This window comes from Ochrobactrum sp. WV_118_8, assembly GCF_039631535.1.
Classification (GTDB): Bacteria; Pseudomonadota; Alphaproteobacteria; order Rhizobiales; family Rhizobiaceae; genus Brucella; species Brucella anthropi.
The window spans coordinates 171,791-287,133 of the sequence record NZ_JBDIUZ010000002.1; the positions used below are offsets into that span (position 1 = coordinate 171,791).

Below are 115,343 nucleotides of genomic sequence, written 5' to 3' on the forward strand. Positions count from 1 at the left end.
GTAGCGACGCAGGCGAGATCGGGCTTCAGTTCCTTCAGTGCTTCATGGAAGGAAGGATGAATTTCATAGCCTGCCAGTTCATCCGGAACGGCAACCTTGGTGCGATTGACGAGGCCGATGACCTCGAAGCCGGGATTGCGGTGATAGGCCAGTGCATGGCTGCGGCCCATATTGCCGAGACCGGCGGAAAGAACACGAACAGGATTTTGCATTGCAGAACTCATTTTACAGCCCCCGCGGTGATGCCGCGGATCAGCTGCCGCGAGAATATGACGTAAAGGACGAGGATCGGGAACATCGCCAGCGAAAGCGCTGACAGAACCGCATTCCAGTTGGTGACGAACTGACCGATGAACAGCTGCGAACCGAGCGTCACCGTCTTGGTGGCTTCACTTGGCGCAAGGATCAGCGGAAACCAGAGATCGTTCCAGATCGGGATCATGGTGAAAACGGCGACCGTGGCCATGGCAGGCCTGATCAACGGCAGCACCAGCTTGAAGAAGATTGCATATTCCGACATGCCGTCTATTCGCCCGGCATTCTTCAAATCGTCGGATACTGTTCGCATGAATTCCGACAGGATGAAGATCGCAAGCGGCAGGCCCTGCGCGGTATAAACGAGGATCAGCGCCGTCAGCGTGTTGACCAGACCTGCGGCTACCATGCCTTGCAGCAGTGCAACCGTGCCGAGCCGGATCGGGATCATGATGCCGATGGCGAGATAAAGCCCCATCAGCGTGTTGCCCTTGAAGCGATATTCAGCGAGCGCAAAGGCTGCCATCGCACCGAACAGGATCACAAGGAAGATGCTCACCACCGTGACGATGGTGCTGTTCTGAAAGTAAGTCAGGAAGGAGCCCTGCTTCAGAACCGTTTCATAGCCGATGAGACTGAAACTTTCCGGTGTCGGAAACTGCAGTGGCGTGCGGAAAATCGCATTGCGATCCTTGAACGAATTGATCAGCGTCAGCGCCACCGGGAACACGGCGATCAGCATGTAGAAGATCAGGGCCGCATGAACGAGAGTGGTGCGAATGGGCGATGTGCGTGCTTTCGACATGGTCTCGTCCTTCAGAACTGGTAGCGGCGCATGCGGCGCTGGATGCCGAACAGGTAGAGCGACACACCTGCCAGAATGATGAGGAACATCACGGCGGCGATGGTTGCGCCCATGGACGGGTTGCCAAGCTGCAGCTGGAAGCCGAAGAAAGTACGATAAAGGAACGTGCCCAGAATATCTGTCGACTTGTCCGGTCCGGCAAGCGCACCCTGCATCGAATAGACGAGGTCGAACGCGTTGAAGTTGGCAACGAAGGTCATCACCGAGATCAGGCCGATTGAAGGCAGGATCAGCGGCAGCTTGATCTTGAAGAACTGGCTCCAACCGGTGATGCCGTCACATTCGGCCGCTTCGATGATTTCATCGGGAATATTCAGAAGAGCTGCATAGATCAGCATCATCGGAATGCCGACGAACTGCCAGACCGAGACGAGCGACACGGTGACAAGCGCCGTATCCGCCTTGCCGAGCCACGGGCCAAACAGCCATTTGAGACCGAAAAGGTCCATCATCCACGGTGCGACGCCCCAGATCGGCGACAGGATCAGCTTCCAGATAAAGCCCACGATCACGAAGGACAGCAGCGTTGGGAGAAAGATCGCCGTGCGGTAGAAGGCAGCAAAACGCAGCTTCGGCAGGGACAGCATGGCTGCCAGCAGAATGCCGATCGGGTTTTGAACAAGCATGTGAATACAAAAGAATATAACGTTGTTTTTCAACGCATTCCAGAAATCGCGTGACCAGTTCGGATCACCGAAAAGTGCCTGGAAATTGGCGAACCCCACAAAAGCGCGCTGTCCGTCGACGACATTGAAGAATGCCTGCCGAAGTGTCTCGATCAATGGCAGCACCATCACCGCCGTATAGATCAGGACGCAGGGCAGAAGAAATACAAGTATATGCCAACGCCTTGGGCGCTTGTGCACAATACCTGTCATGTCGGCAGATTGGCTCATATAGGCATTCGCTCTTCAAGAGCATTTCCAGCAAAGGTATGAACCATTTGCGTTCGGAAATGCATAAAACCGATGGTTAGCGTTCTCGTTCACGAGAATGCGTGCAAACCGGGAAACAATATTTCCCATCCCTGCCCGCTCGCGTCATTTTAAACTGACACGGAATGCACCGATTGCAAAACTGCATGTCGATGCGACAGACGAAAAGATATGGGCGGCGCGCCCCCGCGATCGCCGCCCATATTGTCCCGCGTTTTTACTTCGCAGGCTTGTACCAGCTGTCCAGACCTTCCTGCAGCTTCTTCGCGGCATCTTCCGGCGTCACAGTGCCGTTGATGACGTTGGCCGACTGAACCCAGGTTTCATTTTCGAGGTTCGGCGTGCCACGCGAGAGAATCTGGTAGGTCGAACGAATGGTTGGCTTGCACTTTTCGCGCCAGGAAACGAACTCCTGTGCCAGCGGATCGCTCATTTTCACTGCCGTCGAATTGAGGCTGAAGAAGCCCGGCAGCGCATTGGCGTAGATTTCAGCGAACTCAGGCGAAGATACCCAGTTCAGGAAAACCTTTGCCTGTTCTGCGTGCTTGCTCGAAGCGTTGAGGCCAAGGCCGATATCGTTGTGGTCGGAGATGTAGCAGGTATCGCCTGCATTCTTGACCGGTGGCGGGAAGGCACCCATCTTGAATTGCGCCTGCGTATTGAACAGGCCAATTTCCCACGAACCAGCCGGATAGATGGCGGCGCGGCCAAGCGTGAACAGGTTCTGGCTGTCCGGATAAGTCTGCGCTTCGAAACCGTCGCCCAGATAATCCTTCCACTTGGCAAGAACCTTGAACGGTTCGACCCACTGCGGATCGGTGAGCTTTTCTGTACCGGCGATCAGAGCCTTGCGGCCTTCCTCGCCTTTCCAGTAGGTTGGTCCGATATTCTGGTAGCCCATGGTTGCGGCTTCCCACATATCCTTCGTGCCCATGGCCATCGGGATGTAGGTGCCGTCTGCCTTGATCTTGTCGAGAGCTTCGAAGAATTCGGCTTCCGTGGTCGGAGCCTTGAGCCCCAGCTTGTCGAAGGCTTCCTGATTGTAGATGAAGCCGTGAATAACCGAAGCCATCGGCACGCAGAAGGTCTTTGAACCGTCGTCAGTGCTCCAAGCGGACTTGGCAACGTCGGAGAAGTTCTTCATGCCTTCGAGATCGGTCAGGTCGGAGAGCTTGCCCTTGTTGAAAAGCTCGAGCGACGTGTCGAACGGACGGCAGGAAATAAGGTCGCCGCCTGAACCGGCGTCGAGCTTGGCATTGAGGGCCGCGTTATACTCGGTTGGCGCACTCGGTGCGAAATTGATCTTGATGCCAGGATTCTTGGCTTCAAAAGCCGGAATGATCTTTTCCTGCCAGATCTGCAGATCGTCGTTACGCCAGCTTTCGACCGTCAGTGTGACATCTTCGGCAAGCGCAGCCGATCCCGACGCCAAAAGCGTGGAACCCAGCAGCATGAGTTTCAACGTATTACGAACCATTTGACCTTCTCCCGTTTTTTAGCGCGGATGCGCAACAGAGGCGAAAGTACGCCAGACCGCTTCAGTACGATCGCTCCTCGCGTTATGGGAAAAGTACCGGCCCCCGCCGGTGATCTCCATCCCTATTCCGCGTGCTCCTCGCCCTCAGCGGCATTGCGCTCCCCTTCTGTTGAAATTAATGCCAAAAACGTACCAATTGTCCAGAGAAGTTTACAACTTTCGCGCATAAAAATTTAAAACAGTCGTTTTTCTCAAATTTTATCAACGAATTAATCAATTTTTTCACAAGCCGACAAATCTGCTTGGTTAATGGTATTTTTTTGGTATCTTCAAGCTGGAGGTATCTTCATGACTGAATTCTTCATTGGCGTCGATGGTGGCGGCACGGGATGTCGCGCCGTGGTGGCGGGTAGCGATGGTGCGATTCTGGGTTCGGGGCGCAGCGGCTCCGCCAATATCGTCACCGATCCGCGAACGGCGCTGATCAATGTGATCGCAGCGATCGATAACGCTTTTGATGATGCCGGGCTGGACAAGACGCATTATGCGACCAGTCACGCGGTTCTCGGTCTGGCAGGCGGCAATGTCGTGGGTGCAGGCACCCCGATAGAACGCGGCCTGCCCTTCGCGCACTCCAATGTGGAGTTTGACGGCGTGATCGCCCTGCAGGGTGCGCTTGGCGATCAAGACGGCATCGTTGCCATTCTCGGCACGGGCACGGCCTATATCACACGTCGGAGTGGTCGAATTCATTCAGTCGGCGGATGGGGTTTCCCCCTGAGTGATCTCGGCAGCGGTGCGCGGCTCGGTCAAAGCTTGTTGCAGGAAAGCCTGCTCGTGCATGACGGCATTCATCCACGCACACGCCTGACGACCGACCTCCTCAACGAGTTCGACAACAATCCGGATAATCTGGTCGAATTTGCGTGGACGGCGAAGCCCGGTGACTTTGGCAAATATGCTCCACGTATTTTCCAGTATGCGAACGAGGGAGACGCGACAGCGCGGATGTTGCTGGAGCGTTCTGCTGGTTATGTGAGTGAAACGCTTGACGTACTGATCAAACAGGGCGCTGAACGCATCAGCCTGCTTGGCGGCATGGCACCGCTTTATGTGGAATGGCTGCCGCCACACCAGCAGAAGCTTCTGGTCAAACCGGCGGCGGATGCTTTGACAGGCGCTCTACAACTGGCCCTCAAGCGATATGGGTCGCAAAATGGAAAGGCGCGCGAATGAGCGGAAATTTCAGCGCTTTCCTGCCCAAGAACCTACAGGGTTCTGCTCCCTCTTCTGGTGGCCCACTCTATATGCAGCTGCGTCAGTCACTGGAGACTGCGATCCGCGCCGGGCAGCTGGTTGATGGCGAAGCCCTGCCGCCGGAACGCGACATTGCTGAATATGCCAATATCAGCCGTGTGACGGTGCGCAAAGCGGTGGATGATCTCGTCAAGGCCGGGCTTCTCGTGCGCCGTCATGGTTCGGGAACGTTCGTCGTACGCCCGAGCGAACGCGTGCAGCAGTCGCTCTCGATGCTGACTTCATTTACTGAGGACATGGCGCGCCGCGGCATCACCACGCAATCCCGATGGCTGGAGCGCGGCCTTTACTACCCTTCGCCTGAAGAGATGATGAAGCTGGGCGTTTCTTCGGAAACCCGCGTTGCCCGCCTCGGTCGCCTGCGCATTGCGAGTGACATGCCGCTGGCCATCGAGCGCGCAAGTCTTTCAAGCGAAATCCTGCCCGACCCGGATGCGGTCAAGGGCTCGCTCTATGCCGAGCTGAGCCGCACCGGGTTTCGCCCTGTGCGTGCGGTCCAGCGCATAGCAGCCTGCAACATCAAAGACCCCGACGCACGCATTCTGGGCGTCAAGGAAGGCGATGCGGGTCTGTCCATCGAACGGATTTCGTATCTGCCGTCCGGTCGGGTGGTGGAGTTTACAAAATCACTCTATCGCGGCGATGCCTATGATTTCGTAGCCGAGCTGACAATACCCCAACCTTGAGCGACTTCCATCAAAGAAAACGGCCCGTTTCCGGGCCGTTTTTATTTCATGTCAAAGCACAATCCGACCGGAGTGAAACGAAGATCGATAAGATTATGCTTGAAATAGAGGACGTTAGAGCGCCGATCTGATGTAATCAGATCGAAACGCGCTCTAATGGTGTTTCTTGCCTTCACGAGCCAGATCCGCAGTCGGATCGGCCGCGAGACGCTTGCGCGCCCGGTCATCCATCAGCTCATACCACATGGCGTTGAGCACGGCGAAAGCCGCAGCAAGCGGAAGCCCCAACAACCAGGAAAAATACCACATATTGCTTTCCTTTCTCGGTTGTTCCAAGCGCATCCTGAAAAGTGTGAAACGGTTTTCAGGATGCGCGTTGAAACGAAACTTATAGAGCGCCGATCTGATGCAATCAGATCGAAATGCACTCTAGTAAGCGTGATTGCTGTCATCTTCGATCATGTCCTTATCGACCTTGCCCCACAGGACCTTGTAAACCCAGGACGTGTAGACAACGATCAACGGCAGGAAGATGAGCGTCACAACCAGCATGATGAACAGTGTCATATGGCTGGAAGACGAATCCCATACCGTCAGGCTTGAGCGCGGATCGAGCGACGATGGCAGAATGAACGGGAACATCGACACGCCGACCGACGAAATAATGCCGAATATCGACAGCTTTCCGAACAGCAGCGGGGCTAATTCACGACGGCTACGCAATGCGATGAAGACCGCCAGTGCCCCCAAAATGCCGAGCGCCGGAGCGATGAGCAGGACAGGATAGTTCACATAGTTGGTGAACCATGCACCGTGATCCAGTTCCACAGTCTTGCGCAGCGGATTGGATGGCCCGTCGGTGACGATGGCGCTCGTGATCCGGTAGCCCGAAACCCAGAACCAGCTGACAACCCCAGCCAGCACATAGAGCACGACAGTCAGAAGAGCTGCGATGCTGCCGTAGGACCGGGCACGCGCCTGAATATCCCCGGTCGTCTTCAACATCAGCCAAGAAGCGCCATGCATGCAGAGCATCGTCACCGAAAGCACGCCGCAAAGCAGTGCAAACGGATTCAGCAGACCGAAGAACGAGCCTTCATAGAATATCTGAAAGTCGTCGGCGATACGGAATGGAACGCCCTGTAGGACATTGCCGACGGCAACGCCGAAGATAAGGGCAGGAACGAAACCGCCGATGAAAAGCGCCCAGTCCCAGCCTCTCCTCCAGGCCTCACTCTCGCGCTTGGAACGATATTTGAACCCGACCGGACGCAGGATGAGTGCGAACAGGATGACAAACATCGCCAGATAGAATCCCGAGAAAGACACCGCATAGAGCTGTGGCCAGGCAGCGAAAATAGCACCGCCCCCGAGGATCAACCAGACCTGATTGCCTTCCCAGACCGGGCCGATCGTGTTGATGATGATGCGTCGCTCGACATCGGTTTTGCCGACGACGGGCATGAGTATGTCGACACCAAGGTCGAACCCGTCCATCGCGGCAAAAGCGATCAGCAATACGCCGAGCAGCACCCACCAGATGAGACGCAGGGTTTCATAGTCCAACAAATCGCTGAGTATCATGATCCTTACTCCGCAGGTGCGATGCTGGCCGGGGCGAGCATTGCTTCCGGCTTGCTGTCGGGTTCAGGTCCAGCCTTGATAGCACGGATCATCAGGCCCATCTCGATGATGAAGAGAACCGTATAGATCGCCACGAAACCAAGTATGGTCAGCAGCACTGTGGATGCTCCGAGATTGGAAACCCCGACTGCCGTCGGCAATATGCCTTCGATGACCCATGGCTGGCGGCCAAACTCCGCGACGATCCAGCCCATTTCGGCTGCGATCCACGGTAGCGGTATCGCAAACACGGCAATCCGCAACAGGAACGGATAACGGTCGAGTTTACGACGCGCAGACAGCACGAAGAATGTGCCCGTCAGCAGGATCAGGAAGAAGCCGATGCCGACCATGATGCGGAAGGCCCAGAACAGGGGCAGGACACCGGGAACGGTATCGTTTGCGGCCTGTGTGATCTGTGCGTCGGTTGCCTGACGCGGATCGTCGACATAGCGCTTCAGCAGAAGCGCATAGCCCATCCACTGACTGTTATCGGCAAAGACGTCCTTCACTTCCTGCGGAACGGCATTCGTGTCGCCAGCCGCACGGATTTTCTGCAAGGCGTCATAGGCGACGATGCCATTGCGGATATGGTTCTCCGCACTTTCAACAAGATCGTTGATGCCCTGAATTGGGGTGGTGAGAGAACGCGTACCGATCAGGCCCATGACCCATGGAATATGCACCGCGAAGTGAGTTTCGCGTGCTGCTTGATCCGGGAAACCGAATACGGTGAACGAAGCCGGAGCCGGTTCTGTTTCCCACATGGCTTCTATCGCCGCGATCTTCATCTTCTGATGTTCGTTGGCCAGATAGCCGCTTTCGTCACCAAGGACGACGACGGAAAGAGTTGCGGCAAGACCGAACGATGCTGCAATGGTCATCGAGCGCTTGGCGAGTTCTACCGAGCGTCCCTTGAGCAGATACCAGGCCGAAACACCGAGCACGAAAACAGACGCGGTGACATAACCGGCAGAAACCGTATGCACGAACTTGGCCTGCGCGACCGGGTTCATCAGCACTGCGAAGAAATCGGTGATTTCCATACGCATGGTTTCGGGATTGAATGCCGACCCGACCGGATTCTGCATCCAGCCATTGGCGATCAGAATCCACAGTGCCGAGAAGTTGGAACCTGCCGCGACCGCATAAGTCGCCATGAGGTGCCCGACTTTCGACAGGCGATCCCAGCCGAAGAAGAACAGACCTACGAAGGTTGCTTCAAGGAAGAAAGCCATAAGGCCTTCGATGGCGAGCGGTGCGCCGAAGATGTCGCCGACATAGTGGCTGTAATAACTCCAGTTCATGCCGAACTGGAATTCCATCACGATGCCCGTCGCGACGCCCATGACAAAGTTGATGCCAAACAGCGTACCCCAAAATTTCGTCATCTGCCGCCAGATGAGTCGCCCCGTCATCACGTAAACGGTTTCCATGATGGCAAGCAGCACGGAAAGACCCAAGGTCAGAGGTACGAAGAGGAAGTGATAAAGTGCCGTGATTGCAAACTGCAATCGCGACAGGGAGACAATATCGAGTTCCATCTCTTTAAGCCGGTAACCCGGCCCTCCTGGTGTTATGAGCGGCGCTTCAGCGCGGCCCCCTTTTGAAAACGGCGGCTTCCTGGAAACCGTACTCCGCTTCAATTTCAAATATCGGTCCAGATATGGACACGGACTTCAAATCATTTCCATGTCCGCGCAGCTCACCTCATGGTTTCGAGGATTTCGCCGAAGCGCGGCGAACTCTTACCTACAGACTCAACTAGAGCGCCTTGATTTAAAACAATGATCCGTTCGCAAATTCGCGCTTCGCGACTGATATGCGTTGCGATCAGCAGTGCGCGCGAACCTGCTCTCGCCTTGAGGCGATCGAGAACATCCTGTGCGGTTGCGTTATCGAGACCTTCGGTCGGTTCATCCAGTAACCAGAGCGGCGCATCGGTCAGGAAAAGCCGCGCCAGGGCCAGACGACGTGCTTGCCCGCCCGAAAGCCCCAGTCCTCCCTCGCCCAGCATTGCGTCCAGTCCGGCAGGCAATTCATCGATAAACGCGCCAAGGCCCGCAGCCCGCAAAGCGTCAATCAGTTCACCATCGCTCGCATCGGCACGCGCCAGCCGGAGATTGTCGCGAAGACTATCCTGAAATAGCTCTGTCCGCTGCGTGAGAAGGCGCGCGGGCAAAACCGAAACGCTGCCCTGATCAACCGGAATTTCTCCGGCAAGGAGATTGAACAAGGTCGACTTGCCTGCACCGCTTGTGCCGACGATGGCAATACGCTCGCCCGCTGCAATATCGAGATCGAGGTTTTTAAGGGCATCGTGATCAGTGCCCTCGTGACGAACCGACACGTTTTTCAGATGAACCGCTGCGCCATTCTCAGGTTTTTTGGGTGCAGCCAGTTCAGCGTCATCGTTCAGTTGAGGTGCAACCCGTCTGGCAGCAAGTATCGTGCGCCCGAGTTCCATCGCGCCGCGCCGCAATGCTGAAAACGGCTCCATCGCACCAAGAATGATAAGCATTCCGAGCGCTGCAACTGGCGCACCGATCATTCCTGACTGCATCAGCAAACCAACGGCAACAAGGCCGCCAGCAAGCAATGCGGCATGAACGATCCCGAAACCAGCCCCGGTAGCGATCTCTATGCGATTAAGCTTGCGATCCGAAGCGGCGACATAGCCGTCTGCACGGACCAAAGCCAGCTTCTGATCTTCGAGGCGCCCAGCCATAAGAAGTTCAGTCTGCCCCGCAACGAGATCGATGGTGCGGGCGCGCAGCGCTTCCGTACCTTTTGCACGTTGTCGCATGGATTTTTCGGAACGACTAGCCGCAGCCAGCGGAAGGCCCAAACCGGCAACAAGCAGGACAAGAGCAACCAGCAACCCGAAAAGGGGGCTCATCAGGCCGAGAGCGATGCCAGCCACAAGCGCGGTAGCGAGCGCAGCACCGACAGGCACCACCACGCGCAGATAAAGCGAGTCGAGTGCATCAATGTCTGCCGTCAGGCGGAACAGGAGGCGCGCAGGGCGCTTCAATAGCGCGTTTGCAGCGGTCGGGCGCGCCCAGCTACGGAACAGCTTTTCGCGCAGTGCAGCAAGGATCGCAAGCGTTGCATCATGGGTGACGAGCCGCTCCAGATAACGCGAACCGGTACGCAGGATCGCCAGCAGACGAATACCGGCTGCAGGAGCGAACACATCGAACACAACCGCCGTCGCCATGCTCAAGCCCGCAATCGCCGTTGCCGTTATGAACCAGCCTGACAGGCCGAGAAGAGCGATACCGGCAAGGACCGTTACAGTAGCCGTCGCTATACCCGCAAGAAGTGCTGTCCCCTTGGTGCGGAAAAAGAGGCGCAGGATCGGTTGCAACGATTGAAAACCGTTCATTCTGCCGCCCTCCTCTGCCAGACAGGATCGTTATCCACGCTGCCGTCCAGACGGACGATACGGTCCATCCTGCGGGCAAGGGTTTCGTCATGGGTAGCGACGATGAGCGTCTTGCCTTTGGCTAGCCTGAGAAGGCTGTCGGCAATGACCTTCGCGGTTTCCTGGTCAAGATGGGCTGTAGGTTCATCGGCCAGGATAATATCGGCATTGAGATCAACTGCCGCTCGAGACAGCGCCAGCCGCAGGGCCTCGCCACCGGATATTCCAGCACCGTTCTCGCCGATGAGACTGTTGCCGGTGACACCCAGAACATGACCGAGCGCCATGTCATCAATGATGGCTTTGGTGGTTTCCACATCGGCTTGCCGACCGAGCGTGATGTTCTGACGAGCAGAACCGGCAAAGATATGCGGCTTCTGTCCGATCCAGCTCATCCTTGAGCGAAGCGCCTCTGCTGTATCTTCGGCCAACCCGATTCCACCGATTTCGATTTGGCCAGTTTGAGGAGCCGTCAGCCCGGCAACAAGGGCCAGAACAGTCGATTTCCCATAGCCGCTCGGCGCCAGCAGAGCCACGTGCTCGCCTGCCGCAATATCGAGATTGAATGCGGTGAGAACCTTGCCCCCAGTCCCATAACCAAAGTCGATATTGTGTAGAGTTACGGTAGGAGCATCACCAGTTGTTGCGTGGCTTCCAACCTTGCCGACAATTGGCATCGGATGTTCAGCCAGCTTTTCCAGTGCATCAATTGAAGCTTCGCCCGATGCACGGTCGTGCCAGACCGCTGAAAGATCGCGTAATGGTTCGAAGAATGCAGGCGATAGAAGCAGGACGAAAAGACCTTCGGCCAAAGTCAGCTTATGGCCCCACGCTCCGAAGTTGAGCTGGCCCAGCAGATGGAAGCCGATATAAACCGCGACCATGGCAACGCCGATAGCAGCGAAGAGTTCAAGCACAGCCGAAGACAGAAATGCGATGCGCAGGACAGACATCGTCTTGGAACGCAAGGTTTCGGCGTTCTGGCGCAGCCGGTTCGCCGTCGCATCCACGGCATGGAATGTGCGAATGGTTGCAAGGCCCCGCAGACGGTCAAGCAGAAAGCCGTTCATTCCGCCAAGGGCTGTCAGTTGCTTTTCGCTGGCGGCCTTTGCACGCCAGCCGATCAATGCCATGAAGATCGGTATCAGCGGTGCGGCCACCATCAGGACAAGTGCTGCAGCCCAGGAATACCAGAGTACGACGGCAAGTATTGCGAATGGGATCAGCATCACGCGGATGCGGACCGGCACGAAGCGCGACAGATAAGGAACGACCATTTCCGCCTGTTCGGCAAGAATACTTGCCGCCTCACCGGATGACGGGCGCGTCACATCAAGCGGTGAACGTTGCGCAAGCGCTGAAACAGCATTGGTTCGAAGTCGGGAAAGTTCCAGTCGGGCGGCGTCGAAAGCTTTGGTAGCGCCTGCACTATCAAGAAGGCTGCGCAGACAGCCGAGAACGAATATGCCCGCCGCGCTGTAATAGATGGAATTATCAAAGCCGGTGTCGGCCAGTCGTCCGATTGCGTATGCGAGAATGCCCGCTTGCGGCAGCCACAAAAGTGCGGCTAACGCCTGAAGATATGCCCCCCGCTTCAGCAAAGACGGAACAGGACGACGCTGCGAGCGGCGCGAACCTTGTTGGTCGCTTGCCGCTTCGCCGTCTTCTGCCGTCAAAGTTTCCGTTCGGGGGACAACGGATGTCACTCTCTCTTAGGCTCCTTTTTGGCCGATGTTCGCCCGCGTCCGAGCGCCACGATCCTGTCCGTGGTTTCAAGGAAGCGGGTCACCTTGGCGCCAAGCGCCAGAAGACTTGTCAAACGGTCGGTATCGAGTCGCTTGACGTCGTCGTACCAGTTGGTCAGCCTTTCGATCAGGCCGTACATGTCCTTCATGCGATCCTGCGCATAAAGATCGCTGTCGCCTTTCGGCTGCTCCATCAGGATTTCACGCAGAACCGAGAGCGTGGGATCGATCTCGCGCTTCTTGCGCTCTTCAGCGAGCGTGCGCAGAATCTGCCACACATCGTCGGGCGTCGTGAAGAAATCGCGGCGATCACCGGGAATGTGCTTCAGCAGCACCAGATTCCAGCCCTGCAATTCACGAATACCCATGGACACATTCGAACGTGACACACCGAGAGCATCGACGATCTGGTCAGCGCAAAGAGGCTCAGGCGACACGTAAAGCAGTGCATAGATCTGCCCCACCGTGCGGTTGATGCCCCAACGGCTGCCCATTTCTCCGAAGTGGAGCACGAACGACTGAACGATTGGCGACAATTCCAAAATTCTCTCTCCCGTAAATTCTGAACTTTCAGAAATTACTGAAATTCAGATAATTCAAATGGCTTGAACCTTCAATCCGTTTGTCCCGGGCGAAAGCCCGAATGGACAATTGGCCGCAGCCCCGGACACTCCTCCAAATGCCCGAAAACACGATAGGCCACCGCTTCCGCTCCGCAGTCGGTGGGCAGTCAAGCCAGAGATTCGGCAAATGGCAGATAATGTTTCCGGTCGGCAGGATAGCCGGTCTTGAAGCGAACTCCAAAACAGGTCTCCGGTCAGCCCGGAAGCAACAGCCGCTGCTTCCATGACGGAGCAGCGAATTTCCCCATTTGGTGCGACGGAAAACGCAAGCTTTCCGCCCTCTCCGCACCCTCAAGCATGATACCTACAGACCTATAGCGGGTCGGAAGATGAAGGCAGCTCCTTGCTGTCCTGCGTTCTGTCGCGATGGATCACGGCGCGGCTGAGCAGCATGAGCGTTACCGGCGTTGTGACGACCACAAAGACGGTAATCAGCACTTCATGCAGAATCGGCTTCGATTGCAAGATGGAGAAAAATATGATCGATGCGATCAAGATTCCGCCAGCACCAAACGACGAGCCAAGCGTGGGGGCGTGAACACGCTCGTAAAAGCTTTTGAAGCGGACGAGTCCGATGCATCCGACGAGTGTCAGGAAGGCGCCGGAGACCAGAAAAAACGCAATGATCACAGCGGCCCATACGGGAAGTTCACCTGCATTGATCATTCGATCACCTCCCCGCGCATGAGGAATTTTGAAAGCGCCACGGTGGCAACGAAACCCAGAAGAGCGATAATCAGCGCCGTCTCGAAATAAATGATGCTGCCCGTGCGTATGCCGAACGTAATCAGGAGAAGCAGCGCGTTGAGGTAGAGCGCATCGGCCGCAAGAATGCGATCCTGCGCACGCGGGCCTACAAGCAGCCGATAAACCACACAAGCCAGAGCGCCAAGAAGCATCAGCTGAGCAGCAAGCAGGGACCAGAAAATGATGACTGCACTCATGCGGATTTCTCCTCTTCCATGACGTCCGCCGCTCCGAATATCTTGATGAGCGGCTGCTCATATCTTCCCTTGATCGTGTCCCGCCACGCCTGCGCATCATCCAGATCGAGTACGTGGATGGTCAGTTCGTGCCTTGCAGCGTTGTAATCCACCCAGGCCGTGCCCGGCGTCGCTGTGATTATGCAGGCGAGAACGGCAAGAGCGGTCCGGTTTTCCAGATCGAGCTGGATAACGACAAAGCCGGGACGCCGCTTGCGCTTGCGCGACAGAATGATACCTGCCACCGCGATATTGGATTGCAGGATGTCGTAGCTCATGGTGCCGAACAGCAAGAGCATCGTCGGGATCGAACGAATATGGTTCTTCTGCGGTTGCAGGGCCGTCATGATGAGACACGCCACGAGCGCGATGATCGCGCCAAGCAGGAGCTGTGCCCGTGTGAAGCCGTTCAAAAGCAACCAGAACAGGAGCAGCGAGGCGAACAGAAGCGGGTAAGGCAGGATTTTTTTCATTGAGCCCCCTCCGTTTCGGTGCCTGCGCGCGGCGCGTTGAGTACGCTGCTGATATAAGATGCGGGATTGTGCAGCGAACGCGCCGTTTCATCCATATAACGCATCGCCGGGCCGGCAGCGATTGTCAGCGCCAGACAGATTGCCAGAAGCCCCGCAATCGGCACGACTTCCCGGACCAGAACGCGTGGCACGTTGCCTTCGAGCGATGCCCAAAACGTGCGAATGCCGGTACGTGTCATCGCGATCAGCGCTGAAAGACCAGACAGCAGAAGGAGCGCGACCAAAGCCCAGCTTGCCGGACTGACTGGCATTGCGAGCTGCGGTGTCGGACTGTCGCCGTTGAAAACCGCTGCCAGGATCAGGAATTTGGCAATGAATCCAGAGAATGGCGGCAAGCCGATCAGCAATATCGCACAAATGCCGAAAAACGTTCCCAGAACGGCAAGGGTTGCGGGCAGTACTGCGCCGACTTCGTCTTCGTCTTCTTCCTCCTCATCGTCACCATAGGCTTCCATGGTAACGGCGAGAACGTTTGCAGCCGCATCCTGACCGCGTTCGATCAGTTCGATCAGCAGGAAAAAAGCCGCGATGGTAAGCGTGGAACTCACCATATAGAACAGCGCGGCGCCGGTCATGGCGGTGTTACCGCTGCCAATGGCAGCCAGCAACGTGCCCGAGGATACGAGGATACTATAGCTGGCAAGACGTCCCATTGCTTGCGATGCGACCACCCCGATCAGGCCGAAGGCAAGCGTGACCATTCCACCGAAATAGAGCCAGTCATTGCCGAAACCATAGGAAGAACCGGCACCGATGCCGAACATCAGCGGCGACAGGCGCAGAAGGACGTAAATGCCGACCTTGCTCATGATGGCGAAGACCGCCGCCACCGGTGCTGCTGCTGCCGTATATGTTGGCGCAAGCCAGAAATTGAGGGGCCACATGCCTGCCTTGACGAGGAATGCAACGCCCAGAACCGCAGCACCTGCTTCAAGCAGCATACGATCTTCAGCTGCGACCTGCGGAATTCTCTGTGCAAGATCGGCCATATTCAAGGTGCCGGTCACGCCATAGATCAGGCTGACGCCGATCAAAAACAGAGACGACGCGACGAGATTGACGGCAATATAATGCATGCCGGCCTTTACGCGCGCCGGACCTGACCCATGCAACGCCAGGCCGTAGGATGCCGCCAGCATCACTTCGAAGAACACGAAGAGGTTGAACAGGTCACCAGTCAGAAATGCGCCGTTCAGCCCCATCAGCAAAAGCTGGAAGATTGTATGGAAATGCGGGCTGGCCTTGTGCCAGTGCGCGAGTGCGAAGCTGAGTGAAGCCATGCCAAGCAGGCTGGTCAGCACAAGCATAAGGGCCGCGAGACGATCCAGAACCAGCACGATGCCGAACGGTGCAGGCCAGTTGCCAATCAGGTAAACCAGAGCGTCAGGCGCCTTGTCGCTCGCCATGCCAGCAAGCGTGATGGCAATCGCGATCAAACCCAATGTCGAGATGGAGTTGATGGCCATCTTGAGCTTGCGCTTGCGCTCATCGAACAGCAGCAGGATTGCTGCCGTGACGAGCGGCAGAATGATTGGAGCAACGATGAGGTGCGTTTTCCAGTCCAACATCAGTTCTCCTTGCCGTCTACGTGGTCCGTACGCGTCAACCCGCGCGAAGCGAGCAGCACGACAAGGAAAAGTGCGGTCATTGCGAAACCGATGACGATGGCGGTCAGTACGAGCGCCTGTGGTACCGGATCGGTATATTGTGCGGCCTGAACGTCAACACCGCTATCGAGCACCGGGGCAGCATTCGTGCGCAAGCGTCCCATCGAAAAGATGAAGAGATTGACCGCGTAGGAAATCAGCGACAGGCCGATTGCCACCTGAAAGGTACGCGGGCGAAGAATGAGCCATACGCCGGATGCCATCAACACGCCGATTGCCAGAGCAAGAACGAGTTCCATCAGTTCTCCTCCTTCGTTGCGGCCAGCTTCTCGACACGGTGTTTACGGAGTGATTGGTGTGCGAGTGCAATCAAAACCAGCACGGTAGCGCCAACCACGAGGGTGAAGACGCCAAGATCGAACAGCAGGGCGCTGGCTGTCGGCATTTTTCCGATATGCGGTATTTCCGTGTATTGGAAAAATGTGGTGAGGAACGGATAGCCGAAGAACCACGACCCAGCACCTGTTGCCGCTGCAAACAGCAGTCCGAGCCCGATCCAGCGCAATGGCAGAATGCGCAAGCGGTCCTCGACCACGCGTGCACCAGACGCCAGATATTGCAGCAAAAATGCAATTGCGAGCGTAATACCGGCCGCGAATCCGCCGCCTGGCAGATCATGACCGCGCAGGAACAGATGCACTGCCAGCACAATGATAACCGGGAACAGCCATTGCATGATGACGGACGGCACGGCCAGATAATCGGCCAGTGTTTCACCTGCCTTGCGGTCAGGCGCTGCCTCGTCATAAGCGTCCTGGATTTTCTGCTGGGCTGTCGATCCGGTTGTGTCAGGGGCAGGACGGAAACGACGCAGGAGCGCAAAAACCGTGAGGCCCACAATACCGAGGACGGCAATTTCGCCAAACGTATCGAAAGCACGGAAGTCGACCAGAATGACGTTTACGACATTCTTGCCACCGCCGCCTGAATAGGCGTTTTCGAGGAAATAATCGCCAATGCTGCTGGGCGAAATACGCGTCATAACAGCATAAGCGATAATGGCCACCCCTGCCCCGCTGCCGATTGCAAGCAGCAAGTCGCGATAACGGCGGATGCGCGGGCCTATCTGCACCGGGAGCGGATCAGGATCTTCCCAACGCTTCGGCAGCCAGCGAAGCCCGAGCAGCAGCAGAACAGTGGTGACAATCTCGACCAGCAACTGGGTCACAGCAAGATCGGGCGCGGACAGCCAGACGAAGGTGATGCAGGTAACGAGCCCCGCCCCTCCGAGGAGGATCAACGCCGCAAGTCGGTGGTACTTGGCCTGATAGGCCGCGCCGATAGCACAGGCACCACCAAGTATCCAAAGTCCGGCAAAAATCGGGTCCACTGGCTGGGCGCCAAGCGAACCTGACTGCAAGCCGGAAACGAAAATCGGCCAGGCAGCTGCAAGGACGGCCACCGCAACCACGATACGGAGCTGCGGCTGCAGACGACGCGTGCTGAGGAAGGATTCTGCCTTACGTGCCCAGTTCCATGACAAGGTCACGAGAACACGTTCGAAAATGCGCTGCCCTTGCAAATGCCGGAATAAGGGGGGGCCGTCTTCACTGGTGGCAAGATAGTTTTTCAGCATCCAGTGCAGAAGAATACCGCCGATCATGGCGACGATACTCATCATCAGCGGCAGGTTGAATCCGTGCCAGACCGAGAGACTATATTCAGGCGTCGCCTTGCCCAGCACCGACAGAACTGCCGAATGCAGGAACGGTCCGATGGAAAGGCCCGGAATGATGCCGATCAACAGGCAAAGCAGCACCAGAAGTTCAATGGGACGACGCATCCAGTGCGGCGGTTCGTGCGGCTCATGCGGCAGGTCATGCGGTGGTGGTCCGAAGAACGTCGAATAAATAAAGCGCACCGAATAGGCGACCGTAAAGATACCGGCAATCGTGGCGACATAGGGCGTGATCGTATCAAGCCACGACGCCATGTGCGTTTCCACCGCCTCAGCGAAGAACATTTCCTTGGAAATAAAGCCGTTGAGCAACGGTACGCCTGCCATTGCCGCACTCGCGACCATGGCGAGCGTTGCCGTATAGGGCATGGGACGCAACAGCCCGCTCAGCTTTCGCATGTCGCGCGTGCCGGTCTCATGATCGATGATGCCCGCAGCCATGAACAGCGATGCCTTGAAAATCGCATGGTTGACCATGTGAAAGATCGCGGCAACCGCAGCAAGTGGGCTGCCAAGAGAAAGCAGAACGGTAATCAGACCAAGGTTACTGATGGTCGAATAGGCAAGCAGCCCTTTGAGGTCCTGCTGGAAAACTGCGAAGAAGCTGGCAATCAGAAGCGTGATCAGCCCTGCCGAACCGACGATCCAGAACCACTCTTCCGTTCCGCTGAGAACCGGCCACAGGCGCGCCAGCAGGAAGACTCCGGCCTTCACCATGGTGGCCGAATGCAGATAGGCAGAAACAGGCGTCGGCGCTGCCATCGCATTGGGAAGCCAGAAGTGGAACGGAAACTGCGCGCTTTTCGTAAAAGCACCGAGCAGGATCAGAATAAGCGCCACGCTATAAAGCGGATGTGTCCGAACGATGTTCCCCGCTGCCAGAACTGTGTCGAGATCGTAGCTTCCGACAATATGGCCGAGGATCAGAACGCCTGCCAGCAGACAGAAACCACCGATACCCGTCACGGTCAGCGCCATGCGCGCGCCGTCGCGGGCACTGGCATTGTGATACCAATAGCCGATCAGCAGGAACGAGAAGATGCTGGTCAGCTCCCAGAACACGGCGAGCAATATCAGATTGCCGGATAGAACTACGCCGAGCATCGATCCCATAAAGGACAGCAGGAACGAGAAGAACCTCGGCACGGGATCTTCGGGCGACATGTAATAACGCGCATAAATGACGACCAGCAGGCCGATACCCGTGATGAGCATCGCGAAAAGCCAGGCGAAGCCATCCATTCGGAAGGTGACATTGAGGCCATAGGCCGGAAGCCATTCCACAGTGCCATGGAGCACCTTGCCATCCGACACGATGGGATAAAGGCTGGCGGTGACAATAAAGGCAACAAGCGCAATCGCTGCCGTAAACCAGGCCGAACCGCTACGATCCGCCCCCCTGAATAAGCCGGTTATGGCGCTGCCAAGAAATGGTAGAAGGACAAGCAGGAAAAGCATTCTGCCGTCCATCGTCATGCGCCACAGGCCTCCTAGCCGAAATCAAGGTTGATCCGAAGCAGCACCGCTCAAGAAAACAGCAACAGAATCGCTCCGGCAAGTTGTAGTGAGGAATCATATATTCCGATGGCCTTATTATGACCGGCCACGGAACATTATGGCAATAGCTTTCAATGGCTTATCGCATAGATTTGAATCATTTTATTGTTCCCTGCGCCGAAAAATCTATAATTTATCAATCGCTGCGAACCGCGACGCCTGACTGTCGGCCATACTGACCTGAAAATCTTTCAGCCGGATGACACAAAACTTGCCATGAATTTTACCGCAGATGCGGCTTCATCCTTCAAGCAAAATCGCCGATAGCCGTTCGGCCTGAACACGAATGTCCGGTACGGCAGTAACCTCCCAGAACGCGCCTTTCGTAACAGGTCCGATACCGAAAAACGGACCGGATGGCTCTCCTCGCTTATTGAGAATCTGCAGATCCCGTGTGACATCAAAACCGAGATCGAGTGCATCCGGTCGGGCCAAGCCATGCTCCATGAAACCGATCAGTGCCGCATTGCGGGTTGTCGAAAAACGTGGATTGCCGCCACGACAATCAATAACCGTCGATACCTGCAGTTTTTCGACATGCTCACTACGCCGAGGGCGATAACGGACTTCAATCTCGCCGCCTTGGTCGCGCACCGAAACCAGATGGCCTGCCGCGACTTTGAGTTGGCCGCTGTTCACGGCAGCTTCAATACGCTCTGCGACAGCCGGTGCCATGCGATGCCGGTGCACATCCCACCAAGGACGCAGATGACGGAGGAAGCTGCGGCGTTGCGACGTCGGCAGGCTCGCCCAGATGTGTTGTGTATGCGGACGCAGACCATCCATCACGCCACGCCAGCCGGAACCGGTTTTTTCCGCTTCCGTCATCATGGCACGCACGTGCTGCACAAGCTTGGAAAGGCCCAGCGATAGCGGGAGATCGTCTGCCTCGACAGGGAAAGCTTGCGCAGGGGCATGAACCGCAGGAAGAAGCCCACGGCGCGAAATCGCATAGATTTCCGCACGATGCCCGTTGTCGAGCAGCGACAGGACGCTGTCGATCATCGACAGACCTGTGCCGAATATCGTCACCGGCGCATCTGTCGGCATATCGAAATAGCCATTGCTCGACCAGTATTCCGTAACGTGATTGCCGGATTTCGCGATGGCGGCTTCGTTGCCCGTGCTCACAATCACCGCATCGGCAGTGAACGTGTCTCCTGTCTCAGCGGTAACGGCTGGTCTGCCGTCCTTCAGCGCGACATCGACGACGCCGGTCTTTTCAACTTTCAAACGTGTATCATCGTCAGAAAGATAAGGCGCGATAAGATGCTTCAGATAGGAGCGGTAGAGTTTGCGTGGTGCAAAACTGTGCGGTTCCCACAAATGGCCGGGAGCGGCAATGTCGCTCGACTGCAACCAGTTCAGGAAATGATCCGGCTGATCGGGATATGCGCTCATATTGCTGGCGCGGACATTGAGAAGATGGCTCGGGTTTTCCGTCGCGTATGCGATGCCTGCCCCTAATTGACCTGAACGCTCGAAAATCCGCACAGTCGAATCTGGTGAGCGCCGAAGCAATTGTGCAGCCAGGATGATGCCGCTTGCGCCCGCTCCGATGATAATGAATGACTTCAAACTATCGTGACCTCGTCCCTTTTCACGACAACGATAAGAAAAGCGCGTCGTCAAACTATCGTTTTTAAATCCCACTGTTTTAGTTAGATTCCAATAAACAATCGCCCTTGTAAACCCCATAAAGCTGGGAAGGTTGCCCTGTTCAGACGCCTGCAGGCGCGGACAGCGCATGGATGCAACGATCAAAATGTAAACAGTAAAACCCGGCTAGCAACGGATCGTTGACAGTGTGTTTCAGAAACACGGGCTGGCTTCGACAGCCAAAATAACAATATTTCCCTCAACATCATTCATGAGGTTGTCTTGAAAATCCCAAGCCAGACAGCCTGTTGGACCGCTGAAACACAGGACAGAATAATGAACAATTCCCTGCTGAATTCCATCAAGAAGCGCCGCACACAGTACGCTCTGGGCAAGTCCCTTCCGCTGTCGAATGAAGACACCGCCGAGCTGATCCGTGAAGCGGTCAAGCACACGCCGTCTTCGTTTAATTCGCAGAGCTCGCGCGCTGTGATCCTGTTTGACGCCGAGAGCGACAGGCTGTGGAACATCGTGAAGGAAACACTTCGCCAGATCGTCCCTGCCGACGCTTTCGCCCAGACCGAAGCCAAAATCGACAGCTTCTCCGCCGGTGCAGGTACGGTTCTGTTCTATGAAGATCAGAACGTCGTTAAGGGTCTTCAGGAAAACTTCCCGCTTTACGCTGACAACTTCCCGGTCTGGTCCGAACAGTCGGGCGGTATGGCGCAACATTCGGTCTGGACCGCGCTCGCCAACGCCGGCATTGGTGCCAGCCTTCAGCACTACAACCCGCTGATCGACCACGAAGTCGCCAAGGCTTGGGACGTTCCGGCTTCGTGGAAGCTCCGCGCACAGATGCCGTTCGGCTCGAACGAACAGCCTTTTGCAGAAAAGGTTTTCATGGACGATGGCGACCGCTTCAAAGTGTTCTTCTAATCGCCTGATTGTACTGTATAAATTGAGCCGGAGGAATTTTCCTCCGGCTTTTGCATTTCCGCGGAAAAATATTTCATCAGACCGTTGTCCCCTCCCCAAAAGCTGGCTGTAATGGAGAAGCTTTGAAGAGAGTCGCGAACAAAGCGACAGGCTCTTGAGGCTTCATCAATGCAGGGCTGCAATTGCGCGACATATGCGGATTGCACAGCCCGGAGGGGAAGTTGCATGACGACCGTAATACTGTCACTCATTCAGAATAACTCGAAGGCAGACCATACAAGACATGGCCTTGCACGAAAGCTGCTGCGCGCATCGATTCCAGCCGCACTGGCATTCACGCTCTTTCTGTCGGCATCACCCAAGGCAGTGGAAGCAGCTACACCGACTGACACGCTCGTCATTGCCATGAGCATAGATGACGTCATTTCGCTCGACCCGGCGGAAATCTTCGAGATCACGACGTCTGAAGTGCTCACCAGCACCTATGAACGCCTCGTCACGACTGACACCAAGGACCCCACGAAGATCATCCCCCAGATTGCTGAAAGCTGGGCCTTTTCCGATGACGGTAAGTCGATCACGTTCAAAATCCGCAAGGGCCTAAAATTCGCCTCCGGCAACCCGCTGACGGCACACGACGCCGCTTATTCGCTGCAGCGCGCGATCAAGCTCGACAAGAGCCCGGCCTTCATTCTCAGCCAGTTCGGTCTCACTCGCGATAATGCCGATCAGAATATTGTTGCCACCGACGACGAAACGCTTGTGTTCACGACCGGCAAGGCGTTTGCACCAAGCTTTGTCCTGAACTGTCTGACATCCAGCGTTGCGTCGATTGTCGACAGCAAGTTGGTCAAGGAACATGAGCAGAAGGCAGAGAAGACAAAGGATTTTCCTTACGAAACCGATTTCGGTTATGAATGGCTGAAGACCAATTACGCCGGTTCCGGTCCTTTCGCATTGAAGCAATGGCGCGCAAATGAAGTCCTGCTTCTGGAGCGCAACGAAAATTATAGCGATGCAAAACCGGCAATGAAGCGCGTTATCTATCGCCACGTGAAAGAAGGCGTTTCGCAGCGTCTGCTCTTGCAGGCGGGCGACATCGACATTGCACGTAATCTGGAACCTGGCGATATCGAAGAATTGAGCAAGGATCAGAAGTACCATGTCATCAACGCACCGAAGGGGCGCGTCTATTATCTGGTCGCCAACCAGAATGTACCTGAACTCGCAAAGCCCGAAGTTCGGCAGGCACTGAAATACCTGGTCGATTACGATACGATAGAAGCGAAGCTCATCAAGGGTATCGGTCGCACGCACCAGTCCTTCCTGCCACTCGGCATGTTCGGTGCTGTCGGCGACAAGCCATTCACCTACGACGTCGATAAAGCCAAGGAACTTCTCGCCAAAGCTGGCCTCAAGGACGGTTTCAAGGTGACGCTCGATGTACGTAACAGCCAGCCATTCGTCGGCATAGCGGAAAGCATTCAGCAGACGATGGGTAAGGCAGGCGTTCACGTGGAAATCCTGCAGGGTGACGGCAAGCTGACCACCACCAAGGTTCGCGCACGCAAGCACCAGTTGGCGCTGGGTATATGGGGACCGGATTATTGGGATCCGCATACCAATGCGGTGACGTTCACCAATAATCCAAACAATGGCGAAGATGTCTCGATGCGCACCAACGCCTGGCAGGCGCATTGGGAAATTCCGGAACTGACGGCGGAAACAATGGCTGCTGTTGAAGAGCGCGATACAGCCAAACGTGAGACGATGTATCATGATCTTCAAAAGAAGTTTCAGGAAACAAGCCCGTTCGCAATCATCTATCAGCAGATTGAAACGGCTGTGACGGGTCCGAATGTGCACGATTTCAACATGGTGGCCGATGCCAACTATGTTCAGACCGTAACGAAGGACTGATGCGATACGAAAAGGCCGGGCAAAGTGCCCGGCCTTTTTACTCGTCGAAACTGAACGGCGGCAATTTTTCCAACGCGGATTTTAGCGCTTCCGACCAGCTTTCCGATACGGTCTGATAATAAGGATCGGTGACCTCGAACCGTCTGCGAGCGCCAGTTTCAAAACTGTCCGCTTCATAAATCTGCATGTCGAGCGGAAGCCCAACTGAAAGGTTGGCTTTCAGTGTGGAATCGAACGAAACCAGCAGCAGCTTCACTGCTTCCTCGAAACTCATCTGCTCCTGATAAGCGCGCACGAGGATCGGTTTTCCATATTTGTTCTCGCCAATCTGGAAAAAAGGCGTATCGGCCGAGCTCTCGATAAAATTGCCTTCGGGATAGATATAGAAAAGGCGCGATTGCCCGCCCTTGATCTGTCCGCCGAGAATGAACGATGCGCCGAAAGCATCGGCATTCTGTCCACCGGTAGCGGAGTTCTGGATCACTTCCTTGACGGTGTCACCGACAAGACGCGCAACCTGAAACATGGAAGGCGCGTCGAAAACCGAGGGGTGCCTGTCTGCTGGAGCTTTCATCCGTTCTTCCAGAAGACTTGCAACGGCTTGCGTTGTCGCAAGGTTTCCCGCCGAAAGCAGAACAATCACGCGCTCGCCGGGCTCTGACCAGCTCCGCATTTTTGAGAAGACAGAAATATTGTCGAGCCCGGCATTCGTCCGTGTATCGGACATGAACACAAGGCCACGATCGATTTTCATTCCAACACAATAGGTCATAAGCAATATCCGGCAGGCAACTCGCTATCCAGAAAGATCACTGCCCTACATTGATGTGAACCGCAAGGCTTTCCACCGTACCGCCTAAACGAACGCCGGAAATCGGGGCCGCATCACGATAGTCGAGGCCGGTTGCAATCCGCACGTAACGGTCATTCGGGCAAATATTGTTGGCGGCATCGAACCCCACCCATCCCAGGCCATCGATATGGGCTTCAGCCCATGCGTGACTTGCGGTTTGTTCTTCCACACCTTCCATCATCAGATACCCCGATACGTATCGTGCCGGAATGCCGATCAGTCGGGCTGCGGAAAGGAAAACATGCGTGTGATCCTGGCAAACGCCCTTCCCACTTTCCAGAGCGCTTTCAGCATCCGTTGAAACGCTCGTCGTCCCCGGCATATAGGCGACCGCCTTGTGGATGGTGTTCATCAGATCGTGCATCAGGGCAAGCCGTTCCTGCCCGGTCGTGAGATCAGCTGCCAGCGCCTTAATGCGTTCGCCCGGCGCAGTCAGCGGCGTCTCGCGCTCGAAGAGCCAGAGCGGCGCATAACCATAGACCGGTCCAAGCACTCCGGCCCGGTCTTCCATCTCGACGCTGCCGCTGGCGGTTATGACAATTTCATTGATATTGCGAGAATGCTGGACCAGATCGGTCTTGTTGCCAAAGCCGTCGACATAGGAAGCCTCCGGCTCACCGCCTTCGATTTTTAACTCCCAGTGCTTGACCATCTGGCCCGGCACTGTTGGTGGACGCAACCGCAACCTTTGCACCGCATAAGGAACCGGATGCTCATAGCGATAATGCGAAACGTGCCGGATGTTGAGCAGCAAGCGAAGACCTCAATAGAAATTATAGGTTTCAGCAATCTCGTTGCCGAGCCGGTTGTTGCGAGTGATGAATTCGGTCAGAAACTCATGCAAGCCCACATCGAAGATCGCGGATATGTCCTGATTTTGCAGGCTTGCATAGATTTTGTCCGCTGTCGCGTGGCAGGCAGCACGATTGCCATAATCTTTCGACAGGTAATCCAGATGTTCGGCGATGCTGCGATAGCAGTAATGGAGCGAACGCGGCATACGGCCGTTCAGGATCAGGTAGTCCGCGACCTGCGCCGGACGGTAATCACCATCATAGACCCACCGATATGAGCGGTGCGCGGAGACCGACCGCAGGATCGATTCCCATTGATAATTGTCCAGCGTCGTGCCGACATAGGATATCGCAGGCAGCAGGACATAATATTTCACATCGAGAATACGAGCCGTATTATCAGCGCGTTCGATGAAAGTACCAAGGCTTGCAAAATCGAAGATTTCGTTGCGCAGCATCGTGCCATGGAAAGAGCCGCGAATGAGCGCCGTCTCGCGCTTGATCTGGTCGAGAAGCTGCGGAAGGTCACTTTCCTTCAACGGCTTACACAGCGACTTTTTCAGTGACATCCATGCTTCGTTTACGCTTTCCCACGCCTCGCGCGTCAGCGCCGTGCGCACCATGCGGGCATTGGAACGCGCGGTTTCAATGCAGGTCATCACGCTTGATGGATTGTCTGCATCGCGCAGCAGGAAGTCCGCAACATTGGCGGCGTTATAGACGTCGTATTTTGCAGAGAAGCCCTGACTTGCACCCGCTGAAACCGCGACCGAAGACCACTCCTCCGGTGCGTCAGACGTTTTCGTCAGCGCCATGCGAAGCCCCGCATCAACGAGACGTGCCATGTTTTCGGCACGCTCTATGTAGCGGAACATCCAGTAAAGTCCGTTTGCCGTACGGCCAAGAAGCATAAATCATTCCCCTTTTCGCGCCCTGATCTTGTCGTCAGTTGCGGCACGTTAATGCAGTTTCAGTCGTCGAGTACCCACGTATCCTTGGTTCCGCCGCCCTGGCTGGAATTCACGACAAGCGATCCCTCCTTCAAAGCCACACGGGTGAGCCCGCCGGGTGTGATGCGGATGCGATCCGAAACCAGAACAAATGGGCGCAGATCGACATGGCGTGGCGCCAGCCCGCTCTCGGTAAAGATGGGCGTCGTTGAAAGCGCAAGCGTGGGCTGCGCGATATAGTTGCGCGGCCTTGCCTTCAGTTTCTCTGAAAAAGCATCGCGTTCGGCCTTTGTCGAAGCGGGGCCTACCAGCATTCCATAACCACCGGAGCCGTGCACTTCCTTGACGACAAGCTCGGCAAGATTGTCGAGCACATAAGCAAGGCTATCTGGTTCGGAACAACGCCAGGTCGGAACGTTTTCGAGAATGGCCTTGCGGCCCGTATAGAACTCCACGATTTCCGGCATGTAGGAATAGATCGCCTTGTCGTCGGCGATGCCGGTTCCGGGCGCATTGGCAATCGTGATATTCCCTGCCCGGTAAACATCCATGATGCCTGCAACGCCGAGCGTCGAATCCGGCCTGAATGTCAGCGGGTCGAGAAACGCATCGTCCACACGCCGATAGAGCACGTCGATAGCGCGATAACCTTGTGTGGTACGCATCGCGACACGTCCGTCAACGACGCGCAGATCGCTTCCCTCGACCAGTTCGACGCCCATCTGGTCGGCGAGGAATGCGTGTTCAAAATAGGCTGAATTATAAATGCCGGGCGTCAGCACCGCGACGGTCGGCACATCCTGCGTGCCGGGAGGTGCAACGCTTGCCAGCGACTGGCGCAACAATTGCGGATAATTCTCAACCGGGCGAACCTTGACGTTCTGAAACAGCTCGGGAAAGAGCTGCATCATCGTCTCGCGGTTTTCCAGCATATAGGAAACGCCGGATGGCGTGCGGGCATTGTCCTCCAGCACATAGAACTGGTTCTCGGCGGTGCGCACGATATCCACGCCGATAATATGGGTGTAGACATTGCCCGGAGGACGGAAGCCGATCATCTCGGGCAAGAAGGCTTCATTCTTGGAAATCAGGTCTTTCGGAATGCGCCCTGCCCGAACGATCTCCTGACGGTGATAAATGTCATCGAGGAAGGCATTAAGCGCCATCACACGCTGTTCGATGCCCTGCGACAGACGCCGCCATTCCTGACCTGAAATGATACGCGGGATGATATCAAAGGGAATGAGGCGCTCACCCGCTTCCTGATCGCCGTAGACAGCAAAGGTGATGCCCGTCTTGCGGAAAACGCTTTCGGCGTCATCGCTTTTCTGCAGAAGTTTGTGCGGGTCCTGCTGGTCGAGCCACTGCTTGAGAAATTCATATGGTTGGCGGACATTCCCGCCATGGTTGAGCATCTCGTCAAATGGCTTCACTTAATTCCCCTTCTTTTTCCCTATTATTCAGTCCTGACTCAGGGAAAAGCAAGCATGGAAATTATGCAAAAGCGCAAAGCTGGGTTGCGCAATTTCGTCGCGACATGAGCCCCGAGGTGCGATCTACTACGCCCGCAAACACAGCTTTGGCGAAAATTCAGCCCGGTCGATGGGCTTTCACGATTGCCGGATCGGTGTCGATACGCCCAGCTTCGATGAGGTCGAGACAATAAGGCACTGCCGGAAAAATCGCCTGCAAGGTCATGGCAATTGAAGCTGGTTTACCGGGAAGATTGAGGATGAAGCTCTTGCCGCGACTGCCTGCCGTTTGGCGGGATAGAATGGCGGTCGGGGTTTGTTCCAGGCTGACGCGGCGCATCAGTTCGCCGAAACCGGGCAGCTCCTTATGCAGAACGGCCTGCATGGCTTCCGGTGTTTCATCGCGCGGGCTTGGTCCCGTGCCACCCGTGGTCAGGATAAGATCACAGGCCTCGTTGTCGCAAAGATCGATAAGCGTATCGCGTACCGATTCCATGCCATCGGGAATGACGCGGCGAATTGCTTCGTAAGGCGTGACGACAGCGCTTTTCAGCCATGCTTCCATGGCAGGGCCACTCAGGTCTTCGTACTCCCCGCGACTTGCGCGGTCGGAAACAGTCACGAAACCGATCTTTACCATCACACCCTCACAGTAAGTTTTTGGCTCTCAGCAGACTTCTGGCGATCTTATAGGCGCTCGCCGGTTTGATGTGAAGGTTTGCATACTCCCAAATGAAAACGCCGCCCAAAGGCGGCGCTTTGCTTATGATGTCACTCGAAAATTACGGCGTAACGTCGAAGCCGAACCACTTTTCCGACAGACGCTTGATCGTGCCGTCAGCCTTTGCAGCTTCAATGGCAACGTCGAACATCTTCTTCAGTTCGGTATCGTCCTTGCGCAGACCGACAGCAACGCCACGGCCCAGAATGCCGCCTTTGAAGAACGGACCGGTCATGACGATGTCTTCGTTGCCCGGCTTCTTGGCAGCGTCCGTGAGGTAAGCGAGCGAAGCTACGATCAGGTCTACACGGCCAGACTTCAGGTCGAGGTCGTGCTGTTCCGTGGTCTTGTATTCACGGATGTCGATGCCATCCTTGAAATACTTGTCGAGCAGCGACAGGCCGAGCGAAGCGGTCTGGACGCCGACGGTGCGGCCCTTGATTTCAGCCGATACTTCGTCGATTGCCTTCTGGGCAGCCGCTTCATCCTTGGCGAGATAAAGGGTTTCGCCGGTATGCGGCAGCTTGGCGTAAGGGCTGTCCTTCAGCGTCGCAAAGGTCTGCGGCGTCAGGCCATAGGAAATCGAGAAGCTGATGGTTTCCTCGCGCTTCGGCGTAGCAGTAAGGCCAGCCATGATCGCATCAAACTTGCCAGCATTGAGCGCCGGAATGATGCTGTCGAAAGGCTGCGCAACCATCGTGCACTCAACCTTCATGCGGGCGCAGAGGTCCTTGTAGAGGTCGACTTCATAGCCATCCAGCGAGCCATCGGGCTTGGTGAAGTTGTAAGGACGGAAAGCACCTTCCGTGGCGATGGTGATCTTTGTCCACTTCTTTTCCTCGGCATGGGCCGAGACGCTCGTCAGAGCGAGAGCGGAAATGAACACGGCTTTGAAAAGTCCGGTGGTCTTCATTGCAGATATCCTGTTGCGGTTATTTCTGTCCGGCTTACGCCGGAACACAGAATTTCGGTAATTAGGCAGCGTTTTCGTGGCTGATAAACTTGCGGAAACGTTCCGACTTCGAGTTGCCGAACACGTCTTCCGGCGCACCGTCTTCTTCCACCAGACCCTGATGGAAAAATACGACGCGGTTGGAGACGTCGCGCGCGAAGCCCATTTCGTGGGTCACGACCAGCATGGTGCGGCCTTCTTCGGCAAGGCCGCGCATGACGCGCAACACTTCACCGACCAGTTCCGGATCGAGTGCTGAAGTCGGCTCGTCAAAGAGCATGACCTTCGGCTTCATCGCCAGTCCGCGGGCGATTGCGGCGCGCTGCTGCTGTCCGCCCGAAAGATGGGCCGGATAGAAATCGCGCTTGTCAGCAATGCCGACCTTTGCCAGCAAAGCTTCTGCTTCTGCCACGCATTCCGCGCGCGGGCGTCCCTGCACATAGATCGGCGCTTCGATGATGTTTTCCAGAATGGTCTTGTGCGACCACAGATTGAAGCTCTGGAACACCATGCCCAGTTCCGAACGAATGCGCGAAACCTGTTTTTTGTCGGTCGGGTAGGCTTCACCCTTCGAATTCTTCGCCATACGGATGGTTTCGCCCGAAACCGTCACAGTGCCCGACGTCGGTGTTTCCAGAAGATTGATGCAGCGCAGGAAAGTCGACTTGCCGGAACCCGACGAACCGAGGATCGAAATGACCTCACCTTCACGTGCTTCAAGCGAAATGCCTTTCAGCACTTCATTCGCACCGAAGCTCTTGCGCAGGTTTTCGACTTTCAGCGCCACCGGTGCATTGGGGGAAACGATTTTGCTCACGATGTTTGTCCTTCGGAGGAAAGCTTGACGACCGGCTGGCGCAGATAAGGGGTCAGCTTATATTCTGCGAACATCAGCGCACGTGTCAGAACGAAGTTGATGGCAAGGTAGATCGCACCGGCGATCACGAAGATTTCTATGGCCCGATAGCTCTCGGCGATCAGCTTTGCCGCAATACCGGTCACTTCCATGAGCGTGATGATCGATGCAAGCGAGGTTGCCTTGATCATCGATATCATCTCGTTGCCGTAACCCGGCAATGCCTGACGGATCGCAAGTGGCATGACGATGCGACGGAAGCAGGTGAAGGACGACATGCCACAGGCTTTTGCAGCTTCGATCTGGCCGTGCGGCACCGACAGCAGGCCACCACGGATGATTTCGCTCGCATAGGCGGCGTTGTTCAATGTCAGCGCAATGATCGCACACCAGTAAGGCTCGCGCAAAACCGGCCACAGGAACGAGTAACGGATGGCCGGAAACTGGCTGAGACCGTAATAGATGATGAATATCTGCACCAGAAGCGGTGTTCCGCGGAACACGAACACATAAAGGCGGGCAATCCAGTCCAGCACCTTGATGCCCGACAGGCGCATCAAGGCGAAAAGCAAGGCAAGTATGGCGCCAAACACGATGGAAGTTGCCGCAAGCTTCAGGGTCAGCGGCACGCCGCCCAGCATCTGGAAGAATGCGTCGGAATAGAATTCAAGGTTCATTTTGCCCTCCGGACGCCACGCGAAAAGTGACGCTCGGCAAACTGCAGAAGCCCGCCGGAAACAGACGAAATCAGCAGGTAGAGCGCACCGGCAATGAGGAAGAAGTTGAAGGGCAGTCCGGTCGAGCCAGCGCCGATCTGTGCCTGACGCAGAAGCTCAACCACACCGGCAACCGACACCAGAGCGGATTCCTTGAGTGAAACCTGCCAGACATTGCCAAGCCCCGGCAATGCGTGTCGCAGCGCGAGCGGCGCGATGATACGGCGGAATTTCAGCATCTGGCCCATGCCGCAAGCAGTAGCGGCTTCGAGTTCACCTTTGGAAACGGCCCGGAATGCACCACGAAACACTTCAGTGTGGTGCGCACCACAGGAAATGGCAATTGCCAGCACACCCGCAAGAAAGCCCGGAAAGCCAATGAAGCCTTCCGCACCGAAATATTTGCCAAGTGCGGTGACTGCCGCACTGCCGCCGAAGTAAAACAGATAGATGACGAGGAGATCCGGAATGCCGCGAATGATCGTGGTGTAGCCGTCGGCGACAGCGCGAAGCGTGCGCCCGCCGGAAATCTTCGCCCAGGCAGCAAAAACGCCGATGGCAGCGCCAAGAAGGAAGCCCAGGACGGCGAGCGCCACGCTCACCAGTGCACCCATCATCAGCACGTAGCCCCAGCCGTCCGGCCCGAAGCTCAAAATATCGAGAAAGCCCATCTGCTTCATGATGCGTCAGGCCCTGTTGGAATTGGGGGATTGAATGTCATTTCTATTTTCAGATTCTGTCTGCCCGCCCGCATCATTTCGCGGTTTCAGGCAGAGCGGGTTGAACGCTATCTGGAATCGGATTGACGAACACGGTTCCGTCGAGCCGTTTTTCGTGATCCTGCTTTGCTTTCTTGATCTGCTCCGGATTACGGAACAATTCGATGGCCGTGCTGCCCATGATCTTCGCAGCATGGGCCATGCCTTTATGCGCCGCGGGCAGCTTGCCCTGCGCCACCATCTGCCACGAATGAAGCGGCGTGCCAATTGCGCAGGTCGCGCCACGCATCTGCACGGTGGGCACGACCCAGCTCACGCTGCCGACATCGGTCGAGCCGACGAGGGTATTATCGCCCTTATAGGGCGTATAGATATCTTCACAAAGCGCGAGGCCATCCTTAGGCTCCACGCCGAAGCGGCGGAAAGCATCTGAAATGTCTTCCCTGGACAGTGTCTTCTGGAAACGGCTTGCGGTTTCGCGGTCCTGCTCATCGAAGTCCGGAGGTCCGAGTCGCTCGAGCTGAAGCTGCATCATCTGTTCCAGCGGCGTGTTGCCGATCAGATCGGCATCGCCGCTGACGATTTCGCTGCGGACCGTCGTTTCGGTCATCAGCGCCGCGCCGTCGGCAATCTTCTTGACGCGTTCCAGAAGGGTCTGCATTTCCGGCAGGCTGCGGGCGCGAACGAGATAACGCACCGTTGCCTTGGCCTGCACGACATTCGGCGCAAAACCACCTGTATCGGTCACAGCGTAATGAATGCGCGCCGTGGACGGCATATGCTCACGCATATAGTTCACGCCGACATTCATCAGTTCAACTGCGTCCAGCGCACTGCGCCCCAGATGCGGGGCTGACGAAGCATGGGCTGCGCGACCGCTGAAGTGAAAATTGATTTCGTTGCAGGCAAGCGAAACCGGATCGTTTACACCAGCAAAAGGCGCCGGGTGCCAGCAAAACGCGATATCCACATCGTCAAAAAGTCCTTCGCGGACCATGAACCCCTTGGCTGAACCGCCCTCTTCCGCCGGGCAACCGTAATAGCGCACGCGGCCCTTGATGCCCTGTGCGGCAAGATAATCCTTCACTGCCGCAGCAGCGAGCAACGACCCTGAGCCCAACAGGTTATGACCGCAGCCATGTCCATGGCCGCCGGCCTCGACTGGCTGCTCTTCAACCAGTCCAGATATCTGGCTGAGGCCCGGCAATGCATCGAACTCACCAAGGATGGCGATGACCGGTCCTTCGTCGCCAGCTTCGCCCATCACCGCAGTCGGCAGGCCCGCAATACCACGCTCGACGCGAAACCCTTCGGCTTCCAGCATCGCCGCATGGGCATCGCTCGATTTGTACTCTTCGTAGTTTGTTTCAGGATTATCCCAAACCGTATCGCTCAGTTCGAAATATGCGGCGCTCTTGGCGTCGACGATATCCCAGATATCGTGATGGTTTTTCAACTCGGCTCCATCGATCATTTCACCGACGCCATACAAGATGGCGGCGGGCATCAGGACATTCAGGCAATGCAATTGCCGAACCTTCCTCAGACTGCAATTTTTGATGATGCTGATAGAACTCAGGCCCCGCTCTCGCAAGGGCAGATCGGAGAGTTGATGCGAAATTGCTCATTTTCAGGCAGTTTTCTGCCCTCAACAAGCTGTTTCGGTCAATTCGTCCGATTGAAGTTAGCTGTTAGCCTCCCACACGCCTCAATATTCCTCGCACCTGTACTCAGCAGTACCCGAGACAAATGGCGGGGAGTAGCCATGATATTGGTCAAAATTATTGTGAGTTTTTGCAATATGAGAGGTTCCTCCTGACAAATTGCCAACAAGTTCGTAGAAGCACTGCGATCGCCACTTCTGCTCCCCCTTGAGTGCCTATCGATGAAACGATAGTTCATCGTACAAATGAAATTTCGAAGGCGGCGGTCATGGTACACGAAAAGAAGCATGCGGATTTCATCATACGTCCACTGCAGCGCAGCGAAGTGACTGACATCTGGCAAATTGATCGCAGCGAGATCATCGAGGAAATGTATCGCCTCGAAGGAGAGCAACTCCTGCTGGAGCCACAATTCTACGATGTGCAGGGCTGGCCGGAGGGCGAAGCGGAAATCTACACACATATCCTGCTCGACTGTCACGACCACGGCGGCGTATTTCTTGGCGCCTATCTCGATGGCACTCTGGTGGCCGTCGCAGTTACGGATGTACGCCCTGTCGGTGCCTATCCCGAATTGTACCAGCTCGGCTTCATGCATGTGGGGAAGACAGTCCGGGGATTGGGACTTGCTGGTGAACTTTATCGTCGCAGCGTGGCCATTGCGAAGGAGGCCGGAGCAGAAGGTTTCTATATTTCTGCGACACCCACACGGCGGACCATCGATTTTTATGTGAAGCAAGGTGCAAAAGTCACCACGACGCCTGATCCATTGCTCTTCAAGCGCGAGCCGGAAGATATTCATCTCATCCATCGTTTCAACGCCCAAGCTTCTTGACGCGGAACAGAAACCACTATCATCGTCACTCATGCGAATTCTGCTCGTCGAAGACAATCTCACCCTCGCAAACTGGCTGGCAAAAAGCTTGCAGCAGTCGAACTACAGCGTCGATACTGTGCACGACGCGGCGGATGCGGAACAGGCGCTCGCCTTCACGGAGTATGATCTCGTGGTTCTCGACCTCGGATTGCCGGACAAAACCGGGCTCGACGTGCTGGAGCACATCCGCGGCAGAGGCAATGAGGTGCCTGTCATCATCCTGACGGCCAATGCAAGTCTTGACGGACGTATCCGCGGATTGGATGCCGGTGCTGACGATTATCTGGCAAAGCCGTTCGAACTCAGCGAACTTGAAGCGCGCATCCGTGCGCATCTTCGCCGGTCCAGTCAGCGGACAGCGCCTGTTGTGACCTGCGGCCTTTTGCGTTTCGACACCAACACCCGGCTGTTTTCACTCGGAGACGATCCACTGTCACTTGCACCCAAAGAACATGCAGTTCTGGAACAGCTTCTGCGGCGCATCGGAACCACCGTCAGCAAGACAACACTTGTTCAAGGTATTTACGATTTCGACAGCGAGACTGATGAGAACGCCATCGAGATTTACATTCATCGTCTGCGCAAAAAGCTGGAGGGCAGCAAAGCCGAGATCGTAACCTTGCGCGGCCTGGGCTATCTGCTGCGTGAGGCGAGTTGAGATGAAACGGCTGTTCACTCGCCTCTCCCAAAGCCTGCGTGCACAGCTCGTTTCCTGGATCGTGATTCCGCTGATTGTCGTGGCCGGGATCAACCTTTGGACCGCATGGCGTGCGTCGGAAAATATGGCCGGGATCGTGTCAGACAGAATGCTGACAGCGTCAGCACGCGCCATTGGCGAAGCGACTGCTGCCTCGCATAATGCCATCGATGCTGTCATTCCGCCGGTAGCGCTGGAGATGTTTTCGACGGGAAATGGCGACCGGGTCTATTATCGGGTCGAAACTTCTGACGGACGCCTGCTTGCAGGGTTTCCCGACTTGCCGAAACCGGCTGAAATCGCGAATTACGACCCACTCCATTATGAGGGCAGCTATCGCGACCATCCCTTGCGTCTGGTTGTCTTGCGCCATCCCGTTGCAGCACCGTCCAACCTGCCACAAGCTGTCGACGTGGTCGTGGGTGTCACCCTTGCAGGATACACCGCCATGCAGCGGGAGCTTTGGCTGAACTCTGTGCTGGAACAATCGCTGCTCATCATCGTCGCGGGTGCCCTTTCGTTAATGGGCTTGCGCTTTGTATTGCGCCCGTTGATCCGGCTCCGCAACGAAGTTCGCAATCGCACATCCGAGCTGGAACCATTCGATCCACAGACAGTTCAGACCGAACTTCGACCGCTCGTCACAGCGCTGAACCAGTATATGGAACGCGTGCGCAAGCAGATGTCGGCGCAGCACCGTTTCATCCAGAATGCAGCACATCAGTTGCGCACGCCACTTGCTACACTATCAACGCAGGCCAGTTTCGCAGAACGGACAACCTGCGAAAGTGACCGCAAAGACGTTCTGGCAGGTATCAAGAATACCACCATGCAGCTGTCGCGGCTTGCTGGACAATTGCTGACGCTTTCGCGTGCCGAACCAGGCAGCAGGCGTCCTCGCGCTGACCGGGTTGATCTGGCGGAAGCGGGACAACAAATTCTGGAAAGCCTCTCGGGCAAGGCGTTCGACCGCAAGATCGATCTCGGGTTCGAGCTCAAAGCAACCAAAGCCATCATTTCTGGCGACGGCACCATGCTGCGAGAAATGATCGTCAATCTGGTGGACAACGCCCTTACCTATACGCCCGAAAGCGGCACAGTAACGCTTGTGATCGATCAGGATGGGCGCAAAATCAACATAAGGGTCGAGGACAACGGACCCGGCATTCCGGCCAGCGAATATGAACACGTTTTCGAACGCTTCTATCGTGTTCCAGGCACTGTCGCGGATGGAAGCGGATTGGGCCTTGCCATCGTGCGCGAAGTTGCCGACACGGCGGGCGGCCATGTCGAGCTTTCCCAAACGAAAGGCGGCGGGCTTACGGTGACTGTCACCTTGCCCGCCGCCTGACTCGTTTGCATCTATCCGACTATCAGCTTCCCTGTTCGGAAAGCGCCTGTGGACGCCATTTCACCAGATGGTTTTCGACCAATGTGATGATGTATTCCACGACGAGTGCCAGTACCGCCAGAATGACCATGGCCGCAAAGACGCCGTTGGCATTGAATGTGCCCTGCGCCGTGGAAATCATCAGACCAACGCCTTTCTTGGCGCCGAGGAATTCACCGACGACCGCGCCGACGAGCGCGAAACCGAAACTGACGTGAAGGCTTGCCAGAATCCAGCTCATGGCTGACGGCACGATGACGGTGCGCGTGATCTGCGAACGGGATGCACCCAATATCTGCGCATTGGCGATCAGCGCGCGGTCGGCTTCGCGTACGCCCTGAAACGCGTTGGCGAATACGACGAAGAAAACCATGACGACGGCCAGCGCCACCTTGGATGCCATGCCGAGGCCAAGCGCGATGATGAAGATCGAGCCCAGCACGACACGCGGGATGGAATTGGCGATCTTGATGTAAATCGAGAACACATCGGCGAGGAACTTGTTGCGACCCAGCAGGATGCCGCAAATGACGCCGCCGACCGCACCGATAAGGAAACCAAGCGCGGTTTCCTCAAGCGTTACGATGATCTGTTCCGAAAGCGGTCCCTGTGACGTGCCTTCCGTGACCCAGATCCATATCTGGTCGGCAATGCCGGAGGGGCTCGCAAAGAAGAATGGATCGATCAGGCCGGTCCGTGCGCCGAGTTCCCAACCGCCCAGAACGGCGACCAGAATGGCGAGGCGTACAAGGATAACGACCGCTCGGCGGCGGCGCATATCGGCGCGAAATTTCGCTTCGGTGCGTGCAAGTTCGTCGGCACTTGCATTGACCTGCAAGCTTGGTGACGCGGAGAGAGCTTGTGTTGTCATATCATTTTCTCCGATTAGTTTCCGTTTGCCAGCGCGCGCTTCTGGCCGATCTGCACTTCCTCGCGCAAATCGTCCCAGATGACCTTGGCGATATCCACAAACTGGCTGTCGTAGCGGATGTCTTCCATGACGCGCGGGCGCGGGATGTCGATATCGTAGACGCTCTTGACCGTGGCTGGACCGGCGGTGAGCACATAAACCTTGTCGGCCAGTGCAATCGCTTCTTCGAGATCGTGCGTGACGAAGATGACGGACGCGCCAGATTGTTGCCAGAGATCAAGCAATTCACCCTGCATCAGCGTGCGCGTCTGTACGTCAAGCGCACTGAACGGTTCGTCCATGAGCAGGATTTTCGGTTCGTTGATGAAGGTCTGTGCCAGCGCCACGCGCTTGCGCATGCCGCCAGACAACTGGTGCGGATAGTGCTTTTCAAAACGGGCCAGACCAACACGGGCGATCCAGCTACGCGCTTTCTCATAGGCTTCTTCCTTGCCCATACCGCGATAACGCGGACCGGCACTCACATTGTCGATGACATTAAGCCACGGAAAAAGCGCATCGGCCTGAAACACGAAGCCGATATCAGGGCTGATACCTTCGATAGGCTTGCCCATCAGGCGGACTTCGCCGGCACTTGGCTTGGCGAGACCGGTTACGAGATTAAGCGTCGTTGACTTGCCGCAGCCGGTCGGACCGACAACACAGGCAAACTCGCCCTGCGCAACATTCATGGTGAAGTCGCGCAATGCGGTCATCATCTTGCCGTCGGGGGTGACGAAACGGCGAGTTACATTGTTGAGCGCGATTGCAGTAGCTTTCTCACGCGCAATGGTTCTGGGGGCTTCCATCAGCATGGGTTCCTCGCGGGTATGCGGCACCGCTCGCGCGCGATAGTTTCGTTATCAAAGATCTCCGAGCGCAAAACCGTCTTACACGTTTGCTGGAAATGCTCTGTCGCGCGCCTGCAATGCGGTTGAATCTTTGGGGGACAGCGGGACTGACGTTCATGTTTGAACGCCAGTCGAAGGCTGTTTACTTTGCAGCGTCAAGCGTTGCGTTGGCCTTGTCCACGAACTCGGTCGTGAAGGTCTTCGAAAGATCGACCTGCTTCTCCTGAAGCGGCTTCTTGAAGGTTGCGAGAACCTTGAGAACCGTTTCAGGGCCATCCTTCGGCATCCGGCCGTCCGGCGTGTACTGTGCCTTGCCCTCGGCAAGTCCCTTTACGTAAAGGTCCTTGTCACCGACGTAATAATCCTTGGGCATCTGGTCGGCGATTTCTTCAGCGCTGTGCGAAGCGATGTAACGCATGGTCTTGACCAGAGCGTTGGCAAGCTTCTGCGCGTCTTCCTTGTGCGTCTCGAGCCATGCGCTTTGCACATAGAACGACGCAGCCGGGTAAGGTCCACCAAGCGCTTCGATGGTTTTGTCGGGCGTGCGCATATCGACCAGCACCTTGGCATCGCCGCTCTTCAGCATATTGGCGACGGTCGGTTCCGTGGTCATGCCTGCCTGAACGGCATCCTGCTTGAAGGCGGCAATGAAAGTATTGCCCGCTCCGACAGGAAGCAGCGTGTAGTCGCCCTGCTTGAGGCCATTGCGCATGGCAAGGTATTGAGTCAGGAAGTCCGTCGAGGAGCCGAGCCCGGTGACGCCAAGCGTATGCCCCTTGAAATCGCCCGGCGACTTGATCTGGTCGGCATATTTGCTGGAAACGAGTTCCACTTCACCCGGCGCCTGACTGAACTGGACGATGGACTGAATAAACTTGCCCTTCGACTGCAGGTCGATCGTGTGATCGTAAAAACCGACCACAGCCTGAGCCGCACCGGCCAAAAGTTCGTTTTCAGCATCCACGCCGGCGCGGCTGTTGATCAGCTCGACATCAAGGCCTTCATCCTTGAAGTAACCCAGCTTTTCCGTCAGCACTGCCGGAAGGTAAATCTGCTTTTCCATACCGCCGACAATCACTGTCAGCTTTTCGGCATGGGCAACGCCTGCACCAAGTACCATTGCGCCGCCAATGAAGGCCGCGCCAAATAGATGGCGGCATGAATCGATAGAGATTTTCATCTACGCTCCTCCGAGAGCTCCTGTTGGCCCGGCAATGCCAGACCCCTCCTGATATGCAGCCGATTCCTCAATCGGTTTTGAATGGTTAGCGCAGGCAAGCTTTCAACCAGCTTTCAACAAACTCGCGGCGAGATTTCGAACCCCGTAAACCGGTAGCCAGAGATTATCGCTATTTATATTCGGAAGAACCGGATCACCAAGAACACTATCGTGATGCGCCTGATATCGCTGTCATAAAACGATCTGTTGCTTTCCCTCTGAATTAGAGGTTCAATCAATCAAACGGGGAGGCGTCCATGCCATTTCGCGGCAACAAATATCAGGGAACATATGCGCCAAACGATCTCCAAGTGCTGCAGATTGCCTATAATCGCTGCTGCGCACTGCTTGATCGATGTTCAACGACGCACGAAAGCAAAGAAGCGCTTGCACGCGCAATTATAAGAACATTTGAATCCGGTGAACAAAATCCGGACAAGATCGCTGAAATAGTAGCCAAACTGGAACTTGATCGCGTTTAACGGCATTGGTTGGAAAAGAGTCTGCTTACGATCCCTCAGCAAATTTTAGCTCTCTAATGCTTTCGGTTTTGCAACTGACTGAATATTTTACATAAACTAAATAATTCTGGATTATAATGCTTTGCAATCAGCTATGTTTTAGTATAGCGGGTCGCAAGAATTTTCAGGCTTTCAGATCGGATTATCTGTCTGTCGCCATCTGCGGAATGCATAAAATGCCATTTTCGAGAGATTACTACTTCGGGCGTTTCAAGCCCATTGAGTTGGAGGAGCTGCAAGCGGCTTATGTCAAGTCGTGTGAAGCGATGGCTCGTTGTCCAATCACTTCTCCCCAAAAAGACGAAATGGCGCGCGAAATCATCCAGATTTATGAATGCGGCGTCATGGATGCCGAGAAGATCGCCGAACTCATGGTGCAGATCGAAGCGGTCAAACCACGTCCGTTGAGCGAACAGATGCTCGACCGTGTGACGACGATCCAGCCCAAGATTGCCTGAGCAAAATTACTTCATGAAAAACACCCGGATGCAAAATCGCATCCGGGTGTTTGTTTGTTCAGCGCTGAGCCACCGGGCGGACAAGCGGAGTCACGCGGCGGATCGTGACACGACGATTTTCCTGTTCGGCTGCCTGCGTGCGAATTTTCAGGAAGCGTTCGCCATAGCCTTGCGTGACAAGGTTTTCTGGTGGAATTTCATAGACTTCCGTCAAAAGGCTTGCAACTGATTCAGCACGTTTATCGGACAGGACGAGATTTGAACGGTCCGATCCAACCGCATCCGTATGCCCTTCAATGAAGAAGGTTTCGCCCGGATCCTTTGCCAGTACCTTCTGCATGGCGGTTGCAACCTTGCGTAGCGTCTTCGCCTGCGAAAGCGAAACCTCGGCGCTGCCCGTCGCGAAGTGGATTGTATCCAGATCGATACGACGCACCTTGTCGCGCAGGCGGGCTGAATGACGAACCTCGTCGATCGTATAGACACGCTCCACACGCTCTACCGGAGGCATGGCAAGGAAGTCATAGAAATCGCGATCCGGATCGTCTGCGACGTCGATGATGTAATCTCTTACCGGAATGGTCAGACGCATCGGCGGCAGTTCGTAACCAACATCGATAATCGAAGCGCGCGGATTGTCGTCATATTCCGGCGCATAGATCATCAGATATTCATTGCCGTCCCGGTCGATACGGGAACGCTGAAGAATATCGCCGTAGCGATCATAAACCGTAACGATCTGGTTGCCACCCGGGCGGACAATGGTTTCACGGGTGCGCCCGCGCGGCAGTTCATCGTAATAGGTTTCCTCGGCATCACGGCGCAACCTTGGGCGATCATCGCCGCGAACGAAGATACGGTCGCCCACGTCCAGAATGACACGATTATCCACCTCCTCGATCACTTTGACGTTGGTGACATTGTTGGTCACGTTATTGACCGTCGTATTATTGATGACCGTATTGTTCACCACCGTGTTGTTGATGATATTGGTGGTTTCCGGCACGGCAAAAACCGGCGCTTCCTTGATACGGGTGCCCTCTTCCTTGAGATTGGCTTCGATCTTCTGCGGCAGCGCTGCCTTCACTTCCTCTGGAATCGCAACCTGTGCCGCCGCATCATTTGCGGGCGGTGGTGCACTTTCCTCAGCGGAACGTTGCTGTTCGCGCTGCTTGCGACGCTCTTCACGCGACTGGCTTCCGCCGGAATTGTCGGCGTCCTTGTCGCTGTCGAGAATGGCAGCGCCATTTTCGACTGGCAAGACAACCGTATCGTCCGTCTTCGCAGGGTCTTTCGCAATCTCCTGCTTTTCCTCGGTCGAACGCTGATCGACTATCTCTGGCGCTAGCTCCGAAGACGGTTTTTGCTGGTCTTCGGTTGATTGCGGCTGTTCGACCGGCTGTGCAGGCTGAGCCTCATTCTGTGGCTCTTCCTTTGCTTTCGGTTCTTGCGGTTGAGCTTCTTCGGGATGCTCAACAGCGGATTCTTCCGCTGGTTCTTTCTGAGGAGGCGAGACCGGAGATGCGTCTGCCGGTTGTTCGGCTGGCTTTTCCGGTTCCTGCGCCGGAGCTTCCTTGGCAGGTTGCTCGGCCTGCTTGGCCGGTTCTTTCGCCGCCGGCTGCTCAGGTTTCGCTTGCGGTTCCTGTGCAGGCTCTTCCTTCACCGGCTTTTCAGCGGGAGCGGTCTGTTCCTGCGTCTCATTGGCCTTGCGAGCAGCCTCTTCATCAGCCTTCTTCTGTTCTTCAGCGCGACGCTGAGCTTCCTCTTCAGCGGCCTTCTGCTGCTGTTCGCTCTGACGCTGTGCCTCTTCGTCAGCCTTTTTCTGTTCGGCAGCCTGCCTGGCCTGCTCTTCGGCCTGTTTCTGCGCTTCGCGCTCGGCTGCCTTCTGTTGTTCCTCGGCTTGCTTCTGTGCTTCGCGCTCGGCGGCTTTTTGCTGCTCTTCAGCCTGGCGTTGCGCCTCTGCCTCCGCAGCGCGCTTCTGTTCTTCCGCTTGACGCTGGGCTTCCTCTTGAGCAGCCTTCTGCTGCTCTTCGGCCTGACGACGATTTTCTTCCTCGGCAGCGCGCTGTTGTTCCTCAGCCCGACGGGCTTCTTCTTCCGCTGCCTTTTGCTGTTCTTCAGCCTCGCGCTGTTGCTGCTGCAACTGCTCGTCGGATGGCTGGTCTCCGTTCTCCTGTGCCAGCAGGATTGGAGCCATCAATGAATCCGCCAGTACGGGTTGCGCTAGAATAGAGGCCGACAGAACCGGCACGGCAACAGTGGCAAGAAGCTTCGAACGAATAGACATAAATCCTTCTCCTTCTGGAAGGCAGAATTGATATGCGTCTCATCCACAGAATCGCGGGCAAAGACGCCGTAGAACCGCCAGCGATATCCATCGAATTGGGACAAATTCCGGCAACTTCACAAATCCGTTATCGTAATCCACATGAACGCAGCCTGAACCCAAGCGTTCCAAAACTACGAGATTTGCCGCATTCTTTTGGCCAGAAGCTCGATGCCTTCCGCAATCCGATTAATCGGAATGGAAGAATAAGCGATGCGAAAATAGCGGCATGGCCTGTCATCGCTCCAGAAGAAAGGGGACCCCGACTCGATCAGCACGCCGTCCTCGCGCAGATCACGTGCGAGTTTGTCGGCATCCATGCCCTCCGGTCCTTCGATCCAGAATGCCGTACCGCCAAAGGCCGATTTACCAGCGATTTTCAATCCTTCGCGATTAAGGGCCTCGATCATGACAATATGGCGCTTGTGATATTCAATCCGCATACGATGAATAACCGCATCGTAGTGACCAAGAGCCAGAAAATAGGCGGCTGTTCGCTGCAAATGTCCGGGCGGATGACGAAGCATGAGCGCGCGTAGCGCCCTCGCCTCACGGATGACAGGTGCCGGAGCAACCAAGTAGCCAAGCCGAAGCCCCGGAAACAGCGACTTTGAAAAACTGCCCACATAGAGAACACGGCCATACTGGTCGAGCGATTTTAGCGCCGGCGTCGGCGGCTGCAAAAAGCTCATCTCGAATTCGTAATCATCTTCGACAATGACGAAATCGCGCTCGGCTGCAGCCTCCAGAAGTGCGATACGCCGCGCACGTGGCATAGTGGCGGCCGTGGGTGACTGGTGGCTCGGCGTGACGAAGACCGCGTCGATCTCATCTGGCAGCAACTCGGGTGGCAAGCCGCCTTCATCAACGTCAAGCGCCGTTACATTGGCCCCCGTCAGATGGAGCGTAGCGCTGATATCGGGATGTCCGGGATTTTCGCACACGACATGCGAGCGCCGTGTCAAAAGCAGATGACTGATGATCCAAAGCGCGTTCTGCGCGCCAACGGTAACAAGTATCTCGTCTGGCTCCGCGTGTATTCCGCGGCTAGGCAGCGTGCGCGAACGGATATAATTGACAAGTTCCACATCATCGGCAGCGGCAAAATCACCCGCCATAAGGATAAAGTCTTCTCTGGCCAGCGCGCGCCGTGCGCAATCGCGCCATGCGGCGAGATCAAACAAGGTCTGATCCATCTGGCCATAGAGAAAGGGGTAGCGATACTTCCGCCAATCCAGAGGCTTGCGAATGGTCTTGGCAATGTTGAAGCCGAGACGCAACTTGGATGACCAATCGACGGCGGTGTCAGGCGCTTGCAAAAAATCCTTGTCTGGACGGCTGATGGGCGGCGCTGCAGCCACGTGATAGGCACTGCGGGAATGCACTTCCAGATAACCTTGGGACACAAGCTCCTGATAGGCCAGCGTTACCGTGAGGCGCGAGACTTTCAGATAATCCGCCAGCCGCCGCGTGGAGGGCATGCGGGCACCGGGCAAAACAGCGCCGGAAAGAATGGCTGATACCGTTGTTTCCCGGATTTGCGACTGCAATCCGGTATTTCTGCTGCCATCTATGAAGAAGATCGTCGGCGAGACGGCATCCAAAACGCTGCTCCATTAGTGAATCTGCGATTACACCCAAGTTCGCGTCAGTTTTTCCGCTTCGTGCTCTACTTAGCAATAGCGTTTCTTCTTTCTGTTTCTCCTCGTGGAATAATTTCGACGGTAAAGTGAGCACGAACCCCAATTCCCGGGTAGCGCCATCTTTAATGCCAAACTGGACTTATTGACTATTCCAACTGGATATAAGGCAAATTTCATGAGATGGCTATCGTTTGTAACTGGAACTGCAGATTGGCGAAAAACGTCAACAGTCGTGACCAAGTCAGGCATGGTTCTTAAATGGAAGGGGAACTCCATGAACTATTTCAATAGCATAAAACGGGTGGTGTTATTTTCGGCCGTAGCAGCGCTTTCAACGTCTGCGGCCTATGCCGAAACCACGGTCGTGGTCGGTTATCAGCAGATCGTCGGGCCGTTTCTGACCGCAATCGCTAACGGAAAATTCGATGCGGCAGCCAAGGAAGCCGGATACAAGATTGACTGGCGCCAGTTCGCATCGGGTGGCGATATTTCGACGGCACTTGCTTCCGGCAACGTGCCGATAGGCGTTATCGGTTCAACGGGTATCGCAGCAGCCGCCACACGCGGTGTTGACCTTCAACTCTTCTGGATTCTCGATAATATCGGCAAATCGGAAGCACTGGTAGCGCGCGAAGGTTCGGGCATAGAGAAGCCGGAAGACCTCAAGGGCAAGAAGGTCGGCGTGCCTTTCGTCTCGACCTCGCATTTCCATCTCCTTGTCGGCATGAGCGACATCTGGAAGATCAATCCGCGCGACGCGGAAATACTCAACATGACACCGCCGCAGATCGTTGCCGCCTGGCAGCGCGGCGATATCGACGCGGCCTATGTCTGGCCCCCTGCTCTTTCCGAAATCCTCAAGACCGGCAAGGAAATTGCCAATTCCGAAGAAATTGGCGCGAAAAGCGTCCCGACTTTCGACGGCCTTGTGGTGGATAAGAGCTTCGCCAGCGAAAACCCCAAATTCATGACCGCCTTCACCACGGTGCTGAAGGATGCCTATGCCGACTATAAGGCCAATGGCGGCCAGTGGACAGCAGACTCCGAACAGGTCAAAGGCATGGTCAAGCTGATCGGTGGTAATGCCGCTGACATACCGGGCGCACTCGCGCTGTTGTCCTTCCCCACAGTGGAAGAACAAGCCTCCCCGACATGGCTCGGCGGTGGCAAGGACAGCGGAGCGCTCAAATCCGTCACCCAGAGTGCAAAATTTCTTGTCGACCAAAAACAGCTCGACCAAGCTCTGGATGACTATAGCGGCAACGTGAATGGCAGTTTTGCCGAAGCCGCAGCGAAGTAATTACGTAAAGTAATTCAAGCGCCTCCGCCAGCGGCATGCCTTCGGGCAAGCCGCTGAACCGAGACGGTTCCTGCAATGTTGTGTGTGCATTCTGGCTTTTGCCGGAACCGCTTCTTCGTTCCCGAAAGGTGACGTAATGGAAACCTTGAACGTATCGAATGTCAGTCTGACCTATCCCGGTCTTTATGTGGAAGAAGCCGTGATTGCGCTGAAGGGCGTTAATTTGCGGATCGACAGCGGGGATTTCGTGGTGGCGCTTGGTGCGTCCGGCTGCGGCAAGACCACGCTTCTCAATCTGATGGCAGGGTTCATGATCCCGTCATCCGGCGAAATCACGTTGGGCGGAAGGCAAGTGCGTGGTCCCGGCGCCGACCGGGGTGTCGTGTTCCAGAAACATGCTCTGCTTCCCTGGCTCAATGTCGTTGACAACACCGAGTTTGGCCTGAAGCTTCAAGGTGTACCGAAGGCAGAACGCCGGGCGCGTGCCACGAAAAATCTGGCGCTGGTCGGCCTGCAGGATTTCCACAATCACAAGATTTACCAGCTTTCCGGCGGTATGCAGCAGCGTGTCGGCATTGCTCGCGCACTGACCTGCGACCCGGCGATGCTGCTTATGGACGAGCCCATGGCAGCGCTTGATGCCCTCACCCGCGAAACAATCCAGGAATTGCTTTTGCGGGTATGGCAAGTGACCAACAAAATGTTCTTCTTCATCACTCACAGCGTCGAAGAGGCCTTGTTCCTCGGTTCGCGGCTGATCGTCATGTCGCCGCGCCCCGGACGGATCACCCATACCTATGATCTGGATTTCAACCGACGCTTTCTGGAATGCGGTGACGCGCGCGCCGTCAAGTCCAGTCCCGACTTCATCAAGATGCGTGAGACAATTCTGGGGATTATCTATGGCGATGAACGTGCATCAGGAAACCCGGAACTGGTCCATGCTTGAGTTCGTAACTCGGGCAAGACCAGTCAAACCCGGTAAAATCTATGGCGCCCCCGGCGACGGCAATAGCGGCTTCATCAGCCTTGTAACCGCACTGATTTTGCTGGGGCTCTGGTTTCTCGTAACGGGAATGGGCTGGGTCAAACCGCTGTTTCTCCCCTCTCCCTTCGCTGTCTATGGCAAGTTCATGGTTGCCATGACAGACGGCGTGGCAAACTCCACTCTGGCCGAACATACGCTCGCCAGCCTTGGACGTGTATTGGGTGCCTTCGCGATTGCCTGCATCACGGCAATTCCCATCGGCATCATGATGGGTATGAGCAGCTTTGTTCGTGGCGTGCTGGACCCGATTATCGAGTTTTACCGACCACTGCCGCCGCTTGCCTACCTGCCGCTGATCATCATCTGGCTTGGTATTGGCGAGTTCCCGAAGGTGTTCCTCATCTTTCTCGCGATCTTTGCGCCAATGGCGATCGCAGCGAGAGCTGGCGTGCGCTCGGTCTCAACCGAACAGATCCATGCCGCCTATGCGATGGGCGCATCCCGGACGCAGGTAATAACGCAGGTCATCATGAAAGCGGCCATGCCGGAAATCTTCACCGGCATGCGCATCGGGATCGGTGTGGGCTGGACGACGCTGGTAGCGGCGGAAATGGTGGCGGCACATCGCGGTCTTGGCTTCATGGTACTCAATGCAGCGCAGTTTTTGGCCAGCGACACCGTCATCATGGGCATCATCGTCATCGGTGTGTTCGCTTTCGCCTTCGACCTTTTGATCCGTTACATGGAAAAGGTCCTCATCCCGTGGAAGGGTAAAGTCTGATGGCGCTGCAACCGCTTTAACCAGCCCGACCGAAATCCAATTCACAATATCAATCGCGCGGCAACTCTGCCGCGCCACAGGAAGCTTTGCCCGAAATCAGGGCAGATTTCAGACGTATCAAGGAGCATTCGAATGTCCGCCGGACAACTCACAGAGAAGCATTTTTCCGACCTCTTCGACGCCTTCAACCGGCACGACATCGACGCGATCATGGCCTTCTTTGCCGACGATTGCGTGTTTTACACCATCGGTGGTGAGGAAGTTTACGGCACCCGTCTCGAAGGCAAGGATGCGATTGCCAAGGCTTTTTCCGGCGTCTGGGCCGCGATGCCCGACGTGAAATGGGACGGACACAGACATTTCGTGAGCGGCGACCGTGCCGTGTCCGAATGGACCTTTCGCGGAACGGATGCCAACGGCGCACGCGTCGAGGCAGAAGGCTGCGATCTCTTCACACAGCGCGACGGCAAGATCGTCCGCAAACAGGCATTCCGCAAGAACCGGCCTTTGCTGAAGGCGTAAGCCCCAACATCGCCAGTCGGTGTTTTGGAGGACCGACATATGGATACCCACACTCTCAACAGTTTCTCGGCCACCCAGCCATTCGACCCCGCTTATGATCCGGTGGTTTCGAAGACGCCAGGACAAGGCCGCGACTATGCCCCGACTTACTGGATAGGCACTGCCGGACCGGCGCCGGAGGACGATGGCCCTATTCGCGGAGACGTCGATGCCGATGTCGTTATCGTCGGCTCAGGCTATACCGGTCTTTCGGCGGCAATCCATCTCGCTCGGGATCATGGCGTCAAGGCCGTGGTGCTGGAAGCAAATGGCGTCGCCTGGGGCTGCAGCACCCGCAATGGCGGTCAGGCGCAGATTTCAGCCGGCCGGCTCAAGCGTTCACAATGGATCGAGCGCTGGGGTGTGGACGTCGCCCGGAAATTGCATAAGGAAATTGCCGAGGGTTTTGATCTCTTTCGTTCACTCATTGCCGAACCGGAAATTGATTGTGATCCGCAGGATGGCGGTCATCTCTACATCGCCCATCGCGACAAGGTCATTCCTTCGCTGGAGAAAGAATCCCGACTGCTGAACGACGTATTCGGCTATCGGACGCGCATGGTCGGTCGCGACGAGATTCACCGCGATTTCATCCGGGATCAAGAAGCTCGCGGAGCTATGTATGAGCCAGACGGCATTGGCATTCACGCCGCGAAACTTGCCTTCGGCTATCTCCGGCTTGCACGCAAGCTGGGCGCAAAGGTGCATACCGCAAGCCCGGTTCTCAGCTGCCGCAAGAACGGCAATGTATTCCATCTCAACACGCCGAACGGTACGGTCACGGCGCGACAGGTTTGCTTCGCGACAGCGGGATACACCTCACCCGGCCTCCATCCTCTCACCCGTTACCGGCTGATGCCGGTGCTGTCGAACTCTGTCGTGACACGCCCACTGACGCCCGATGAAATTGAAGCATGCGGCCCCAAGACCGGTATTCCGCTAACCGACACGCGCACGCTTCGTCACTATTATCGTTTTCTGCCTGACGGGCGGATGCAGATCGGTAGCCGCAGCGCCATTACCGGGGCTGATGCACCGAACCCTAAACATTACGATCTGCTGCTTTCGGGCCTTTACCGGAAGTTCCCGGCTCTGAAAGGCATCAAGGTCGATTATTCCTGGTGGGGGTGGGTCGATGTCAGTCATGACATGATGCCCCGCATCTATCGTCCTGATCCGACGCAGGAAATCTACTATGCCATGGGCTACGGCGGCAACGGCGTGATGTATTCAGCGCAGGCCGGACGCCGGGTTGCCCAACTGATGACGGGTCGGGGACAGGAACTCGACCTGCCGATCTTCACCTCCGAACTGCCGAGTTACGGCATGCTGACGCCATTCAGGCGCATAGGCCAGCGCGCAATGTATCACTGGTATGCGCTGAAAGACGAAGTTCTCTGAATTCCAAGGAAAGGTACGCGCCATGAAAATGACGACGGAAGAAGCATTTGTTAAGGTTTTGCAGATGCATGGGATAGAACATGCATTCGGGATCATCGGCTCCGCGATGATGCCGGTATCGGATTTGTTTCCGAAGGCGGGCATTACCTTCTGGGATTGCGCCCATGAGACGAATGCGGCGCTGATCTGCGACGGTTATACCCGCGTGACAGGCAAGATGGGCATGGCGATTGCTCAGAACGGGCCCGGCGTAACCGGCTTCGTGACTGCCATCAAGACTGCTTACTGGAACCACACGCCGATGCTGCTTGTCTCTCCACAGGCTGCCAACAAGACCATCGGTCAGGGCGGTTTTCAGGAAGTTGACCAGATGGCCCTGTTCGAAGAGATGGTCTGCTATCAGGAAGAAGTGCGCGATGCGACCCGCATTCCCGAAGTGCTGAACCGCGTGATCGAGAAGGCATGGCGCGGCTGTGCACCGGCACAGATCAACGTTCCCCGTGATTTCTGGACCCAGGTCATCGACGTCGACCTGCCACAGATCGTCCGGCTGGAACGCCCGAGCGGCGGACGCGATGCCATTGCCGAGGCTGCAAAACTACTGACCAATGCGAAATTCCCGGTCATCCTTAACGGGGCCGGTGTCGTTATCGGCGGTGCGATCCCTGAATCCATCGTGCTTGCCGAAAGGCTCGATGCGCCGGTCTGCTGCGGCTATCAGCATAATGATGCCTTTCCCGGCACCCATCCGCTGTCCGCAGGTCCACTCGGCTACAATGGCTCCAAGGCCGCGATGGAGCTGATCTCCAAGGCCGATGTGGTTCTGGCGCTCGGCACCCGCCTCAATCCGTTCTCGACCCTACCCGGCTACGGCATCGATTATTGGCCGAAAGATGCAAAGATCATCCAGGTCGACATCAATCCTGATCGTATCGGCCTCACCAAGAAGATCTCGGTCGGCATTTGCGGCGATGCCAAGCAGGTTGCGCAGCAGATTCTCGACCAGATGGGAGCCAATGCGGGCAATGCAGGTCGCGACGAGCGCAAGCAGCTCATCCATCAGCGTAAATCCGCCTGGTTGCAGCAACTTTCCTCGATGGATCATGAGGATGACGATCCGGGCACGCATTGGAATGCCGGTGCGCGCGAGCGCGAGAAGGACCGCATGTCGCCGCGGCAGGCATGGCGTGCCATTCAGGCTGGAATGCCGAAGAACGCCATCATGTCCACCGACATCGGCAATAACTGCGCCATCGGGAACGCCTATCCAAGCTTCGAACACGGACGCAAATATCTGGCGCCGGGCATGTTCGGCCCCTGCGGTTATGGCTTCCCATCCATCGTCGGCGCCAAGATCGGCCAGCCTGACACGCCAGTGGTCGGCTTTGCAGGCGACGGTGCGTTCGGCATATCCATGAACGAGATGACCTCCATCGGTCGCAAGGGCTGGCCTGCGATCACCATGGTCATCTTCCGCAACTATCAGTGGGGTGCTGAAAAGCGCAATACGACGCTGTGGTACGACAACAACTTCGTCGGCACCGAGCTCAATCCGAACCTGAGCTACGCCAAGGTGGCGGATGGCTGCGGCCTGAAAGGCGTGACCGTCGATAACCAGCAGGCGCTGACCGAAGCCTTGCAGACGGCAATCAACGAGCAGGCCAAGGGGGTGACTACCTTCATCGAAGTCGTGCTCAATCAGGAACTGGGCGAACCATTCCGCCGCGATGCGATGAAGAAACCCGTTGTCGTGGCCGGCATCGACAAGGCCGACATGCGCCAGCAAATGCCCGTCTGAACCAGTCCGTCAGTGATCAGGCCGGGAGCGCAACTCCCGGCCTTTTGAAGAGATTACGCCATGCTGCCGTTGGAAAAGATTTTTGAGAAAGCTCGTTCGAGGCCACGTCACATCGTGCTGGCCGAGGGCGAAGATCCGCGCATCATCGATGCGGCGCTCCGTGCCGAACGCGAAGCCATTGCCCGCATCACGCTTCTGGGCTCCGAAAGCGTCATCAGCAGGCAGATTGACGGCTCAAAGATCGCGATCATAAATCCAGTAGTATCGGGCAAAAGCGCGGATTATGCGCAAAAACTCTATCGGCTGCGTCAGGCCAAGGGCATGACGGAAGAACAGGCCGAGGCGATGGTGAAGACGCCACTCGGCTTCGCCGCCATGATGGTACGCGAAGGCGATGCGGATGGGACGGTGGCTGGCGCAGTCGCAACGACAGCCGATGTGGTGCGCCATGCCCTGCAGATCATTGGTAAGGCCGACGGCGCATCGCTCGTCTCAAGCTTCTTCCTGATGCTGCTGTGCCAGTCTCATCATCAGAAGAAAGGCGCTTTCGTCTTTGCCGATTGCGGCCTCGTGGTGGAACCGGATTCCGCACAACTTGCCGACATCGCCATACAGTCGGCAGATTCATACCGCCAGCTCACGGAAAAAGATGCGGCCGTTGCCATGTTGTCCTTCTCCACCGGCGGCAGCGCTGCGCATGAGCGTGTGTCAAAGGTCGTTCAGGCAACCCGGACGGTGCGGGAGCGTAAGCCTGATCTGTGCATCGATGGAGAATTACAGTTCGACACGGCATTCGTCGAGGCAATCAGCCATGCCAAATCGCCGGATTCACCGCTCAAGGGCAATGCCAACGTCTTTGTGTTCCCCAATCTCGAAGCCGCCAATATAGGCTACAAGATTGCCCAGCGTATTGGTGGGGCGCAGGCCATAGGCCCTGTGCTTCAGGGCCTCGCCAAACCCGCCAATGACCTCTCACGCGGGTGCAGCGCTGACGATGTCCTCCACATGATCGCTATAACCGTCAATCAGGCAAAGTGAAGGACATCGCGCCGCTATTCGCGAACCGCTAAGACTTCAGGAAGCGCGTGGCGATGCCGTTGAGAAACTGTGGCAGTACCGTAAAGGCATAGGGTGCATAGACCCGCTCCAATCGCTGATGATACTCGCGGCCCCACGGGCCGATATTCACCACCGGATAAGAAAGCGCTTTCGGATTGGCGCGGTCGATAAATTGAGCCGCTGGTGTGTTGGCCGCAATGACTTCACTATCCGTCGCGTCGGGGATATGACCGAAGAAGCTCATATCTGAAATACCGGCGAAAATTTCACGATACCGGATCGTCGTTTCGAACTGGCGCTCTGCATGCGCGCGTGCGGTTTCCAGAGCTTCTGCGAAACGCCGTTCTTCGGCCGTTTCGACACCCATGCGAACGTGAGGATAGACGAGACTTCCGAAGCCGATGATAACCGTCGGGCCTGTAATGCGTGCCTCGGCAACCATGGCGTTGACGAGTTCCCGCGTGATGAGAAGCGGGTTATCGCTGCTTGAAAGTTCAGCTTCCAGTGCCGCTATCCGTTCCAGTGCCGCATCACCACCAATACGCCGGACTTCGTCGCGCAACTCGGCCGTGGTCAGAATTCTGCCCTTGTGATTGGCATCTGCATCGCTGCCAACCAGCTTTGCAAAGCGCTCCGCCTCCACATTGAAGTGCGTGATCGCCCGATCCAGCGCCTCATCGACAATTGCCTTGAACCGCTGGAACAAAGCATCAGGCGAGACGGAATGGGTCAGCCAGTTGAAAGCAATCCACGTCCGTTCCGGTGTGGTCACTTCATAACCACCGCGAAAATCCCGCGCTTCAAGGCAGATTGGAGGTGGCGAAACTTCGCCATCCGCCGTGTCGCTAAGGGCTGCATTGGCTTCCACCGCCCGCATGATTTCCGATGCAATGAGATGCGCGCTGACACCTTCAAACGGATAACTCGCATGAGAAGGCTGTCCGACGACAAAAGCAAAGGGAAGCTGCTTGCCGATTGTGCCCCGATAGATGGCTCGGCCTTCCACACCGTCACCCTGATCGCTCGTTGCGTCAAGATTGATACCGGCAACGATATCGAGGCCCCAGCGTTCGGCAAGTTCCGGCAACGCATCGCGCAGGCTGCGCATTCCCCGCGAACCACGCTCTTCGTCAGGTGTCGCAAACAAAATCAGATTGCCTTCGCGATCTACCCGCTGCGAGAAATGTTCCAACGTTGCGATACCGGCTGCAACACCGCTTTTCATGTCGAGCATGCCCCGACCGGGAATGTAATTTCCGCTCTGGAAGTCGGCGAGTGCCTTTTCCTCGTTCGGTGCAAGCGGACGGCTGGTAAGATCGGCCAGAAGAGCTTCCAGCAAAGCATCCGGCTCGAAAGCAAGATGTTTCAAATCGCGATAATTTGCAGTTTCCACCACATCGAAGTGCCCCGCCAGAGCCAGAGTTCGTCGCCCGGCGCCGCGCACGACGGCGATAACATTCTTGGTCATCGGCGAGCCGTGACTGTCGATGACGGCAATATCGTCAGGGTTCTTTTGGAAATAGGGGATCTCGCGCAAAAGCTCAGCCAGCTTCAGCCCGAACGATGCCTCGTCAGGTGTTCCCGTTTCGCTCGGCCATCTCACCATGCGATAGGAGAGTTCTCGCACCCGTTCTGTCGGGTTCCATTCATTTGGGGATGCCACGGTCTTTCCTCGCTCAATAGTTCCCCGTCTCCGTGCCTTGGGGAAGGCACAGGCGGGTTTTCAAATCTGGTTTAAACGTCGACTTACTGGTTGAGATGCTTTCGCAGGAACGCTCTCGTTCTTTCATTTTCCGGATTGGTGAAGATCACATCCGGCTTGCCTTCCTCGACGACAACGCCCTTGTCCATGAACAGAACCTTGTCTGAAACTTCGGCGGCAAAACGCATTTCGTGGGTCACGATCAGCATGGTCATGTGTTCCTGCGCGAGCTGTTTCATGACCTGATTGACTTCCTCGACCAGTTCCGGATCGAGCGCAGAAGTCGCCTCGTCGAACAGCATGACTTTCGGCTGCATCGCCAGTGCACGGGCAATAGCCACGCGCTGTTTCTGCCCGCCCGACAGACGCGACGGATACATTGACGCCTTATCGGCAAGACCGACCTTCTTCAAAAGAGAAACGGCCAGCTCCTGCGCTTCCTGCTTGCTCTTGCCCTTCAACTTGATGGGTCCGAGTGTGATGTTTTCCATGACATTGAGATGCGGAAACAGATTGAAGTGCTGGAAAACCATGCCCATCTGCTGGCGCACGGCATTGATATGCCGCTCGAAGGAGCGTCCGCTCAACGACTGGTTTACCTGCACGCCGTCCAGCAATATCTGGCCTGAGTTGACCGTTTCCAGATGGTTGATGGAGCGCAGCAAAGTACTTTTGCCGGAACCGGACGGCCCGATAATGGCGATAATCTGGCCGCGTTCAACAGACAGGTTGATGCCCTTGAGAACTTCGAGCGCGCCATAAGACTTGTGGACGTCGCGCACTTCCACCATGGGTTTGCTGTTGCTCATCGGTAAGCCTCGACTTTCTTTTCCATCCAGTGCAATCCGGCTTCCAGGATGAGATTGAGTACGTAGAAGATCACTGCGGCAGTGATGTAGAATTCAAACGGGCTGTAGGTTTCGCTGATCGCCTGCTGCGAAGCGTGAACCAGCTCGGTAATACCGATTACCGACACGAGCGCCGTGTCCTTCAAAAGCGCAATCAGATTGTTGCCCACCTGTGGCAACGCATTGCGGACGGCCTGCGGCACGATGATGTAGCGCAGCGTCTGACCGCTGCCGAAACCCAGCGAACGGGCACCTTCATTCTGCCCCGGATCGACAGTCAGGATCGCGGTGCGGAAGATATCCGAATTATAGACCGCAAAATGCAGGCCAAGGCCGATGATGCCAGTCCATACGGCTGGAATGTTGATGCCGATCTGCGACAGGCCGTAATAGAGCAGGAACAGCTGCAGAAGCAGCGGCGTGCCCATGAACAGCCAGATGAAGAAACGGACAGGGTAACGCACCAGCCAGTTGCCATAGAGAACGAGCAAGGCAAAAGCGATACCGCCGAAGAAGCTGACGATGGATGAGGACACGGCGATGATGAGCGTCCACCAGATGCCGGTCATCAGAAGTTCAGTATAGGGCGGGACGATAGAGAAATCGAGTTGCATGGGATCACCGCCTATTTGAGTGCATAGCGGGCTTCGAGGAAATCGACGAAGCGTGCAACGATATAAATGAGGACCATGTAGATGGCCGCGGCGATGCCGAAGATTTCAAACGGACGATAGGTCGAGCCGATGAAACGTTGAGCCGTGTAAGTCAGTTCAACCACGGAAATCGCGGAAACGAGAGCAGACCCCTTGATCAGCATGACTGTATTGACACCGAGCGAACGGATCATGAGCCGCGCTGCCTGCGGCAACACCACAAAGCGCATCGACTGTCCGTTGCTGAAGCCAATGGAACGGGCGGCTTCGTTCTGCCCGGTATCGACCGTCAGAATGGCGCCTCGCATGGCTTCGGCGTAATATGCGCCAATATTAAGACCGAGACCGATGGCACCGGCTGCAAACGGCTCAAGATTGATGCCGATCTGCGGGCCGCCGAAATAGAGAACGAAAAGCTGCAGAAGGCATGGTGTGCCGCGAAAAACGCTGACATAGGCCGTACCGATGAAACGCAACGGCCAGAAACGCGATAGTTTTGCAGATGTGGCAAGCGCACCGACGCTCAACCCGATCAGAATGGCAAGCGCCGATATTTCGACGGTAACCAGGGCGGCCTCCAAAAAATATGGAAAGACCTCCACCATCAAAGAGAAGTTCATTATCTCCCCTTTCCTGTCTGGAAAACCAAGCCGGAAAGAAATGTTGCCGGGACAATTGCGTTAATAGCTGTCCCGGCTCGGGGTTTCATGCGGTTAGCGGATGTCGCGACCGATCCACTTGGTCGAGATTTTCTCGTAGGTGCCGTCCGCTTTCATGTCGTCGAGAGCCTTGTTGATCGCATCCTTAAGCTCAGGGTTACCCTTGCGCAGAGCAATGCCGACATTGTCGGTGCCCTGAAGTTCAGGCGTATCGAGCTGACGAACCTTTTCGCCGCTTTCCTTGATGGCGATCAGGATCGGAATGTCATCCGATGCAATGGCGTCCACGCGACCTGAACGAAGCTCAAGCAGCAGTTCCGGGATGCCCTTATAGGTACGGACGGTCCAGCCGCCCTGCTCGCGCGCCCACTTGTCGCTGGTTTCGCCAAGCGTCACGGCAATGGTCTTGCCATGTTTCAGTTCGTCCATGGACTTCACCGGCGAGGCTTCCGTCACGAAAATTCCACGGCCACCGCGATAGTAAGGGCCTGCGAAATCGACAGCCTTTTCGCGTTCCGGCGTGATGCTCATGCTGCCGACGACCACATCGAACTTGCCTGCGCGCAGGCCTGCAATGATGCCGTCGAAAGCGGTGGTCACGACAACCGGCTTTACATCAAGGCGCTTGGCAATTTCGGTGCCGATATCGACGTCGAAACCAACCACCTGGTTCTTACCATCAACAAAACTGAATGGCGGGAAAACACCGCTCATGCCGATGCGCAACTCGCCGCTCTGCTTGACCTTTTCGAGGTCGTCCGCATGAGCGGGAGCGAGCATCATCAGCGCACCGACGCCAGCGGCAATGAGCGAAGACAGAAGGGTTTTCATTTCATTTTCTCCTAAGTGATCGTATCGCGATCACGGGCGATGCCCGTTCCGAGCGCCCGGCTGGACGCATCTTTCCAGATCGTCGACGCCCGACGGGCGACGGCAAATTTCTTGGGAAAACAGATTCGGAACAGGCAAGAACGATATGCTCTGGTTACCCAGGAGCGGGAGAAAGAAAAGCTCCATCGATCCACCTCCGAAATTCCCCTTGCCGGTTGCGTTGCTTGCTTATCCGGCTTGTTTGTTTTCAAGCACGCTAACGGAGCAAAGGATCAACGAAAACGTCAATTCTGTATAGAAATGTCCAGCAATCTGCGATAAACGCAATCAAACTGACGAAATCATCAAATGGCGGTGTGGTGATGGATGATCTGGATCAACGATTAATATCGGAACTGCGCATCAATGCGCGTGCGTCCATTCCGACTCTCGCCAGCATTTTGGGTGTGGCGCGGGGCACGATCCAAAGCCGGATGGAACGCCTGATCGCATCAGGCGTCATTGCGGGCTTTACAGTCAGATTGAAGGATCATGGTGCCACCGACATGATCCGCGGCATCATGATGATCGAATTGACCGGGCGAAACATCAAAAGCGTGATAGCGACTTTACGCAAGAACCCCGGCTTTTCTGCGGTGAACACCACGAATGGTACGTGGGACCTGATCGCCGAGATCGAAGTCCCCAACATGAATGAATTTCACCGGCTGGTAACAGGTATCCGCGCCATGGACGGGATCGCGAAATCCGAGACACACATCTTTCTCGGACCCGCCTGAACCTTCGGTTGCCTATTCCGCCGCTTCAGCCACATAACCGAACTGCATGATGGCATCCGGCGCAACAACACCCGGCAGAATACGGCCGTCATCCACCGGCGCGCCCATCTGGGTGGCCATGGGAATGACGCCCGCCCAGATTGGCAGGGCATAATCGGCATCGTCATCCTTCGGCGGACCGGAGCGAACCTTTGCTGACGCTTCATTCAGTTCCAGTTCCAGAAGCATGGTGGCCTTCAGCTCCTTTGCCATCATCGGCCGCAGGCTTTCCCAGCGACCCGGAAAAAGGCCGTTTACGAAGCTGCGCAAGTGATGTTCCTTCACCGCGATGTCCGAAACTTTGCGCGCTGTCCCGAAAGCCATGACCGAACGGTAATTGCAGGAGTGGTGAAACGCCGAGCGAGCGAGGACCAGCCCGTCGAGCAACGTAAAGCTTACGCACACTTCTGCTTCGTCGCAGCTTTCCAGCATACGACTGGCGGATGATCCGTGCCAGTAAATGAAATCGCCTTCACGCCAGACCAGCGTGGGCGTGACATAGGGCGTTCCGTTGAACACATAGGCCACATGCGCCAGAGGCTGCGCATCGATGATTGCGTGAACCGTGGCTGCGTCATAGGCACCGCGCTCATGCAAGCGTTTTACACGGCTGCGTTCTGAAGGGGCTGTCGTCATGGCCGATTTTTCTCCTTTGTATTCGGCCAAACTGCCCTCATAGTGGCTTTGAGAAAATAGCCACTTTAAGAGAATACTATGATGCCAATTTCGAATACACTTCCAGAATTCGGGATTGATCGCTCCAGCGATGTCTCGCTGACCGCCCAACTGGTTGATCAGATAAGACAAGCGGTTTTAGCCGGACGCCTGAAACCCGATTCAAGGTTGCCGTCTACCCGCGCCTTATCTCTGGAACTCGGCCTGTCACGAACAACCGTTCTCGCGGCATTCGACCAGTTGATTGCCGAGGGCTATCTCGAAGGACGTCAAGGTTCCGGAACCCATGTCACCGCCGAACTTCCCGACACCAGTCTGACAGTCGACCATCCGCCCCTCGACGCGATAGTCCAGCCGCAGTTACATCACGAGAAAGCCAAACCTTTTCATCTTGGTGTATTTGATAGTGATCATTTCCCACACGACGAGTGGGGGAAGCTGCTCGGGCGCATCTGGCGCAACCCATCCCCTGAGCTGCTAAGCAGTGATGATGTGTTCGGCTTTCATCCTTTGCGATCTTCACTTGCCCGTCATTTGCACGAGTGGCGCGGGATGATTGTGTCACCAGAGCAGATTATCATTACCGGCGGCAGCGCAGACGCTCTTTCCCTCATTCGGGAGGCCCTGTTTGTACCGGGTGACAGACTGTGGATGGAGGAACCGGGCTATCCGCCCGCGCGCAAGATCCTTGGCGTCAATGGCCTCGACATCATTCCCGTCCCCATTGATGGCGGAGGCCTCGATGTTTCGACCGCGCGAGACAAGGCCAACAATGCGCGTGGAGCGTTTGTCACACCGGCACGGCACCACCCGACAGGCGTGACCATGCCATTAGGGCGCCGGCTGGAGCTGCTTGCCTGGGCAAGGGAATGCGACGCCATCATCATCGAGGACGATTATGACAGCGAGCACCGTTATGTCGGCCAGCCATTGCCATCCCTGATGTCGCTTGATCCAGATCGCATCCTTTATATCGGAAGTTTCTCCAAGGTCTTTTCGCCACTCCTGCGGCTCGGTTTTCTGATTGTACCGTCGCACATGACCACTCGATTCAGGGCGCTGCGACAAACCTTATTCCCAGCGCCATCGCCCTTGGCCCAACCGGCATTGGCCAGTTTTATCGAAACGGGAGCCTTTGCACAGCACATCAGGCGCATGCGGCGCATACATGCATCGCGGCGGCGTAAACTGATTGCAGCGCTCGCTCCCGGAGATCCGAAGTTTTTCCGAATTGAAGCCCCTCCTGCCGGGCTTTCATTGCTGCTGGCTTTGCCAGACGGGAAAAGCGATACGCGCCTTGCCACTATTCTTGCAGATGCTGGTATCGAGGCTCATCCGCTATCAACGCTCTATACAAAACTGACGCCACGTCAGGGGCTTATCCTCGGATTCTCAGGATTTGATGAAACCGCATTGGAGAATTCGGCAACAGCGCTGATAAAAATTCTTCAACAATCGAATTAGAGAATGTGCATTAGCAATTTCGTAAACTTTGGATTCAGCATTTCCCGGTAAGCTTTGATTAGCAATTAGCTCGGAGGGAGCGTTGCAGCCCATTTGTTTTGCGTTACGGGTGCTCATGCGTTCTTCGGTTGTATCAGTCATTGCCCTTGCCTGCGCCGCTTTGACGGGCTGTACGTCAAGTTCGGGCATCGACAGCATTATGCTCCAGTCGAAGACATCGGCTGAGACCACAAGTTCGGTGGCTCGCCCGGTTCCGCCCGCCCCCTTGAGCGAAATGGCGAGCGCACCGCAGCCGATGCCAGCTGCCGAGCAGGAAGAAGTTCTGGCTTGGGCCGGCCCCATTCCGGATGCGGGTCCGTTCAAGGCAGAACCGCCTGCTCCCGTTACACCGCAACCGCAGTTGCAGGAACGCCCTCAGGCGCGCATCTCTGTTCCAAAGCCGGAAGTCGCAGCCTATCCGCCGGTGCGCCTCGCACCACAGGAACGATCGAAAGTCTACAGCCACCGCTTTCGTGATGCGAAACCAATCAATTTCGGACGCTCATCGCCGCGCAAGCTGGCAGTGCACGGTGTGGACGTCTCCCGCTGGCAGGGTGATATCGATTGGGTGAGACTGCGCACGCAAGGTGCAAACTTCGCCTACATCAAGGCGACCGACGGCGGCGACCACCTCGATCCCATGTTCCGCAAGAACTGGCGCGAAGCGAAAGCAGCGGGCATCAAACGCGGCGCATACCACTTTTTCTACTGGTGCCGCGTGGCAAGCCAGCAGGCCGATTGGTTCATCCGCAATGTTCCAAAGGAAGCCGATGCGCTTCCACCTGTCATCGACGTAGAATGGAACGGCGATTCCTCCTGCAAGCGTCGGCCTTCTCCGGCGCAGGTGCGGGAAAAGATGCAGGTCTTCATGGACAGGCTGGAGCAGCATTATGGCAAGCGGCCAATCATCTATACAGCTCCGGACTTCTATGACGATAACCTGAAAGGTGCCTTCACCAACTATCCATTCTGGCTGCGTGCCGTTGCCCAGCATCCGTCGAAGGTCTATCCGGGTCGCCCATGGACCTTCTGGCAGTATTCTGGGTCGGGTCTGTCGCAGGGCGTGAACGGTAAGATTGACCTGAACGTTTTCCACGGCTCAGAGGACGACTGGCACAGATGGCTGGCGCGTGCCGCCAGCTAAACAGCGAGAAACTGGCCAGAAGCCGGTTTGGATGTTATGAAGTTATATCAGGGATAACCGAAGCTTTGCCTCGAAACCCGGCATGCAATATCGCCATGCCGGGCCATTTGCTGCCCGCATGGTGTTACCATGAAAGGGAATGGCAAATATGGACATCCGGTTATTTGTGCTGGCGCTGGCAACCTTCGTTACCGGCACCGCCGAGAACATTATCGTCGGCATTCTTCCGGGCATCGCACCCGGTTTGAATGTCTCAGTCAGTGCTGCTGGGCAGCTCACATCAATCTTCTCGATTACCTTTGCGCTTACCGCTCCGATGGCACTCGTTCTCACAACGCGCTTCGAACGGAAAGCCATCCTCGTCTTCGCCTTGGGCGTTTTCATCGCAAGCAATATCATCGCGAGCATTAGCTCCAATTATGCTGTCCTGTTTATCGCGCGCATCGGCATGGCCTCCGCAAGTGCAGTCGTCTGCCTGATTGCCACCATGCTGGCGACAGAGCTGGTTAGTCCCGCAATGCGCGGACGCGCCATCGGGATCATATTCATGGGTATAAGCGGATCGATGGTGGCCGGTGTCCCCACGGGAATGATTGTCAACGATTGGCTGGGCTGGCGTGCGGTCTTCCTGTGCCTGGCACTGGCGGCAGCTTTGGTGCTGCTCCTGTCGTTGCTTTCCCTGCCCCGTGCAGGACGAAGCCTGCGTGGCTTGCCACCTTATATGCCACACCTCAAATCCTTCCGGCTGGTATCAGCACAATTGGTTTCCATCCTGATGATCGGCGGTCATTTCGTATTGTTCGCTTATCTGTCACCCTATCTTCTGGAGGCTGTCCACATCTCTTCACAGAAAGTCATCTGGGCGATGGTGGCGTTCGGCGTGGCCGGAATGACAGGCGGCTATCTCGGCGGACTGCTCGTCGACAAGCTTTCACCAAGGTTGGCTATCGTGCTGACGCCACTTCTCTATCTGACGGCGTTAGCAACGATACCGCTTGCAACAGGTTCCAGCACTATTTTCGGCGCGGTACTGATGGTCTGGGCTTGTATCAGCTGGATGATATCACCCGTCGTTCAGAGCTTTCTCATCACGACCGATCCCGCAACGGCAGATGCCGGTGTCGGGATCAATCTATCTGCCATGCACATAGGCGTAGCGCTTGGCACGGCCACGGGCGGACTTGCTTTACGGCACTGGCACTTGCAAGCCCTGCCGTGGATCGGATGCATTCTGGTCGCGCTTTCCTTACTGTGTGCCCTTAACGCTTCCCGATATTTTGCAGGTCGTAAGGCGTCGATTGATACATCTCGTTGATCCAGTTTCCAAACAGAAGATGTGCGTGGCTGCGCCAGCGGTTTTCCGGCTGGCGCGTCGCGTCATCTCCGGGGAAATAGTTCGCTGGAACCTTTGTTTCAGGCTGAGCCTGAATGTCGCGGAAATACTCATCGGCAAGCGACGTTGTGTCGTACTCCACGTGATTGAACATATGCAGCGCGCGATGACGTGGATCGTCCAGCAGGCAAAGGCCCGTTTCCGGACTATCGACCAAAACCTTCAGCTCACTCTCGGCTGGAATGTCGCTCTTGCGCACTTCGGTCCAACGTGAAACCGGGATTTTGAAATCATCCGAAAAGCCACGAAGGTAGGGAGACGACGGCGCAAGGTTGTGCTGGCTATAGACGCCTGACGCCTTGCCCGGCAGCTCGTACTTGCCCATGCCGTGGAAATGATGGACGGCAGCCTGTGCGGCCCAGCATATATTCAGTGACCGGTGCACATGGGTCTGCGTCCAATCGAAGACACGCTGCATCTCATCCCAATAGGTGACTTCCTCGAACTCGAGGCGTTCGACCGGAGCACCGGTGATGACAAAACCGTCAAAGCGTTGGTCCTGCACCTCTTCCCACGGCTGGTAGAACGACAACATGTGATCGGCAGGCGTATGGCGCGCCACATGGTTGGTGATACGAACAAGGGTCAGCTCGACCTGCAGCGGTGTCGCGCCAAGCAGACGCGCAATCTGCGTCTCTGTCGTGACCTTGTTCGGCATCAGATTGAGAAGGCCGATCTTCAGCGGACGAATATCCTGACGAATGGCATCTGCTTCGCGCATGACCATGACGCCCTCGGCCTGGAGAACACTGGTTGCTGGCAGATCGTCAGGAATTTTAATCGGCATGTCGCGTCGGTCCCTAGTTTATGTTGGGGGAGGACGCGAGTGGCTTTATCCGTATATTTGCCGGTTTGGCCACATCCTCTCTTTACAGAGAGTACCACCTTGCCCGGAGAGGCAGGTTGGCGTTGGGCGTCTCCCCAACTCTTGATGTGATGTCACTTCTACTCAAACTCTTTCAGGGTGGCAATAGGGTTTAAGTGTCGCCTTAAAGTGTATGAGAAATTTCCATTTCTTTTGCCGATCAGTTTATGAATGCTGCACTCAGCGACTTACAAAATTTGGAATGAACGTCCTTCAAATTTTTTCTATGGCGGCTTTCAAAGCGCTTACACGCTGAGCTGATGTCCGAAATGATTGTCCTGCGGCAAAACCGAAAGCGATAGCGCGAGAATCCTTCTCTTCGACCGGGACACGGCATGAAGCATGAATCTCTGCCGCGCCCGTTGCCTCCACGATCCGTCTCGCATTCTCCGCATTGACGCCGCTGCCGGGCATGATGCGGATGCGGCCACCAGCCAACTCAGCCAGCACCCGCAGATTATCCAGCCCCTTTTCCGCAGTTTGTGACAAACCAGACGTCAGAATGCGCTCAAAGCCGAGTGCAATTGCTTGCTTCACGGCAATCTCCATATTCGGAACGAGATCGAATGCGCGATGAAGCGTCGTTCCAAGGCCTTTTGCTTCTGCAACCAGTCTTTCCAACATGGCGACATCAAGAGAACCGTCGCTCAGCGAAGCACCAATGACAACACCGGCCAAACCGGCATTTCTGGCATTACGAATATCCGACACCATGATGGCTTCATCTTCTGTCGAAAAGCAGAAATTGCCCGCGCGCGGTCTGATCATTGTGTAAACCGGGATTGGCGCTTTCGAGGCAAGCTCCATCAATCCGAGCGAAGGAGTCAAACCACCAAGCTCAAGCGCAGAACAGAGCTCGATACGATCCGCACCACCTTCAATTGCCGACCGCAACCCTTCGGCGCTATCTACGCAGACTTCAAGTAACACGCTCACGTCTGATGCCCCAATATTGCGGCCCCAACCAAACCGCCATCACTGCCGAATACACCCGGAACGACCAATGGCTGGTTCATTTTCCGCAAAATTCTGGCCCTGACGGCCGTATCAAGTGCGGAGATCAATTCGGAAGCAGTAGCAAGTCCACCACCAACCGGAATAATCGACGTGCCTGTTATGTTGACGACGGCTGCAAGCGGATCGGCAACCAGCTGGAGATGAGCGGTAATCGTCCGTCTCGCCTCCGGTCTGCCTTCCAGCCATTCCTGCAGGACCGCATGGCTACTCGCATCTATACCGTTCAGAAACTGATGCAGCTTTTCGATCCCGCGCGCGCCGCCAATCGTATCGACGCAACCGCTCTGACCGCAGCCGCAATCGAAGCGAGGAACCGACACTGTTTGTCCGTCTATTTCTACACACGTGTTGAGGATCGGGCCATGCCCCCATTCGCCAGTCAAACCGGCTTTACCGCGAACCAATCGACCGTCGATAACAAGCCCGCCGCCAACACCTGTGCCCAGCACTGCGCAAAAAACTATGTCGTGCCCCTTACCAGCCCCTTCGATAGCTTCTGCAAGGGCCAGACAATCAGCATCATTGGCGGCGATCACCTGTCGCTGCAATCGCTCGCCGAGTTCAAGACTTAATCTGTGATCGGTGATGCAAGGAATGTTCGCCGAGAAAGCGGAACTTGTTACTGGATCAACCAATCCAGCGATGGAAAGTGCAAGTGGCCCCACCTCGTCCGATGCGCGGGTTCGAAGCACAGTTTCCAATGCGCCCCCGAACTCATCCCAACTGCTTGCAGGGGTCGGCAACTTTTCAAGAAGTTCGATGTGTCCCGGATGTACAGAGCGGGCCAGCCGAATGAAGGACCCACCAACATCCGCGGCAAAAACAGTACCTGCCTGCCGAGACTGACGCATCCTTCTGTCGTGCATGATCGATCTTCCGCCGATACGTTTCGATGGTCCAACCAATCATCGCAAATGTATCGGCAGTCAATCGCAAGGCGCAATTATCCTACGGTTTTGGCGCCACGAGCGAGATGTTCACACCTTGCGGATCCTTGCATTGAACAACCCATTCCCCGTTCGGCACTTCCATCGGCTCTTGCAAAACCGCTCCGCCGAGAGACTTGACCCGGCTGGCAGCATTCTTCACGCCATCGACCATGAAATAGAAACCCCAGCCAACAGGAGTGCCGGGAGGTGCGGTCATGATACCGCCGTGATCGGCACCATCGACACTGAACACCTTGTAATTGCCCATAGGCCCCATGTCGAAATTTCGTGAGAGCTTCCAGCCGAAAACTTTCTCATAGAACGGAAATACCGTCTCGCAGTTTTGAGCATACAGTTCATGCCAGCCCGGATGCCCCGGTTTGCGCGAACCGAAGTCAGCCGGTGGCGGCATGTCGTCTTTCGGTTCAAAAAGTGCAAAGATACCACCTTGCGGGTCCGAAACGATCGCAAACCGTCCAATGTCCGGGATATCCTGCGCTGCTCTGAGCACCTTGCCACCTTCAGCTTGAACCTTTTTGGCATATTCGTCTGCATTTGCGACACCGACATAACCGATCCAGCCGGGTTCGCCTCCGCAATCTTCCTTTGGCATATCCGCCATCGACATCATGCCTGCAATCATGCATCCGGGCACTTCGAACAATGTATATTTCATGCCGGGAACCCCGGCATCTTTCGCTGTCCAGCCGACGACTTTTGTATAAAAATCCTGTGCGTTGTCAGCATCTGTTGTCATAAGTTCGTACCAGACGAACGGAGAAGAGCCGTTTTTCATTGAAAGTACTCCCTTGGATTTCTTTCGCAGTTGAATGATCAGCCGCAGCAGCTGTGCTTGGAAGCCTGTGCTTCATACTCATCATGCCGTTTGACGAAATGCATCGTGCCATTTTCATTCCGGCCCTTGGGGGCGCGGTCGAGGATCATCAAAGTACCTATCCACTCCTCGATGCCTCGGGCATAGCTGGAATAGGTGTGATAGATGGCACCGCTGTCGTCCTTGTAGAAAGCGCTCATGCCGGGCAGCTCATCAAAAGCATCTTCAGCAGCCAGCTTGTCGAAATTGTAGAAAACACGGTTATTCTCGAGCTCATCCTTCGTAAAGGAGACGTGGTAATCGAAATTGAAATCACTGCCTTCTGACGAAACCCATGGAAAATGCCAACCCATTCGCCTTTTGTAAGCTTCCAGCTTTGCCAGAGGCCCGCGCGAAACGGCAATTAGCGTGACGTCGTGATTGTTGAGATGTGTCACGGCGCCATCAAGATTGTCAGCAAGGAACGAACACCCTGTGCAACCTTGATCCCAGTCGGGTCCGAACATGAAATGGTAGACCAGCAACTGGCTACGCCCGTCGAACAGTTCGGAAAGCGACTTCCGACCCGAAGGCGTATCGAATGCATAGTCCTTATCAACCTTCACCCATGGCAGTGCCTGCCGCTCACGATTGACCTTGTCGCGCAGATGAGTGGCTTCTTTTTCACTTGCCAGAAGCGCACGTCGCGCCTCAAGCCAAACTTCTCGGGATACAACCTCATTCATGGTGCAAGCCCTCCTCCGGCTTTTGCTCCCTGTCTATGCCCAGATATCAATGTTCCCGCTTGACGATTTACATTGATATCAATATTAATAAATCATGTCAAATAGCCTCGATGTACCTTTTGAAACAACACTTCTGGTTCGTGATACCTGCCTTTGCTTGCATGTTCAGCGCGCCGCACGTGCGCTCGCCCGCCGCTTTGACGACGCTCTGCGTCCAGTTGGGCTGACCAACGGTCAATTCTCGCTGATGATGTCGCTCAATCGCCCGTCGCCGCCGCCAATGAAGCCGGTGGCAGAACTGTTGGCCATGGATCAGACGACTTTGACCGCAGCGTTGAAGCCATTGCAACGGCAAGGTTGGGTGGAGATCGTTATCAACCCGAAGGACAGGCGCGAGCGTTTATTGCAACTCACGCCTGAGGGAAAAGCAGCTCTTGCTGCAGCGGTGCCGATATGGAAGGCCACACATGCGGATATCGAGAAGCAGCTCATAAGCGGCAACGGTGATGACGTCCGCCGCGACTTGCTGGTTCTGTCGTCAGCCTAATGGCTGAAGGGGCGCTTTTCGCGCCCCTGCCCAACAACTTATTTGTTTTTCTTCTTTGGCTTGAATTCCTTGTCGTAAACCTCTTCCGCCATACGCCGGAGCGAACGCCCGATAGCGGCATATTCATACTCATTGAGGTTCGCCAGCGAGATACGCCCTGCAGGCTGCAAAGTACCGAAGCCAGTGCCCGGAAGCATAACAATGCCGGTTTCATCTGCGATACGGAAAAGCAATTCTGTTGGAGAGATATTCTTCTTCACCCAGGCCGCGAAATCATCGCCATAGAGGCGGCGAACGATATCCTCCAGATCGAGCAGCGTATAATAATCGACTTCATTCTCGTCGGACTGTGGTTCCAGCCCAAGCTCGCGGTAAAGCGCCGCTTCACGGTGACGGATCAACTTCTTGAGTTCGGCCTTGTAGGAATCCTTTTCGTCCATCAGACCGAAAAGCGAGAACAGAACCATCTGCACTTGCTGCGGCGTTGATAGCCCTGCTGTGTGGTTAAGCGCGACAGTGCGGCTGTCGGCAACAAGCCTGTCAATAAACTTCAGTTTTGAGACATCCGGCGTTAGTGAGGAATAGCGCTCATTCATTTCCTTCTTCGCCGATGACGGGAGGTTCTTGAGCTTTTCATCCAGAAGATTGTCCTTCTGCATGGCGACAACACCAAGACGCCAGCCGGTTGCTCCGAAGTACTTGGAAAAAGAATAGACGAGCATTGTATTGTAAGGGCAGATCGCAAAGAGCGACTTGAAGTCATCTGCAAAAGTGCCGTAGACGTCATCCGTCAAGATCATGAGATCGGGACGCTTTTCCTTGACGATCCGCGCGATTTGCTCAAGGCCGCGTTGATCCATCTTGACCGACGGCGGGTTGCTCGGATTGATCAGGAAGAAGACCTTGACCGACTTGTCGAGCAGCTTGTTCAGCTCCGCTTCCGGATATTGCCAGCCCTGGTGCGGGTCGGCATTGATGTGCACTTCTTTCAACCGATAATTGTTCAGTTCCGGTATTTCGATGTAGGGCGTGAAAGCTGGCATGCCGATGGCGACTGTATCGCCTTCATCAAGTATCTTGTTCTGTTTCAGCGTGTCGAAAATATAGGTCATGGCAGCAGTTCCGCCTTCGACCGCGAATATATCGAGTTTATCGGAACTCATGTAACCGCCGATCATCTCGCGCACGAGATAATGCTTCACGATCTCTTCGCTGATCTTCAGCATGCGCGGTGGAACCGGATAGTTACACCCAAGAATGCCTTCCACCATTTCATGCAGATATTCTGATGGGGAAAGGCCCAGCTGATCGCGCACATAAGACAGTGCACGCCCGAGAAACTTCACCCCGGGCTGGTCGCCATTATCTGAAAGAAATCTCTGGAAACGCCCTTCAATTCCCTCGACTTTCGGCAAACCGCCCACGCTTGTCGACATATAGGAATAGGAAAGTTCGGCTTCTGCGACTGCAAATAGCCCCAGCCGCAGAAAGGCACGACGTGGTAAGGTGGCAAGAAAGTTCGGATTGCCGCGCCCGGCGTTCAGCATGGTCAGATCAGCTTTGCTTGAAGCCAGCTGGATCAGTGCGTCCTTGAGTTCGAACGGGCTTAGCTTTGCATATTTGCTATAATCAGTCTTCGCCATGATCTACTCCTCAGGAGAAAGCGACCACCAACGGCCCGAGCAATGTCAAAAAGACATTGGCAAGCGCATAGGTGATTGCGAACGGGGTGGTAGGAATGGAATTGCCTGCCTTGTCGAGCACTTCGCCGAAGGCAGGATTTGCGCTGCGCGACCCGGAAAGAGCGCCAGCAAATATAGCCACATTGTCATATTTCAGCACGTAACGGCCAAAGAACATCGTGATGATCAGCGGCAGAATGGTTACGACCACACCGATCAGGAAAATGGTGAGACCGCTGCTGATAATTGTCTGCACGGCCTGCAGACCTGATTGGAGGCCGACAACTGCAACAAAGCCAGCGAGGCCCAAATCGCGCAGCAATGTGGAGGCACCCGTCGGCATGTTGCCGATGGTCATGTTCCGGCTGCGATACCAACCGAAGAGCAGACCTGACAGAAGCGCTCCGCCGCCGCTGCCGAGTGTCAGCGGTATCGAACCAATGCGCACGACAGCCAGACCAATCAGAAGACCGAATGCGATACCAAGACCATGAAACACGAAATCGGTCTTGTCACTCGGAACGATCACCGGACCGATAGACTTCGCCGCACGCTGCAAATCCTGATCGGTTCCGTAGAGTGAAACGACATCGCCAGCACTGATGACCGTATCAGGTTGCAGCGGCAAAGGCTTGTCGGCACGTTTGACACCGATAACATAGACGCCATGGCGCAGTTCAGAGCTTATATTCTCCTTGATCGCAGCAACGGTCTTGCCGACATAATCCGGTGAAGTGATCGTCACGTCACGGATTTGCACGACGACATCCATGCCTTCAGAAGATTGCAATTCGGTGCCGATCTTGTTGCCAGAAGCGACAACGCCTGAGCGCCTGCCGGCCACAAGAACGATGTCGTCCCTTTCCAGATGGAGATTGGGTGCGAGGCCGATGATCTTGCCAGCACGTTTGACCCGTTCAATGGTTATGGCGTCTTCAACAGAGGTCATCGCCTCAATCTGGGCCACGGTCTTTCCTGATGCCTGTTCCACCTTATAGATGCGCCCCACAAGATCAGGAGCTGCTTCGCTTTCGCCCTGCCCCAAGACCCTTATGCCAGCCAAAAGTTCGGCTTCCGCCTTGATGGCATCGTCGCGGATAGTGCGTCCCATGAATTTCGGCAGCAGATTGACGCAGACAATGATCGCTCCGAAGGAACCGAAAATATAGGTCACAGCATATCCAACAGCGACATTGGCCTGCAATCGCTGTACTTCGTCAGCTGCCAGACCAAGCTTGGAAATGGCCGAACTTGCCGTTCCGATGATTGCAGATTGCGTCAGCCCACCTGCTGCGATACCCGCCGCAAGACCTTTGTCCAAACCGAATATGCGCGCCATGATGACGACGGTCGCGAGACCGCTGATAGCGAGCACCGCGGCCATTGCGATCTCACGCAAGGATTGCCGCCCGAGTGATCTAAAGAATTGCGGACCACTTTCGAAACCGACCGCATAAATAAAAAGGGCGAAGAGCAGAGCCTTCACCCCATTATCGATCTGAACGCCCACCTGGCTGATTATCACCGCGACAAGCAGTGACCCGGCAACCCCTCCTAACTGGAACTTGCCGAAGTGTATCTTGCCGATCGCATACCCACCGGCCAGGGAAAGGAACAAAGCAATTTCGGGTGCCTGCTGAAATATTGCCTGAAGCCAATGCATCCGTCCCTCCAAGCTCCGATAACAACCTAGGGTTAGCTAGAGCGGAAACACCAAAGACAAGAGGCCGCAAACACAAAATGTTAAAAGAAATGACAGCAAACACAAGATCGCTCAAAAAGTTGAAAGTGCTTTCTGGAATTGTTCTATTCTGGAACGGAGACAATCTCTTTACACCGTTCTGTGATGAAAACTTAAAATAGATCAATATCGGGGTAAGATGTCTGGAAAAAGCAGGACACAGACATAAAATATGTCTGACGACGATCCTCCTCTTGCAACAGGGTGATTGACGAGCATTTTAAGGATGAAAGCAGGCTGAAGTAATGAATGAAAAGCGAGCCCCCCATCTCGTTGTCGTCGGCGCCGGTTTTGGCGGATTGCAACTGATCCACGATCTTAGAAACGTCGACGTGCGAATAACGCTGATCGATCAGCGCAATCATCACCTGTTCCAGCCGCTTCTCTATCAGGTGGCAACAACTATCCTCGCCACGTCCGAAATTGCCTGGCCGATCCGGCATCTGTTCAAAGATCGCAAGGAAGTGACCACGCTATTGGGCACAGTCACCGATGTTGACACCGAACACCGTCAGGTGCTGCTCGAAAACGGCACCGAAATTTCGTACGACATGCTTGTACTCGCCACCGGTGCAAGACACGCCTATTTCGGCAATGATCAGTGGGAGGCGCTAGCACCCGGACTGAAGGCACTTGAGGACGCAACCACCATTCGCCGTCGCCTGCTTCTCGCCTTTGAGCGTGCAGAACGTGAAAGCGATGAAGCAAAGCGGCAAGCATTGTTGACATTTGCCATCGTGGGTGGCGGGCCGACGGGCGTTGAACTAGCAGGCATTATCGCTGAGTTGGCCAAGCAAACCATATGGCCGGAGTTTCGCAATATAGACACGCGGCAGACACGCGTGATGCTGCTTGAAGCCGGTCCGCGCATTCTGGCGGCGTTTCCAGAAGACCTGTCCAATTATGCGTTGAAAGCGCTCGAAAAACTGGGGGTGGAAGTACGGCTCGGAATTCCGGTCAAGGACATCACAGCCGAGGGCGTGACTGTCGGCGAAGAGTTCATTCCATGCCGGACGGCAATCTGGGCAGCAGGCGTGGCTGCCTCTCCAGCTGCAACGTGGCTCAACACCGAGAGTGACCGAGCAGGGCGCGTGAAGGTGTTATCCAACCTCAATGTACCTGGCCATGAGGATATCTTCGTCATTGGTGATACCGCATGGGTCGAGGGACCGGACGGCAAGCCGGTTCCGGGTATTGCCCCTGCCGCCAAGCAGCAAGGTGCCTATGTTGCGAAGGTCATCAAAAGCCGCATTGAAGGAAAGACCCCACCGATGCCATTCCGTTACAAGCATCAGGGCAATCTTGCGACCATCGGCAGAGGCGCCGCTGTGGTCGATATGGGGCGCTTCAAGCTCAAGGGACTCATCGCCTGGTGGTTCTGGGGCATTGCGCACATCTTCTTCCTTATTGGAACGCGAAGCCGTGCCGCCGTCGCCTGGAGCTGGCTCTGGACTTACATCTCCGGCCAGCATAGCGCTCGGTTGATAACGCAAGGCAAACCTGTAGAGCGCTAGATGGAAGACGGCCCGCCGGAAGCGGGCCGTTTCTCTTACTGTCTGATATGCCGTTATTCGGCAGGTTCCAGCTGCGGAACAAGGTCTGTGACAACAGGCGTTCCGTTCATCGCTGCGGCCAACTTGTCGGTATCGAGTTCATTTTCCCAACGTGCCACGACGATGGTTGCGACCGCGTTGCCAACGAGATTGGTCAGAGCGCGGCATTCTGACATGAAGCGGTCGATACCGAGGATCAGGGCCATGCCCGCGACTGGAACGGCTGGAACGACGGACAGTGTCGCCGCAAGCGTGATGAAACCGGCACCCGTAATGCCTGCTGCACCTTTTGAGCTCAGCATTGCCACCAGTAGAAGCAGTATCTGATCACTCAGTGACAGTGGAATATCCGTCGCCTGCGCGATGAAGAGGGCTGCCAGCGTCATGTAGATATTTGTGCCGTCGAGATTGAACGAATAGCCCGTCGGAATGACGAGGCCAACGACAGAGCGCTTGCAGCCAGCCTTCTCCATCTTGTCCATCAGCGCGGGAAGTGCGGCTTCAGACGAAGATGTGCCCAGAACCAGCAGCAGCTCTTCCTTGATATAGCGGATAAGCGCGAGGATCGAGAAGCCATTGTAACGGGCGACAGCTCCCAGAACGACAAGCACGAACAGCAGGGCCGTGAGATAGAATGTGCCGATCAAAAGCGCGAGATTGGCAATCGAGCCGATGCCGTATTTGCCGATGGTGAATGCCATGGCACCGAAAGCCCCGATTGGAGCGGCCTTCATGAGGATCGAAACCAGCTTGAAAACGGGTGCTGTCAGGACGTGAAGAAAATCGGTGACAGGCTTGCCCTTGTCGCCGACCAGAGCCAGCGCAATACCAAACAGAACCGAGAAGAACAGCACCTGCAGAATGTCGCCGTCTGCGAATGCTCCAACAATCGTTGTCGGGATGATGTTGCTCAGAAAGCCGGTGATGGTCTGCTCATGTGCCTTGGCGGCGTAGTTGGCAACGGCCTTCGGATCAAGCGAAGCCGGGTCGATGTGCATCCCGGCGCCCGGCTGCACGACGTTGGCGACAATAAGCCCAATAATTAAGGCAAGCGTCGAAAACGTCAGGAAGTAGATCATTGCCTTACCGGCAACGCGACCGACCTTTTTCATGTCGGTCATTCCGGCGATGCCGGTTGCAACGGTCAGGAAGATGACAGGCGCGATAATCATCTTCACGAGCTTGATGAACGCATCGCCAAGCGGCTTCAACTGCGTGCCCAGCTCGGGGTAAAAATGGCCAAGCAGAATACCGGCAGCAATAGCCACCAATACCTGTACATAAAGATGCTTGTAAAAGGGGATTGGGCCGCGCGGCGCAGCCGCGGCACCTGTCGGTACTGCAATCATGATGTCCTCCGTTCGGCTCAGTCCGGAACCTGTCCAGCCTCCCAAGCCTTCAGTCTCGAATTCCAGCGGTCCCAGCCGCTGCTGAACTGATTGATTGCAATGTCCGTGCCAGTTTGGAGATAGATCACTAACGTGTTGTTTTCTTTAAATTTGTGAGTTTTCGCATCGAAGTATATCTAGCAGAAGTGCGATTATCCGCACATTTTTATTTCCTATTTGTGTGAAATATTGCACAATGAGAGCAATGAGTTCGAACCCCTCCCCAGCGGACAGCCGCACCCGACCCACAAACATCAACCGACGGACATGGGCGTTGTTCGGATTGTTTTGGGCTGCGGTTTTCGCGCTTGCATTCTGGGTCGTCGGCGACATGGCACGAGACAAGGCCGTCCTCGCATTAAGCGAGCAGACAAGGATCGATGCCAACCTCAACACTGCATTGTTGCGCGCTGTTCTCGACAAGCAACGTGCTTTGCCTCTGGTGCTGTCAAAGGATAAGGCGCTGGAAGCTGCATTACTGGACAAAACAGCCACAACAATCGATCCCTTGAATGAGAAACTCGAAGCATTGGCGGATGGGACTCAAGCGGCCGTCATTTATCTTGTCGGCATGGACGGCATTGCCATCGCGGCAAGCAACTGGCGCGGACCAACGAGTTTTGTCGGCAACGACTACAAGTTTCGCCCCTATTTTCACAACGCTTTGAAAAACGGGGATGCAGAGTACTTTGCGCTCGGCAATGTCAGCAATCGCCCCGGTCTTTACATATCCCGTCGCATCGATGGCCCAAGCGGTCCGTTGGGGGTGATCGTTGTCAAGCTGGAGTTCGACAGGCTGGAAAGTGACTGGAACAATGCCGGACGACCGACCTTCGTGACGGATGAACGAAATATCGTTCTGATTACAAGCTTGCCGTCCTGGCGTTTCATGACCATTGGCTCGATCAATCAGGAGCAGATTCAGTCTATCCGCGATAGCCTGCAGTTTGGTGACGCGCCACTTAAACCCTTGCCCCTGTCGATCAAGTCAATTGACGGCGAGGATGTACAGTTGATTGATGCGCTGCTGCCCGGCAATGCGCGCAATACCGACTTTCTTGCGATCCGTTCGATCGTGCCTTCCACTCCCTGGCAGATGTACAGTCTCGCGCCAATTCGCCCGCAGATTCCTTCCGCCATTCGTGAATTCCGGTTGTTCACCTTTATCATCCTTTCAGCCATCGCAACGGTTGCCGGACTTCTTTTACGTCGCAGACAGAAAATCGCGACACGCATCGCCAATGCACAGCGTACACAGATGGAACTGGAAGAACGCGTGGAAGAGCGCACCCGCGATCTCAGTCTGGCACGCGACAGACTGCAAGCCGAGATCAGCGACCATCGTCGCACCGAAACAATGCTGCAAGGGGTGCAGCAGGACCTCGTGCACGCCAATCGCCTGGCCATCATGGGGCAAGTAGCGGCTGGCGTGGCGCATGAAATCAACCAGCCCGTCGCAACTATTCGCGCCTATGCAGACAACGCAAAAACCTTCATCGAACGGAAATGCCTTTCCAACGCAACCGAAAACCTCAGTGAAATCGCCGCATTAACAGACCGCATAGGTACAATCACGGGTGACCTTAAAGCACTTGCCCGCAAGGGACGTACTCCTTCCGAACCGACTTCGCTCAGTCAGGTCATTTCGGGTGCGCTGGTACTGTTGCGAAGCAGGTTCTCTGGGCGCATGGATCAGCTCGATATCGCACTACCACCGCCGGAACTGCAAGTTATCGGTCATTCAATCCGGCTGGAGCAGGTTTTCATCAACCTGTTCCAGAATGCACTGGAAGCCATTGATTTAAAACAGAATGATGGAAAAATAGAAGTCCGTACTCATGTAGATCGTGACAAAGTCATCATATTGGTTTCCGACAATGGACCGGGTATGCCGCAGCATATTCGCGACAATCTGTTTTCGCCTTTCAATACATCGAAGGAAAAAGGTCTCGGTCTAGGTCTTGTGATCGTCAAGGAGATCGTCACTGACTATGGCGGGACCATCTCTGCCGAAAGTAATGCCGCAGGCACGTCTTTCCGCATTGAACTGAGAAAAGCATGATGGACAAGTCACCCTTCGTTATCCTTGTCGACGATGACAAGGCCCTCCGCCGCGCCACTCGTCAAACGCTTGAGCTTGCCGGTTTTGAGGTTGCTGATTTTCCAAGCGCACTGGATGCGTTGAACAGTGTTACTTTTGAGTATGATGGCGTTGTCGTTACCGATGTCCGCATGCCGCAGATCGACGGTCTCCAATTCTTTGCCCGGATCAAAGCCATTGACCCCGATTTGCCAGTAATCCTGATTACTGGCCACGGTGATATTCCGATGGCGGTGCAAGCCATTCAGGACGGTGCCTATGATTTCATCGCCAAGCCGTTTGCAGCCGACAGGCTCGTGCACAGCATCCGTCGTGCATGGGAAAAGCGACAGCTTATCGTTGAAAACCGCGCCTTACGCGAAGCCGCCGAGAATGTGGAGGGTGATCTGCCGTTGATCGGCCAGACACCGGCGATGGAAAATCTGCGCCGTACCTTGCGCGATATAGCCGATACGGATGTTGATGTGCTCGTGGCTGGTGAAACTGGCAGTGGCAAGGAAGTCGTCGCACAGTTGCTGCACAACTGGGGCCATCGTCGCAAAGGCAATTTCGTAGCACTCAACTGCGGGGCCTTGCCCGAAACGGTGATTGAAAGCGAACTGTTCGGTCACGAGGCAGGTGCTTTCACGGGAGCTCAGAAAAAGCGGCTCGGACGGGTTGAACATGCAAGTGGTGGCACGCTGTTTCTCGATGAAATTGAAAGCATGCCTGCAGCAACGCAAGTGAAACTGCTGCGCGTCCTTGAGATGCGCGAAATCACTCCACTCGGCACGAATGAGGTTCGCCCGGTCGATCTGCGGGTTGTGGCTGCAGCAAAGATCGACCTCGGTGACCCCGCCCAGAGAGGCGACTTCCGTGAGGACCTCTATTACCGGCTGAATGTCGTCACGCTTTCCATCCCGCCGCTGAGAGAAAGACGAGACGACATTCCGTTGCTTTTCGCACATTTCCTGACGCGAGCGTCGAAACGCTTCAATCGCGATGTGCCCGCTATCGATACAGCGACACACCGACATCTCATGAACCATAGCTGGCCGGGAAATGTCCGCGAATTGGCACATTTTGCCGACCGCGTAGCGCTTGGCGTTGCGAAACCGGCTCACTTGCTGCAATCGATGGTCGGCAATCAAGAAACACTTCCAAAACGGCTCGAGCGCTACGAAGAAACGCTTATCCGCGAAACGCTTGCCGCCCATAATGGCAATGTTCAGGAAACGATTGAGGCGCTCGGTATTCCGCGAAAGACCTTTTACGATAAGATGCAGCGTCATGGCATCAATCGCGCGGACTATCGCGCCAACGGCGATTGAAGTTCATCTGCCATCTGTCTGGGAGGACCACGATGACCTTGAAACTCTACCTTCATCCCTTTTCGTCATACTGCCAAAAAGCGATAACCGCCTTCTATGAAAAGGACATAGTTTTCGAAGCAAGAATTCTTGATGGTACGGAACCGGTAGCGAGCGAGTTCAACGCCCTTTGGCCCTTCGGTAAATTCCCCGTGCTAACGCATAATGGAAAACTGGTGTTTGAAGCGACCGGTATCATCGAGTATCTCGACGCTGCCTATCCCCACACCAGACAACTGATCCCGTCAGACCCGCTTGTCAGCGCAGACGTGAGAATGTGGGATCGTTTCTTCGATAATTACATAAACTACCCGCAGCAACGCCTCGTCTATATCGCACTTGGTCGCGAGCATGACGACGGGGGCAACCGCTGGCGAGCAGCCTTCGATACAGCCTACGCGTTTCTGGATCGACATATGGAAGGGCGTGAATGGGTCTCGGGGGATGATTTCAGCCTTGCCGACTGCGCTGCGGCGCCTGCCCTGCTCTACGCAGACTGGACCTATGCCATTCCCGAAAAATTCGCCAATGTGTGGACCTATCGCAAACGTCTGCTTGCACGGCCGAGCTATGCCCGCGCACTCGACGAAGCGCGACCATTCCGTCATCTGTTTCCGTTAGGAACGCCCGAAGAAGGTAGGGACTGACAGCCTATCGCGGCGAAGCGATCAACTGTCCCGTAGAAGTGTGCTGCATGACTTCCATCGGAATGCCATAGATTTCCTCCAGGCGTTCTGGCACCATAATTCCCTTAGGCGTGGATTGTGCGATCAATCTGCCGCTGTGGAGTGCAAACACTTCATCGCAAAAGCGTGCGGCCATATTGACATCATGCAAGACGACGAAGACGCTCAGGTCCTTTTCGTGTGACAGCTTACGCACAAGCGAGAGAACTTCGATCTGGTGCGCGATATCCAGCGCCGAAGTCGGTTCATCAAGCAGAAGGCATTCCGCATCCTGAGCAACCAGCATGGCGAGCCAGACGCGCTGACGCTCACCGCCCGAAAGGGTATCGACCAATCGGTCCGCGAAGGCTCCGATCCCGGTCAGTTCGATGGCTTCTTCCACCTTCTGACGGTCCGTTGCGCCGAAGCGCCCTAGAGCACCGTGCCAGGGGTAGCGCCCCAAAGCGACAAGTTCCCTGACCAGCATGCCTGCCGCAGGTGCAGTCTGCTGTGGCAGGTAGGCAAGCTTACGCGCAAACTCACGGTCACCCCAATCACCAAGCGCCTTACCCGCAAAGCGTACAGTCCCGCCGGACACTGGCTGCTGCCGAGCCAAAATCTTCAGAAGTGTTGATTTGCCTGAACCATTATGCCCGATAAGCGCTGTCAGGCTTCCCACCGGTATCGACATCGTCAGCGGTTGCAACAGGACGCGCCCGGCGGCTGAAAAGGTGACATTCTCGAGTTCGAACAGAGCGGAGGTCATCATTCTCATTCCTGATTTTGGTCAACTCTAGGGTCAGGACCTAGATATCTGGCCTGCAATAAAGCAGTTCATCGAAGGTTGATAGCAAAATATGAGAAAGATATACATGTTTTGAGAAACATCATCGGGAAGAAGAGTTTGGGCTTCCATCCGCATATGAAAAGTCACATTGAAGACGTCAGCTTACTGGACGATCTCCATTATCGCGTTTGGAATGGCGCAATAGCCGACGTATGGTCGGTCGATTGCGGACCAGGCGCACGCGGAGAATATGTTTCGGAAGCGCCGCGCCTTTTTCTTGTGCTTGAAAGCCGAGGGGAACTGGCAATCCGCCCCGAACAAACCAACCATACGCTGGCGAGTGTTCAACCGCGGCAAAGGCTTTGCTACGTCCCTGCTGGCATGACGATCTGGAGCCGCGTAACACGTCCGGGAAAACTAAAACATCTCGATCTGCATTTCGATATTGCTGCTCTACAACAACGCTTCGGTCACGTACTGGACAAAAGTAGCATCGAAAAGCCTCGCCTGTTCTTTTCGAACTCGAAGATCGAACAGATTGGTTCCTTGCTGGCCGAAGAATGCATTTCAAAAGCACCGATGCATGACCTTTATGGAGAGGGCCTGCTAACCGCACTTGTAACAGAACTCTTTGAAGCGCAGTTGGAACAAAGGACACTTAACAGCAAGCTTTCACCGCGACAGCTTCACCGCGTTACTGAATTCATGGAGGATAATTACGCGCGCGTTATCCGCCTTCAAGAACTGGCAACGCTCGCCGGATTGTCCGAATCCTATTTCTGCAGCGCCTTCAAGGCCTCGACAGGTGTTTCACCGCACGCCTGGCAGATGCGGAAGCGCATTGATCAAGCGCAGATGCTGCTTCTGCAACCAAACGTGTCCCTACCCCATATCGCAGCTCTCACGGGCTTCGCCGATCAGGCGCATTTCACCCGTGTTTTCAAGAAACTGACCGGCACTACGCCTGCCGCCTGGGTCAGACAACACCAACAGTAAACCCAGCGCGAGCGATATTTGAGGACATTTTACATTAGCCAAAGATCATTCAATTAGGCGAAATAACGAACAATCTTCTAGCAATATCTTGATGTAAATACTCATATTAATTCGCAATGCGTTGCAGCGCTGACGCATTCGCCGCACCTGGCTGTTGTCTTATCGGACGTTGGCAAGTTGGGTCAGATATAGGATTTCTCAAGGGGCTTGCACCGAATGACCACATCGATAAAGCAACACTTCCTGATGCTGCTGGCCGGCAACGCAGCATTTGCGTTTCTGCCGGTTTCGACAACCTATGCGCAAGAGGCTAACAATACGGTTCGCCTTGACACGGTTGTCGTACAGACGGGAAATGGTCGTAGTGATGAGGGTGTTGCGCCGGTAAACGGCTTTGTTCCAACAGCAACGACAACCGGCTCGAAAGACAGCGTTGCCATCGAAAAGATTCCACAATCCGTATCAGTTGTAGGGCGCAAGCAGATGGATGCCATCGGCGCGCAAAAGCTGGACGAAGCATTGCGCTATACGCCAGGTGTGCTCGGACAGCCTTTCGGTGTCGATAACGATACCGACTGGCTCTATATTCGCGGTTTCGAAGCCACCCAATACGGCACCTATCTCGACGGTTTGCAGAACTTCAGCTACGGCTTCGGTGGTTTCCTGATCGATAGCTTTGGCATTGAACGTATCGACGTTCTGCGTGGTGCATCGTCTGCCCTTTACGGCGGGTCCAATCCGGGCGGCATTGTCAACTATATCAGCAAGCGTCCGACCGACGAGCGGCTGCGATATCTAGAAACGGGCATCAATAGTTACGGTAATGCCTATCTTGGCTTCGACATCGGCGACAAAGCCAGCGATACGGTCAATTACCGTGTGAACGGCAAGATTCAGGGTGGCAATAATTATACAGACTTCGCCAAGGAATTTCGCGGCGTCATCTCGCCAAGCATTGAATACAAGCCGGACGAAGCGACGAAGCTGACCATTCTCGGCAACTATACCCATCTTGATCTGACCCACGATGGCGGAGGCTTTCTTCCCTACTACGGCACTGTCGTTCCAACCGAGTTCGGCAAGATTTCGCGCAAGCGAAATTTCACCGAGCCCGACATTGATTCCTACGAGCGCGAGCAGGCCTCCATCGGCTATGAATTCGAGCATCAGTTCGACAATGACTGGACTGTACGGCAGAACGTTCGCTATGGTTTTTCACATGTGAAAGAACACACCCTTTACGCCTATGGTTATGAAGGTTTCTTGCCGCAGCCGGCACCAGGAAATCCGAACATTGCGCGCATCAATTTCAGGCACGATACGACGGTCAATACCTTCCTTGCCGACAACCAGCTTGAGGGAACAGTCGAGACCGATGCTCTGACACACAATCTTCTGTTTGGTGTCGAGTACCGTTATTTCCGTATTGAACAGATGCAGCAGACCGGCGGGGCGACTGTTATCGATGGTTTCAATCCGGTATATGGTGAACCACAGGGCCCGATGTTCGACCCTTATATCGATCAGGATCTGCGACGTCACCAGATCGGCATTTACGCACAGGATCGAGTAGAGTTCGGCGACGGCTGGATCGCAACATTCAACGGTCGCTACGACTATGTCAAAACTGACGCGGCAGGATTGCCGAGCTACGAATATAACAAGGGCAAAGCTTCAGGCCGCGCTGGACTGGGCTACGAGTTCGACAATGGCATAACGCCTTATGTCAGCGTCGCGACCTTCTTCAATCCGATCATCGAAACGCTGGCAGATGGCAGCTATGCTCAACCGGAGACGGGAACACAGTATGAAGTGGGCGTCAAATACCGTCCGGAATTGTTCGACGGCTTGATCACCGCTTCACTGTTTGATTTGACCAAGGAGAATGCCCTCACTGGCTCCAGCTTCGCGCGTGAGCAGCTTGGCAAGGTCAACTCGCGCGGTTTCGAACTGGAAGTTCAGGCCAATATCACCGATGCCTGGAAAGTGACTGCTTCGGTTACTGCCTACGACCTGAAAATCAAAGAGAATGACAGCAACCCCGATATTATCGGCAATCGTCCTTACCTCTTGCCGGAACAACAGGCCTCCGTCTTTGTCGAGTACAAGGTGCCAGACGGTGCTTTTCAAGGGGTGACGCTCGGCGGCGGTGTACGCTACCTCGGTTCCTCTTATGCCGATGAGGAAAATACACTCAAGGTGCCAGCTGTGGCGCTTGCCGACCTGAAGCTCGGTTACGAAAAAGACAATTGGGGGGTCGACCTCAACGTCACCAATCTGTTCGACAAGAACTATGTCGCTGGTTGTCAGGGCATTTATGTCTGCGGCTATGGTGAAGGGCGTAAAGCGCTACTCAAGGTCCACACCAAGTGGTGATTTTGAGATTGAATACCAAAGAGTGCCACGGTTGTGGCACTCTTTGAGGCCGTCTACAGAGTTTGCATGAATTCATGCAAGACGACAGCTTGATTATGCTCTTCGTCTTTCGCGCCATATAAGAGCGTTAGTCGCCCACCTCTTGCCTTGGCGGTCGCGATCAAATCCTTCAGTGCTGGCTTGTTACCTTCCAACTCTTCGCGATATTTTATCTGAAAATCATTCCATTTCGCCGGATCATGGCAGAACCATTTGCGAAGATTGGCGGTCGGGGCAATATCTTTGGCCCAAAGATCTATATCCGCCTTCTCCTTTGTCATACCGCGCGGCCAAACACGATCCACGAGTACACGGTAGCCATCGTTCGGTGAAGGAGCTTCATAAATACGCTTCAAGCCAATCGTCGTCATAGGAATGGTTCCTCAATGCCTCACCAACACATATGGCGAATGGAACGGCTTCGACAAGGCGACATTTCTGTTCTGGCGAACAAAGAGAAAAGCCGTGGCTGTCAGACATTGAATATCCGACAGCCACGGCTCTTACTGGCTCAAGCAAAGACGGTCGCAACTGCCTTTTTCGTCGCGGCAACAACCTTGTCTGCTTCTTCACGCGTCAGGCAGAGTGGTGGAGCAAATCCGAGAATATCGCCTTCAGGCATAGCGCGAGCGATAACGCCGTTGGCAAGAAGTGCCGTTGAAACCTGTGCGCCGATCTTCAGCGAAGGATCGAAGAATTTGCGGTCGTCGCGATCTTCCACGAATTCGATTGCCGCCATCAGACCTTCGCCGCGAATTTCGCCGACATGCTTGTGATCGCCAAGAGCATCCTGCAGTGCCTTGCGGAAATAGGCGCCTGTGGAGCCGGCATTTTCAACCAGTTTCAACTCGTCGATGAGCTTGAGATTGGCTACGCCTGCTGCAGCGCAGATCGGATGGGCAGAATAGGTCCAGCCATGGCCAATTGGCCCCATCTTGTCCGATCCCTGAACCAGCACCTGCCACATGCGGTCCGATACAATCGAGCCGGAAAGCGGAGCATAGGCCGAGGTTAATCCCTTGGCGATGGTAATCAGATCTGGCTTCATGCCGTAATGGTCGGAACCAAACATGCTGCCAAGACGGCCGAAGCCGGTAACGACCTCATCGGCAACGAGCAGAATATCGTAGCGATCAAGAACGGCCTGAATCTTCTGCCAGTAACCAGCCGGTGGCGGCACAATGCCCCCCGTACCCAGAACCGGCTCACCAATAAAGGCAGCAATCGTATCCGGACCTTCAGCAAGGATCATTTCTTCGAGCTTGTCGGCGCAATGTTGCGAAAACTGCTCTTCGCTCATCGAGCGGTCCGCGCGACGGAAATAATAAGGGGATTCCGTATGCAAGATCGGAGCGCGCGGCAGATCGAATGCATTATGGAAGGTTGCAAGACCCGTCATGCTTCCCGTCATCACGCCCGAACCATGATATCCGCGCCATCGAGAAATGATCTTCTTCTTTTCCGGGCGGCCAAGAATATTGTTGTAATACCAGATCAGCTTGATGTTGGTTTCGTTGGCATCCGAACCGGACAGACCAAAATAGACGCGGCTCATATGGTCTGGTGCACGGTCGATGATCATCTTGGCAAGCGTGATCGACACTTCAGTGCCATGACCGACATAGGCGTGATAGTAGGCAAGCTTGCGCGCCTGTTCTGCAATCGCATCCGCAATTTCTGTGCGGCCATAACCAACATTGACACAATAAAGGCCCGCGAAGGCATCAAGGCTCTTCCGGCCATTCACGTCGGCAATGTACACGCCCTCGCCGCCTTCCAGCACGCGCGTTGGCGTTTCACCACGGGCATGCATCCCCATATGCGTGGACGGATGAAAGAAATGATCCCGATCCCAAGCGGTCAGTTCATTGCTATTATTCAACATAGTTGTGTTCCTTTCCTGTCGCCACGCTTTCACGCGGCGGTATCGATGCAGAGATACTTGAGTTCGGTGAAGGCTTCGATGCCCTGATGGGAGCCTTCGCGGCCAAGACCGGATTGCTTCCAGCCGCCGAAAGGGATCGGTGCGCCGGTAATTTTTGCGCGGTTGATGGCTACCATTCCATATTCGAGTGCGCGCCCCATACGGAGCTGTCGGGCGCCATTCGCCGTTACGACATAGGCAACGAGACCATATTGTGTGGCATTGGCGCGGGCGATGACTTCGTCCTCATCGTCAAAAACCGTGACGGCAGCTACCGGTCCGAATGTCTCTTCGTGCATAATCGCCGCATCGTCAGGCACATCGACCAGCAATGTCGGTTCAAAGAAAAGCGAATTCTCTCTCAGCCGGTTGCCGCCGACGAGTATCTTACTGCCTCGCTTTTCAGCGTCCCGCACGTGCTCTTCGACCTTGTCCACCGCCCGGCTGTGCATCAGAGGCCCGATCTCCACCGTCGGATTAATCCCATTGCCGACCTTCAGCGCTTCAATGCGTACAGCAAAAGCCTTTGTGAACGCTTTCAGAATACCGCGCTGGACAAAGATACGGTTGGCAGCAAGGCAATCCTGACCGGACGTCGCAAATTTGGCGGCCATAGCAACATCAACCGCCCGCTCGATATCGGCATCATCGAAGATGATTAAAGGTGCATGTCCGCCAAGCTCCATGACAAGCCGTTTCATCGTGTTCGAACATTTGGTGGCAATCAGCCTGCCGATGTCCGTTGAACCGGTGAAGCTCAGCGCCCGTACGCGCTCGTCGCGGCACAATACATCGACGATAGGCGCGGCTTTGCCCGTCAGCACATTGAATATGCCCGCAGGCATTCCCGCACGTTCGGCCAGTTCGGCGAGGGCTAGTGCAGAAAGCGGTGTTTCAGAAGACGGATGCACGACGACCGGGCAACCGGCGGCAATCGCTGCAGCCGCCTTGCGGGTGATCATGGCATGCGGAAAATTCCATGGCGTTACAAGTGCTACGACACCCAACGCCTCGCGGCGCACGAGCATCTCGGCATTTGGGAGATGGCTCGCTATGGTTTCGCCGTTAAGACGCTTGGCCTCTTCTGCAAACCATTCGATGAAAGATGCGCCATAGTCGATTTCGCCGCGCGATTCCGCCAGCGGCTTGCCCTGCTCCAACGTCATCAGCAATGCGAGATCTTCGCGATTTGCCGTGACCAGCTCGAACCAACGCCGCAAGACCGCGGATCGTTCGTGGGGCAGCTTATCACGCCAGGCCGAAAACGCCTTTACTGCCGCATCGATCGCAAGCGTCGTCTCAGCTTCGCCAAGACTAGCCACACGGGCAAGCCGTTGACCCGTTGCAGGATCGAGAACAGGGAAGGTTTCGGCCTTTGGTCCCGCTACCCAGCGTCCATCGACATAGCCCAGTTCACGAAAAAGATGCTTATCGCGAAGCCTGCCAAGCCCATCATGTTGTATCGGATGATCCAGAACGGCATTCATTGTTCTTCTCCCAATTCAGGAAGAAGTTTGTCACAGGATAGCTCTGGATTCGGACCAAAGGCAGCCCGACGAACATTCGAATTGGACTAAATTTAAAAGCCAGACAGTCTGTTTGGGCTAGTCCGCGACTTCCTTGAACAGCGACAAAGGTGCACTCGCTTTCTCGTCCTTGACCAGCTTAGTCACGATATAGGTGAAGTAGCGTTCTATGCCGATATTCTGATCCAGAAGACGGTCAATCAGACGCTGATAGCCATCAATGTCGCGCGCCACGATCATCAGAAAATAGTCCACTCCACCGCCAACCGACCAGCAGGACACGATTTCGGGTACTGCTGTGACGGCTCTTTCGAACCGGTCAAAATCGCTTTGACGATGATTGCCCAGAGTGATCTGCACAATGACATGCGCGGTGGGAGCAATTTTACGGTAGGCGATGCGCGCATGATAGCCCGTGACAATCCCCGCCTCTTCCAGCTTGCGCAGTCGCAGCCAGCAGGGTGTCGCAGAAAGCCCGACCTTCTCCGCCAACGCAAGCTTGGTGATCCGCGCATTCTCCTGAACGGCTTCGAGAATACGCAAATCGACGGCGTCGAGCTTCAAGGCGGCTTTCATTCTGTTGATCCAGCATCTACAAACATTCCTGTTCTCATTGGCACGCCCCTGCGCCGCTGACAAGGCTCCGACATCGAAAAGTCGTGACAGATCAAAATTGTAATGATCCAATATAATTATTGACATGATCCTATAGGTCTTTCACACATAGAGCCAAGAACAAAAAATCAAACATATGGGGAACGAGGATGCGGCCTTACGGTTTCGCACGTAGCGTATTATTGCGCCCTCAATTTGCTCGCCTGCAGCGAAGACGTGCTTTGCTTGGTGCAGCGCTCCCCATTGTCACGCCGCTTTGAACGGCGGTGCGGATGTCGGGAAGTGTGTCGCAAATGATCAGTCTCAACGAAATAGAGCAAGCCCAAGACAGGCTGAATGATCATGTCCAAAGAACACCGCTGATCCACTCCGAAAGTCTCAGCAGGCGATCAGGCGTGCCGGTTTTTCTCAAGCTTGAAAACCGACAACCAACGGGTAGTTTCAAGCTTCGCGGTGCAACAAATGCTGTTCTCAGCCTGTCCGGGAATGAACGCGAGCGGGGGCTTGTCACAGCCTCTACCGGAAATCATGGGCGTGCATTGGCTCATGCGGCATCCACGCAGCGGTTGACCGCCACGATCTGCCTTTCATCGCTTGTACCGCGCAATAAGGTCGAAGCGATCCGTGAGCTTGGTGCTGATGTGCGCATCATCGGCAAATCCCAGGACGATGCGATGGAAGAAGTCGTGCGACTTGTGCGTGATGAAAGCATGAATGCCATCCCACCGTTCGACGATCCGCGCATTATTACCGGACAGGGAACTGTGGGATTGGAAATTGTCGAAGATCTCCCCGAACTGCACACGGTGCTTGTTCCGCTTTCTGGTGGCGGCCTTGCCGCCGGAGTGGCTGCAGCAGTGAAAGCAAAGCTTCCGCAAGCGCGGGTAATTGGAATTTCCATGCAACGCGGTGCGGCGATGCAAGCGAGCCTTGAAGCGGGTAAACCAGTCAATGTTGAAGAACTGGATACACTGGCAGATTCCCTCGGTGGTGGCATAGGCCTCGATAACCGTTGGACTTTTGAGATGTGCCGCTCGCTGCTTGATGATGTGATCCTGCTCGATGAAGAGGAGATCGCAGCGGGGATCAGACATGCCGCAACGCAAGAAGGCGAAGTCATCGAAGGGGCCGCGGCCGTCGGTATTGCCGCCTTGTTGAGCAGCAAGATCAGGCCGACAGGACCAACCGCCATCATTGTTTCTGGTGGCAATATCGATCCCGAACAACATCGCGCAATAGTGGAAGACCGCTATCGGAGGGCAGGCTGATGGCTGAAATGAGAATTCCAACCGAAGCTGATCTGCGACAGATCATAGCCCTCGACCTTGAAAGCGTGGCGTGCGTGGAGGATGCTTTCCGGGCACTCGCCAGTGGCGGTGTCAGCATGCCGCCCATTCTTCGGTTGGATATCCCCGCAGAACGTGGCGAAGTCGATGTGAAGACCGCCTATATTCCTGGATTAGACAGCTTTGCCATTAAGGTAAGTCCCGGCTTTTTCAACAATCCTTCCATCGGCTTACCATCCACCAATGGGCTGATGATCCAGTTTTCGGCAAAGACAGGGCTTATCGAAGCATTGTTGCTGGATAATGGCTATCTGACCGATGTGCGTACAGCGGCTGCCGGTGCTGTCGCAGCAAAATATCTGGCGCGGGAAAATGCCCGTGTCGCCACCATCCTCGGTGCGGGCATGCAGGCTGGAATGCAGCTTGAAGCGCTGACGCTCGTGCGCCCCATCACCGAGGCGCGGATTTGGGCACGCAACTTCGATAGCGCGAAAAAAGCCGCGCAAAACTTCACCCAAAAGCTCGGAATACCGGTGACGGCGATTGCAGATGCAAAGGAAGCTTGTGATGGCACTGACATCATCGTCACGACCACGCCATCGGAAACGCCACTCATAAAGGCTGAATGGCTTGCACCCGGCCAGCACGTTACTGCGATGGGTTCGGATGCCGAACATAAGAACGAAATCGACCCTGCTCTGTTCCAGCGATCAATCATCTATGTCGCTGACAGCCTCTCCCAGACACGCAGGCTTGGCGAACTGCACCACGCAATTTCGGCTGGGATTGTTGCAGCGGATACTGTCTTTCCGGAACTGGGCCAGATCGTTCTCAATGCCCCCACATTCCAGCGGAAGGCAGAGGACATAACCTTCTGCGACCTCACGGGCACCGGGGTTCAGGATACTGCAATCGCCCGTCTTGCGACGGAGCGCGCCAGCCTGCGCGACGCAGGCACGAAAATTGATTCAACCAAAACTGCAGGAGCCAGTCGATGAGTGTGGAACTCAACTTCACCCGCGCGGAATATGATGAGCGGATAGCCAAAACCCGTCGCGCCATGGAGAAGGCAGGCTTCGATGTCATCATCGTCACAGACCCGTCCAACATGCACTGGCTTACCGGTTATGATGGCTGGTCCTTCTATGTCCATCAATGCGTTGTGCTTTCGATGGAAGGCGAACCGATCTGGTATGGTCGCGGTCAGGATGGCAACGGTGCTAAACGCACCGCGTGGATCAGCCATGACAACATTATCGGCTATCCCGACCATTACGTGCAATCGCTGGAACGCCACCCGATGGACCTTCTGGCCTCAATCCTTGAGGAAAAGGGATGGGGCAACAAGACGATAGCCGTGGAGTTCGATAATTACTGGTACACGGCTGCAGCGCATCATGCCCTGCAGAAACACCTGCCAAATGCCCGGTTCAAGGATGCGCAAGGACTCGTCAACTGGCAACGTGCGGTGAAGAGTGCAACCGAGATCGACTATATGCGCAAAGCTGGTCGCATCGTGGAAGCCATGCACCAGCGCATCGTCGATAAAATCGAGCCGGGCATGCGTAAATGCGATCTGGTTGCCGAAATCTACGATGCAGGCACGCGCGGCGTTGACGATTTCGGCGGCGATTATCCTGCCATCGTGCCACTGCTGCCTTCTGGACCTGATGCCTCCGCCCCGCATCTCACCTGGAATGATCTACCGATGAAGACCGGAGAAGGTACTTTCTTCGAAATCGCCGGCTGCTATAAGCGTTATCATTGCCCACTGTCGCGGACTGTATTTCTCGGCAAGCCGACGCAGGCTTTTCTTGATGCAGAAAAAGCAACGCTCGAAGGTATGGAAGCGGGACTTTCTGCTGCTCGCCCCGGCAACACGTGCGAAGATATCGCCAACGGCTTCTTCGCTGTGCTGAAGAAATACGGGATCATCAAGGACAACCGCACCGGCTATTCAATCGGTCTGTCCTATCCGCCGGATTGGGGCGAGCGCACCATGAGCCTGCGCCCCGGCGATCACACCGAGTTGCAGCCCGGGATGACCTTCCATTTCATGACAGGTCTCTGGCTGGAAACCATGGGGCTGGAGATCACCGAGAGCATCGTGATCACCGAAACCGGCGTCGAATGCCTGTCGAATGTGCCACGCAAGCTCGTGGTCAAGGATTAGGACGCTGCGATGATGCTTAGCTCGCCTCCATCACGTCCCTCCCCGATCACGCCGACTGTCGATCTTGACCGCGACGGCGTACAGCACGGGCATTTGCGGCTGCCTTGGTCCAGAGACGATTCCGCCTGGGGATCGCTGATGCTGCCCATCTGCGTCATTCGCAATGGCGATGGACCCACAGCCCTTCTTACGGGTGGCAATCACGGCGATGAATATGAGGGGCCGGTTGCACTCTACGATCTAGCCGCCAATCTGAAACCAGCTGAGATCAACGGACGCGTTATCATTGTTCCTGCAATGAATTTCCCGGCCTTCATGGCCGGAACACGCACATCGCCGATAGATAAAGGCAATCTCAATCGTAGTTTCCCCGGCCGCCCGGATGGCACGGTAACTGAAAAGATCGCCGATTATTTCACCCGCTATCTGCTGCCCACAGCCGATATCGTCATGGATTTTCATTCCGGCGGACGAACACTCGATTTCCTGCCCTATGCCGCAGCACATGCCCTGCCCGATGCAACTCAGGAAGCCCAATGCTTTGCTGCCGTCAAAGCATTCTCCGCCCCCTTTTCCATGCGAATGATCGAGATCGATGCTGTAGGCATGTACGACACGACCGCTGAGGAAGCCGGGAAGGTGTTTGTGACGACCGAGCTTTCCGGCGGTGGCACGATTTCAGCACGGTCGGCAACAATCGCCAAGCGCGGCATTCACAACCTTCTGCGTCACGCAGACATTTTGCATGGTGAAGTGGAGTTTTCGCCCACCACATGGCTCGATATGCCATCGCAGGAATGTTTCGGCTTTGCCGATACCGAAGGTTTACTTGAACCTTTGGTCGATCTTGGCGCGGAAATACGCAAGGGCGACCTCATTGCCCGCGTTCATAATGTGGCGCGCACCGGCGTGGCTCCGCAGGAGTACCGCGCCGCACTCGACGGAATTCTCGCGGCACGGCACTTTCCGGGTCTCATCAAGATGGGTGATTGCCTTTCGGTCATCGCCACGATCAGCGAGGAGCCGTCTTCGTCTTAAATCAATCAGTACCAACCAATTGAAAAGCCGGACCAAAAACAACCGGCATCCATAAAGAGGAGTGAACACCATGCGCATGAAACTTCATACGATTTCCGCTCTGCTTTCCGCGGCTGCATTTGCAGCTCTTACAATCCCGTCACAGGCCGTCACCATTGACGATCTGAAAAGCGCGGGCTTTGTGCGAGGAGCGACTGCCAACGAAGTGCCCTATGGTTATATGGACGCGAGTGGCGCAGCCAAAGGCATCGGCCCGGACGTTGCCGCAGCAATCTTCAAAAAACTCGGAATTGAAGAAGTCGATTGGACTGTTACGCCTTTTGGCTCGCTTATTCCCGGATTGAAGGCCAAACGCTTTGAGTTTGTCGCCGCCGAGCAGAATGTTTTGCCCGACCGCTGCAAACAGGTTCAGTTCACGGTTGCAAATTCCAGCTATGGTGAAGGTCTCCTGGTGCCAAAAGGCAATCCAAAAAACATTCATTCCTATGACGACATCAAGAAAGATCCGTCTCTGAAAGTCGCAATCGTTTCGGGTGCCGATCAGATCGATTTCCTGCATGGAATGGGTATCGATGAATCGCAGATCGTCATGATTCAGGGCAATGCTGACGCTCCATCCACGGTTCAGACCGGTCGTGCGGATGCCTATGCCGCAACAGAGCTGACAGTGGCCAAGCTCGTTGAAAATTCGCCACAACTGGAACAGGCACATCCGTTTACCGACCCGGTTGTGGATGGCAAGTCCGCGCGCAGTTTTGGCGCTTTCAGCTTCCGTCCGGAGGACAAGGAATTCTACGACGCCTTCAACAGGGAACTCATCGAGTTCAAGAAGACCGATGACTACAAGAAAATCCTGATGACCTATGGGCTTAGCGAAGAGAGCGTCGAAGCGGCGCGGACTGTTGATACAGCCAGCCTCTGCAACGCAAAATAACGCTTTTGTCGCCCGCCGTGCCATGATGATTGGTTCGGCGGGCCTTGTCTCATCTCTATCGGGAGAAGACCATATGCACTGGACGGAGTATCTTCCCGCCCTTTTCAAAGGCGCACAAATCACCGTCGTTCTTGCCCTCAGTTCGATGGCTATCGGCACTCTGCTGGCGTTCGCAGCCGGCATTGCCCGTTTTGCGGGTGGGCCGATCCTTTCCACGATTGCGGTGATCTATATCGAGATATTCCGGGGTACTTCACTGCTCGTGCAATTGTTCTGGCTCTATTACGCCCTGCCATTGATCGGCATTTCATTCGATCCGATCACGACCGGCATTATGGGGCTTGGCCTTAACATTGGTGCTTATGGTGCTGAGGTCGTGCGTGGTGCCTTGCAGGCCGTTCCTGAAGCGCAACATGAAGCCGCAAGAGCCCTCAACTTCAGTAGAGGCCACACATTGTTTCACATCGTCCTGCCACAGGCAGTTGTCGAGATGATGCCGGCTTTCGGCAATCTGGCTATTCATAATCTGAAAGATACAGCACTCGCCTCGCTTATCGCCATCAGCGATCTGACTTTCCAGGCCCAGCGTTTGCGCAATCTGACGCTCGACAATGTGACGATCTATTCGCTGACACTACTCGGTTATTTTGCAATGGCTCTGGTGCTCGCCTCCGCTATTCGCTGGCTTGAGCGACGACTGAAACGCCAGACAATGGCAGGAGGTTTCGCATGATCTACGGCTATGCATGGGACACCTCGTCCACGCTATCCTTTGCGATTTCCATTCTGCCAATTCTGGCAATTGGTCTGACGGTAACCCTGAAAGCGGCAGCCACCGGCTTTGCCATTGCGCTAGTGCTCGGTCTCGTCTTTGCGCTTCTGCGCCGCAGCCCATACAAAATCATATCCTGGCCGACAGTTGTCGTTGTGGAGTTTCTGCGCGATACGCCGCTGCTGGTGCAGTTGTTTTTCCTGTATTACGTGCTGCCTGTCTATGGCATTGTTCTGCCCGCATTCCTGACCGGCGCTCTGGCGCTTGGCCTTCAATATTCGGCCTATACGTCGGAGGTTTATCGCGGAGGTATCGAAGCCATTCCGCGCGGACAATGGGAAGCAGCGCGCGCCCTGAACCTTACGCCTTGGCGCACCTATCGCGACATTGTCATTCCGCAAGCCATACCCCGGATCATCCCGGCTATGGGCAACTACCTTGTCTCGATGCTGAAGGAGACCCCGGTTCTGTCTGTCGTCAGTATCGTTGACATGCTGAACCTCGCCAATCTGATCGGCGACCGCACCTTCGAATATCTGGTGCCACTGTCGATGGTCGGCCTGATCTTCCTCATGCTGACCCTCATCTGCTCGGCGCTCATACGCCTGCTCGAACGCACACTTCCAAAGAACGGGATCGCTCTCAAATGACCCAGGAAATTATCCGCTTTCAGGACGTAGCCAAGCGTTTCGGCGCACTGACTGTGCTGGATCAATTCAATTTCTCGGTCAAGACAGGCGAGAAAGTAACACTGATCGGCCCATCAGGATCGGGAAAATCGACGGTGCTCCGTATTCTCATGACACTGGAGCCGTTTCAGGAGGGTACGCTCGAACTCGCAGATATGTCCTATCACCAACCAAACGGCAAAGGACAGTTTCGGGCGAGCGAAGCCCACTTGCGTAAAATCAGATCGCATGTCGGCATGGTGTTCCAGAGCTTCAACCTGTTTCCGCATATGTCTGTGCTGCGCAATATCATCGAAGCGCCTGTACACGTTCTCGGTATGAAGCGGGACGAAGCCGAGGCGCGTGCACTCGATCTTCTTGCTCTTGTCGGCCTGACAGACAAGAAAGATCACTACCCTTCTCAGCTTTCAGGTGGCCAGCAGCAGCGCGTTGCGATTGCGCGTTCATTGGCTATGCGTCCGCGTGTTCTACTCTTTGACGAGCCTACATCGGCACTTGATCCGCAACTTGTCGGCGAAGTTCTGGCGGTCATTCGCAGTCTGGCACAAGAACATGATCTGACAATGCTCCTCGTCACCCATGAGATGCGCTTTGCACGCGAAGTGTCTGATCGTGTCTGTTTTTTCGACAAGGGACGCATCTGCGAACAGGGCACGCCCGAACAGATATTCCAGTCTCCGACCGAAGAGCGGACGAAAGAGTTTCTGCAATCAGTTCTATAGAGCTCAGGCTATAGAACTGACATCATAGACCGGCGGCAGTTGCGCGAAGGTTTCGCGAATAGTTTCAAGAGCTGTCTGCAAGGCAGATCGCGAAAGCCTTCCGCCGAGGCAGATGCGGATGCCCCCATCCCCCCGCTCACCGCCCGCCACGAACGGATCAGAAGGTGTGACAGCAACGCCTTTGCTTGCCAGAGCACGGACCAGACCATCCTCCGACCAGTTGCGCGGGATCTTCAACCACGCACAAAGCGACAGCGGATTGCTGCCTGCAATGTGCGGTTCAAGAATATCGGCTACCAATGTCTGCCTTGAACGCAATTCGCTGCGCTGAATATCCAGAAGCCCGGTCGCCGTTCCGTCCTCGATCCAGCGGCTGGCCATCTCTGCAACGAGATTGACGCCGCTCCAGCTCGTGACGCGCAAAATCGACGTTACGCGGATGGAATAATGCGCTGGCACCACAAGATAGCCTGTCCGCAAGCCGGTCATAACCGTCTTGGTGAAGCTGGTTACGAAGAAGCCCAGTTCTGGCAGCAGTTCCGGCATTGATGGCAGAGGCTCTTCAAGGATCGGCTTATAGACTTCATCCTCGATGACACAAACGCCGTATCGCCGGGCAATATCCGCAACAGCAATGCGCCTTTCAGCGCCCATTAAATGACTGGTCGGATTGCCAAGCGTCGGGATGAGTACCAGCGCCCTTACATCTCCCGCCTTACATGCAATTTCAAAAGCATCGGGCAATATACCTTCTCTATCCGTCGGCAGCGCACGCAGCGTGAAGCCAAGCACATTGGCAAGACCGATGATGCCATGATCGGTCAGGCTTTCCGTCAGTACAACCTCACCCGGCTGCACAACCGCTGCGACTGCCAGAAACAGGCCATGAGCAGCGCCATTCGTGATGATGATCCGACCCGGATCGACATCCACTGACAGGCCGCGCAACCAGTCACGCGCGACCGCGCGATGTCGGTCCAGCCCCGCAATAGGTCGACATGGACGCATGAAGCTCGCATTGTCCGACTGGCTCATTTCCTCCAGCAGGCGGCGCGATGCATTCTCGTGGGATTCTGTATAGACGGCGCGAATGATCGACAGATCCGCGGTTCCGCTGGGATCCCGATCAAGCATGAAACGATCAGCCCGCTCCGTCACCCGGTTGCAGACATAGGTTCCCCGGCCAACCTCACCACGTAAATAACCGCGCCGTTCTGCCTCCTTGTAGCTGATACTGACCGTCTGCACCGAAAGCCCGAGCTTGTGCGCCAAATCGCGATGGGTCGGCATACGCGTGCCCGGCAAAAGAACGCCCTTCTCGATATCGTCGACAATTTTATCTGTCAAAAGCCTATGCTTGGTGACGCCCTTGCGCATTTCCAACATGGGTTCCCACATGCGTCTACCAACTCCATCATGACATATCCAGAATTGTCCTATTATACTGAAATTTTTTCATGACAATCTAGTCAAAACAGCGTTCAAGGAGAAGTTCTTATCGCTGGCAATGACAAGCACCGAGACGATGGAAAGCATGCCTCAGCGAGTACGTGCGGAACGCAATAAAAACCGTTCGAAATGGTATCTGAAAATATCGATTCAACATCATAAAAGATGACAAGTCCGTTAAAACAAGCTATTGATAGATAAAGCGAATTCTAGCTTTTCCCGTACACATCGTTCCTCGCTGCCGGACGAAATACGCATGAATGAAAAACGGAGCCCGCAGGTTTCCAAGCCGCAAAATCCAGCCAAATCGTTCTTTGAAAATGAACGTCCGACGCTGAAGACAATTGCATTCATGACCGGCCTTGGCGTGACCACGGTTTCGCGTGCTTTAAAGGATGCACCGGAAATCGGTCCGGAAACACGAAAACGCGTACAACTGATCGCCCGACAGATCGGTTATCGCCCCAATCGTGCCGGGGTGCGCCTTCGAACCGGCAAGACGAATGTCATTGCCCTTGTCCTGAACACACAGGACGAGATCATGGGCTTTACCAGCCAGGTCATTCATGGCGTCGCGGATGTTCTTGCCGAAACGCAATACCATCTCATTCTGACACCCTATTTTCATTCGCGGGCACCAATCGAACCAATCCGCTACATCGTGGAAACGGGTTCAGCTGACGGTATTATTTTTTCGCGTACAGAACCGGACGATCAGCGCGTCCATTATCTGACGGAACATGATTTTCCGTTTGCCACCCATGGTCGCACTGATACGGGCATTGAGCACCCTTTTCACGACTTTGATAATTTCACTTTCGCGCTGGATATGGTTGGCAAACTAGCGGCGCGCGGACGAAAGCGGCTCGCTTTACTGACTCCACCCGCGCATCTCACCTATTACCGGCATATGGTAGGTGGATTTTATGAAGGTCTGCGTGCCTTTCACTGTGGTGGATCGCCGCTCGAAGACGTTGATCTCGATACACCGCTTGAGGATTTGCGACAGCATATAGCTCAATTGATGAAAAGGCCTGATCGACCGGACGGTATTATCTGCTCTGGCAGTGCAGCCGCTCTGGCAATTGTTGCCGGTGTAGAAGATGCGGGATTGAGTATCGGTAATGAAGTCGATGTCGCAGCCAAACAATCGACGCAGATTTTGCATTGGTTTCGCCCGGGGCTGATTGTCGTCGAGGAAAGTTTCAAGCTGGCCGGGCAGCAGCTTGGCAAAGCCATTCTGGGCCGGATTAACGGCATCGATGTGAGGTCCTTGCAGACCATCGGATAAGAATGGGCGGAGGCCACTCCGGACCCGTGAGCCCGGAATAGCCTCCTATCGCTCGGGAGGAGCGATGCAAAGTCAGTTCGCCGCCCGTTTCTTTCCATTTTCAACTGGCCGCAACAAAGCCTCAGCCGCTTTAATGTTCAGTGCTTCCGGGCGCGTGCAACGCGTTTCGATGTCGATGAAACGCTTTTCCTCGCCTGATCTCAAAATAGCCAGCATGACATCGACCCCATGCAGTGCACGCTCCAGTGAACAACGTATATCGCGGCCATTCAGAATAGCAGCCGCCATATCTGCCAGACCAGCCGTTCTATAGTTAGCCATCATACCTTGAGAATGCTGTTCATTGGCAACGCCAAATGGATGCTCCCAATTTTTAACTGGCTCTACTGGTTCGCCCGGCTTAGCCATTTGAACTTCTCCGCCAAAAAAATTGGGATCGGGCAGGTAAAGCGATCCTTCGGTGCCATACAACTCCATGTTCGCATGGCGATGCGCCCAGACATCCCAACTGGCTGATAGTGTTACTGTTGCGCCCTGTTCGAATTCCAATAATGCGTGAATGGTCGTTGGCGTCTCCACAGGAATGGCTTCGCCCTTGCGTGGTTCAGAGCTAATCGTCCGCGTCGGTGTAGCTACAGAAGTCAAAGCGGCGACACGCTTCACGGGGCCAATCAGATTAACGAGATTGGCGATATAATACGGTCCAAGATCAAGGATCGGCCCACCGCCCTTTCGGAAGAAAAAGTCCGGATTCGGATGCCAATGCTCCATGCCATGGCTCATGACATGGCATGTACCGGAGGTGATGCGACCGACATTACCATTATCGATTTCGCGCCGCGCCAGCTGATGGGCTCCACCCAGAAACGTATCCGGCGCGCACCCCACTTTCAGGTTACGACCATCGGCAAGCGCCTTCAGTTCCAGCCCCTGCTCCATCGAGAGAACCAAAGGTTTTTCTGAGTATGCATGTTTGCCTGCGGCCAGAATTTGCTTCGTGACAGCATAATGAGCATCGGGAACTGTCAGGTTGACGACGATATCAATGCCGTCATTCTGAAGCAGCTCGTCGATAGTCTGCGCCTTTACACCAAACTCGTCTGCGCGCGCTTTTGCTGCAGCAGGATTTATATCCGCGCACGCCATTATTTCGATACCTCGAAACATGGGAGACAGTCGCAGATAGGCAGCGGATATATTACCACAACCGATAATGCCGACACCAAGTGTCTTGGTCATTTCGTTCTCCAACTCAGAAATTCTTTACGGTTTCGATGGAACGGCTCGCAAATCGGGTGTCGTCCGACGGATTATCGTGTTCCATGATGAAATAGCGGACGGGCGTCTTGCGCAAAGCCGTAAACAATTCAGCCCAGTCCACAGTGCCATGTCCGACGTCTTCCCAGCCGTCTTCGTCGGTTTTTTCACCGGCTATGGCGATATCTTTGACATGGACCGCAAGGATTCGGTCGCCATAGCGCCTGATCCATTCAAGCGGGTCGGCACCACCTTTGATAATCCACGCAATATCCGCCTCCCATGCAAGATCGGGGGAAGCATCGAGGATATGTTCCTGTGGTACGGAACCGTCGGCCAACGGGCGGAATTCGAAATCATGGTTGTGCCAGCCAAATGCATAGCCCGCCTTGCGATAATGCTCTCCAGCGATAGCAAGGCGTTTTCCGAACTCCTGCCAACCGGCAACACTATCCGGGCGGCGGTCTGCATCGAGATATGGGCAGAAAATAGCCTTCATATCGGCGACCTTGGCAATCTCCAGAACACGGTCGACTTCGTTCTCCAGCATATCCAGACCAAAGTGCCCGGTAGGCATGGAAAGTCCCAATGCGTCGAGGTCCTTCTTTAATCGAACAGGATCACCATAAATCCCCCCATAGCCTTCCACCCGACGATAGCCGAGATCCCGCAGCATGGTGAGCGTGCGTTCCAACGGTTGGAAGTTGCGGGAGCTGTAAAGTTGATAGGAATATCCGTTCATGTCCTCGTCCTCAGAACTCTATCCAGAATTGTGTCGGGCTTTCTTGCGAGCAAAAAAATCCCCGCACGGTCCGAGGCAAGCCCTCGTGCCGTCCATTGAAAGCCAATAGCTTCGCCTCTCGCAGGAGAGGCTCTTAAGGGGAGCGTTCTTCGCTATTCATCTAAAGCCTCTCCTCCGTTTGCGCATCGAAAAGCGACAGGGCATCCGGCTTGAAACCAATCCTGACCTTCTCACCTGCCCGATAGCGCTTCCCCGCTTCCACCCGTGCGGATAGCGAATGTCCGTTCAGGCGAAGCCAGACCAAACTGTCGGCACCCATCGGCTCGTCCAGATCGACGGTCGCCTCAAAACCATCTTCGACATCAAGTCTAGTATGCTCAGGACGAACCCCGAGAGTGGCCTTACGTCCGGGTGTCAGCCCACCGTCATATCCATCAAGCTGAACGGCGGTCTCGCCAACATGGAAGACTGGCTTGCCATTTGTAGCCGTAATTTCTCCCGTAAAGAAATTCATCGACGGCGAGCCGAGAAAACCCGCTACGAACCTGTTCTTTGGGCGATTGTAAATCGTCGACGGATCAGCCAGTTGTTGGACCACCCCACCTTTCATGACTGCGATGCGGTCCGCCAATGTCAGGGCTTCGATCTGGTCGTGCGTGACGTAGATCATGGTATTGCCGAGTTTCTGGTGAAGGCGCTTGATCTCAACGCGTAGCTCAGAACGTAATTTTGCATCCAGATTGGAAAGCGGTTCATCGAACAAAAACACGTCGACATCGCGCACCAGCGCACGACCGATCGCAACACGCTGACGTTGTCCGCCGGACAGTGCCGAAGGTTTGCGCTGCAGCAAGGGTTCGATCTGCAGAATTTCGGCCGCGCGTTTGATGCGTTTATCAATCTCCCCTTTCGGCAAGCCGGCAACCCGCAAACCGAAGGAAAGGTTCTTCTCAACAGTCATTTGCGGATAAAGCGCATAGGACTGAAACACCATGCCGATGCCGCGATCCTTCGGCTCCTCCCAGGTAACGTTACGTCCTTTGATGAAAATGCTGCCTTCGGAGATATCGAGAAGGCCCGCTACACAATTGAGCAGAGTGGACTTGCCGCAACCGGACGGCCCCAGAAGAACGAGGAATTCTCCCTCCCCGATTTCCAGATTGAGATTTTGCAACACATTGACCGAGCCGAAGCCGAGCGACAGATCCTGGATGGAAACGCTGGAGTTCATGAATTCATCCTTTCACTGCGCCAGCGGCAATGCCGCGTACAAAATACCGACCAGAAACAAAATAGACGAGCAATGGCACGGCCCCGGTAAGAATGGTGGCGGCCATATTGACGTTGTATTCCTTCACGCCCTGCATGGAGTTGACGATATTGTTCAGCTGGACGGTCATCGGAAAATTCTGCGTTCCTGCAAACACCACGCCGAACAGAAAGTCGTTCCAGATACCGGTCACCTGCAGAATGATTGCAACCACGAAGATCGGCAGCGACATCGGCAGCATGATCTGAAAGAAAATGCGCCAGAACCCGGCTCCGTCGACACGCGCTGCCTTGAAGAGTTCCGGCGGCAGGCCGGCGAAATAGTTGCGGAACAATAACGTCAAGATCGGCATGCCGAAGATGGTATGGATGAAGACAACGCCGGTCAGCGTGCCGAATATACCAAGCTCGCGGGTTATGATCACGAGAGGATAAAGCATGACCTGATACGGAATGAACGCCCCAAACAACAAGACCGAAAAGAATATTTCCGATCCTTTGAACTTCCAGTTGGCCAGCGCGTAACCATTGACCGAAGCAATGGTGATGGAAACGATCACGCTCGGCACGGTGATCTTAATCGAATTCCAGAAACCCGCGCTAATGCCTTCACAATAAAGGCCGGTACAAGCCTGACTCCATGCCTTGACCCATGGCTCAAAGGTGATTTCGACTGGCGGTGAAAAGATGTTGCCGAGCCGGATCTCCGGCATACCCTTCAGAGAAGTGACTACCATCACGTAAAGCGGCAACAGATAATAGACGGCAGCAACGAACAAAATGCTGTAGAGCATGATGGTGGCCGGTGCAAAGCGCCGTTTTGGCTTACGACCCCACGGCTGCGAAGCCCGCTTTTGTGCCGGACGAGCCTGGGCTGCTACAGCCTCAGTTTCGGCTGGCCTCTTCCTGTTGAGGACAGCTTCCGTCATCGCGCTTTCCTCCGACTATATTCCAGCATTGTCCAAGGAACGAGAATGATCAGAACCGTGGTCAGCATGACGGTAGAAGCAGCAAGCCCCTGCCCCAAATTGGCCCAGCCGAACATGAAGTCGTAAACATATTTTGCTGGTACTTCCGACGCTATGCCGGGACCGCCATTGGTCATGGCAACCACCAGATCGTATAGTTTGACGATGCCTGTCGCGATAAGAACGACGGTCGTCACCAGAACGGGGCGCATCATCGGCAGGATGATGAAGAGATAGGCTTTCCACTTCGGAATGCCGTCAACTCGTGCAGCCTTCCAGATTTCATCATCGACATTGCGCAGCCCGGCCAGCATCAGAACCATGACCAACCCCGTCATCTGCCAGAGCCCGGCAATGACAATTGCATAGATGACGTAGGTACGGCTCGACAGGATAGCCATCTGGAAATTGTCGAAGCCGATATCGCGAATGACTTTCTCCAGTCCGAGTTGCGGATTGAAAATCCACTGCCAGACAAGGCCCGTCACAATGAACGACAGGGCATAGGGATAGAGGAAAATCGTGCGAAATGTGTTCTCGAAGCGGATTTTCTGGTCCATCAGGGCAGCAAGGACAAACCCGGCCACAAGGGAAAAGCCCATGCAGAGGACGCCATAGATCGCCAGATTGCGGACTGACACATGCCAGCGGGTCGCAGAAAACAGGCGCGTATATTGATCGAAGCCGACAAAATTCAACATAGGCAGCGATTTGGAGGACGTGAAGGAATAAACAACCGTCCAGAGCGTGCAGCCAATGAAGACCACGAGAACCGTCGCGATCATCGGAAGTGCTGCAACCTTTGCATTCAGATTGCGAAATATTCCCGACGGCTTTCCACGACTGCCCTCTTCCATGACGGCCATGATACTCCTCCCTGTTCCGGTTCTCGGAGTGTCCTGTACCGTCGTCCTCATCGACAGCGCAGGACTTGAACGTGACTATTGTGCCTGTTCGATAATCTCCGCAAAACGTTCCTGAATATCATCGACCGTCATGTCTGGATTGGAGAAAAACTCGGCAGCCAGACTTTCGATTTGCCCTTGGGTATCCGGCGCACGCAACTGCTCCACAGAGGGAACGATGTTGTCCGGGTTCTTCAGAATATCGATACCCGCACGCATGCAGCTCGAGGCTGAATCGAGATCCACATCGCCACGGATCGGCAGCGAACCCTTGGCCAGATTGAAGGCAACCTGCGTTTCCTTGGAAACGAGCATGCTTGCCAGCTTGAGCTGTGCCTTGGTGACTTCCGGATCCTTGTTCTTCGGGAAGTAGATCGCATCACCGCCAGTATCCAGATATTGATGAACGCCGAGTCCTGGCAAACAGTCATAATCCTTGCCTGCAACCTTGCCTGCTGTCCCAAACTCGCCTTGCGCCCAGTCTCCCATGATCTGCGTACCGGCGCGGCCGGTCAGCACCATGTTGGTCGCCTCGTTCCATGAACGGCCCACATAACCCGGGTCAGCCAATGAGCGCGCCTGAGCCAGCGCTTCAAAAACCTTCTTCATTTCAGGACCGCGTGCCGCATCGGCGTTCTTGTCCTTATTGACCTTTAGATAGAGGTCCTTACCGCCAATCGCAGTTGTCAGGACAGTCAGCATGCCATTCACCTGCCAACCGTCACCGGTCGCCAACGGCACAATGTTCTTTTCCTTCAGCTTGGGAGCTGCAGCTATAAGGTCATTCCAGTTCTTTGGAGGTTCGGTTCCGGCCTCGCGAAAGGCTTGCGGATTGATCCACATCCATTCCCATGAGTGAATATTCAGCGGCACACAGTAGAGGCGCCCTTCATAAGTACAGGATTCCAAGAGGCTCTTCGGGCGAATGAAGTTGGCCCAGCCTTCCTTTTCGGCAAGCTCGGTCAAATCCGTCATCAATCCGCCCTGAACCAGTTCTTCAGCCTGCCGTCCATGATTGAGCTGGGTCGCTCCCATTGGATTACCGCCGAGAATACGGCTGATAATGATCGGGCGGGCTGTAGCACCGCTACCGGCAATCGCCCCATCGACCCACTTGTCGCCGCCGAGCGCGTCATATTTTTCAGCGAGAACTTTGACAGCTGCCGCTTCACCACCTGATGTCCACCAATGCGTAACTTCAAGATTAGCCGCAGAAGTTGAATCTGCCATTGTCAACGTTGTCATAGCGAGACAAACAGATATGGCGAGAACTTTTGCTCTTTCTGGTAACATTCCATATCCTCCCAAATCTGAAACGTTACAGATATGGTATTCAAAACCATCTCGCTTGCAAGTCCTTAATTTCTGACAAGTGGGATCTAGCACTCAGGCAGAGTTTAACAGATTGATCTTTTGTTGTTTTCCTGAAAGAAATTTTTTGGTGTGAAAGGATCATCTTGTGTTTTATCTCGTTTGATATTCAGCATGAAGCACTCAAGATCTATGAATCTGTAACGTTACAGATTGAAACAATCCCAAACGAAAAGGGCGCTCGTGAGAGCGCCCTTCCTGCATTTCGAAATCGACTTGAATCAGGCCACCTTGCTCACGAGGCCATGCGGATCGAGAACGAATTTCTTCGCCGCACCCTGATCAAAGCTCTCATAGCCCTTCGCCGCATCCTCAAGTGAAATGACCTGAGCGTTTACGATCTCGGCGATATTCAGGCGTCCATGCAGGATCGCCTGCATCAGTTGGCGATTGTACTTCAGAACGGGTGTCTGTCCGGTATGGAATGACTGCGCCTTGGCCCAACCGAGACCAAACCGTAACGACAAGCTACCTTGTTTCGCAGCATTGTCGACAGCACCAGGGTCTTCGGTGACGTAAAGCCCCGGAATACCAATTGCCCCGGCGGGACGAGTTATCTCCATCATCTGGTTCAACACGATCGCCGGTTGCTCGCCACCGCTATGACCGCGCGCCTCGAACCCAACGGCATCAATAGCACTATCCACTTCGTTGCTGCCTGTGACCTCTGCAATCATGTCGCCGAGACGATCACTTGCCGAAAGATCAATTGGTTCGAAGCCCACTTTCCGCGCGTGATCGAGCCGTTCCTTGTTGAAGTCACCGACCATAACGACCGCAGCGCCCAGAATGCGAGCGGATGCCGCAGCAGCAAGCCCCACCGGTCCCGCACCCGCGACATATACAACCGAACCAACCCCGACGCCGGCTTTCACCGCACCGTGAAAGCCGGTCGGCAAGATGTCAGAAAGCATCGTCAGGTCGCGGATTTTTTCCATCGCCTGCTCGCGATCAGGGAACTTGAGCAAATTGAAATCGGCATAGGGCACCATGACATAGCGGGCCTGCCCACCAATCCAGCCTCCCATATCAACATATCCATAGGCGCCACCGGCACGCGACGGGTTGACCGTCAAACAAACACCTGTGTCCTGGGATTTGCAGCAGCGGCAGCGACCACAAGCGACATTGAACGGGACTGAAACGATGTCGCCCACATCGAGCATCTCGACATCGCTGCCTTTTTCAATAATTTCACCGGTAATTTCATGCCCCAGCACGAGACCGGGCATCGCAGTCGTGCGTCCGCGAACCATATGCTGGTCGGAACCACAAATATTTGTCGAGATTACCTTCAATATAACGGCGTGGTCCAGCTTCCTCCCGTCCGGTGCCGCTAACGCTGGATCTTCAATATCGCGCACTTCGACTGTCCCGGGCCGCAAATAAACGACGCCACGGTTCTTGCTCATGTCTACCTCCTCCAGGTCGAACAACACTGACAGATTTCAAACAATGCAATGATCGATGGTCTCCGGACGCAAATTGACAACGCCCGTTTCAGGGAGGTTACAGACGGAAAGCGAGCGGTTCAGTCCCAATCGCGACACGTCTCATTCAAATTGAACTTGAGGATTTGGTGCATCACCGTCAATGTGCACTAAGCTTCATGTTTCCCGCGCCGTCATCAAAAATGAAGGCAGGGCCGACAACACGTACACTACGGTCTGTTATGGGAGCAAAAGACGCCGCTGAAGCAGCTACGTCATCATTACGAGTCGGTCGAGCATCTGGCATGGGAACGACGACATTTTTGAACGCGCGACCGCCCTTGCTACTGGCCCGCAGCTCACTGATCTTGTCGACATAACCGGCCCAGTTGCATCTTCTGAAATCACCGCTTCCCTGATAGTTATATGCGGTAGACAACTCGACATAGGGCTTACCGTTCGAGACTGACACCATATCGGCCGTTTCGCCGTTCGGATCATTCAGAACGTAGAGATCGACATTCTCCCCCTGACAAATAAAACGGCATTGTGCCACTGTTTCCGTCACGCTGTCGGACTTCTGAAACTGTGAATGCGGAGCTGGGAATAGATAACCATCCGACAAACGCACACAATAAGTCAGGGCGCCTTTGATACCATTCGGCACCCATGGCTTGTCGTTCGTTACGACAGACGCAACTTTGGGACGATCAAGTTTCACTTTTGCTGCCGGACTGGCAGCCGGTTGTTCTACGCATGATCGGGAAGAAAGCGAACTGGATGAAAGCTGCCGCTGTATTTCAGCTATTTTTTGAGAAAGATCGCGGCAAGGATTGAAAAAACCGCCGCGTTCGTCGCCACCCTTGCAACCACGGCTGCGTTCCAGCGCGCGCAGTGCCGAAAGCTGGCGCTGCGTCATCATATCCGCAGCACCGGCTGCACGCGTGCAGGACGCGGCAGCCAATTGCGGGAAACAGAACAGTCCAATCAAAAGAAGCAAGGCGAAAGATTTTGCCACCACAACACCTTTGAAACCCATAACTTTTGATGATCACCTCACCGACAAGAGCTGACGAGGTGCTTCCATTTCTGAGCTCCCTCGTTTGGAGTTCAGCACTTGATCCGGATCCATTTCCGATACCAGAGCGGCCAATGCCAATCGAAGATAAAGCGGCGCATCAGTGCGATCTATCGCTTTCAGCGCAACTCGCGAAATACCGAGAGAGTGGGCCAGCTCCTGCTCGGATGTGTTTAGGGATGCACAGATTCTCGCGAGCTTTTCGTATGCACGTCTACCCATTACCGTTGTTCCCTCCTCTGTCATTACGGCGATCATCTCCGATCGCCATTGCCTTCACCATTTTATATTCAGCCCCAAGTTACCCTCCCATATCCGGTTGCGTTCGCCACCAAGATTGGTCGTGTAGTCTGCAGTCGCAAACAAACTGGCTTTCTCGGTAATATCCAAGGTCAGCCCACCACCCAGTTCCAGCGATGTGCCCTTGAGATCAGTCACAATCGGATCAGTGGCAAAACGCACAGTCTGATCCGATGAAAAATTCTGCCAAAGATTGGCTTTCAGATATGGCCGTAATTTCCCGACCGAAGTTTCTTGTTCACCCTGCAATCTGAACCCGATCCGGCCCGTCCACGCATTATCTGTATCAAACGCTACCGAGGAATAACGATCAGCTTGATCATCAAGCGAGAGATGCTGCCAGATCAGTTGCGCCTGCGGCTCCAGTGTCCAGCTTTCGCTTAGGGCGACAGGATAGCCTCCTTCGAGCGAAGCCGTAACCCCATGCCCGTCGAGGTCAATACTCTGACCTTCATTCGAGGTTGCATCACCACCGAACCACGTTCCCATAAGTATGGCGTCGAGATACCAGCCTTGCGGCCCGATATGAGTCCAGTACCCGCCGAAACTCGTACCCGTAACTTCGAGATCGCCAACAGCGAGATCGTTCCAGCCGAGCGCTTGCCCGGTGATATCACCTGTTGCGCGGGCATAACCGAAAAACAGACCGAAACGGTCAAAATGTCCGCCATCCGTTTCGCGACCCAGAATATCCTGTCCCGCCTGAATACCAAAGAGCTTTCCGTCGAGACCCGGTGCAACCGTTCCTCGCCATTTCATATCAATATCCTGCCCGAAGACTCTGCCCCAGCTCGCAGGCAGATATCCGGCAGTTTTCAGCAAATCCTGCTCGCCGCGACGTTCATGAAACGTACCGAGCGTAGAAAGCGCCAGATGGTACGCCACAGGCGGCAATGCTGAATAAACCGGCACTTCCTTGCGATAGAGAGAAATCACGTCGCCTTTAACCCTCGTTGCACCAGGTGAAGGCGGAACGGCTCCGTCGAATGGAAGGACAACATTCTGTTGTTGACCCGTCGTATTGTCGGGTGGATTAGGAGCCTCCGCCGATACGGGAGGTGGAGGCGCATCGGGAGCGGAAGCATCTTCTGTTACCGGCGTTTCTGTATCCGGGTCGACAGGCAAAGTCGCTGGAGGCTGCTCGAGTGCGGGTGGCGGCGCAGTTGTTTCGGGCTCTTCCGGCGAAACGGATGTTCCCCCCGTCGAAGCAGGCGGTTCGCTTCCACGAACCAAAGTTGATCTCAGATACCAGTTCTCGGTGGTATTCGCCGTTACACCGCCCTTGAACAGAAAATATTCGTAGGCACCGGCAGCAGCACGACCGTTCAGTGAAAAAGCATTCTGACTGGTGGAACCACCATTCAATGCTTGTACGACCAAAATGCCGTTCGCATTTGTTGCAGCGCCTGCCCCACTCGCGTTGGTAACCGCAATGGCGGTGTTACCTGATGCAACACCTGTATCGATCACAAGCTTGTCCGAAGGGGCGCCATCAGAAGCCAGAACGGTATCTAAAAACAGAAGACCGTTCTGCCCGACGTAATTGCCCTTGATCGTAAATGTGTCAGTAGTGCTCGTCCCTCCATTGGTGAGGTCAATACGCCCGGCGTTGAAGACACTAGCCAGTTGGCTTACTGCGAACGGGTTCACACTACCCATTGCAGCACCGCCATAGACGGTGCTCGTCGCATCGATATTGAGCGTCCCCGTTCCCGTTCCGGCGTCGCCCAACGTAAGAGCGCTGTCGAAAACAAGGCGCGTATCGTCAGTAAGGTTGATTGTTTCCCAGCTGTCAAAACGGGAGACTTTTCCTGTTTTCACATTATTGAACGTGAGAACATCATTCCCCTCGCCGCCGCTAAGCCGTGCAGTAGCGCCTATATTGGCATCGGTAAGGTTGGCAAGAACGGCCGTATCGTTATCCGGGCCAAGATCAATCTTCCCATAGATTATGCCGCCACCACTCCATGAAAACTGATCATTACCGAAACCGAGCAGAACATCACCTGCAACCGTGCCGCCCGTCATGGTTACACTGTCGGTTCCACTACTGATGCTTATATTGCCGCCGATCATACCGCCAGAAACGATAATCGTATCATTACCAAGTCCGGCAATCAGGTTGCGGTCAATTGTTCCGCCAGACATGTTGAAATAATTATCATCTAGCTTGAGATTGACGCGTCCGATGCGTCCATCCGTCATCACTGCATAATCGCCATCGTCAAAGGCATCGACGATACGTCCACCCGACATAAAAAATTGGTCGTATCCGTTACCCTGATTGAGCGAACCAATCTCGCCGCCCGTTATACGGAACTCGTCAATATCATTTCCCTGACGAACATTGCCTGTAACGCTTCCGCCCGTAATGAGAAAGCTGTTGAGACCATCGCCCTGATTGACATTCCCTACAATCGAACTGGAATGGACTTCCACGCGGTCCACACCGGAGCCGAACGCTACATCTCCGCTGACGGTGCCTGTCCCTCCAGTCGGCAAAAGCAATGTATTGTTACCATTGAGGTCGGTAAGACCGCCGGGAGATGTGCCGCTGTCGCAAATGAACGTGTCATCACCTAGCGTCGGCGAAAACGAACATGCAGCCATGCCGGGAGTGCTTTGTAGCAAAACCGTTCCTAAGGATATGAGCGCTGTGCTGGACAGAAAACGGATGGCGCGCGAGCCGATGTTGCGACAATGCATTGAAACCCCTCAGCTCTTTGCAGTGCTCTACTCAAAACAATAGAAGGGTATTTTCTTTCATTAGGCAACGTAAAATATCACTTCAAAAGTGAAACTACTTCCACAAAACAAAGATAATCAAAATTTCAAAGCAACCATATCGATTACCAAAATATGACACCTTTTCTTCCGAGTAAAATAGCATGAAATATATTTTATAGCGTAAACTGCTAATTTTGCTCATATATTCGCCTTGATCCCCCTGAATAGGGGGATTCACACGCTACCGCGCACAGCGCGCTCTGGTTGAAATTGGTGTAAGCAACCGAACACCAACTGAATGTGATCAAAACCTTCTAAAAGAGCCCAATATTAGCTTTATCTACGAAAACCCCGTCAGCCGGACAGATTTGAACGTCTCTTGACCCAGAATCCGAGAAGCGGATTCATTAACAATTAAATCAATGTAGATTCGCGGGCGAGATGAACGGCAGCACAATGACGAGCAAAGCGGACTTGATCAGAATTAGAACATTCCAGACGGGCGACGCGGACAGTGTTTTTGCTGTAATCTTGCCAATACAACAATGCGAGTTCGACATTCCGATCAGCGCAGACGACCAACCTGATATACGAGACGTGGAGGGGTTCTATCGTCAGGGAAGCGGTGAATTTTGGGTAGCCGAAGCCGATGGTCACATCGTCGGCACCATAGCCCTCAAGGATATAGGGCAAGGTCAGGCTGCTTTGCGGAAAATGTTTGTCGCCAAGGCTTATCGCGGTTCCGAATTCGGTACTGCGCACAAATTGCTTGCAACGCTCATTTCGCACGCTCACGAACGATGCGTTACCAAAGTATTGCTTGGAACGACCGAGAAGTTTCTGGGCGCACATCGGTTTTATGAAAAGAACGGCTTCGTGGAAATCTCCCATACAGATTTACCGGAAGATTTTCCGCGGATGGCTGTCGATACAAAATTCTATGCAATAGAATTATCTTGAAGCACACGACCACTCGCCTGCTTCAAGATAAGAGCAGCTTTCCGTCAGCTATGCTTGCGTTCTAGAAGTCGTCCCTATGCCGTATCGATTGCACATAAGCGTAGGCTGTGCCCAGAAGCACAGGAACGATTACCAAAGCGGTCCAGAATAGAATGTTGCTCATCTCTGCCCTCCCTCCCGTGGTGCGTAGCGATGTGCTTTCTGCATTTCTGCAGGCTCTATTCTAACACGTAAGAAGCCATCTTGTTCCAAATTCTTAATGAGGGGTTAACGGCCTCAATTATTCTGACGGGCGAGTATCACGGCAATCCAGTCGATAAATACCCTGACCCGGGGAGAAAGTTGCCGATCGCGCGGATATACAACAGATACCGGTGACGAGCTGGGCGGATAAGCGTGGAGTATCTGTACTAATTTTCCATCCGCAATATGTCGTATCGCATGATAGCGAGGTATCTGAATGATCCCAAGGCCCAAGCTGGCCGCAGCCGTATAGCTTTCAGCGGCATTGACCGAAACCGGAGCCGGTATCGTCACTGTTCGCAACTTGCCGTCGACCATAAACTCCAGGGGCATACGGACTATGCTGCCGCTGGCTCGGAAGCCGATCATCTGATGGCCATCAGTCAGTTGATCTGGATGTCGGGGTTCCCCAAATCGTGCAAGATAGGCAGGAGATGCGACGGTAACCTCATCCAGCATCGCAACACGCCGGGCAATCATGTCGCTATCCTGCAGGAGACCCACACGCAGAACGCAATCGATACCTTCCCGAACCGGATCGACGAACCGATCGCCCTCGGTCATATAAAGTTCAATATCCGGATATTTTTCCAGAAAAGCTGGCAATTCCGGTAGCAGAAAATGCCGCGCGAGCGTGCCCTGCACTTCCACCCGGAGCAAACCTCTCGGCTTTGCGCCAGAAAACCCGCCTTCGGCATCCTCGATACTAGCTATGATTTCTATGCAGCGCTGATAATAGGCCTGACCATCAAGCGTTGGATTAACGTGACGCGTGGTACGCAGGAACAATTGCGTGCCCAATCGTCTTTCGAGCTGCTTGATCGCGTCGGTGACGGTTGAACGCGGGATCCCTAGATCTTCCGCCGCCAATGTGAAACTGCGTCGTTCCAGTACACGGGTAAAAACCCGCATCGCATCAAACCGGTCCATCTGATTGTTCGCTACTTTCGGATAGTAATGACAAATAATGCCCGATTAAACGGTGTTAGAAAAGTGCGATCTTGCTGTGGGTTGTACAAACCCAAACCACCGGAACGGAGCAGACAATGTCCGATATGAAAAACAAGGTTGCCATCGTCACTGGAGCATCGCGCGGCATTGGCGCTGCCATTGCCGAAAGACTGAGCCACGACGGTTTTACTATCATCGTTAACTATGCAGGCAATGCCGCTCTCGCCGACGCCGTCGTCAACAAGATCGAGGCTTCGGGCGGCATTGCGCGAGCAGCACAGGCTGATGTTGCCGATCCTGCCGCAGTAAAGAGAATGTTCGATGCGGCCGAAGACGCTTTCGGCGGCGTAGATGTTCTCGTCAACAATGCCGGTATCATGACCCTGTCGCCTCTCGCCACAACAGAGGACGTAGATTTCGACAAGCTCGTTTCGGTCAACCTCAAGGGCACCTTCAATACCATGCGGGAGGCTGGTAAACGACTGCGCGACAATGGGCGTATTATCAATTTTTCCACCACTGTCGTCGGCCTGAAATTGGAAAACTACGGTGTTTATGCCGCAACCAAGGCCGCAGTCGAAACCTTGACGGCGATCATGACCAAGGAAATGCGCGGTCGAAACATCAGCGTCAATGCCATTGCGCCCGGCCCCACTGCGACCGATCTCTTTCTCGATGGAAAATCCGAAGAGCTGGTCGCACGCATGGCCAAGATGAGCCCGCTCGAACGTCTGGGGACCCCGGAAGACATTGCAGGGGTGGTTGCGTTCCTGGCCGGACCCGACGGTGCATGGGTAAATGGCCAGATATTGCGCGCCAATGGTGGGATCATCTAGATTACCCGTGCACGCTCTGCGAGGCATTTACCTCGTAGAGCGTATTATTCCCTAAACTTATCCTAATAGTTGTAGATAATCCCTATTCGCCTTGACAGTTTGTCGCGGTGAGGCTTCACATGAGCCGGATTCTTTTCGCCTTTTCTAATAGAATTGGAAATGGCACCGGTCGTCGTGAGGGGATGCAAATGCTTTTTGGTTTCAACCGGCTTTTCTGGGCCTTTGCAGTCACAGCTTGCCTGTCGGCAGCTCCACACACTACACAAGCGGCCGAAACCCGGCGGATAGAGATCACCAAAGATAGCGATTATTTCGGCTTCGACTTGCGTACGGAGAAGAATGTCTCGCTCGACCAGTGCAAAAACATTTGTCTGGGTGACAATGCTTGCCTCGCCTTCACCTATAATCCGAAGGTCAAGTGGTGTTTCTTGAAATCCGATTTCAACAAGCTCAATCAGTCCGTTGGCTCTATTGCGGGTAAGGTCGTCACGCAATCCGCTGCAGCCCGCGAAGTAGAAGATATTGGCGCTCCGCCCAGCATCTCGTTCTTCGCCGCCAATCTGATTGACGAAGCCCGTCGTCTGAAGCGCGAAATCAATGGCCTTGAAAGCTCCGACAGCCTGCGCACTTTGCGAAATGAAGCAGGTGCAGCGGGCCTGAATGGCGATCCGCGCACGGCGATGGAAAAGTTCCGCCTGGCTGCCAGCATGTCGCCGGATGAAAGCGAAATCTGGACCGGATATGCGCTTTCAGCGTTTGCCACTGAACCATCCAACGGTCAGGAACGCGCAAAGTTCCAGCGTGATGCGACGTCGGCCTCGTGGTTTGCCTACCAGACCTCACGGACCAAGGATGAGCGCGCGCAAGCGCTTGCCGTCATGGCGCAGGCACTGGAAAAGCGCGATGCATCGCGCCCGGCTTTGCAGGCTTATGAAGCGAGCCTTGATCTCGTCAATTCCGCATCCGTTCGTGCAGTCTATGAAGATCTGAAAGCCCGCAAAGGCTTCCGCATCGTCAACAACACGGTCGATAATGATAATGCCGCCCCGCGCATTTGCGCGCAGTTCTCGGAAGAACTGGTCAAGAGTGGTGTCGATTATTCAAGCTTCGTCAAGCTTGACAATGGCGCGCCGCAGGCAGTTGAAGCCAAGGATCGTCAGATTTGCGTCGAGGGTCTGGAACATGGCCGCAATTACACCGTGACGTTCCGTCAGGGCCTGCCATCGGCTGTTGGTGAAGTGCTGCCAGCTCCGGTCAATCTTTCGATCTATGTGCAGGACCGCGCGCCATCGGTGCGCTTTACCGGCGACAGCTTTGTGCTGCCTGCGAAAGCCCGTCGCGGCATTCCGCTGGTCAGCGTCAATTTGAGTACAGCCAAGGTCAAGCTCTACCGCGTCGGCGACCGTTCGCTGGCACAGCTTCTCTCCGGCTATCAGTTCCTGCGCCAGTTGGACGGCTATGACATCAGCACGGTTTCCGAACAGATGGGTTCGCCTGTCTGGGAAGGTGAGATCGAGGTTGCAGGCAATGAGCTGAACAAGGAAGCAACGACCAGTTTTCCGGTTGATGAAGCACTGCCGGAACGCAAGCCCGGCGTCTATGTGCTGACCGCCGAGCCGCTGGTTCAGAAGTCCGATGATGAATATGGCACCAAGGCAACGCAGTGGTTTGTCGTTTCCGACATCGGCCTTTCGACCTATACCGGACAGGACGGCATCAATGTGTTTGCCCGTTCGCTGGAAAGCGCAGAGCCGCTTAAAGGCGTGAAGCTGGCGCTGCTTGCACGCAACAATGAAGTGCTGGGCGAAGCGACCACCGACAGCGATGGCCGTGCGACGTTTACGCCGGGACTGACACGCGGCACGGACGGCATGGTGCCAGCGGTGCTGATGGCAAGTCAGCATGATGAGGATTTCACATTCCTCGATATGGCGCGCGCCGGTTTCGATCTTTCCGATCGTGGTGTGACGGGCCGTGCCGTGCCGAAAGCACTTGATCTTTATGCATGGACAGAGCGCGGTATCTACCGCGCTGGCGAAGTTGTGCATGTAGGCGCGCTTGCGCGTGACGACACCGCAACCGCAATCGATGATCTGCCGCTCACCTTCATCTTCACGCGTCCCGATGGCGTGGAAGATCGCCGTCTCGTTTCCGACAGCAAACTGGCCGGTGGTCATGCCATCGACCTGACATTGCCAACCAACGCCATGCGCGGCACCTGGAATGTTTCGGTCTATACCGATCCCAAACAGCCAGCGATTGCCACGCAGATGTTCCTGGTTGAAGATTTCGTGCCGGACCGGATCGAGTTCGATCTGACGTCTGACAAGCCGGAAATCGCTGTTGGCGAAACCGCCAATATCACCGTGGACGGTCGTTTCCTCTATGGTGCGCCTGCAGCCGGTCTCGCGCTTGAAGGCGAAGTCACGCTTTCGACCAAACGCCAGTGGGACCGCTTCAAGGGCTATTATTTTGGCCTCGCCGATGAAGAACAGGGCGAAGCTACGCGTCTGCCGCTCGATGGTCTGTCGAAGGTTGATGACAACGGCAAGGCGACTTTCCCGGTTGCAGTCGATGAAATGCCGTCAACGACGCGTCTCGTCAATGCAGCCGTCACCGTTCGCATGCGCGAAACCGGCGGTCGTGCGGTTGAGCGTAAGATCGATGTTGCCATTCAGCCGGAAACCGATCTCATCGGTATCCGTCCTGATTTCTCCGGCGATGAAGTTCCGCAGGGCGGAACCGCAAAGTTCAGCGTGATCGCCTCTGACAGCAAGGGCGATCGCAAGGTGCTTGATGGTGCTCAATGGTCGCTGGTCAAGATCGAGCGTAATTATCAGTGGTATCGCAGCGGCAACAGCTGGAACTACGAGCCGGTGACGTTCACCAAGGCTGTCTCCAACGGCAAGATTGATCTAAAAACCGATAGCGAGGCTGAAATCAGCCTGCCGGTTGATTGGGGTCGTTATCGTCTTGAAATCGAAACGGCTGATGCCTCGGGTCCGACCACAAGCTACGAATTTGACGCGGGCTGGTATGTGAGCTCCACTTCGACCGAAACACCGGACGGGCTGGAAATCGCGCTCGACAAGGAACATTATGCGGCGGGTGATACGGCTGAACTAAAAGTATCCCCACGTTTTGCCGGTGAGTTACTCATCACCATTGGTGCAGAGAAGCTGCTCCAGACCATCACGGCCAGTGTGCCGGAAGGTGGCACGACCATCGATATTCCAGTTGGTGAGGATTGGGGTGCGGGCGCCTATGTAACAGCAACGCTGTTCCGACCGGGTGAGGCGATTGAAAGCCGTATGCCTGCGCGTGCGATTGGTCTTAAATGGCTGAAGGTCGATCCTGCCGACAAACAGCTTGCAGTCAAGCTGACCCCGCCTGAAAAGATCGCACCGCGGTCCACGCTTTCCATCCCTGTTTCGGTTGAAAATGCGGGTGGCGAGCAGGCCTATGTCATGGTTGCGGCGGTCGATGTCGGCATTCTCAACCTAACCCGCTATCAGCCGCCGAACCCTGAAGACTGGTTTTTCGGCCAGCGTCAGCTGGGCCTTGAAATGCGCGATATGTATGGTCGCCTGATCGATGGCTCGCTCGGTGTCACCGGCAAGCTGCGCACAGGTGGCGACGGTGGCAATATGGCAGCCGAAGGCAGCCCGCCCACCGAAAAACTGGTTGCGCTGTTCTCCGGTCCGGTTGAACTGGATAGCGATGGCAAGGCTACAATCACCTTCGACATACCGCAGTTCAACGG

102 protein-coding genes and 1 riboswitch (2 of these 103 running past the window's edge) are annotated in these 115,343 nt (G+C 55.1%); of the genes, 39 read left to right on the forward strand and 63 right to left on the reverse strand.

What is annotated here, in order from left to right; all coding sequences use genetic code 11:
- From ABDF71_RS14985 to ABDF71_RS15000, 4 genes are all read right to left on the reverse strand, one after another.
- A protein-coding gene (locus ABDF71_RS14985; RefSeq protein ID WP_151663831.1) for a Gfo/Idh/MocA family protein crosses the window boundary here: on the reverse strand, positions 1 to 224 show its beginning. 847 nt of this gene lie to the left of the window's left edge; 224 of the gene's 1,071 nt are visible here — the first part of the coding sequence; its start codon is at positions 222 to 224; its stop codon lies off the left edge, out of view.
- Positions 221 to 1,060 carry a carbohydrate ABC transporter permease gene (locus ABDF71_RS14990; RefSeq protein ID WP_010658746.1) on the reverse strand — a complete coding sequence of 280 codons (840 nt, stop codon included), beginning with the start codon at positions 1,058 to 1,060 and terminating at the stop codon, positions 221 to 223. The genes ABDF71_RS14985 and ABDF71_RS14990 overlap by 4 nt, the downstream gene beginning before the upstream one ends.
- A gap of 11 nt (positions 1,061 to 1,071) precedes the next feature.
- Positions 1,072 to 2,016, reverse strand: coding sequence for a carbohydrate ABC transporter permease (locus ABDF71_RS14995; protein WP_029927479.1), 945 nt, complete (start codon positions 2,014 to 2,016; stop codon positions 1,072 to 1,074).
- A 256-nt stretch (positions 2,017 to 2,272) separates the two neighbouring features.
- Positions 2,273 to 3,532, reverse strand: a complete 1,260-nt coding sequence (locus ABDF71_RS15000) for an ABC transporter substrate-binding protein (RefSeq protein WP_010658744.1) — start codon at positions 3,530 to 3,532, stop codon at positions 2,273 to 2,275.
- Positions 3,533 to 3,880: 348 nt separating this feature from the next.
- Between ABDF71_RS15000 and ABDF71_RS15005 the strand changes: the two genes are divergently transcribed.
- Both ABDF71_RS15005 and ABDF71_RS15010 read left to right on the forward strand, forming a co-directional pair.
- Positions 3,881 to 4,768, forward strand: a complete 888-nt coding sequence (locus tag ABDF71_RS15005; protein WP_029927481.1) for a glucosamine kinase nucleotide-binding domain-containing protein — start codon at positions 3,881 to 3,883, stop codon at positions 4,766 to 4,768.
- Positions 4,765 to 5,535, forward strand: coding sequence for a GntR family transcriptional regulator (locus ABDF71_RS15010; protein WP_010658742.1), 771 nt, complete (start codon positions 4,765 to 4,767; stop codon positions 5,533 to 5,535). The genes ABDF71_RS15005 and ABDF71_RS15010 overlap by 4 nt, the downstream gene beginning before the upstream one ends.
- Before the next feature lie 153 nt (positions 5,536 to 5,688).
- On the opposite strand, the gene cydX is transcribed toward ABDF71_RS15010, so the two are convergent.
- The 13 genes from cydX to ABDF71_RS15075 form a co-directional block, all read right to left on the reverse strand.
- Complete coding sequence (cydX, locus tag ABDF71_RS15015) at positions 5,689 to 5,844, reverse strand: cytochrome bd-I oxidase subunit CydX (RefSeq protein WP_029375948.1); 156 nt, start codon at positions 5,842 to 5,844, stop codon at positions 5,689 to 5,691.
- Positions 5,845 to 5,964: 120 nt separating this feature from the next.
- Positions 5,965 to 7,119 carry a cytochrome d ubiquinol oxidase subunit II gene (gene cydB / locus ABDF71_RS15020; protein ID WP_010658740.1) on the reverse strand — a complete coding sequence of 385 codons (1,155 nt, stop codon included), beginning with the start codon at positions 7,117 to 7,119 and terminating at the stop codon, positions 5,965 to 5,967.
- Between the two features lie 5 nt (positions 7,120 to 7,124).
- Positions 7,125 to 8,702 carry a cytochrome ubiquinol oxidase subunit I gene (locus tag ABDF71_RS15025; RefSeq protein ID WP_012092944.1) on the reverse strand — a complete coding sequence of 526 codons (1,578 nt, stop codon included), beginning with the start codon at positions 8,700 to 8,702 and terminating at the stop codon, positions 7,125 to 7,127.
- A 161-nt stretch (positions 8,703 to 8,863) separates the two neighbouring features.
- Positions 8,864 to 10,546 (reverse strand): thiol reductant ABC exporter subunit CydC, encoded by a 1,683-nt coding sequence (cydC, locus tag ABDF71_RS15030; RefSeq protein ID WP_258124360.1) that lies wholly within the window; start codon positions 10,544 to 10,546, stop codon positions 8,864 to 8,866.
- On the reverse strand, positions 10,543 to 12,291 hold the full coding sequence (cydD, locus tag ABDF71_RS15035; RefSeq protein WP_258124361.1) for a thiol reductant ABC exporter subunit CydD: 1,749 nt from the start codon (positions 12,289 to 12,291) through the stop codon (positions 10,543 to 10,545). The genes cydC and cydD overlap by 4 nt, the downstream gene beginning before the upstream one ends.
- A complete protein-coding gene (locus tag ABDF71_RS15040) occupies positions 12,288 to 12,872 on the reverse strand; it encodes a GbsR/MarR family transcriptional regulator (protein WP_012092941.1) in 585 nt (194 codons plus the stop codon). The genes cydD and ABDF71_RS15040 overlap by 4 nt, the downstream gene beginning before the upstream one ends.
- Positions 12,873 to 13,265: 393 nt before the next feature.
- Positions 13,266 to 13,619, reverse strand: a complete 354-nt coding sequence (mnhG, locus tag ABDF71_RS15045; protein ID WP_010658734.1) for a monovalent cation/H(+) antiporter subunit G — start codon at positions 13,617 to 13,619, stop codon at positions 13,266 to 13,268.
- Positions 13,616 to 13,897: a K+/H+ antiporter subunit F gene (locus ABDF71_RS15050; RefSeq protein WP_010658733.1), complete on the reverse strand. Its 282-nt coding sequence runs from the start codon at positions 13,895 to 13,897 to the stop codon at positions 13,616 to 13,618. The genes mnhG and ABDF71_RS15050 overlap by 4 nt, the downstream gene beginning before the upstream one ends.
- Positions 13,894 to 14,409 carry a Na+/H+ antiporter subunit E gene (locus ABDF71_RS15055; RefSeq protein ID WP_010658732.1) on the reverse strand — a complete coding sequence of 172 codons (516 nt, stop codon included), beginning with the start codon at positions 14,407 to 14,409 and terminating at the stop codon, positions 13,894 to 13,896. The genes ABDF71_RS15050 and ABDF71_RS15055 overlap by 4 nt, the downstream gene beginning before the upstream one ends.
- Entirely contained in the window at positions 14,406 to 16,034 is a 1,629-nt protein-coding gene (locus ABDF71_RS15060; protein ID WP_151663867.1) for a monovalent cation/H+ antiporter subunit D, read from the reverse strand. The genes ABDF71_RS15055 and ABDF71_RS15060 overlap by 4 nt, the downstream gene beginning before the upstream one ends.
- 2 nt (positions 16,035 to 16,036) lie before the next feature.
- Positions 16,037 to 16,375: a Na+/H+ antiporter subunit C gene (locus ABDF71_RS15065; protein WP_010658730.1), complete on the reverse strand. Its 339-nt coding sequence runs from the start codon at positions 16,373 to 16,375 to the stop codon at positions 16,037 to 16,039.
- Positions 16,375 to 19,290 carry a monovalent cation/H+ antiporter subunit A gene (locus ABDF71_RS15070; protein ID WP_258124362.1) on the reverse strand — a complete coding sequence of 972 codons (2,916 nt, stop codon included), beginning with the start codon at positions 19,288 to 19,290 and terminating at the stop codon, positions 16,375 to 16,377. Before ABDF71_RS15070 ends, ABDF71_RS15065 begins: the two co-directional genes overlap by 1 nt.
- 321 nt (positions 19,291 to 19,611) lie before the next feature.
- Complete coding sequence (locus ABDF71_RS15075) at positions 19,612 to 20,949, reverse strand: FAD/NAD(P)-binding protein (protein ID WP_151663835.1); 1,338 nt, start codon at positions 20,947 to 20,949, stop codon at positions 19,612 to 19,614.
- Positions 20,950 to 21,306: 357 nt separating this feature from the next.
- Here ABDF71_RS15075 and ABDF71_RS15080 point away from each other — a divergent pair, with 357 nt between their 5' ends.
- Complete coding sequence (locus ABDF71_RS15080) at positions 21,307 to 21,906, forward strand: nitroreductase family protein (protein ID WP_029927499.1); 600 nt, start codon at positions 21,307 to 21,309, stop codon at positions 21,904 to 21,906.
- Here ABDF71_RS15080 and ABDF71_RS15085 read toward each other — a convergent pair.
- On the reverse strand, positions 21,903 to 22,157 hold the full coding sequence (locus tag ABDF71_RS15085) for a hypothetical protein (protein WP_259030561.1): 255 nt from the start codon (positions 22,155 to 22,157) through the stop codon (positions 21,903 to 21,905). The genes ABDF71_RS15080 and ABDF71_RS15085 overlap by 4 nt on opposite strands.
- Between ABDF71_RS15085 and ABDF71_RS15090 the strand changes: the two genes are divergently transcribed.
- Entirely contained in the window at positions 22,132 to 23,826 is a 1,695-nt protein-coding gene (locus ABDF71_RS15090) for an ABC transporter substrate-binding protein (RefSeq protein ID WP_258124363.1), read from the forward strand. The two genes, ABDF71_RS15085 and ABDF71_RS15090, sit on opposite strands and share 26 nt — an antisense overlap.
- 37 nt (positions 23,827 to 23,863) lie before the next feature.
- On the opposite strand, the gene ABDF71_RS15095 is transcribed toward ABDF71_RS15090, so the two are convergent.
- The 10 genes from ABDF71_RS15095 to ABDF71_RS15140 form a co-directional block, all read right to left on the reverse strand.
- The gene (locus ABDF71_RS15095; protein ID WP_010658725.1) at positions 23,864 to 24,598 is read right to left on the reverse strand and encodes a proteasome-type protease; all 735 of its coding nucleotides are present in this window, start codon (positions 24,596 to 24,598) and stop codon (positions 23,864 to 23,866) included.
- 37 nt (positions 24,599 to 24,635) lie between these two features.
- Positions 24,636 to 25,433, reverse strand: a complete 798-nt coding sequence (locus ABDF71_RS15100) for a transglutaminase family protein (protein ID WP_151615651.1) — start codon at positions 25,431 to 25,433, stop codon at positions 24,636 to 24,638.
- Between the two features lie 9 nt (positions 25,434 to 25,442).
- The gene (locus tag ABDF71_RS15105) at positions 25,443 to 26,384 is read right to left on the reverse strand and encodes an alpha-E domain-containing protein (RefSeq protein ID WP_010658723.1); all 942 of its coding nucleotides are present in this window, start codon (positions 26,382 to 26,384) and stop codon (positions 25,443 to 25,445) included.
- A 59-nt stretch (positions 26,385 to 26,443) separates the two neighbouring features.
- Positions 26,444 to 27,856, reverse strand: a complete 1,413-nt coding sequence (locus ABDF71_RS15110) for a circularly permuted type 2 ATP-grasp protein (protein ID WP_010658722.1) — start codon at positions 27,854 to 27,856, stop codon at positions 26,444 to 26,446.
- A 157-nt stretch (positions 27,857 to 28,013) separates the two neighbouring features.
- Positions 28,014 to 28,535 (reverse strand): molybdopterin adenylyltransferase, encoded by a 522-nt coding sequence (gene mog / locus ABDF71_RS15115; RefSeq protein WP_151663837.1) that lies wholly within the window; start codon positions 28,533 to 28,535, stop codon positions 28,014 to 28,016.
- Positions 28,536 to 28,677: 142 nt separating this feature from the next.
- Positions 28,678 to 29,529, reverse strand: a complete 852-nt coding sequence (locus ABDF71_RS15120) for a transporter substrate-binding domain-containing protein (protein ID WP_010658720.1) — start codon at positions 29,527 to 29,529, stop codon at positions 28,678 to 28,680.
- A 61-nt stretch (positions 29,530 to 29,590) separates the two neighbouring features.
- Positions 29,591 to 30,385, reverse strand: coding sequence for an ABC transporter ATP-binding protein (locus ABDF71_RS15125; protein ID WP_012092930.1), 795 nt, complete (start codon positions 30,383 to 30,385; stop codon positions 29,591 to 29,593).
- Complete coding sequence (locus ABDF71_RS15130; protein WP_010658718.1) at positions 30,382 to 31,101, reverse strand: ABC transporter permease; 720 nt, start codon at positions 31,099 to 31,101, stop codon at positions 30,382 to 30,384. Before ABDF71_RS15130 ends, ABDF71_RS15125 begins: the two co-directional genes overlap by 4 nt.
- The gene (locus ABDF71_RS15135; protein ID WP_010658717.1) at positions 31,098 to 31,820 is read right to left on the reverse strand and encodes an ABC transporter permease; all 723 of its coding nucleotides are present in this window, start codon (positions 31,818 to 31,820) and stop codon (positions 31,098 to 31,100) included. The genes ABDF71_RS15130 and ABDF71_RS15135 overlap by 4 nt, the downstream gene beginning before the upstream one ends.
- A 73-nt stretch (positions 31,821 to 31,893) precedes the next feature.
- Positions 31,894 to 33,366 (reverse strand): M20 family metallopeptidase, encoded by a 1,473-nt coding sequence (locus ABDF71_RS15140; protein ID WP_043063078.1) that lies wholly within the window; start codon positions 33,364 to 33,366, stop codon positions 31,894 to 31,896.
- Between the two features lie 425 nt (positions 33,367 to 33,791).
- Here ABDF71_RS15140 and ABDF71_RS15145 point away from each other — a divergent pair, with 425 nt between their 5' ends.
- From ABDF71_RS15145 to ABDF71_RS15155, 3 genes are read left to right on the forward strand one after another with little or no spacing between them, the layout of a single operon-like run.
- Entirely contained in the window at positions 33,792 to 34,358 is a 567-nt protein-coding gene (locus ABDF71_RS15145; RefSeq protein WP_010658715.1) for a GNAT family N-acetyltransferase, read from the forward strand.
- 31 nt (positions 34,359 to 34,389) lie between these two features.
- A complete protein-coding gene (locus ABDF71_RS15150; protein ID WP_010658714.1) occupies positions 34,390 to 35,058 on the forward strand; it encodes a response regulator in 669 nt (222 codons plus the stop codon).
- Between the two features lies 1 nt (position 35,059).
- A complete protein-coding gene (locus ABDF71_RS15155; RefSeq protein WP_258124365.1) occupies positions 35,060 to 36,448 on the forward strand; it encodes a sensor histidine kinase in 1,389 nt (462 codons plus the stop codon).
- 22 nt (positions 36,449 to 36,470) lie between these two features.
- Here the strand turns inward: ABDF71_RS15155 and ABDF71_RS15160 are convergent, their stop codons facing one another.
- From ABDF71_RS15160 to ABDF71_RS15170, 3 genes are all read right to left on the reverse strand, one after another.
- Entirely contained in the window at positions 36,471 to 37,358 is an 888-nt protein-coding gene (locus ABDF71_RS15160) for an ABC transporter permease (protein WP_010658712.1), read from the reverse strand.
- 14 nt (positions 37,359 to 37,372) lie between these two features.
- Positions 37,373 to 38,212 carry an ABC transporter ATP-binding protein gene (locus ABDF71_RS15165; protein ID WP_010658711.1) on the reverse strand — a complete coding sequence of 280 codons (840 nt, stop codon included), beginning with the start codon at positions 38,210 to 38,212 and terminating at the stop codon, positions 37,373 to 37,375.
- 178 nt (positions 38,213 to 38,390) lie between these two features.
- Positions 38,391 to 39,428: an ABC transporter substrate-binding protein gene (locus ABDF71_RS15170; RefSeq protein ID WP_036586306.1), complete on the reverse strand. Its 1,038-nt coding sequence runs from the start codon at positions 39,426 to 39,428 to the stop codon at positions 38,391 to 38,393.
- Positions 39,429 to 39,724: 296 nt separating this feature from the next.
- On the opposite strand from ABDF71_RS15170, the gene ABDF71_RS15175 reads away from it, so the two are divergent.
- Both ABDF71_RS15175 and ABDF71_RS15180 read left to right on the forward strand, forming a co-directional pair.
- Positions 39,725 to 39,949 carry a hypothetical protein gene (locus tag ABDF71_RS15175; protein WP_010658709.1) on the forward strand — a complete coding sequence of 75 codons (225 nt, stop codon included), beginning with the start codon at positions 39,725 to 39,727 and terminating at the stop codon, positions 39,947 to 39,949.
- A gap of 215 nt (positions 39,950 to 40,164) precedes the next feature.
- Positions 40,165 to 40,446 (forward strand): hypothetical protein, encoded by a 282-nt coding sequence (locus ABDF71_RS15180; protein ID WP_010658708.1) that lies wholly within the window; start codon positions 40,165 to 40,167, stop codon positions 40,444 to 40,446.
- A 58-nt stretch (positions 40,447 to 40,504) separates the two neighbouring features.
- Here ABDF71_RS15180 and ABDF71_RS15185 read toward each other — a convergent pair whose 3' ends face one another.
- On the reverse strand, positions 40,505 to 42,733 hold the full coding sequence (locus tag ABDF71_RS15185; RefSeq protein WP_151663840.1) for an OmpA family protein: 2,229 nt from the start codon (positions 42,731 to 42,733) through the stop codon (positions 40,505 to 40,507).
- 173 nt (positions 42,734 to 42,906) lie between these two features.
- Positions 42,907 to 44,376: a MocR-like pyridoxine biosynthesis transcription factor PdxR gene (gene pdxR / locus ABDF71_RS15190; protein ID WP_071634046.1), complete on the reverse strand. Its 1,470-nt coding sequence runs from the start codon at positions 44,374 to 44,376 to the stop codon at positions 42,907 to 42,909.
- Between the two features lie 313 nt (positions 44,377 to 44,689).
- On the opposite strand from pdxR (ABDF71_RS15190), the gene tauA reads away from it, so the two are divergent.
- The 7 genes from tauA (at position 44,690) to pta (ending at position 52,282) form a co-directional block, all read left to right on the forward strand.
- Positions 44,690 to 45,715 (forward strand): taurine ABC transporter substrate-binding protein, encoded by a 1,026-nt coding sequence (gene tauA, locus ABDF71_RS15195; RefSeq protein WP_029927520.1) that lies wholly within the window; start codon positions 44,690 to 44,692, stop codon positions 45,713 to 45,715.
- Between the two features lie 136 nt (positions 45,716 to 45,851).
- Complete coding sequence (locus ABDF71_RS15200) at positions 45,852 to 46,664, forward strand: taurine ABC transporter ATP-binding protein (RefSeq protein WP_010658704.1); 813 nt, start codon at positions 45,852 to 45,854, stop codon at positions 46,662 to 46,664.
- Positions 46,657 to 47,484, forward strand: a complete 828-nt coding sequence (locus ABDF71_RS15205; RefSeq protein ID WP_010658703.1) for an ABC transporter permease subunit — start codon at positions 46,657 to 46,659, stop codon at positions 47,482 to 47,484. Before ABDF71_RS15200 ends, ABDF71_RS15205 begins: the two co-directional genes overlap by 8 nt.
- Before the next feature lie 132 nt (positions 47,485 to 47,616).
- Positions 47,617 to 48,006 (forward strand): nuclear transport factor 2 family protein, encoded by a 390-nt coding sequence (locus ABDF71_RS15210; protein ID WP_012092921.1) that lies wholly within the window; start codon positions 47,617 to 47,619, stop codon positions 48,004 to 48,006.
- Positions 48,007 to 48,045: 39 nt separating this feature from the next.
- Positions 48,046 to 49,446 (forward strand): NAD(P)/FAD-dependent oxidoreductase, encoded by a 1,401-nt coding sequence (locus ABDF71_RS15215; RefSeq protein WP_071634048.1) that lies wholly within the window; start codon positions 48,046 to 48,048, stop codon positions 49,444 to 49,446.
- A gap of 22 nt (positions 49,447 to 49,468) precedes the next feature.
- Positions 49,469 to 51,244: a sulfoacetaldehyde acetyltransferase gene (gene xsc / locus ABDF71_RS15220; protein WP_151663843.1), complete on the forward strand. Its 1,776-nt coding sequence runs from the start codon at positions 49,469 to 49,471 to the stop codon at positions 51,242 to 51,244.
- 60 nt (positions 51,245 to 51,304) lie between these two features.
- Entirely contained in the window at positions 51,305 to 52,282 is a 978-nt protein-coding gene (pta, locus tag ABDF71_RS15225; RefSeq protein WP_036586318.1) for a phosphate acetyltransferase, read from the forward strand.
- 28 nt (positions 52,283 to 52,310) lie between these two features.
- Here pta and ABDF71_RS15230 read toward each other — a convergent pair whose 3' ends face one another.
- From ABDF71_RS15230 to ABDF71_RS15250, 5 genes are all read right to left on the reverse strand, one after another.
- The gene (locus ABDF71_RS15230; RefSeq protein ID WP_258124429.1) at positions 52,311 to 53,909 is read right to left on the reverse strand and encodes a M20/M25/M40 family metallo-hydrolase; all 1,599 of its coding nucleotides are present in this window, start codon (positions 53,907 to 53,909) and stop codon (positions 52,311 to 52,313) included.
- 140 nt (positions 53,910 to 54,049) lie between these two features.
- Entirely contained in the window at positions 54,050 to 54,814 is a 765-nt protein-coding gene (locus ABDF71_RS15235) for an amino acid ABC transporter ATP-binding protein (protein WP_029927530.1), read from the reverse strand.
- Positions 54,811 to 55,467 carry an amino acid ABC transporter permease gene (locus ABDF71_RS15240; RefSeq protein ID WP_010658696.1) on the reverse strand — a complete coding sequence of 219 codons (657 nt, stop codon included), beginning with the start codon at positions 55,465 to 55,467 and terminating at the stop codon, positions 54,811 to 54,813. The genes ABDF71_RS15235 and ABDF71_RS15240 overlap by 4 nt, the downstream gene beginning before the upstream one ends.
- An 11-nt stretch (positions 55,468 to 55,478) precedes the next feature.
- Positions 55,479 to 56,126, reverse strand: a complete 648-nt coding sequence (locus tag ABDF71_RS15245; RefSeq protein ID WP_012092914.1) for an amino acid ABC transporter permease — start codon at positions 56,124 to 56,126, stop codon at positions 55,479 to 55,481.
- 93 nt (positions 56,127 to 56,219) lie between these two features.
- Positions 56,220 to 56,996 carry an ABC transporter substrate-binding protein gene (locus ABDF71_RS15250; protein ID WP_151663844.1) on the reverse strand — a complete coding sequence of 259 codons (777 nt, stop codon included), beginning with the start codon at positions 56,994 to 56,996 and terminating at the stop codon, positions 56,220 to 56,222.
- A gap of 362 nt (positions 56,997 to 57,358) precedes the next feature.
- Here ABDF71_RS15250 and ABDF71_RS15255 point away from each other — a divergent pair, with 362 nt between their 5' ends.
- A complete protein-coding gene (locus ABDF71_RS15255) occupies positions 57,359 to 57,775 on the forward strand; it encodes an Lrp/AsnC family transcriptional regulator (protein WP_010658693.1) in 417 nt (138 codons plus the stop codon).
- A gap of 12 nt (positions 57,776 to 57,787) precedes the next feature.
- On the opposite strand, the gene ABDF71_RS15260 is transcribed toward ABDF71_RS15255, so the two are convergent.
- Positions 57,788 to 58,450 (reverse strand): pyridoxamine 5'-phosphate oxidase family protein, encoded by a 663-nt coding sequence (locus ABDF71_RS15260; RefSeq protein WP_151615640.1) that lies wholly within the window; start codon positions 58,448 to 58,450, stop codon positions 57,788 to 57,790.
- A gap of 78 nt (positions 58,451 to 58,528) precedes the next feature.
- Here ABDF71_RS15260 and pdxR (ABDF71_RS15265) point away from each other — a divergent pair, with 78 nt between their 5' ends.
- From pdxR (ABDF71_RS15265) to ABDF71_RS15275, 3 genes are all read left to right on the forward strand, one after another.
- The gene (gene pdxR / locus ABDF71_RS15265; RefSeq protein ID WP_235918647.1) at positions 58,529 to 59,953 is read left to right on the forward strand and encodes a MocR-like pyridoxine biosynthesis transcription factor PdxR; all 1,425 of its coding nucleotides are present in this window, start codon (positions 58,529 to 58,531) and stop codon (positions 59,951 to 59,953) included.
- A gap of 115 nt (positions 59,954 to 60,068) precedes the next feature.
- Positions 60,069 to 61,136, forward strand: coding sequence for a glycoside hydrolase family 25 protein (locus ABDF71_RS15270; RefSeq protein ID WP_012092909.1), 1,068 nt, complete (start codon positions 60,069 to 60,071; stop codon positions 61,134 to 61,136).
- Between the two features lie 148 nt (positions 61,137 to 61,284).
- On the forward strand, positions 61,285 to 62,451 hold the full coding sequence (locus ABDF71_RS15275) for an MFS transporter (RefSeq protein WP_151663845.1): 1,167 nt from the start codon (positions 61,285 to 61,287) through the stop codon (positions 62,449 to 62,451).
- On the opposite strand, the gene metA is transcribed toward ABDF71_RS15275, so the two are convergent.
- The 5 genes from metA to ABDF71_RS15300 all read right to left on the reverse strand — a co-directional run bounded on the left by metA (position 62,396) and on the right by ABDF71_RS15300 (position 66,900).
- Positions 62,396 to 63,316, reverse strand: coding sequence for a homoserine O-acetyltransferase MetA (metA, locus tag ABDF71_RS15280; RefSeq protein ID WP_094515189.1), 921 nt, complete (start codon positions 63,314 to 63,316; stop codon positions 62,396 to 62,398). The genes ABDF71_RS15275 and metA overlap by 56 nt on opposite strands.
- A 43-nt stretch (positions 63,317 to 63,359) precedes the next feature.
- A riboswitch (SAM-I-IV-variant riboswitch) is annotated at positions 63,360 to 63,469 on the reverse strand.
- A 138-nt stretch (positions 63,470 to 63,607) separates the two neighbouring features.
- Positions 63,608 to 64,330, reverse strand: coding sequence for a copper homeostasis protein CutC (locus ABDF71_RS15285; RefSeq protein ID WP_029927546.1), 723 nt, complete (start codon positions 64,328 to 64,330; stop codon positions 63,608 to 63,610).
- A complete protein-coding gene (locus tag ABDF71_RS15290) occupies positions 64,327 to 65,277 on the reverse strand; it encodes an ROK family protein (protein ID WP_151663846.1) in 951 nt (316 codons plus the stop codon). The genes ABDF71_RS15285 and ABDF71_RS15290 overlap by 4 nt, the downstream gene beginning before the upstream one ends.
- 82 nt (positions 65,278 to 65,359) lie before the next feature.
- Positions 65,360 to 66,136, reverse strand: a complete 777-nt coding sequence (locus tag ABDF71_RS15295; protein ID WP_029927550.1) for a VOC family protein — start codon at positions 66,134 to 66,136, stop codon at positions 65,360 to 65,362.
- Positions 66,137 to 66,174: 38 nt separating this feature from the next.
- Positions 66,175 to 66,900 carry a DUF899 domain-containing protein gene (locus ABDF71_RS15300; RefSeq protein WP_029927551.1) on the reverse strand — a complete coding sequence of 242 codons (726 nt, stop codon included), beginning with the start codon at positions 66,898 to 66,900 and terminating at the stop codon, positions 66,175 to 66,177.
- A gap of 94 nt (positions 66,901 to 66,994) precedes the next feature.
- Here ABDF71_RS15300 and ABDF71_RS15305 point away from each other — a divergent pair, with 94 nt between their 5' ends.
- Positions 66,995 to 67,447: a MarR family winged helix-turn-helix transcriptional regulator gene (locus ABDF71_RS15305; RefSeq protein WP_010658683.1), complete on the forward strand. Its 453-nt coding sequence runs from the start codon at positions 66,995 to 66,997 to the stop codon at positions 67,445 to 67,447.
- 38 nt (positions 67,448 to 67,485) lie between these two features.
- Here the strand turns inward: ABDF71_RS15305 and ABDF71_RS15310 are convergent, their stop codons facing one another.
- Both ABDF71_RS15310 and aspT read right to left on the reverse strand, forming a co-directional pair.
- Positions 67,486 to 69,090, reverse strand: a complete 1,605-nt coding sequence (locus ABDF71_RS15310) for a bifunctional aspartate transaminase/aspartate 4-decarboxylase (RefSeq protein WP_010658682.1) — start codon at positions 69,088 to 69,090, stop codon at positions 67,486 to 67,488.
- Between the two features lie 10 nt (positions 69,091 to 69,100).
- Positions 69,101 to 70,792 carry an aspartate-alanine antiporter gene (aspT, locus tag ABDF71_RS15315; protein ID WP_151663847.1) on the reverse strand — a complete coding sequence of 564 codons (1,692 nt, stop codon included), beginning with the start codon at positions 70,790 to 70,792 and terminating at the stop codon, positions 69,101 to 69,103.
- 323 nt (positions 70,793 to 71,115) lie between these two features.
- Here aspT and ABDF71_RS15320 point away from each other — a divergent pair, with 323 nt between their 5' ends.
- Positions 71,116 to 72,384: an NAD(P)/FAD-dependent oxidoreductase gene (locus ABDF71_RS15320; RefSeq protein ID WP_029927553.1), complete on the forward strand. Its 1,269-nt coding sequence runs from the start codon at positions 71,116 to 71,118 to the stop codon at positions 72,382 to 72,384.
- Between the two features lie 53 nt (positions 72,385 to 72,437).
- On the opposite strand, the gene ABDF71_RS15325 is transcribed toward ABDF71_RS15320, so the two are convergent.
- Positions 72,438 to 73,772: a dicarboxylate/amino acid:cation symporter gene (locus ABDF71_RS15325; RefSeq protein ID WP_012092900.1), complete on the reverse strand. Its 1,335-nt coding sequence runs from the start codon at positions 73,770 to 73,772 to the stop codon at positions 72,438 to 72,440.
- 235 nt (positions 73,773 to 74,007) lie between these two features.
- Here ABDF71_RS15325 and ABDF71_RS15330 point away from each other — a divergent pair, with 235 nt between their 5' ends.
- Genes ABDF71_RS15330 through ABDF71_RS15340 form a run of 3 tightly spaced genes read left to right on the forward strand, consistent with a single transcriptional unit; the run spans position 74,008 to position 77,908 of the window.
- Entirely contained in the window at positions 74,008 to 75,873 is a 1,866-nt protein-coding gene (locus ABDF71_RS15330; protein ID WP_151663848.1) for an ATP-binding protein, read from the forward strand.
- Positions 75,873 to 77,222: a sigma-54-dependent transcriptional regulator gene (locus ABDF71_RS15335; RefSeq protein WP_151615690.1), complete on the forward strand. Its 1,350-nt coding sequence runs from the start codon at positions 75,873 to 75,875 to the stop codon at positions 77,220 to 77,222. The genes ABDF71_RS15330 and ABDF71_RS15335 overlap by 1 nt, the downstream gene beginning before the upstream one ends.
- Before the next feature lie 32 nt (positions 77,223 to 77,254).
- Complete coding sequence (locus tag ABDF71_RS15340) at positions 77,255 to 77,908, forward strand: glutathione S-transferase family protein (protein ID WP_151663849.1); 654 nt, start codon at positions 77,255 to 77,257, stop codon at positions 77,906 to 77,908.
- Between the two features lie 4 nt (positions 77,909 to 77,912).
- Here the strand turns inward: ABDF71_RS15340 and ABDF71_RS15345 are convergent, their stop codons facing one another.
- Entirely contained in the window at positions 77,913 to 78,692 is a 780-nt protein-coding gene (locus ABDF71_RS15345; RefSeq protein WP_029927561.1) for an ATP-binding cassette domain-containing protein, read from the reverse strand.
- Positions 78,693 to 78,848: 156 nt separating this feature from the next.
- Between ABDF71_RS15345 and ABDF71_RS15350 the strand changes: the two genes are divergently transcribed.
- A complete protein-coding gene (locus tag ABDF71_RS15350) occupies positions 78,849 to 79,709 on the forward strand; it encodes a helix-turn-helix domain-containing protein (protein ID WP_235918649.1) in 861 nt (286 codons plus the stop codon).
- Between the two features lie 216 nt (positions 79,710 to 79,925).
- Positions 79,926 to 82,085, forward strand: coding sequence for a TonB-dependent siderophore receptor (locus ABDF71_RS15355; RefSeq protein ID WP_151663851.1), 2,160 nt, complete (start codon positions 79,926 to 79,928; stop codon positions 82,083 to 82,085).
- Positions 82,086 to 82,138: 53 nt separating this feature from the next.
- On the opposite strand, the gene ABDF71_RS15360 is transcribed toward ABDF71_RS15355, so the two are convergent.
- The 4 genes from ABDF71_RS15360 to ABDF71_RS15375 all read right to left on the reverse strand — a co-directional run bounded on the left by ABDF71_RS15360 (position 82,139) and on the right by ABDF71_RS15375 (position 86,138).
- Positions 82,139 to 82,495 carry a DUF488 domain-containing protein gene (locus ABDF71_RS15360; RefSeq protein ID WP_010658672.1) on the reverse strand — a complete coding sequence of 119 codons (357 nt, stop codon included), beginning with the start codon at positions 82,493 to 82,495 and terminating at the stop codon, positions 82,139 to 82,141.
- A gap of 140 nt (positions 82,496 to 82,635) precedes the next feature.
- Entirely contained in the window at positions 82,636 to 84,009 is a 1,374-nt protein-coding gene (locus ABDF71_RS15365; protein WP_036586463.1) for an aspartate aminotransferase family protein, read from the reverse strand.
- Between the two features lie 29 nt (positions 84,010 to 84,038).
- The gene (locus ABDF71_RS15370) at positions 84,039 to 85,535 is read right to left on the reverse strand and encodes an NAD-dependent succinate-semialdehyde dehydrogenase (RefSeq protein ID WP_151663852.1); all 1,497 of its coding nucleotides are present in this window, start codon (positions 85,533 to 85,535) and stop codon (positions 84,039 to 84,041) included.
- A gap of 117 nt (positions 85,536 to 85,652) precedes the next feature.
- Positions 85,653 to 86,138: an Lrp/AsnC family transcriptional regulator gene (locus ABDF71_RS15375; RefSeq protein ID WP_192800246.1), complete on the reverse strand. Its 486-nt coding sequence runs from the start codon at positions 86,136 to 86,138 to the stop codon at positions 85,653 to 85,655.
- 344 nt (positions 86,139 to 86,482) lie between these two features.
- Between ABDF71_RS15375 and eutB the strand changes: the two genes are divergently transcribed.
- The 8 genes from eutB (at position 86,483) to ehuA (ending at position 93,803) form a co-directional block, all read left to right on the forward strand.
- Positions 86,483 to 87,457 carry a hydroxyectoine utilization dehydratase EutB gene (eutB, locus tag ABDF71_RS15380; RefSeq protein WP_151663854.1) on the forward strand — a complete coding sequence of 325 codons (975 nt, stop codon included), beginning with the start codon at positions 86,483 to 86,485 and terminating at the stop codon, positions 87,455 to 87,457.
- Complete coding sequence (locus ABDF71_RS15385; RefSeq protein WP_151663855.1) at positions 87,457 to 88,473, forward strand: cyclodeaminase; 1,017 nt, start codon at positions 87,457 to 87,459, stop codon at positions 88,471 to 88,473. Before eutB ends, ABDF71_RS15385 begins: the two co-directional genes overlap by 1 nt.
- Positions 88,470 to 89,648 (forward strand): ectoine hydrolase DoeA, encoded by a 1,179-nt coding sequence (gene doeA, locus ABDF71_RS15390; protein WP_151663856.1) that lies wholly within the window; start codon positions 88,470 to 88,472, stop codon positions 89,646 to 89,648. Before ABDF71_RS15385 ends, doeA begins: the two co-directional genes overlap by 4 nt.
- 9 nt (positions 89,649 to 89,657) lie before the next feature.
- Positions 89,658 to 90,686 (forward strand): N(2)-acetyl-L-2,4-diaminobutanoate deacetylase DoeB, encoded by a 1,029-nt coding sequence (doeB, locus tag ABDF71_RS15395; RefSeq protein ID WP_151663857.1) that lies wholly within the window; start codon positions 89,658 to 89,660, stop codon positions 90,684 to 90,686.
- 70 nt (positions 90,687 to 90,756) lie between these two features.
- Positions 90,757 to 91,620, forward strand: coding sequence for an ectoine/hydroxyectoine ABC transporter substrate-binding protein EhuB (gene ehuB / locus ABDF71_RS15400; RefSeq protein ID WP_151663858.1), 864 nt, complete (start codon positions 90,757 to 90,759; stop codon positions 91,618 to 91,620).
- Positions 91,621 to 91,693: 73 nt separating this feature from the next.
- On the forward strand, positions 91,694 to 92,353 hold the full coding sequence (gene ehuC / locus ABDF71_RS15405; protein ID WP_010658663.1) for an ectoine/hydroxyectoine ABC transporter permease subunit EhuC: 660 nt from the start codon (positions 91,694 to 91,696) through the stop codon (positions 92,351 to 92,353).
- Entirely contained in the window at positions 92,350 to 93,042 is a 693-nt protein-coding gene (gene ehuD, locus ABDF71_RS15410) for an ectoine/hydroxyectoine ABC transporter permease subunit EhuD (RefSeq protein ID WP_151663859.1), read from the forward strand. The genes ehuC and ehuD overlap by 4 nt, the downstream gene beginning before the upstream one ends.
- Entirely contained in the window at positions 93,039 to 93,803 is a 765-nt protein-coding gene (gene ehuA, locus ABDF71_RS15415) for an ectoine/hydroxyectoine ABC transporter ATP-binding protein EhuA (RefSeq protein WP_029927582.1), read from the forward strand. Before ehuD ends, ehuA begins: the two co-directional genes overlap by 4 nt.
- A gap of 3 nt (positions 93,804 to 93,806) precedes the next feature.
- Here ehuA and ehuR read toward each other — a convergent pair whose 3' ends face one another.
- Entirely contained in the window at positions 93,807 to 95,201 is a 1,395-nt protein-coding gene (gene ehuR, locus ABDF71_RS15420; RefSeq protein WP_151663860.1) for a MocR-like ectoine utilization transcription factor EhuR, read from the reverse strand.
- 307 nt (positions 95,202 to 95,508) lie between these two features.
- Between ehuR and ABDF71_RS15425 the strand changes: the two genes are divergently transcribed.
- Positions 95,509 to 96,543: a LacI family transcriptional regulator gene (locus ABDF71_RS15425; protein ID WP_151663861.1), complete on the forward strand. Its 1,035-nt coding sequence runs from the start codon at positions 95,509 to 95,511 to the stop codon at positions 96,541 to 96,543.
- Positions 96,544 to 96,615: 72 nt separating this feature from the next.
- Here ABDF71_RS15425 and ABDF71_RS15430 read toward each other — a convergent pair whose 3' ends face one another.
- The 9 genes from ABDF71_RS15430 to ABDF71_RS15470 form a co-directional block, all read right to left on the reverse strand.
- Entirely contained in the window at positions 96,616 to 97,782 is a 1,167-nt protein-coding gene (locus ABDF71_RS15430; RefSeq protein ID WP_151663862.1) for a Gfo/Idh/MocA family protein, read from the reverse strand.
- A 13-nt stretch (positions 97,783 to 97,795) separates the two neighbouring features.
- Positions 97,796 to 98,542, reverse strand: a complete 747-nt coding sequence (locus ABDF71_RS15435; RefSeq protein WP_010658657.1) for a sugar phosphate isomerase/epimerase family protein — start codon at positions 98,540 to 98,542, stop codon at positions 97,796 to 97,798.
- Positions 98,543 to 98,702: 160 nt separating this feature from the next.
- The gene (locus tag ABDF71_RS15440) at positions 98,703 to 99,773 is read right to left on the reverse strand and encodes an ABC transporter ATP-binding protein (protein ID WP_010658656.1); all 1,071 of its coding nucleotides are present in this window, start codon (positions 99,771 to 99,773) and stop codon (positions 98,703 to 98,705) included.
- 4 nt (positions 99,774 to 99,777) lie between these two features.
- Positions 99,778 to 100,740: a carbohydrate ABC transporter permease gene (locus tag ABDF71_RS15445; protein WP_012092878.1), complete on the reverse strand. Its 963-nt coding sequence runs from the start codon at positions 100,738 to 100,740 to the stop codon at positions 99,778 to 99,780.
- Complete coding sequence (locus tag ABDF71_RS15450; protein WP_010658654.1) at positions 100,737 to 101,645, reverse strand: carbohydrate ABC transporter permease; 909 nt, start codon at positions 101,643 to 101,645, stop codon at positions 100,737 to 100,739. The genes ABDF71_RS15445 and ABDF71_RS15450 overlap by 4 nt, the downstream gene beginning before the upstream one ends.
- Before the next feature lie 75 nt (positions 101,646 to 101,720).
- Entirely contained in the window at positions 101,721 to 102,977 is a 1,257-nt protein-coding gene (locus ABDF71_RS15455) for an ABC transporter substrate-binding protein (RefSeq protein ID WP_374710395.1), read from the reverse strand.
- Between the two features lie 299 nt (positions 102,978 to 103,276).
- Entirely contained in the window at positions 103,277 to 104,467 is a 1,191-nt protein-coding gene (gene fdhA, locus ABDF71_RS15460) for a formaldehyde dehydrogenase, glutathione-independent (protein WP_029927596.1), read from the reverse strand.
- 178 nt (positions 104,468 to 104,645) lie between these two features.
- Positions 104,646 to 105,524, reverse strand: a complete 879-nt coding sequence (locus ABDF71_RS15465) for a DUF2865 domain-containing protein (protein WP_151663864.1) — start codon at positions 105,522 to 105,524, stop codon at positions 104,646 to 104,648.
- A 315-nt stretch (positions 105,525 to 105,839) separates the two neighbouring features.
- Entirely contained in the window at positions 105,840 to 108,569 is a 2,730-nt protein-coding gene (locus ABDF71_RS15470; RefSeq protein ID WP_258124368.1) for an autotransporter family protein, read from the reverse strand.
- A 462-nt stretch (positions 108,570 to 109,031) separates the two neighbouring features.
- On the opposite strand from ABDF71_RS15470, the gene ABDF71_RS15475 reads away from it, so the two are divergent.
- Positions 109,032 to 109,550, forward strand: coding sequence for a GNAT family N-acetyltransferase (locus ABDF71_RS15475; protein WP_235918639.1), 519 nt, complete (start codon positions 109,032 to 109,034; stop codon positions 109,548 to 109,550).
- Positions 109,551 to 109,826: 276 nt separating this feature from the next.
- On the opposite strand, the gene ABDF71_RS15480 is transcribed toward ABDF71_RS15475, so the two are convergent.
- A complete protein-coding gene (locus ABDF71_RS15480) occupies positions 109,827 to 110,723 on the reverse strand; it encodes a LysR family transcriptional regulator (protein WP_151663622.1) in 897 nt (298 codons plus the stop codon).
- A gap of 116 nt (positions 110,724 to 110,839) precedes the next feature.
- Between ABDF71_RS15480 and ABDF71_RS15485 the strand changes: the two genes are divergently transcribed.
- On the forward strand, positions 110,840 to 111,580 hold the full coding sequence (locus ABDF71_RS15485) for an SDR family oxidoreductase (RefSeq protein WP_010658646.1): 741 nt from the start codon (positions 110,840 to 110,842) through the stop codon (positions 111,578 to 111,580).
- Between the two features lie 182 nt (positions 111,581 to 111,762).
- Positions 111,763 to 115,343, forward strand: partial view of an alpha-2-macroglobulin family protein gene (locus tag ABDF71_RS15490; RefSeq protein ID WP_500061821.1) — the 5' portion only. It continues 1,924 nt past the right edge of the window; the window shows 3,581 of its 5,505 coding nt (coding positions 1-3,581); it begins with the start codon at positions 111,763 to 111,765; its stop codon lies beyond the right edge, outside the window.

Excerpts from the sequence above, each read along its gene's own strand:
- ABDF71_RS15025 (WP_012092944.1), bottom strand. The coding sequence starts at position 8,702 with ATGGAACTCGATATTGTCTCCCTGTCGCGATTGCAGTTTGCAATCACG.
- ABDF71_RS15050 (WP_010658733.1), bottom strand. The coding sequence starts at position 13,897 with ATGAGTGCAGTCATCATTTTCTGGTCCCTGCTTGCTGCTCAGCTGATG.
- ABDF71_RS15130 (WP_010658718.1), bottom strand. The coding sequence starts at position 31,101 with ATGAACCTTGAATTCTATTCCGACGCATTCTTCCAGATGCTGGGCGGC.
- ehuA (WP_029927582.1), top strand. The coding sequence starts at position 93,039 with ATGACCCAGGAAATTATCCGCTTTCAGGACGTAGCCAAGCGTTTCGGC.
- ABDF71_RS15120 (WP_010658720.1), bottom strand. The coding sequence starts at position 29,529 with ATGAAGACCACCGGACTTTTCAAAGCCGTGTTCATTTCCGCTCTCGCT.
- ABDF71_RS15260 (WP_151615640.1), bottom strand. The coding sequence starts at position 58,450 with ATGACGACAGCCCCTTCAGAACGCAGCCGTGTAAAACGCTTGCATGAG.
- ABDF71_RS15165 (WP_010658711.1), bottom strand. The coding sequence starts at position 38,212 with ATGCTGATGGAAGCCCCCAGAACCATTGCGCGTGAGAAAGCTACTGCA.
- ABDF71_RS15275 (WP_151663845.1), top strand. The coding sequence starts at position 61,285 with ATGGACATCCGGTTATTTGTGCTGGCGCTGGCAACCTTCGTTACCGGC.
- ABDF71_RS15485 (WP_010658646.1), top strand. The coding sequence starts at position 110,840 with ATGTCCGATATGAAAAACAAGGTTGCCATCGTCACTGGAGCATCGCGC.
- ABDF71_RS15290 (WP_151663846.1), bottom strand. The coding sequence starts at position 65,277 with ATGCACGACAGAAGGATGCGTCAGTCTCGGCAGGCAGGTACTGTTTTT.
- ABDF71_RS15480 (WP_151663622.1), bottom strand. The coding sequence starts at position 110,723 with ATGGACCGGTTTGATGCGATGCGGGTTTTTACCCGTGTACTGGAACGA.
- ehuR (WP_151663860.1), bottom strand. The coding sequence starts at position 95,201 with ATGTGGGAACCCATGTTGGAAATGCGCAAGGGCGTCACCAAGCATAGG.
- ABDF71_RS15200 (WP_010658704.1), top strand. The coding sequence starts at position 45,852 with ATGGAAACCTTGAACGTATCGAATGTCAGTCTGACCTATCCCGGTCTT.
- ABDF71_RS15445 (WP_012092878.1), bottom strand. The coding sequence starts at position 100,740 with ATGACGGAAGCTGTCCTCAACAGGAAGAGGCCAGCCGAAACTGAGGCT.
- ABDF71_RS15090 (WP_258124363.1), top strand. The coding sequence starts at position 22,132 with ATGACGACCGTAATACTGTCACTCATTCAGAATAACTCGAAGGCAGAC.
- ABDF71_RS15305 (WP_010658683.1), top strand. The coding sequence starts at position 66,995 with ATGTCAAATAGCCTCGATGTACCTTTTGAAACAACACTTCTGGTTCGT.
- ABDF71_RS15310 (WP_010658682.1), bottom strand. The coding sequence starts at position 69,090 with ATGGCGAAGACTGATTATAGCAAATATGCAAAGCTAAGCCCGTTCGAA.
- ABDF71_RS15385 (WP_151663855.1), top strand. The coding sequence starts at position 87,457 with ATGGCTGAAATGAGAATTCCAACCGAAGCTGATCTGCGACAGATCATA.
- ABDF71_RS15205 (WP_010658703.1), top strand. The coding sequence starts at position 46,657 with ATGCTTGAGTTCGTAACTCGGGCAAGACCAGTCAAACCCGGTAAAATC.
- ABDF71_RS14995 (WP_029927479.1), bottom strand. The coding sequence starts at position 2,016 with ATGAGCCAATCTGCCGACATGACAGGTATTGTGCACAAGCGCCCAAGG.
- xsc (WP_151663843.1), top strand. The coding sequence starts at position 49,469 with ATGAAAATGACGACGGAAGAAGCATTTGTTAAGGTTTTGCAGATGCAT.
- metA (WP_094515189.1), bottom strand. The coding sequence starts at position 63,316 with ATGCCGATTAAAATTCCTGACGATCTGCCAGCAACCAGTGTTCTCCAG.
- ABDF71_RS15170 (WP_036586306.1), bottom strand. The coding sequence starts at position 39,428 with ATGAAAATCTCTATCGATTCATGCCGCCATCTATTTGGCGCGGCCTTC.
- ABDF71_RS15240 (WP_010658696.1), bottom strand. The coding sequence starts at position 55,467 with ATGCAACTCGATTTCTCTATCGTCCCGCCCTATACTGAACTTCTGATG.
- ABDF71_RS15360 (WP_010658672.1), bottom strand. The coding sequence starts at position 82,495 with ATGACGACGATTGGCTTGAAGCGTATTTATGAAGCTCCTTCACCGAAC.
- ehuD (WP_151663859.1), top strand. The coding sequence starts at position 92,350 with ATGATCTACGGCTATGCATGGGACACCTCGTCCACGCTATCCTTTGCG.
- cydB (WP_010658740.1), bottom strand. The coding sequence starts at position 7,119 with ATGATACTCAGCGATTTGTTGGACTATGAAACCCTGCGTCTCATCTGG.
- ABDF71_RS15365 (WP_036586463.1), bottom strand. The coding sequence starts at position 84,009 with ATGTTGAATAATAGCAATGAACTGACCGCTTGGGATCGGGATCATTTC.
- ABDF71_RS15145 (WP_010658715.1), top strand. The coding sequence starts at position 33,792 with ATGGTACACGAAAAGAAGCATGCGGATTTCATCATACGTCCACTGCAG.
- eutB (WP_151663854.1), top strand. The coding sequence starts at position 86,483 with ATGATCAGTCTCAACGAAATAGAGCAAGCCCAAGACAGGCTGAATGAT.
- ABDF71_RS15340 (WP_151663849.1), top strand. The coding sequence starts at position 77,255 with ATGACCTTGAAACTCTACCTTCATCCCTTTTCGTCATACTGCCAAAAA.
- cydC (WP_258124360.1), bottom strand. The coding sequence starts at position 10,546 with ATGAACGGTTTTCAATCGTTGCAACCGATCCTGCGCCTCTTTTTCCGC.
- ABDF71_RS15300 (WP_029927551.1), bottom strand. The coding sequence starts at position 66,900 with ATGAATGAGGTTGTATCCCGAGAAGTTTGGCTTGAGGCGCGACGTGCG.
- ABDF71_RS15140 (WP_043063078.1), bottom strand. The coding sequence starts at position 33,366 with ATGCCCGCCGCCATCTTGTATGGCGTCGGTGAAATGATCGATGGAGCC.
- ABDF71_RS15435 (WP_010658657.1), bottom strand. The coding sequence starts at position 98,542 with ATGAACGGATATTCCTATCAACTTTACAGCTCCCGCAACTTCCAACCG.
- ABDF71_RS15215 (WP_071634048.1), top strand. The coding sequence starts at position 48,046 with ATGGATACCCACACTCTCAACAGTTTCTCGGCCACCCAGCCATTCGAC.
- cydX (WP_029375948.1), bottom strand. The coding sequence starts at position 5,844 with ATGTGGTATTTTTCCTGGTTGTTGGGGCTTCCGCTTGCTGCGGCTTTC.
- ABDF71_RS15475 (WP_235918639.1), top strand. The coding sequence starts at position 109,032 with ATGAACGGCAGCACAATGACGAGCAAAGCGGACTTGATCAGAATTAGA.
- ABDF71_RS15160 (WP_010658712.1), bottom strand. The coding sequence starts at position 37,358 with ATGACAACACAAGCTCTCTCCGCGTCACCAAGCTTGCAGGTCAATGCA.
- ABDF71_RS15470 (WP_258124368.1), bottom strand. The coding sequence starts at position 108,569 with ATGCATTGTCGCAACATCGGCTCGCGCGCCATCCGTTTTCTGTCCAGC.
- ABDF71_RS15055 (WP_010658732.1), bottom strand. The coding sequence starts at position 14,409 with ATGAAAAAAATCCTGCCTTACCCGCTTCTGTTCGCCTCGCTGCTCCTG.
- ABDF71_RS15465 (WP_151663864.1), bottom strand. The coding sequence starts at position 105,524 with ATGGGTTTCAAAGGTGTTGTGGTGGCAAAATCTTTCGCCTTGCTTCTT.
- ABDF71_RS15185 (WP_151663840.1), bottom strand. The coding sequence starts at position 42,733 with ATGTCTATTCGTTCGAAGCTTCTTGCCACTGTTGCCGTGCCGGTTCTG.
- ABDF71_RS15255 (WP_010658693.1), top strand. The coding sequence starts at position 57,359 with ATGGATGATCTGGATCAACGATTAATATCGGAACTGCGCATCAATGCG.
- pta (WP_036586318.1), top strand. The coding sequence starts at position 51,305 with ATGCTGCCGTTGGAAAAGATTTTTGAGAAAGCTCGTTCGAGGCCACGT.
- ABDF71_RS15070 (WP_258124362.1), bottom strand. The coding sequence starts at position 19,290 with ATGACGATGGACGGCAGAATGCTTTTCCTGCTTGTCCTTCTACCATTT.
- mnhG (WP_010658734.1), bottom strand. The coding sequence starts at position 13,619 with ATGATCAATGCAGGTGAACTTCCCGTATGGGCCGCTGTGATCATTGCG.
- ABDF71_RS15330 (WP_151663848.1), top strand. The coding sequence starts at position 74,008 with ATGAGAGCAATGAGTTCGAACCCCTCCCCAGCGGACAGCCGCACCCGA.
- ABDF71_RS15245 (WP_012092914.1), bottom strand. The coding sequence starts at position 56,126 with ATGAACTTCTCTTTGATGGTGGAGGTCTTTCCATATTTTTTGGAGGCC.
- ABDF71_RS15455 (WP_374710395.1), bottom strand. The coding sequence starts at position 102,977 with ATGTTACCAGAAAGAGCAAAAGTTCTCGCCATATCTGTTTGTCTCGCT.
- pdxR (WP_235918647.1), top strand. The coding sequence starts at position 58,529 with ATGATGCCAATTTCGAATACACTTCCAGAATTCGGGATTGATCGCTCC.
- ABDF71_RS15175 (WP_010658709.1), top strand. The coding sequence starts at position 39,725 with ATGCCATTTCGCGGCAACAAATATCAGGGAACATATGCGCCAAACGAT.
- ABDF71_RS15065 (WP_010658730.1), bottom strand. The coding sequence starts at position 16,375 with ATGGAACTCGTTCTTGCTCTGGCAATCGGCGTGTTGATGGCATCCGGC.
- ABDF71_RS15295 (WP_029927550.1), bottom strand. The coding sequence starts at position 66,136 with ATGAAAAACGGCTCTTCTCCGTTCGTCTGGTACGAACTTATGACAACA.
- ABDF71_RS15000 (WP_010658744.1), bottom strand. The coding sequence starts at position 3,532 with ATGGTTCGTAATACGTTGAAACTCATGCTGCTGGGTTCCACGCTTTTG.
- ABDF71_RS15440 (WP_010658656.1), bottom strand. The coding sequence starts at position 99,773 with ATGAACTCCAGCGTTTCCATCCAGGATCTGTCGCTCGGCTTCGGCTCG.
- ABDF71_RS15105 (WP_010658723.1), bottom strand. The coding sequence starts at position 26,384 with ATGCTTCTTGGCCGTACGGCAAACGGACTTTACTGGATGTTCCGCTAC.
- ABDF71_RS15235 (WP_029927530.1), bottom strand. The coding sequence starts at position 54,814 with ATGAGCAACAGCAAACCCATGGTGGAAGTGCGCGACGTCCACAAGTCT.
- ABDF71_RS15230 (WP_258124429.1), bottom strand. The coding sequence starts at position 53,909 with ATGGTGAGATGGCCGAGCGAAACGGGAACACCTGACGAGGCATCGTTC.
- ABDF71_RS15370 (WP_151663852.1), bottom strand. The coding sequence starts at position 85,535 with ATGAATGCCGTTCTGGATCATCCGATACAACATGATGGGCTTGGCAGG.
- ABDF71_RS15085 (WP_259030561.1), bottom strand. The coding sequence starts at position 22,157 with ATGAGTGACAGTATTACGGTCGTCATGCAACTTCCCCTCCGGGCTGTG.
- ABDF71_RS14990 (WP_010658746.1), bottom strand. The coding sequence starts at position 1,060 with ATGTCGAAAGCACGCACATCGCCCATTCGCACCACTCTCGTTCATGCG.
- ABDF71_RS15320 (WP_029927553.1), top strand. The coding sequence starts at position 71,116 with ATGAATGAAAAGCGAGCCCCCCATCTCGTTGTCGTCGGCGCCGGTTTT.
- ABDF71_RS15250 (WP_151663844.1), bottom strand. The coding sequence starts at position 56,996 with ATGAAAACCCTTCTGTCTTCGCTCATTGCCGCTGGCGTCGGTGCGCTG.
- ABDF71_RS15450 (WP_010658654.1), bottom strand. The coding sequence starts at position 101,645 with ATGGCCGTCATGGAAGAGGGCAGTCGTGGAAAGCCGTCGGGAATATTT.
- ABDF71_RS15155 (WP_258124365.1), top strand. The coding sequence starts at position 35,060 with ATGAAACGGCTGTTCACTCGCCTCTCCCAAAGCCTGCGTGCACAGCTC.
- ABDF71_RS15010 (WP_010658742.1), top strand. The coding sequence starts at position 4,765 with ATGAGCGGAAATTTCAGCGCTTTCCTGCCCAAGAACCTACAGGGTTCT.
- ABDF71_RS15270 (WP_012092909.1), top strand. The coding sequence starts at position 60,069 with ATGCGTTCTTCGGTTGTATCAGTCATTGCCCTTGCCTGCGCCGCTTTG.
- ehuC (WP_010658663.1), top strand. The coding sequence starts at position 91,694 with ATGCACTGGACGGAGTATCTTCCCGCCCTTTTCAAAGGCGCACAAATC.
- ABDF71_RS15425 (WP_151663861.1), top strand. The coding sequence starts at position 95,509 with ATGAATGAAAAACGGAGCCCGCAGGTTTCCAAGCCGCAAAATCCAGCC.
- ABDF71_RS15135 (WP_010658717.1), bottom strand. The coding sequence starts at position 31,820 with ATGAAGCAGATGGGCTTTCTCGATATTTTGAGCTTCGGGCCGGACGGC.
- ABDF71_RS15325 (WP_012092900.1), bottom strand. The coding sequence starts at position 73,772 with ATGATTGCAGTACCGACAGGTGCCGCGGCTGCGCCGCGCGGCCCAATC.
- ABDF71_RS15350 (WP_235918649.1), top strand. The coding sequence starts at position 78,849 with ATGAAAAGTCACATTGAAGACGTCAGCTTACTGGACGATCTCCATTAT.
- aspT (WP_151663847.1), bottom strand. The coding sequence starts at position 70,792 with ATGCATTGGCTTCAGGCAATATTTCAGCAGGCACCCGAAATTGCTTTG.
- ehuB (WP_151663858.1), top strand. The coding sequence starts at position 90,757 with ATGCGCATGAAACTTCATACGATTTCCGCTCTGCTTTCCGCGGCTGCA.
- fdhA (WP_029927596.1), bottom strand. The coding sequence starts at position 104,467 with ATGAGCAAGAACCGTGGCGTCGTTTATTTGCGGCCCGGGACAGTCGAA.
- doeB (WP_151663857.1), top strand. The coding sequence starts at position 89,658 with ATGATGCTTAGCTCGCCTCCATCACGTCCCTCCCCGATCACGCCGACT.
- ABDF71_RS15430 (WP_151663862.1), bottom strand. The coding sequence starts at position 97,782 with ATGACCAAGACACTTGGTGTCGGCATTATCGGTTGTGGTAATATATCC.
- doeA (WP_151663856.1), top strand. The coding sequence starts at position 88,470 with ATGAGTGTGGAACTCAACTTCACCCGCGCGGAATATGATGAGCGGATA.
- ABDF71_RS15345 (WP_029927561.1), bottom strand. The coding sequence starts at position 78,692 with ATGACCTCCGCTCTGTTCGAACTCGAGAATGTCACCTTTTCAGCCGCC.
- tauA (WP_029927520.1), top strand. The coding sequence starts at position 44,690 with ATGAACTATTTCAATAGCATAAAACGGGTGGTGTTATTTTCGGCCGTA.
- ABDF71_RS15210 (WP_012092921.1), top strand. The coding sequence starts at position 47,617 with ATGTCCGCCGGACAACTCACAGAGAAGCATTTTTCCGACCTCTTCGAC.
- ABDF71_RS15095 (WP_010658725.1), bottom strand. The coding sequence starts at position 24,598 with ATGACCTATTGTGTTGGAATGAAAATCGATCGTGGCCTTGTGTTCATG.
- ABDF71_RS15180 (WP_010658708.1), top strand. The coding sequence starts at position 40,165 with ATGCCATTTTCGAGAGATTACTACTTCGGGCGTTTCAAGCCCATTGAG.
- mog (WP_151663837.1), bottom strand. The coding sequence starts at position 28,535 with ATGGTAAAGATCGGTTTCGTGACTGTTTCCGACCGCGCAAGTCGCGGG.
- ABDF71_RS15335 (WP_151615690.1), top strand. The coding sequence starts at position 75,873 with ATGGACAAGTCACCCTTCGTTATCCTTGTCGACGATGACAAGGCCCTC.
- ABDF71_RS15150 (WP_010658714.1), top strand. The coding sequence starts at position 34,390 with ATGCGAATTCTGCTCGTCGAAGACAATCTCACCCTCGCAAACTGGCTG.
- ABDF71_RS15080 (WP_029927499.1), top strand. The coding sequence starts at position 21,307 with ATGAACAATTCCCTGCTGAATTCCATCAAGAAGCGCCGCACACAGTAC.
- ABDF71_RS15355 (WP_151663851.1), top strand. The coding sequence starts at position 79,926 with ATGACCACATCGATAAAGCAACACTTCCTGATGCTGCTGGCCGGCAAC.
- ABDF71_RS15005 (WP_029927481.1), top strand. The coding sequence starts at position 3,881 with ATGACTGAATTCTTCATTGGCGTCGATGGTGGCGGCACGGGATGTCGC.